Origin of the sequence: Mucilaginibacter kameinonensis (assembly GCF_003675385.1) — a bacterium.
Lineage (GTDB): Bacteria > Bacteroidota > Bacteroidia > Sphingobacteriales > Sphingobacteriaceae > Mucilaginibacter > Mucilaginibacter kameinonensis.
Genome location: NZ_RCWZ01000002.1, coordinates 1 through 115,343, shown reverse-complemented (window position 1 = coordinate 115,343; position 115,343 = coordinate 1). Strand labels below are relative to the sequence as shown.

Annotated in this window: 94 protein-coding genes and 5 tRNA genes; 22 read left to right on the top strand and 77 right to left on the bottom strand. The window is 41.3% G+C overall.

What is annotated here, in order from left to right:
* Window positions 1–68 precede the first annotated feature (68 nt).
* The 5 genes from EAH55_RS07510 to miaA all read left to right on the top strand — a co-directional run bounded on the left by EAH55_RS07510 (window position 69) and on the right by miaA (window position 5,258).
* The gene (locus EAH55_RS07510) at window positions 69–1,196 is read left to right on the top strand and encodes a glycosyltransferase family 4 protein (protein WP_121809121.1); all 1,128 of its coding nucleotides are present in this window, start codon (window positions 69–71) and stop codon (window positions 1,194–1,196) included.
* A complete protein-coding gene (locus EAH55_RS07505) occupies window positions 1,189–1,758 on the top strand; it encodes an L-threonylcarbamoyladenylate synthase (RefSeq protein WP_121809120.1) in 570 nt (189 codons plus the stop codon). The genes EAH55_RS07510 and EAH55_RS07505 overlap by 8 nt, the downstream gene beginning before the upstream one ends.
* A gap of 370 nt (window positions 1,759–2,128) precedes the next feature.
* Window positions 2,129–3,541 carry a CCA tRNA nucleotidyltransferase gene (locus EAH55_RS07500; RefSeq protein WP_121809119.1) on the top strand — a complete coding sequence of 471 codons (1,413 nt, stop codon included), beginning with the start codon at window positions 2,129–2,131 and terminating at the stop codon, window positions 3,539–3,541.
* A 41-nt stretch (window positions 3,542–3,582) separates the two neighbouring features.
* Complete coding sequence (locus EAH55_RS07495; protein WP_112572600.1) at window positions 3,583–4,248, top strand: IS1096 element passenger TnpR family protein; 666 nt, start codon at window positions 3,583–3,585, stop codon at window positions 4,246–4,248.
* A 92-nt stretch (window positions 4,249–4,340) separates the two neighbouring features.
* Complete coding sequence (gene miaA / locus EAH55_RS07490) at window positions 4,341–5,258, top strand: tRNA (adenosine(37)-N6)-dimethylallyltransferase MiaA (protein WP_121810005.1); 918 nt, start codon at window positions 4,341–4,343, stop codon at window positions 5,256–5,258.
* A 4-nt stretch (window positions 5,259–5,262) separates the two neighbouring features.
* Here the strand turns inward: miaA and rfbA (EAH55_RS07485) are convergent, their stop codons facing one another.
* Entirely contained in the window at window positions 5,263–6,126 is an 864-nt protein-coding gene (rfbA, locus tag EAH55_RS07485; RefSeq protein ID WP_112572603.1) for a glucose-1-phosphate thymidylyltransferase RfbA, read from the bottom strand.
* A gap of 275 nt (window positions 6,127–6,401) precedes the next feature.
* Here rfbA (EAH55_RS07485) and cysD point away from each other — a divergent pair, with 275 nt between their 5' ends.
* Both cysD and cysN read left to right on the top strand, forming a co-directional pair.
* Entirely contained in the window at window positions 6,402–7,307 is a 906-nt protein-coding gene (gene cysD / locus EAH55_RS07480; RefSeq protein ID WP_121809118.1) for a sulfate adenylyltransferase subunit CysD, read from the top strand.
* 58 nt (window positions 7,308–7,365) lie between these two features.
* Complete coding sequence (gene cysN, locus EAH55_RS07475; protein ID WP_112572728.1) at window positions 7,366–8,607, top strand: sulfate adenylyltransferase subunit CysN; 1,242 nt, start codon at window positions 7,366–7,368, stop codon at window positions 8,605–8,607.
* Between the two features lie 78 nt (window positions 8,608–8,685).
* Here cysN and rfbD read toward each other — a convergent pair whose 3' ends face one another.
* The 45 genes from rfbD to EAH55_RS07245 all read right to left on the bottom strand — a co-directional run bounded on the left by rfbD (window position 8,686) and on the right by EAH55_RS07245 (window position 58,260).
* Window positions 8,686–9,549, bottom strand: coding sequence for a dTDP-4-dehydrorhamnose reductase (gene rfbD / locus EAH55_RS07470; protein WP_121809117.1), 864 nt, complete (start codon window positions 9,547–9,549; stop codon window positions 8,686–8,688).
* A gap of 43 nt (window positions 9,550–9,592) precedes the next feature.
* On the bottom strand, window positions 9,593–10,147 hold the full coding sequence (gene rfbC / locus EAH55_RS07465; RefSeq protein ID WP_121809116.1) for a dTDP-4-dehydrorhamnose 3,5-epimerase: 555 nt from the start codon (window positions 10,145–10,147) through the stop codon (window positions 9,593–9,595).
* An 89-nt stretch (window positions 10,148–10,236) separates the two neighbouring features.
* Entirely contained in the window at window positions 10,237–11,115 is an 879-nt protein-coding gene (locus EAH55_RS07460; RefSeq protein WP_121809115.1) for an SMP-30/gluconolactonase/LRE family protein, read from the bottom strand.
* A 28-nt stretch (window positions 11,116–11,143) separates the two neighbouring features.
* Window positions 11,144–12,082: a GDP-L-fucose synthase gene (gene fcl, locus EAH55_RS07455; protein WP_121810004.1), complete on the bottom strand. Its 939-nt coding sequence runs from the start codon at window positions 12,080–12,082 to the stop codon at window positions 11,144–11,146.
* Window positions 12,083–12,087: 5 nt separating this feature from the next.
* Entirely contained in the window at window positions 12,088–13,203 is a 1,116-nt protein-coding gene (gene gmd / locus EAH55_RS07450) for a GDP-mannose 4,6-dehydratase (protein ID WP_121810003.1), read from the bottom strand.
* Window positions 13,204–13,318: 115 nt separating this feature from the next.
* Window positions 13,319–14,179 carry a glucose-1-phosphate thymidylyltransferase RfbA gene (gene rfbA / locus EAH55_RS07445; RefSeq protein ID WP_121809114.1) on the bottom strand — a complete coding sequence of 287 codons (861 nt, stop codon included), beginning with the start codon at window positions 14,177–14,179 and terminating at the stop codon, window positions 13,319–13,321.
* A gap of 318 nt (window positions 14,180–14,497) precedes the next feature.
* Entirely contained in the window at window positions 14,498–15,550 is a 1,053-nt protein-coding gene (gene rfbB, locus EAH55_RS07440; protein ID WP_121809113.1) for a dTDP-glucose 4,6-dehydratase, read from the bottom strand.
* Between the two features lie 38 nt (window positions 15,551–15,588).
* A complete protein-coding gene (locus EAH55_RS07435; RefSeq protein ID WP_121809112.1) occupies window positions 15,589–16,707 on the bottom strand; it encodes a DUF1972 domain-containing protein in 1,119 nt (372 codons plus the stop codon).
* Window positions 16,708–16,776: 69 nt separating this feature from the next.
* On the bottom strand, window positions 16,777–18,105 hold the full coding sequence (locus tag EAH55_RS07430) for a right-handed parallel beta-helix repeat-containing protein (protein ID WP_162996781.1): 1,329 nt from the start codon (window positions 18,103–18,105) through the stop codon (window positions 16,777–16,779).
* Window positions 18,080–19,249 (bottom strand): glycosyltransferase family 4 protein, encoded by a 1,170-nt coding sequence (locus tag EAH55_RS07425; RefSeq protein ID WP_121809110.1) that lies wholly within the window; start codon window positions 19,247–19,249, stop codon window positions 18,080–18,082. The genes EAH55_RS07430 and EAH55_RS07425 overlap by 26 nt, the downstream gene beginning before the upstream one ends.
* Before the next feature lie 43 nt (window positions 19,250–19,292).
* The gene (locus tag EAH55_RS31455; RefSeq protein WP_121809109.1) at window positions 19,293–19,865 is read right to left on the bottom strand and encodes an acyltransferase; all 573 of its coding nucleotides are present in this window, start codon (window positions 19,863–19,865) and stop codon (window positions 19,293–19,295) included.
* Between the two features lie 15 nt (window positions 19,866–19,880).
* Window positions 19,881–20,888: a glycosyltransferase family 2 protein gene (locus EAH55_RS07415; RefSeq protein WP_121809108.1), complete on the bottom strand. Its 1,008-nt coding sequence runs from the start codon at window positions 20,886–20,888 to the stop codon at window positions 19,881–19,883.
* A gap of 37 nt (window positions 20,889–20,925) precedes the next feature.
* The gene (locus EAH55_RS07410; RefSeq protein ID WP_121809107.1) at window positions 20,926–21,834 is read right to left on the bottom strand and encodes a 6-hydroxymethylpterin diphosphokinase MptE-like protein; all 909 of its coding nucleotides are present in this window, start codon (window positions 21,832–21,834) and stop codon (window positions 20,926–20,928) included.
* Between the two features lie 32 nt (window positions 21,835–21,866).
* Entirely contained in the window at window positions 21,867–23,318 is a 1,452-nt protein-coding gene (locus EAH55_RS07405) for a polysaccharide biosynthesis protein (protein ID WP_121809106.1), read from the bottom strand.
* 72 nt (window positions 23,319–23,390) lie between these two features.
* Window positions 23,391–24,149, bottom strand: coding sequence for a hypothetical protein (locus EAH55_RS07400; RefSeq protein WP_121809105.1), 759 nt, complete (start codon window positions 24,147–24,149; stop codon window positions 23,391–23,393).
* 1,345 nt (window positions 24,150–25,494) lie between these two features.
* Window positions 25,495–26,238 carry an SDR family NAD(P)-dependent oxidoreductase gene (locus EAH55_RS07390; protein ID WP_121809103.1) on the bottom strand — a complete coding sequence of 248 codons (744 nt, stop codon included), beginning with the start codon at window positions 26,236–26,238 and terminating at the stop codon, window positions 25,495–25,497.
* A gap of 4 nt (window positions 26,239–26,242) precedes the next feature.
* A complete protein-coding gene (locus EAH55_RS07385) occupies window positions 26,243–27,151 on the bottom strand; it encodes a phosphoglycerate dehydrogenase (RefSeq protein ID WP_208644816.1) in 909 nt (302 codons plus the stop codon).
* 48 nt (window positions 27,152–27,199) lie between these two features.
* Window positions 27,200–27,874 carry an acylneuraminate cytidylyltransferase family protein gene (locus EAH55_RS07380; protein ID WP_121809101.1) on the bottom strand — a complete coding sequence of 225 codons (675 nt, stop codon included), beginning with the start codon at window positions 27,872–27,874 and terminating at the stop codon, window positions 27,200–27,202.
* Window positions 27,875–27,892: 18 nt separating this feature from the next.
* Window positions 27,893–28,858: a glycosyltransferase family 2 protein gene (locus EAH55_RS07375; protein WP_208644815.1), complete on the bottom strand. Its 966-nt coding sequence runs from the start codon at window positions 28,856–28,858 to the stop codon at window positions 27,893–27,895.
* 46 nt (window positions 28,859–28,904) lie between these two features.
* On the bottom strand, window positions 28,905–31,292 hold the full coding sequence (locus tag EAH55_RS07370; RefSeq protein ID WP_121809100.1) for a GumC family protein: 2,388 nt from the start codon (window positions 31,290–31,292) through the stop codon (window positions 28,905–28,907).
* A 9-nt stretch (window positions 31,293–31,301) separates the two neighbouring features.
* Window positions 31,302–32,117 (bottom strand): polysaccharide biosynthesis/export family protein, encoded by an 816-nt coding sequence (locus EAH55_RS07365; RefSeq protein WP_121809099.1) that lies wholly within the window; start codon window positions 32,115–32,117, stop codon window positions 31,302–31,304.
* 158 nt (window positions 32,118–32,275) lie between these two features.
* The gene (locus EAH55_RS07360) at window positions 32,276–32,587 is read right to left on the bottom strand and encodes a DUF3467 domain-containing protein (RefSeq protein WP_112572651.1); all 312 of its coding nucleotides are present in this window, start codon (window positions 32,585–32,587) and stop codon (window positions 32,276–32,278) included.
* Between the two features lie 224 nt (window positions 32,588–32,811).
* Window positions 32,812–37,101 (bottom strand): DNA-directed RNA polymerase subunit beta', encoded by a 4,290-nt coding sequence (gene rpoC / locus EAH55_RS07355; RefSeq protein ID WP_112572653.1) that lies wholly within the window; start codon window positions 37,099–37,101, stop codon window positions 32,812–32,814.
* Between the two features lie 109 nt (window positions 37,102–37,210).
* On the bottom strand, window positions 37,211–41,014 hold the full coding sequence (gene rpoB, locus EAH55_RS07350; protein WP_112572655.1) for a DNA-directed RNA polymerase subunit beta: 3,804 nt from the start codon (window positions 41,012–41,014) through the stop codon (window positions 37,211–37,213).
* A gap of 230 nt (window positions 41,015–41,244) precedes the next feature.
* A complete protein-coding gene (rplL, locus tag EAH55_RS07345) occupies window positions 41,245–41,628 on the bottom strand; it encodes a 50S ribosomal protein L7/L12 (RefSeq protein ID WP_022833154.1) in 384 nt (127 codons plus the stop codon).
* A 67-nt stretch (window positions 41,629–41,695) separates the two neighbouring features.
* Window positions 41,696–42,214 (bottom strand): 50S ribosomal protein L10, encoded by a 519-nt coding sequence (gene rplJ / locus EAH55_RS07340; protein WP_090528670.1) that lies wholly within the window; start codon window positions 42,212–42,214, stop codon window positions 41,696–41,698.
* 2 nt (window positions 42,215–42,216) lie between these two features.
* Window positions 42,217–42,915, bottom strand: coding sequence for a 50S ribosomal protein L1 (gene rplA, locus EAH55_RS07335; RefSeq protein WP_091213558.1), 699 nt, complete (start codon window positions 42,913–42,915; stop codon window positions 42,217–42,219).
* Window positions 42,916–42,943: 28 nt separating this feature from the next.
* On the bottom strand, window positions 42,944–43,384 hold the full coding sequence (rplK, locus tag EAH55_RS07330) for a 50S ribosomal protein L11 (RefSeq protein WP_090528676.1): 441 nt from the start codon (window positions 43,382–43,384) through the stop codon (window positions 42,944–42,946).
* Window positions 43,385–43,578: 194 nt separating this feature from the next.
* Window positions 43,579–44,121 carry a transcription termination/antitermination protein NusG gene (gene nusG / locus EAH55_RS07325; RefSeq protein WP_112572658.1) on the bottom strand — a complete coding sequence of 181 codons (543 nt, stop codon included), beginning with the start codon at window positions 44,119–44,121 and terminating at the stop codon, window positions 43,579–43,581.
* A gap of 17 nt (window positions 44,122–44,138) precedes the next feature.
* On the bottom strand, window positions 44,139–44,333 hold the full coding sequence (gene secE, locus EAH55_RS07320) for a preprotein translocase subunit SecE (protein WP_112572730.1): 195 nt from the start codon (window positions 44,331–44,333) through the stop codon (window positions 44,139–44,141).
* Window positions 44,334–44,351: 18 nt separating this feature from the next.
* Window positions 44,352–44,422: transfer RNA gene (locus tag EAH55_RS07315), tRNA-Trp, on the bottom strand.
* 84 nt (window positions 44,423–44,506) lie between these two features.
* Window positions 44,507–45,694, bottom strand: coding sequence for an elongation factor Tu (tuf, locus tag EAH55_RS07310; RefSeq protein WP_090528682.1), 1,188 nt, complete (start codon window positions 45,692–45,694; stop codon window positions 44,507–44,509).
* A gap of 60 nt (window positions 45,695–45,754) precedes the next feature.
* Window positions 45,755–45,826 (bottom strand) — tRNA-Thr (locus EAH55_RS07305).
* A gap of 81 nt (window positions 45,827–45,907) precedes the next feature.
* Window positions 45,908–45,980: transfer RNA gene (locus EAH55_RS07300), tRNA-Gly, on the bottom strand.
* A 139-nt stretch (window positions 45,981–46,119) separates the two neighbouring features.
* Window positions 46,120–46,200: transfer RNA gene (locus EAH55_RS07295), tRNA-Tyr, on the bottom strand.
* 66 nt (window positions 46,201–46,266) lie between these two features.
* Window positions 46,267–46,339, bottom strand: a tRNA-Thr gene (locus tag EAH55_RS07290).
* A 243-nt stretch (window positions 46,340–46,582) separates the two neighbouring features.
* A complete protein-coding gene (gene hpf, locus EAH55_RS07285; RefSeq protein ID WP_091213553.1) occupies window positions 46,583–46,930 on the bottom strand; it encodes a ribosome hibernation-promoting factor, HPF/YfiA family in 348 nt (115 codons plus the stop codon).
* 12 nt (window positions 46,931–46,942) lie between these two features.
* On the bottom strand, window positions 46,943–47,854 hold the full coding sequence (locus EAH55_RS07280; protein ID WP_121809098.1) for a tyrosine-type recombinase/integrase: 912 nt from the start codon (window positions 47,852–47,854) through the stop codon (window positions 46,943–46,945).
* Between the two features lie 80 nt (window positions 47,855–47,934).
* Window positions 47,935–48,126 carry a 30S ribosomal protein S21 gene (rpsU, locus tag EAH55_RS07275; RefSeq protein WP_090528691.1) on the bottom strand — a complete coding sequence of 64 codons (192 nt, stop codon included), beginning with the start codon at window positions 48,124–48,126 and terminating at the stop codon, window positions 47,935–47,937.
* A 127-nt stretch (window positions 48,127–48,253) separates the two neighbouring features.
* Window positions 48,254–49,696 carry a TlpA family protein disulfide reductase gene (locus EAH55_RS07270; RefSeq protein ID WP_121809097.1) on the bottom strand — a complete coding sequence of 481 codons (1,443 nt, stop codon included), beginning with the start codon at window positions 49,694–49,696 and terminating at the stop codon, window positions 48,254–48,256.
* Between the two features lie 172 nt (window positions 49,697–49,868).
* On the bottom strand, window positions 49,869–51,368 hold the full coding sequence (locus EAH55_RS07265; RefSeq protein ID WP_112572665.1) for a SusD/RagB family nutrient-binding outer membrane lipoprotein: 1,500 nt from the start codon (window positions 51,366–51,368) through the stop codon (window positions 49,869–49,871).
* A gap of 14 nt (window positions 51,369–51,382) precedes the next feature.
* Window positions 51,383–54,586, bottom strand: coding sequence for a SusC/RagA family TonB-linked outer membrane protein (locus EAH55_RS07260; RefSeq protein WP_112572667.1), 3,204 nt, complete (start codon window positions 54,584–54,586; stop codon window positions 51,383–51,385).
* A gap of 571 nt (window positions 54,587–55,157) precedes the next feature.
* Window positions 55,158–56,339: an acyl-CoA dehydrogenase gene (locus EAH55_RS07255; RefSeq protein ID WP_121809096.1), complete on the bottom strand. Its 1,182-nt coding sequence runs from the start codon at window positions 56,337–56,339 to the stop codon at window positions 55,158–55,160.
* Window positions 56,340–56,866: 527 nt separating this feature from the next.
* Entirely contained in the window at window positions 56,867–57,394 is a 528-nt protein-coding gene (locus EAH55_RS07250) for an adenine phosphoribosyltransferase (RefSeq protein ID WP_121809095.1), read from the bottom strand.
* The gene (locus EAH55_RS07245; protein WP_121809094.1) at window positions 57,391–58,260 is read right to left on the bottom strand and encodes a helix-hairpin-helix domain-containing protein; all 870 of its coding nucleotides are present in this window, start codon (window positions 58,258–58,260) and stop codon (window positions 57,391–57,393) included. Before EAH55_RS07245 ends, EAH55_RS07250 begins: the two co-directional genes overlap by 4 nt.
* A 74-nt stretch (window positions 58,261–58,334) precedes the next feature.
* Here EAH55_RS07245 and EAH55_RS07240 point away from each other — a divergent pair, with 74 nt between their 5' ends.
* Window positions 58,335–60,089 carry a lysophospholipid acyltransferase family protein gene (locus tag EAH55_RS07240; RefSeq protein WP_121809093.1) on the top strand — a complete coding sequence of 585 codons (1,755 nt, stop codon included), beginning with the start codon at window positions 58,335–58,337 and terminating at the stop codon, window positions 60,087–60,089.
* Window positions 60,090–60,229: 140 nt separating this feature from the next.
* Here the strand turns inward: EAH55_RS07240 and EAH55_RS07235 are convergent, their stop codons facing one another.
* The 6 genes from EAH55_RS07235 to pheT all read right to left on the bottom strand — a co-directional run bounded on the left by EAH55_RS07235 (window position 60,230) and on the right by pheT (window position 69,387).
* Window positions 60,230–63,565, bottom strand: coding sequence for a TonB-dependent receptor (locus tag EAH55_RS07235; protein WP_121809092.1), 3,336 nt, complete (start codon window positions 63,563–63,565; stop codon window positions 60,230–60,232).
* 314 nt (window positions 63,566–63,879) lie between these two features.
* The gene (locus EAH55_RS07230; protein ID WP_121809091.1) at window positions 63,880–64,413 is read right to left on the bottom strand and encodes an Mpo1 family 2-hydroxy fatty acid dioxygenase; all 534 of its coding nucleotides are present in this window, start codon (window positions 64,411–64,413) and stop codon (window positions 63,880–63,882) included.
* Window positions 64,414–64,476: 63 nt separating this feature from the next.
* Window positions 64,477–66,042, bottom strand: a complete 1,566-nt coding sequence (rny, locus tag EAH55_RS07225) for a ribonuclease Y (protein ID WP_112572683.1) — start codon at window positions 66,040–66,042, stop codon at window positions 64,477–64,479.
* A 243-nt stretch (window positions 66,043–66,285) separates the two neighbouring features.
* Complete coding sequence (locus tag EAH55_RS07220; RefSeq protein WP_090529762.1) at window positions 66,286–66,576, bottom strand: cell division protein ZapA; 291 nt, start codon at window positions 66,574–66,576, stop codon at window positions 66,286–66,288.
* Window positions 66,577–66,597: 21 nt separating this feature from the next.
* Window positions 66,598–66,888 carry a hypothetical protein gene (locus EAH55_RS07215; RefSeq protein WP_090529765.1) on the bottom strand — a complete coding sequence of 97 codons (291 nt, stop codon included), beginning with the start codon at window positions 66,886–66,888 and terminating at the stop codon, window positions 66,598–66,600.
* 99 nt (window positions 66,889–66,987) lie between these two features.
* Window positions 66,988–69,387, bottom strand: coding sequence for a phenylalanine--tRNA ligase subunit beta (pheT, locus tag EAH55_RS07210; protein WP_121809090.1), 2,400 nt, complete (start codon window positions 69,385–69,387; stop codon window positions 66,988–66,990).
* Window positions 69,388–69,608: 221 nt separating this feature from the next.
* Here pheT and EAH55_RS07205 point away from each other — a divergent pair, with 221 nt between their 5' ends.
* A complete protein-coding gene (locus tag EAH55_RS07205; RefSeq protein WP_121809089.1) occupies window positions 69,609–70,055 on the top strand; it encodes a DUF1572 family protein in 447 nt (148 codons plus the stop codon).
* Window positions 70,056–70,077: 22 nt separating this feature from the next.
* On the opposite strand, the gene radC is transcribed toward EAH55_RS07205, so the two are convergent.
* Together radC and rpsT are read right to left on the bottom strand one after the other, a co-directional pair.
* Window positions 70,078–70,776 (bottom strand): RadC family protein, encoded by a 699-nt coding sequence (gene radC, locus EAH55_RS07200; protein WP_114936334.1) that lies wholly within the window; start codon window positions 70,774–70,776, stop codon window positions 70,078–70,080.
* A gap of 84 nt (window positions 70,777–70,860) precedes the next feature.
* On the bottom strand, window positions 70,861–71,115 hold the full coding sequence (rpsT, locus tag EAH55_RS07195; protein WP_112572690.1) for a 30S ribosomal protein S20: 255 nt from the start codon (window positions 71,113–71,115) through the stop codon (window positions 70,861–70,863).
* Between the two features lie 245 nt (window positions 71,116–71,360).
* On the opposite strand from rpsT, the gene EAH55_RS07190 reads away from it, so the two are divergent.
* The 3 genes from EAH55_RS07190 (at window position 71,361) to EAH55_RS07180 (ending at window position 73,930) form a co-directional block, all read left to right on the top strand.
* Complete coding sequence (locus tag EAH55_RS07190; protein ID WP_121809088.1) at window positions 71,361–72,119, top strand: class I SAM-dependent methyltransferase; 759 nt, start codon at window positions 71,361–71,363, stop codon at window positions 72,117–72,119.
* A 72-nt stretch (window positions 72,120–72,191) separates the two neighbouring features.
* Complete coding sequence (locus EAH55_RS07185) at window positions 72,192–73,154, top strand: zinc dependent phospholipase C family protein (RefSeq protein ID WP_244228118.1); 963 nt, start codon at window positions 72,192–72,194, stop codon at window positions 73,152–73,154.
* A 98-nt stretch (window positions 73,155–73,252) separates the two neighbouring features.
* Complete coding sequence (locus EAH55_RS07180; RefSeq protein ID WP_121809087.1) at window positions 73,253–73,930, top strand: TapB family protein; 678 nt, start codon at window positions 73,253–73,255, stop codon at window positions 73,928–73,930.
* Between the two features lie 15 nt (window positions 73,931–73,945).
* Here the strand turns inward: EAH55_RS07180 and EAH55_RS07175 are convergent, their stop codons facing one another.
* From EAH55_RS07175 to EAH55_RS07125, 11 genes are all read right to left on the bottom strand, one after another.
* On the bottom strand, window positions 73,946–74,596 hold the full coding sequence (locus EAH55_RS07175; protein ID WP_121809086.1) for a DedA family protein: 651 nt from the start codon (window positions 74,594–74,596) through the stop codon (window positions 73,946–73,948).
* 45 nt (window positions 74,597–74,641) lie between these two features.
* Window positions 74,642–75,382 carry a DUF4397 domain-containing protein gene (locus EAH55_RS07170; RefSeq protein ID WP_121809085.1) on the bottom strand — a complete coding sequence of 247 codons (741 nt, stop codon included), beginning with the start codon at window positions 75,380–75,382 and terminating at the stop codon, window positions 74,642–74,644.
* Between the two features lie 8 nt (window positions 75,383–75,390).
* The gene (locus EAH55_RS07165; protein WP_121809084.1) at window positions 75,391–76,086 is read right to left on the bottom strand and encodes a DUF4397 domain-containing protein; all 696 of its coding nucleotides are present in this window, start codon (window positions 76,084–76,086) and stop codon (window positions 75,391–75,393) included.
* Window positions 76,087–76,200: 114 nt separating this feature from the next.
* Window positions 76,201–77,325, bottom strand: coding sequence for a DNA polymerase III subunit beta (dnaN, locus tag EAH55_RS07160; protein WP_112572709.1), 1,125 nt, complete (start codon window positions 77,323–77,325; stop codon window positions 76,201–76,203).
* A gap of 33 nt (window positions 77,326–77,358) precedes the next feature.
* Window positions 77,359–79,902, bottom strand: a complete 2,544-nt coding sequence (gene gldG, locus EAH55_RS07155; RefSeq protein ID WP_121809083.1) for a gliding motility-associated ABC transporter substrate-binding protein GldG — start codon at window positions 79,900–79,902, stop codon at window positions 77,359–77,361.
* 218 nt (window positions 79,903–80,120) lie between these two features.
* Window positions 80,121–80,714 carry an outer membrane beta-barrel protein gene (locus EAH55_RS07150; protein ID WP_121809082.1) on the bottom strand — a complete coding sequence of 198 codons (594 nt, stop codon included), beginning with the start codon at window positions 80,712–80,714 and terminating at the stop codon, window positions 80,121–80,123.
* A gap of 390 nt (window positions 80,715–81,104) precedes the next feature.
* Complete coding sequence (locus tag EAH55_RS07145) at window positions 81,105–81,695, bottom strand: hypothetical protein (RefSeq protein ID WP_121809081.1); 591 nt, start codon at window positions 81,693–81,695, stop codon at window positions 81,105–81,107.
* Between the two features lie 70 nt (window positions 81,696–81,765).
* On the bottom strand, window positions 81,766–82,275 hold the full coding sequence (locus EAH55_RS07140) for a hypothetical protein (protein WP_121809080.1): 510 nt from the start codon (window positions 82,273–82,275) through the stop codon (window positions 81,766–81,768).
* A 36-nt stretch (window positions 82,276–82,311) separates the two neighbouring features.
* Window positions 82,312–83,019, bottom strand: a complete 708-nt coding sequence (locus EAH55_RS07135) for an ATP-binding cassette domain-containing protein (protein ID WP_121809079.1) — start codon at window positions 83,017–83,019, stop codon at window positions 82,312–82,314.
* 392 nt (window positions 83,020–83,411) lie between these two features.
* On the bottom strand, window positions 83,412–86,003 hold the full coding sequence (locus tag EAH55_RS07130) for a T9SS type B sorting domain-containing protein (protein ID WP_121809078.1): 2,592 nt from the start codon (window positions 86,001–86,003) through the stop codon (window positions 83,412–83,414).
* 305 nt (window positions 86,004–86,308) lie between these two features.
* Window positions 86,309–86,974: an FAD-binding oxidoreductase gene (locus EAH55_RS07125; protein ID WP_121809077.1), complete on the bottom strand. Its 666-nt coding sequence runs from the start codon at window positions 86,972–86,974 to the stop codon at window positions 86,309–86,311.
* A 795-nt stretch (window positions 86,975–87,769) separates the two neighbouring features.
* Here EAH55_RS07125 and EAH55_RS07120 point away from each other — a divergent pair.
* On the top strand, window positions 87,770–89,251 hold the full coding sequence (locus EAH55_RS07120; RefSeq protein ID WP_121809076.1) for a glycine--tRNA ligase: 1,482 nt from the start codon (window positions 87,770–87,772) through the stop codon (window positions 89,249–89,251).
* Window positions 89,252–89,653: 402 nt separating this feature from the next.
* Window positions 89,654–90,757, top strand: coding sequence for an AI-2E family transporter (locus EAH55_RS07110; RefSeq protein ID WP_121809074.1), 1,104 nt, complete (start codon window positions 89,654–89,656; stop codon window positions 90,755–90,757).
* A 260-nt stretch (window positions 90,758–91,017) separates the two neighbouring features.
* On the opposite strand, the gene EAH55_RS07105 is transcribed toward EAH55_RS07110, so the two are convergent.
* The 6 genes from EAH55_RS07105 to ligA form a co-directional block, all read right to left on the bottom strand.
* A complete protein-coding gene (locus EAH55_RS07105) occupies window positions 91,018–92,349 on the bottom strand; it encodes a M16 family metallopeptidase (protein WP_112574967.1) in 1,332 nt (443 codons plus the stop codon).
* Between the two features lie 17 nt (window positions 92,350–92,366).
* Window positions 92,367–93,746, bottom strand: coding sequence for a M16 family metallopeptidase (locus tag EAH55_RS07100; protein WP_244228116.1), 1,380 nt, complete (start codon window positions 93,744–93,746; stop codon window positions 92,367–92,369).
* Between the two features lie 133 nt (window positions 93,747–93,879).
* On the bottom strand, window positions 93,880–94,578 hold the full coding sequence (locus tag EAH55_RS07095; protein WP_121809073.1) for a hypothetical protein: 699 nt from the start codon (window positions 94,576–94,578) through the stop codon (window positions 93,880–93,882).
* Between the two features lie 284 nt (window positions 94,579–94,862).
* The gene (locus tag EAH55_RS07090) at window positions 94,863–97,313 is read right to left on the bottom strand and encodes a DUF5686 and carboxypeptidase regulatory-like domain-containing protein (RefSeq protein ID WP_121809072.1); all 2,451 of its coding nucleotides are present in this window, start codon (window positions 97,311–97,313) and stop codon (window positions 94,863–94,865) included.
* A gap of 83 nt (window positions 97,314–97,396) precedes the next feature.
* Window positions 97,397–97,627: a hypothetical protein gene (locus EAH55_RS07085; protein ID WP_112574970.1), complete on the bottom strand. Its 231-nt coding sequence runs from the start codon at window positions 97,625–97,627 to the stop codon at window positions 97,397–97,399.
* A gap of 129 nt (window positions 97,628–97,756) precedes the next feature.
* Window positions 97,757–99,772: an NAD-dependent DNA ligase LigA gene (ligA, locus tag EAH55_RS07080; RefSeq protein WP_121809071.1), complete on the bottom strand. Its 2,016-nt coding sequence runs from the start codon at window positions 99,770–99,772 to the stop codon at window positions 97,757–97,759.
* Between the two features lie 258 nt (window positions 99,773–100,030).
* Between ligA and EAH55_RS07075 the strand changes: the two genes are divergently transcribed.
* Both EAH55_RS07075 and EAH55_RS07070 read left to right on the top strand, forming a co-directional pair.
* Complete coding sequence (locus EAH55_RS07075) at window positions 100,031–100,627, top strand: TNT domain-containing protein (RefSeq protein WP_121809070.1); 597 nt, start codon at window positions 100,031–100,033, stop codon at window positions 100,625–100,627.
* A 19-nt stretch (window positions 100,628–100,646) separates the two neighbouring features.
* Window positions 100,647–100,997, top strand: coding sequence for a hypothetical protein (locus EAH55_RS07070; RefSeq protein ID WP_121809069.1), 351 nt, complete (start codon window positions 100,647–100,649; stop codon window positions 100,995–100,997).
* 47 nt (window positions 100,998–101,044) lie between these two features.
* Here the strand turns inward: EAH55_RS07070 and EAH55_RS07065 are convergent, their stop codons facing one another.
* A complete protein-coding gene (locus EAH55_RS07065; RefSeq protein WP_121809068.1) occupies window positions 101,045–101,962 on the bottom strand; it encodes a DUF6263 family protein in 918 nt (305 codons plus the stop codon).
* A 154-nt stretch (window positions 101,963–102,116) separates the two neighbouring features.
* On the opposite strand from EAH55_RS07065, the gene EAH55_RS07060 reads away from it, so the two are divergent.
* Window positions 102,117–102,359: a hypothetical protein gene (locus tag EAH55_RS07060; RefSeq protein WP_121809067.1), complete on the top strand. Its 243-nt coding sequence runs from the start codon at window positions 102,117–102,119 to the stop codon at window positions 102,357–102,359.
* Between the two features lie 85 nt (window positions 102,360–102,444).
* On the opposite strand, the gene EAH55_RS07055 is transcribed toward EAH55_RS07060, so the two are convergent.
* Window positions 102,445–104,226, bottom strand: coding sequence for a DUF885 domain-containing protein (locus EAH55_RS07055; protein WP_244228114.1), 1,782 nt, complete (start codon window positions 104,224–104,226; stop codon window positions 102,445–102,447).
* Between the two features lie 101 nt (window positions 104,227–104,327).
* On the opposite strand from EAH55_RS07055, the gene EAH55_RS07050 reads away from it, so the two are divergent.
* Window positions 104,328–104,798, top strand: coding sequence for a DinB family protein (locus EAH55_RS07050; RefSeq protein ID WP_121809065.1), 471 nt, complete (start codon window positions 104,328–104,330; stop codon window positions 104,796–104,798).
* Window positions 104,799–104,909: 111 nt separating this feature from the next.
* Here EAH55_RS07050 and EAH55_RS07045 read toward each other — a convergent pair whose 3' ends face one another.
* Complete coding sequence (locus tag EAH55_RS07045) at window positions 104,910–106,226, bottom strand: alpha/beta fold hydrolase (protein ID WP_121809064.1); 1,317 nt, start codon at window positions 106,224–106,226, stop codon at window positions 104,910–104,912.
* 286 nt (window positions 106,227–106,512) lie between these two features.
* Here EAH55_RS07045 and EAH55_RS07040 point away from each other — a divergent pair, with 286 nt between their 5' ends.
* Window positions 106,513–108,957, top strand: a complete 2,445-nt coding sequence (locus EAH55_RS07040; RefSeq protein ID WP_121809063.1) for an outer membrane beta-barrel family protein — start codon at window positions 106,513–106,515, stop codon at window positions 108,955–108,957.
* Here EAH55_RS07040 and EAH55_RS07035 read toward each other — a convergent pair.
* The 3 genes from EAH55_RS07035 to EAH55_RS07025 form a co-directional block, all read right to left on the bottom strand.
* Window positions 108,954–109,181, bottom strand: a complete 228-nt coding sequence (locus EAH55_RS07035) for a KTSC domain-containing protein (protein ID WP_121809062.1) — start codon at window positions 109,179–109,181, stop codon at window positions 108,954–108,956. The genes EAH55_RS07040 and EAH55_RS07035 overlap by 4 nt on opposite strands.
* Before the next feature lie 44 nt (window positions 109,182–109,225).
* Window positions 109,226–109,609 carry a DUF1634 domain-containing protein gene (locus EAH55_RS07030; RefSeq protein ID WP_121809999.1) on the bottom strand — a complete coding sequence of 128 codons (384 nt, stop codon included), beginning with the start codon at window positions 109,607–109,609 and terminating at the stop codon, window positions 109,226–109,228.
* Window positions 109,610–109,712: 103 nt separating this feature from the next.
* Window positions 109,713–110,549, bottom strand: coding sequence for a sulfite exporter TauE/SafE family protein (locus tag EAH55_RS07025; protein WP_112574982.1), 837 nt, complete (start codon window positions 110,547–110,549; stop codon window positions 109,713–109,715).
* A 153-nt stretch (window positions 110,550–110,702) separates the two neighbouring features.
* Between EAH55_RS07025 and EAH55_RS07020 the strand changes: the two genes are divergently transcribed.
* The 3 genes from EAH55_RS07020 to EAH55_RS07010 are packed head-to-tail and all read left to right on the top strand — an operon-like array spanning window position 110,703 to window position 115,270.
* Window positions 110,703–112,070, top strand: a complete 1,368-nt coding sequence (locus tag EAH55_RS07020) for a M16 family metallopeptidase (protein ID WP_121809061.1) — start codon at window positions 110,703–110,705, stop codon at window positions 112,068–112,070.
* A 13-nt stretch (window positions 112,071–112,083) separates the two neighbouring features.
* Window positions 112,084–113,388: a M16 family metallopeptidase gene (locus tag EAH55_RS07015; RefSeq protein WP_162996780.1), complete on the top strand. Its 1,305-nt coding sequence runs from the start codon at window positions 112,084–112,086 to the stop codon at window positions 113,386–113,388.
* Window positions 113,389–113,431: 43 nt separating this feature from the next.
* The gene (locus EAH55_RS07010; RefSeq protein ID WP_121809059.1) at window positions 113,432–115,270 is read left to right on the top strand and encodes a UbiD family decarboxylase; all 1,839 of its coding nucleotides are present in this window, start codon (window positions 113,432–113,434) and stop codon (window positions 115,268–115,270) included.
* Window positions 115,271–115,343: the final 73 nt, after the last annotated feature.

Here is a 115,343-nt window from a genome sequence, read left to right as displayed (position 1 = left end):
TGATATACCTACCAGAGAGACATTACTGATTATCTCACGTCTCATATCTCACATTCCATATCTAAAACATGAAGATAGGATACGATGCTAAACGGGCTTTTTATAATAATACCGGCTTAGGTAATTACAGCCGCTGGCTATTAAAAGGCATCGCATCGCTCAATCTGTCAAACATTTTATACCTATATACGCCAAAAGCAAAAGCCAATCCCCGGCTTAATTTCATTGGCAGTTATCCCAACATTCAAACCGTTACGCCACAAAGCAAATGGTTTACTTCATGGTGGCGCAGTAAAGGCATTATTAAAGATCTTAAACGCGATGGTATTGAATTATACCACGGGTTAAGTCATGAACTTCCTTCGGGTATCGGGCAAACAGGTATAAAATCGGTTGTTACCATGCATGATCTTATCTTCATGCGTTACCCTAAACAATTTGGCCCGGTTAATTACCGTATTTACCTGGCCAAGGTAAAACACGCCTGCCTGGTTGCGGATAAGATCATCGCCATAAGTCAAAAAACAAAAGATGATGTAATTGAACTGCTCGGCATCGATCCTAAAAAAATCGAAGTTGTTTACCAGGGTTGCGACTCTGTTTTTGCAACAGAACAAACAGCTGAGCAAAAATTGACCGTAAAAGAAAAATACAATTTGCCTGATCGCTATATATTGAGTGTAGGTACTATCGAAGAGCGCAAAAATCTATTGTTAATTGTCAAAGCTTTAAAAAACGTAGTCGATGATATACCTTTGGTTGTTGTTGGTAAAGAAACCCAATATGCCGAACAGGTTAAAGCTTATTTAACAGCCAACAATTTAAACCACAGGGTAATGTTTTTAAAAGACGTTACTTTTGCAGAGTTACCTGCTGTTTATCAGTTGGCGTCGGTATTTGTTTACCCTTCCAGGTATGAAGGTTTCGGCATCCCGATATTGGAAGCTTTAAATTCAGGCATCCCGGTGATTGCGGCAACGGGCTCATGCCTTGAAGAGGCCGGCGGGCCAGATAGCCTGTTTGTTAGCCCGGATGACGATGCCAGCCTGGTCGAAAAAATAAACAATGTGCTTGCCGATGATTTATTGCGGCAAAACATGATAACTAAAGGTCGCGCTTACGCAACCAATTTTACTGAAGATAAACTAAGCCGGCAGTTAATGCGGCTTTATCAAAATATTTTGAGCCATGATTAAAGACGAAGTAGCCAAAGCTTTAAAAGTAGTACAGGAAGGTGGCATTATCCTTTACCCTACCGATACCATTTGGGGTATAGGCTGTGATGCCACCAATACCGAGGCCATTCAAAAAATTTATCGACTTAAACAGCGTGATGAGGCTAAAAGCATGATCATTTTGCTGGATACTGAAAACAAACTGGAAAGTTATATCAGCGAAGTAAATCCGCTGGCCTTTGAGTTGATTGAGTATGCCGAAAACCCGTTAACACTGGTAATGCCTGGCGCTAAAAATATTTCACCGGCTTTAATCGCTACAGATGGCAGCGTAGGGATCAGGGTTGTAAAAGACACTCCGTTTTGCCAACAACTGATTCAGCGTTTACGCAAACCATTGGTGTCAACATCGGCCAATATCAGCGGGAAACCTTCGCCACAGTATTTTTCACAGATAGACCAGGAAATTATTGATGGTGTTGATTACGTTGTTGATTTGGAACAGCATAGCAAAGAGATCAAAACACCTTCAACTATTATGAGGCTGGCTCCTGACGGGCGGTTTGAGTTTTTGCGTCGTTAAGGGGAGATTAGGGTTGGAGATTAGTGATTAGTTAAAAAGGCATTTTTGAAGAAATCTTTTAACAGAAACATTTTTATAAAATCTTTCGCGTAACCCCTATTAACATTTAAATAATTGATAATCAATTATTTAAATGTTAATAATCCCAATAGTGTTAACCCTGTTAACCCCTGTCGTTACTATCAGACCACTGTCAGAAGTTTTAACTTCCGATAATTATGCCCGGAGTTTGCGACTCCGGTTTCAACTCCATTTTTAACTTACAAGGCCAATTCTTAACACTTTTAACTTAAGACTTTTGACTTTACAAAGCATAGTTACCAATTAATCTTACCTTTGTACCCTTATTAGCGTTTTTAAGCATCCAACTATGCAGCAACACCTCAGGCATCCCGTATTTTCTGTAATATCCCGTTTGGCGGGCGAACAAAATGTACAGGCTTATGCTATAGGTGGTTTTGTACGCGATATCTTCCTGAACCGCCCATCAAAAGATATTGACATTGTTGTTATCGGTAACGGCATCGCATTTGCCGAAGTAGTTGCCAGCACGCTTAAAGTTAAACTGGCGGTTTATAAAAACTTCGGTACCGCATCACTCAAATACCGCGACCTTGAGGTCGAATTTGTAGGCGCCCGTAAGGAATCGTATCGCCGTGATTCGCGCAAGCCTATTGTGGAGAACGGCACTTTAGAAGACGACCAGAAACGCCGGGATTTTACCATCAACGCACTGGCTATCTCGCTTCACCCAGACACCTATGGCGAATTGCTTGATCCCTTCAATGGTATTGTCGATCTGGAAAACAAATTGATCCGCACACCGCTTAACCCCAATGAAACTTTTTCTGACGATCCGTTGCGCATGATGCGGGCCATCAGGTTTGCTACGCAGCTTAATTTCAGGATTGACGATATTGCTGTTGAAGCTATTAAAACCACTGCCGACAGGATTAGCATTATATCGCAGGAGCGCATTACCGATGAGTTGAACAAGATCATTCTATCGCCGGTGCCATCCATCGGTTTTAATTATCTGTTTGATACCGGGCTGCTGCACAAGATATTCCCGCAAATGACAGCGCTTTACGGCGTTGATTATGTAGATGGTAAAGGCCATAAGGATAACTTTTACCATACCCTGCAAGTACTTGATAACATTTGCGAAACTACCGACGACCTTTGGCTACGCTGGGCAGCTATTTTACATGATATAGCCAAACCGGCCACCAAACGTTTTGAACCGGGCCACGGCTGGACCTTTCACGGCCATGAAGACCGCGGCGCGCGCATGGTGCCCAAGATCTTCGCTCAGCTTAAACTGCCGCTTAATGAAAAAATGAAGCAGGTTCAAAAATTGGTACAATTGCATTTGAGGCCCATAGTGCTCTCACAATCAATAGTTACCGATTCGGCTGTACGGCGTTTGCTTTTTGAGGCAGGAGACGACATTGAAGGGCTCATGCTGTTGTGTAAAGCAGACATCACCACCAAAAATGAATATAAGGTAAAAAAATATCGTAACAATTTTGAGCTTGTTCAACAAAAACTAAAAGATGTTGAAGAGCGCGACAGCATCCGCAACTGGCAGCCACCGGTTACCGGTAACGATATCATGACCATATTTGGTATAAAAGAAGGGCGCGAGGTTGGCATAATCAAAAATCAGATCCGTGAAGCCATACTGGAAGGCGAAATCCCCAACAACCGCGAGGCTGCCTTAACATTCACAATTGCAAAGGGCCTTGAAATTGGCTTAAAAGTTGTGACTACCCCAAATTAAATTAAAACATTATTATTTTTGTCCAAAATCTACAATAAGCAATGGCAGTATACAGGTTCAGGGTTACTTTTGAAGACTACGATGACGTTACGAGAGAAATTGATGTAAAATCAAACCAAACTTTCGAAGACCTTCACCGCGCAATTCATCAGTCAACCGGCTACAATCCGGAATTTCCGTCATCATTTTATATCAGCAACGATCAGTGGACCAAAGGTGAAGAAATTACTTACCTGCCCAATCAAAGACGTATTGACCGGGGCGTGTCATTAATGAATAAAGTAAAACTGTTAAGCTTTATTGATGATCCGCACCAGAAATTTTACTATACATTTAATTTTGATCGCCCGTTTGATTTTCATGTCGAATTGCTTAAGATCATTCTTGATGAAAACGCAGCCACAAGCTACCCCGCTGTTGTAAAATCAGTTGGTGAAGCTCCTAAACAATTTGGCAACGCCTTTAACCCTACCATCCTACCTCCTACTACCGAAGACTTTGACTTCCTGAACGAGATGGCCTTTAATCCTGAAGATGCCGAAGATTTTTCGGAAGTTACCGATAGCGATGATCTCCCGGAAGAAAAACAAAGCGGCGGTCATAGCGATGAGGAGGAAGAGGAAGACGAGTTTGGCAACGAGTTTAGTGATGATGAAGGCTTTGATGACGATGAAAGACCTGGCCGCGGCAACAGCGACGACTATTAAATTTTAATTGATGGTTCATAGTTGATGGTTTATGGTATTTCCTAAACCACTTTTCAATTACGTTCCGAATTATGAACTATGAACCATCATCTATGAACACTTCCATCCCAACCCTTGTTGTAGTTGCCGGGCCTACCGCGGTAGGTAAAACAGCAGCAGCTATTAAACTGGCGCAACATTTTGATACCGCTGTAGTTTCGGCAGATTCAAGGCAGTTTTTCAGGGAGATGAGTATTGGTACCGCCAAGCCCGATGAAAACGAATTGGCAGCGGCCAAACACTATTTTATCAATTCGCACTCCATATCTGAAAGTTTTTCTGTTGGCGATTTTGAAAAGCAGGGGCTTGCACTTTTAGACGAACTTTTTAAAACACACAACAAGGTGATTCTCGCCGGCGGTTCGGGCTTATATATAAAAGCCATTTGCGAAGGTTTTGACGATCTGCCTGTTGCCGATACCGCTGTAAGGGAAAAACTAAACCTAGAGCTTGAAGAAAAAGGCCTCGAGGTATTACAGGAAAAACTAAAACAGGTTGACCCTGATTATTATAACGAGGTTGATTTGAATAACCCCCAACGCATCATCCGGGCTTTAGAGGTTTTTGAAACTTCGGGTAAAGCGTTTTCCTCTTATCGCAACGCAACAGTTAACAAACGGCCTTTTAATGTAATTAAACTGATGCTTGATATGCCGCGCGAAAAGCTATACGAGCGCATAAACCTCCGTGTTGACCTCATGGTTAAACAAGGACTGGTACAGGAAGTACAATCCCTCCTGCCCTATCGCTATTTGAATGCTTTAAATACAGTTGGCTATTCCGAAATATTCGATTATTTCGACGGGAAAACAAGCCTTGATGAGGCACTGTTACTTATAAAACAAAATACCAGGCGTTTTGCCAAAAGGCAGCTTACATGGTTTAGAAAAGATAAAGATTTTATCTGGTTTGATGCCGGTGCCCCCAATGTCGTTGATCAAATGGTCAAAACAATAGAAACACCGGCATAAATATTTATTGCGGTAATAAGCTTTGCAGGTACTTTCCGTAACCGCTTTTGATATATTTCTCAACCAATAACCGCAGCTGGTCATCATTGATAAATCCACGGCGATAAGCAACCTCTTCAATACAGCCAATTTTTGTTGACTGGCGTTTTTCAATCACACGCACATATTCGGTAGCATCGCTCAGTGAATCAAAGGTTCCTGTATCAAGCCAGGCTGTACCTTTATCCATTACGCCAACATGCAGGTTACCCTGTTCAAGATAAAACTTGTTTACGTCGGTAATTTCGTATTCGCCACGCGGAGACGGTTTAAGATCTTTTGCTATCTGGATCACCGAATTGTCGTAGAAGTAAAGACCCGGCACTGCAAACTTTGATTTAGGCTGAAGTGGCTTTTCTTCAATTGATAACGCTCTAAATTCAGCATCAAATTCAACCACACCATAACGCTCCGGATCTGCTACATGATAAGCGAAGATGGCAGCACCATCAACATCATTGAAACTGCGGATCAGTTCGGCAAAGCCGGTACCGTAAAATATATTATCCCCCAATATCAGGGCTACCTTGTCATCGCCAATAAACTGCTCGCCTATTACAAAAGCCTGGGCAAGTCCGTTGGGTTTTTCCTGTATGGCATATTCAAACTTGCATCCAAGTTCGGCACCGTCTCCTAATAAGCGCTTAAACCCCGGATTATCTTCCGGAGTGGTGATGATCAATATTTCCTTAATATCGGCCTGCATCAAAACAGACAGTGGATAATAGATCATCGGCTTATCGTAAATAGGCATCAATTGTTTGCTTATGGCCCTGGTTATAGGGTATAAACGTGTACCTGAACCGCCCGCTAAAATAATTCCTTTCATAAATATGTATGTTTTTTTGGTATGCCTATAAACGTGATATGCTATAATTATTGCTAAAATCCTTCAATTACTTACAGCTAAAATAAATATTTTTTTCAGCTTTATGGTTTACGTAAAATATTACCACTTTGTTTAATTTATGCCTGATTGCTATAATAAAATCCACGTGTTAAATTCCAAATAGATAGCATGATAGTTGGCATAATTGCGTATAATTGCAGTTTAAATGCAAAACTCTACTATTTAGGTGGGGTTAGCAGTGTTTTATCGGTAACATGCATAAATATTATCTTACTCATCTGCAGGAATTAGAATCGGAAGCCATTTACATTATCAGGGAAGTGGTTGCGCAGTTTGATCGTCCTGCCATCCTGTTTTCGGGCGGGAAAGACTCTATTGTTGTAACACACCTGGCAAAAAAAGCATTCTGGCCTGCCAAAATTCCTATGCCCCTCATTCATATTGATACCGGCCATAACTTTCCGGAAACTATGGAATTCAGGGATAAGCTGGTTGAAAACCTGGGCGTACAGCTTATTGTAGGTTCGGTTCAGGAATCAATTGATAAAGGCCGCGCGGTTGAGGAAAGCGGTATTAACGCCAGCCGTAATGAACTGCAGATAGTAACCCTGCTTGATAGCATTGAAAGCCACAAAATAGATGCAGCCATTGGCGGTGCCCGCCGTGATGAAGAAAAAGCACGCGCTAAAGAGCGTTTCTTCAGCCACCGCGATGAATTTGGTCAATGGGACCCTAAAAACCAGCGTCCCGAGCTTTGGAATATCTTCAACGGCCGCAAGCGTATGGGCGAGCACTTCCGTGTATTCCCTATCAGCAACTGGACTGAGATGGATATCTGGAACTATATTTTACAGGAAAACATAGCCATACCTTCTTTATACTTTGCACACCAGCGTGATGCCGTTTACCGCGATAATACCTGGCTGCCTGCTTCTGAGTTTTTACAGCTTCGCGAAGGTGAGACTATCGAAAACAAGTTGATGCGTTTCCGTACCCTCGGCGATATCACCATCACCGGCGGTATCGAATCTGATGCCGACACGCTGGAGAAGATAGTCGCCGAAGTATCGGCCACCCGCAGTACCGAGCGTGGTAACCGCAGTGATGACAAACGCTCGGACACTTCAATGGAAGACAGGAAAAAGCAAGGTTATTTTTAAAATTTGATTCAATAAGCCTTTGGGTCCCAATGCCCGGAGCGAAAAACATACCACCACAATGGAATTATTACGTTTTACTACAGCCGGTAGTGTTGACGATGGAAAAAGTACCCTTATAGGGCGCTTACTATACGATTCAAAATCCATCTTTGAAGATCAGATGGAGGCTGTAAAACAATCAAGCGAACGCAAAGGTCTTCAGCATGTTGATTTATCGTTGTTAACTGATGGCCTACGCTCTGAGCGTGAGCAAGGCATCACTATTGATGTTGCTTACCGCTACTTTGCAACCCCTAAACGCAAATTTATTATTGCCGATACTCCGGGCCATATCCAATATACCCGTAACATGGTTACCGGCGCATCAACTGCTAACCTTGCACTTGTACTTATTGATGTGCGCAAAGGTGTGGTTGAGCAAACCTGCCGCCACTCGTTCATTGCTTCACTGTTAAAGATCCCTCATATTATTGTTTGTGTAAACAAGATGGATTTGGTTGATTACAGTGAAGAGGCTTTTAATAAAGTAGTTGAGCAATACGAGGCATTTGCCGCTAAAATTGATGTTAAGGATATCCGTTTTGTGCCAATGAGTGCTTTAGCCGGCGATAACGTGGTAAACGACTCGGAAAATATGCCATGGTACAAAGGCGAGAGCTTGTTGCATACCCTGGAAACTATCCATATTGCCAGTGATGAAAACCACTCAGACGCACGTTTCCCTGTACAAACAGTGATCCGTCCGCATGCTGATGAATATCATGATTACCGGGGCTATGCAGGGCGTATAGCCGGAGGCATTTTTAAGCCTGGCGATAAGATAACCGTATTGCCATCGGGATTAACATCAGTCATTAAATCTATCGATACCTATTCGGGCCCGGTTGAGGAAGCTTTCGCGCCGATGTCGGTTTCTATTACTTTAGAGGATGACATTGACGTAAGCCGCGGCGATATGATTGTAAAAGATGACAGCGAGCCACAGGTAAGTCAGGACCTTGATGCCATGATTTGCTGGATGGCAACCCGCGGACCGCGTCCGGGGGCTAAATACCACCTTAAAACTACCACACGCGAGGTAATGTCGATCATCAAAGAGGTTTATTATAAACTGGATATCAATACCCTTGAAAAGCAGGAGGAAAATACCGATATCAAGATGAACGAAATGGTGAAGATTCGTTTACGCACTACCCAACCGGTAGTATTTGACGAGTATCGCAAAAACCGAATTACCGGTTCATTGATCCTGGTTGATGAATCAACTAATGAAACTGTAGCCGCCGGTACGTTTTTGTAAACTAAGCCAAAAAGTATAAAAATAAAATGCCCGGCTCCTAAAAAAGCCGGGCATTTTATTTTTATAACCTGTCATAGCCTATTGCGCAGCGGCCAATTTTTCTATACAAACCTTCAAACTGTCCCTCCAATAAGGAATACTAACGCCAAAGGTGGCTTTGATCTTAGCCTTATCCATTACCGAAAACGCGGGGCGCTGGGCCTTTGTTGGAAATTCAGAGGTACGTATCGGATATACCTTAACATCGGTACCTGAAATATCAAAAATGCCTTTGGCAAAATCATACCATGAAGTTACACCTTCATTGCTATAGTGATAAACACCATAAGTTTTTTTGCCTGATGTTATAATATCAAGAATTACTTCGGCAAGATCGATAGCATAGGTTGGTGTACCCACCTGATCCGCAATGATTTTAAGTTCATCACGCTCTGCGCCGAGCTTTAACATTGTTTTTACAAAATTGTTGCCATATTCTGAATAGAGCCAACTTGTACGAATAGTGTAGTATTCATCCAGAATTTCTGCAATTACTTGTTCGCCCTCAAGTTTGGTTAAACCATATACACTGATGGGCTCTGCAGGATCCTCTTCCGTACGTGGAAGTGCTACATCCCCTTTAAAAATAAAATCAGTTGATATTTGTATAAGAGCTGCGTTATTTACTTTACACTGCCTGGCAAGGTTTTCAGCACCGGTTTTATTTATAGCCCGAGCCAGATCAATATCATCTTCCGCTTTATCAACAGCAGTATAAGCTGCACAATTTATGGCAAAACCCGGCTTATATTTTTCGAAAACAATATTGAGCAAATCTTCCCGCAGAATGTCAGCCTCATCTTCCGGCAAGAAATGGATATAATCAATTCCCCTATCTCCGGCTACTTTTTTTAAACAGTTACCCAACTGGCCCGAAGCTCCAAATACAATAATATTTTGCATTTTACCTGATTCTATATTTTTAAATTAAAGAGAAAGAACAGTACTAAAAACCAAAGTCAGGGGCATCTTTTAAAAACGGTAGCTCCAGGTCTTTATCTGATACCAACACATCACTACCGTTTAGTTGCCAATCAATATTTAAGTCGGGATCAGCATAATGCAAACCACCTTCCGACTGTTTATTATAATAATTGTCGCACTTATATTGAAAAACAGCCTCATCACTTAATACAATAAAGCCATGCGCAAATCCACGAGGAATAAAAAACTGTTCGTTGTTCTCTTCGGTTAAAACCACGCTACAATGCTGCCCATAAGTTGCCGAGCCTTTACGAAGATCTACCGCAACGTCCAAAACTTCACCTTTGGTTACCCTAACCAGTTTAGCTTGTGAAAATTCACCTTTTTGAAGGTGCAGGCCCCGCAGCACGCCTTTGGTTGAATATGATTGATTATCCTGTACAAAGTTAACCTCATATCCTACGGCGTTATTAAAGGAGGTAAAATTATACGATTCAAAAAAGTACCCCCTATTATCGCCGAATATTCGCGGCGTTAAAATTAAAAGTCCTTCAATAGGTGTTTTTGTAATAGTCATTCAATGATTTATTTGGCAGATATAAAATTATTTTAATGCGTATCTAACTATAGCAACTGAATTAGTTTTGCAATTTACTAACCCAGAGGTTATGAACGGATAAAATGATTTGCAGGTAGTCCAGTCACCTTAATATCGGCAGTAAAAATTGAGCCGCTTAACGGATACTTCAACAAATCATCTTCAGTCATTTCAACACGGGCTGTAGTAATATATAATTGATCAAGATTGGGGCCCCCAAAAGTACAGGAGGTTACTTTAGGAGCCGGTATATTTATCTTTTGCAAAATATCGCCGGTGGATGGGTCTATTTGTACCACACCAAATCCATCCCATAAAGCTACCCATAACATACCTTGGCCGTCTATGGTCATTCCGTCGGGATAACCATCTTCCTCAGTAATCCTAATAATTAATTTCTTGTTTGCAATAGTGCCGCTCTCCAAATTATAGTCAAACTGTACTACCTCGCCGGTGGGCGTATCAATATAATACATCAGGGAGCCATCAATACTCCAGGCAATTCCGTTGGAAATTGATACCCCGCTGATTCTTTCAGACAGATTAAAATCTTTGTCAATACAATATAAAGAACTTACATTCGCAATACCATCCATTGATAAAGTCCCCACCCAGAAACGACCGCGAGGATCACATTTACCGTCATTAAAACGACGATTGTTCACCTTATGAATATCCGTATTCAGTACATAGTCAACCGAACCCTTTTCAAGATCTATTGTCGCAATTCCATCTTCCAGGGCAGTTAAAACTGTATTGGCATTTATAGGTACTACTGTACCAATACGCTTACCCGTTTTATAAACTATATTATCGCTGGTAGCAGGATCAAATATATTAAAGCACTTGCCTTCAATATCTACCCAATAGAGCTTTTGATTGTCAACATTCCAGATTGCACCTTCACCCAATTTAGCATTTGCTTTAAATGCAAGAACTGCATCCATACTTTGATCTTAAATTTTGTTAACGTTATTAGATGGCAGAATTCGTTTTGTTCAAAAAGTCGCTGTATGCCATTTTAATTCCATCTTCCAATCTGATAGTGTGTTTCCAGCCTTTGCTATGCAACTTGGATACATCCATCAATTTTCGAGGTGTACCATCAGGTTTGGATGTATCAAATTTTATCTCACCAGCATAGCCTACTATCTTTTGTATCAATAACGCCAGATCCTTTATCGATATATCTTCGCCCGTTCCTACGTTTACTAATCCGCTCTCATTATAATTACGCATTAAATAATAGCAGGCTTCAGCAAGATCATCGGCAAACAAAAACTCACGTTTTGGGGATCCTGTACCCCAAATTGTAACGTCCGGTAATCCTTGCTCTTTTGCTTCATGAAACCGGCGGATCAATGCCGGCAAAACATGCGAGTTCTGTGGGTGATAATTATCGTTATAACCGTATAGATTGGTGGGCATCACCGCAATATAATTGCAATCATATTGCGCACGATATGCATCGCACATTTTTATGCCTGCAATTTTTGCTATAGCATAAGGTTCGTTTGTTTGCTCAAGTAAACCGGTTAGCAGATAATCCTCCTTTAACGGTTGAGGAGCCATTTTAGGATAGATACAACTTGAACCCAAAAACATTAATTTTTTGACCCCGTTAAGGTATGATTGATGAATAATATTGTTTTGAATTTGCAGATTGTCATACAAAAACTCCGCCCGATAAATATTATTAGCCACTATACCACCCACTTTGGCAGCGGCAAGAAATACATAATCTGGTTTTTCGGTTGCAAAAAAATCTGCAACCTGTTGCTGGTTTCTTAAATCAAGCTGATCTGAAGTGCGGTCAATTAAATTGCTAAATCCTTCTTTTACAAGTTTACGATATATCGCCGAACCAACCATCCCACGATGGCCTGCAATGTAAATTTTAGCATCTTTTTCCATCATTATTATTCAAATTGATTTTTGATAGTATAGCCAGACTCCTTCAATAATTTTTCCCTGCGAAAATAGTCAACGTCGGCGTTCATCATGTCTTCTACCAACATTTTCAAATCATACTTCGGCACCCAACCTAACAGGGTCTTTGATTTAGTGGGGTCGCCAATTAGTAAATCAACTTCTGTTGGACGGAAATACTTCGGATCAACAGCTACCACTTCTTTACCTATTTCGATCTGAAAATCGGGTAATTCACAAGCAACAACGTAACCTCTTTCGTTAGCACCTTCTCCTTTAAATTCTATTGTTATGCCTACCTCAGCAAAAGCCATCCTAACAAACTCACGTACCCGGGTGGTTACACCTGTCGCAATAACGTAATCGGTAGGGGTTTCCTGCTGTAATATCAGATACATAGCCTCAACATAATCTTTGGCATGGCCCCAGTCGCGCTGAGCATCAAGGTTGCCCAAATACAATTTATCCTGTAAACCCATGGCAATTTTAGCGGTTGCGCGAGTAATTTTACGGGTTACAAAGGTTTCGCCACGCAGCGGGCTTTCGTGGTTAAATAAAATACCGTTACATGCGTAAACACCATATGCTTCGCGGTAGTTTACCGTGATCCAATAAGCATACATTTTTGCCACTGCATATGGAGAACGGGGATAAAATGGCGTTGTTTCAGATTGGGGTACGGCCTGAACTAAACCATAAAGTTCAGAAGTGGAAGCCTGATATATTTTTGTCTTTTTCTCAAGTCCCAATATTCTAATGGCCTCCAATAAACGCAGGGTACCTATGCCATCGGCATTTGCTGTATATTCAGGTGTATCAAAACTAACCTTTACATGCGACATTGCACCTAAATTATAGATTTCATCAGGCTGAACCTGCTGAATAATACGTATCAGGTTGGTTGAATCACTCAAATCGCCGTAATGTAATACAAGGTTAATTTTTTGCTCATGCGGGTCCTGATATAAATGATCAATCCTATCGGTGTTAAATAATGAACTCCTCCTTTTTATACCGTGAACCTCATACCCTTTTGACAGCAGCAAATCTGTAAGATATGCTCCATCTTGCCCGGTTATTCCTGTTATAAGTGCTATTTTTTTCATTATGATTTGGATAAAGTAAAGTTTGAAAATGCTAAGGGCGCAAAAGATATTTCCTGCTATCGCCGTTGTTAACCAATCCAAGTTCATGAATTACTTTTCGTTAATTCCTTAAACCCTATTGTTCAATTCCCTGGATATATTTCCCGTAGCCGCTCTTAATATATTTTACAGCTAAAGCCTGAAGCGCTTCATAATCAATAAAGCCCATACGGTAAGCCACCTCTTCGATACAGCCTATTTTTGTATCTTGTCGTTTTTCAATAACCCTTACAAACTCGGATGCGTCACTCAATGAATCGAATGTACCGGTATCAAGCCACGCAGTACCTCTGTCCATAACGCCAACGTGGAGGTTTCCCTGCTCAAGATATGTTCTGTTTACATCTGTAATTTCAAACTCACCGCGCGGAGAAGCTTTAATATTCCTTGCTATTTCAACAACCTGGTTATCATAAAAGTAAAGTCCCGGCACCGCATAGTTCGATTTAGGGGTTACTGGTTTCTCCTCAATAGAAATGGCCTTAAATTGCTTATCAAACTCTACAACACCGTAGCGTTCAGGATCTGCTACCGGATAGGCAAAAATCGCTGCTCCGTCTACATCATTGAAACTTTGCATCAACTTACTAAAACCAGACCCGTAAAATATATTATCTCCTAAAACCAAAGCAACTTTGTCGTCACCAATAAAATCGGCACCTATAACAAAAGCCTGAGCAAGCCCATTAGGTACCTCCTGCACAGCGAATTCAAAACGGCAGCCCAAATCGCTTCCGTCGCCCAGCAACCGAATAAATCCGGCTTGATCGTCGGGAGTGGTGATTATTAATATTTCGCTAATTCCAGCGAGCATTAACACCGATAATGGATAATAAATCATCGGCTTATCGTAAATAGGCATTAATTGCTTACTAATTGCTTTTGTAATTGGATAAAGACGGGTTCCGGATCCACCGGCCAGAATAATTCCTTTCATGGTGATATATATTTTTTATTGCTATTACTAAAGCTCTTTATTACAAATATCCGGATCGTTATGCCGATATCGGATTTCCACGCGAAACATTTTCCTTAATCGAAAAAAGCAACTTAGATACACGTACCAGATAACAATATAAATAAAAAGATATTTTTAACTATCCTTTTTAAAGATAACGCTTCTAAATACTACGTGAAAATGGCTGCTTACATTGCACATGATTAAGTTCATAGGCTACCTTATGTACCGTTTAAATATCTTCAGCAAAAGCCCATAGAGATTATTATCTTATAATCTTTATACCTAACCTGTAGTTTAGCTATTTGAATATTGATTATCATAATAGCTTGCATACGCACCGCTTGTTACATTCTCAAGCCATGTTTTGTTTGCCAAAAACCAATCTATTGTTTCTGATAACCCTTGTTCAAACGTAACAGATGGTTGCCAGCCCAGTTCCCTATTAATTTTACCTGCATCAATCGCATATCGCCTATCATGGCCCGGACGATCCTTTACAAAAGTAATTAATTGTTTACTTGTACCGGATGGACGTCCAAACTTTTCGTCCACTTGTTCACAAAGTAAATGCACAAGATCGATATTTTTCCACTCGTTGAAGCCTCCTATATTATAGGTATCGCCTATTTTTCCATCATGAAATATCAGATCGATGGCAACGGCATGATCCTTAACAAACAACCAATCCCTTGTATATTTTCCGTCACCGTAGACAGGCAGCGGTTTATTATTAATAATGTTATTAATCATTAATGGGATTAGCTTTTCGGGGAAGTGATATGGCCCGTAGTTATTGGAACAATTAGAAACCAACACATTTATGCCATAGGTATCCTGATAAGCGCGAACAAAGTGATCAGACGATGCCTTGCTTGCACTATATGGTGAATGCGGGTCATATCGGGTCTCTTCTGTAAACAAGCCTTCGCTTCCTAATGCGCCATAAACCTCGTCAGTTGATACATGATAAAACAAATGCGCGCTATAGTCGTCCTTCCACTTGTTTTTTGCTACCTCAAGTAAATTTACAGTGCCAATAATGTTTGTGTAAACAAAGTCCAACGGATTTGTAATAGACCTATCAACATGAGACTCGGCGGCCAGGTGTATAACATCCGTCACCCCATATTTATCAAAAATAACATTTAATTGCTCGGCATTTGTGATATCAGCCTTTTCAAATACATAATTTGCTTCGTCTTCGATATCTGATAAGTTTTCCAGATTTCCAGCATAGGTGAGTGCATCAACGTTTACAATTAAATAATTTGGATACTTTTTTACAAATCTGCGTACCACATGCGACCCGATAAATCCGGCTCCGCCTGTAATAATTATTTTCTTCATAAGCTTAATTAACGATGTGATATCTTATTTATAAAATTTTATCTTTTTGATGCGTTAGATGCATTATATATTTCCCGGATATGATTTGCATATTGATCAACTATGATATCCCAGCTGTAAACTGTGCTAATTTTATTGCTATTATTAATCAGCATCAATAAATTTCCCCCATCATTTTTGACAGTTGTATCGATAACATTTTTTACGTCTTCTGCCGTCAAAAAATACAGGGCGTCATCATTTAGAATATACCGATTAAAGGGGTTATCATTAGCACATATCAAACTATTTGAAGACATTGCTTCAAGCAATGACGGATTTGTTCCGCCTACGGTATGTCCGTGAAAATAAACATTTGAATAGTATCTGAGATTATTGAGTGTATTTATATTATATATACCACCTATAAATTTTATATTAGAGTTGCCTGCAAACTTTGTTTTCAAGTATTCCCCAAATTTTGTTTGATGTTTTCCAATCACCAAAAATGGCCGTTTGCTATTTGCGTTTGCAACGCCGTCCAATATAACCTCTATGCTATTTTCGGGCTCCAAACGGGCAATCAGCATATCATATTGAAAAGCCGTGACCTGATATTCGCCTAAAACACGTTTTTGGGGATCTTGAAAAAGATCAGCTCCGTAAGGAATAAATACGGAGTCTTTATTGTATTTATCTTTTATATAATCTTGTATACCAATTGAATCAGATATCAAATAATCACTATGTTTAACGCCCAACTTTTCGGCATATAACAAAAATTTCCGTACAGAATCTGAATACTTGGTCCGCTTCCATTCCAGACCATCCATATTTGTAGTTACTATACTTCGTTTTCGGGGTAAAAGCCTGCCCCAAACCGAGCTGCTGGTGTAGCCTAACTGTAATATTACATCACAATTCCTTTTGCGCAAATCAAGGATACAATTGAGGTCATAAATAAATTGCCCAGCAGTTCCCCACTTATACTCCGGGTCGTAACAATGAACTATTTGAACGCCGTTCCAGTTTTTTTCCTGATAGGGATGATTATGCGAGTTATAGACAATTACTTCAAACCCCTTTTTTACAAAACCGAGTGCCAGGTATTCTGCGCATTGTTCAAATCCTCCATAGTGGTTAGGTATCCCACGGGTGCCTAAAATTGCTATTTGCATTGATTATTCTTTTTTATAAACACCAACAATGATACCTCAGTAAATATATGCTTACTAAAAACAGGTAATTCAATTAGTTTCATGAAATTTTGATTTCACATCCATTCCGGAATCCTTTAAAACCTTTTCCAATTCGACCCGGTTGTACTTATTTTTTCCGGATATTAAAGGCACCGAAGGCTTTAGATATATTTTATTGTCTTCGGATTTAAAATATCGGCCAGATACATTTTTATTGGGTGTAAAATAATAAATTCCAGAAGAAGCCTTATAGAAGGTATTACCTTTTATAAGTACTCCTGTAGCATTTACTTCCCAAATGTAATTAAGTATGTGTACGCCAACATTTTTGTTTGCTCTTACACTATGCGACCATCCAAATCCGGCATATGAACAATAATTATTCGTAAAAGAACAATTTTCAAATCCTAAATTATATCCTTTTGCCCAAAACTCAAACGATTGCTCGTTATATGATGCCTTGTTATGATCAAATTGCACATTTTTAAAAATGCCCTCGCCATTTCCCTGCAATGTAAATGCGACGTCATAAACTTGGCTAACATTACAATCTTCTATAATACAATTTTGAGATCCATTCCACAGCTCAATTCCGTTTCCGTATCGAACCTTTCCATTACCAGTTCCCTGAAGAATTGACCCTCCTATCTCATTTATATCAATCCCTTTAAGTGTAACACCATTAACATTCACCCCCCTTATCGCATGCCCTGCCGTACCTGTAATTTTAATATTACTTACTTCGAGATTATTAAAAAGATTAAGCCCGATATAACTACATGCCACTTCAATAGTTTGGTTTGAAGCAGATAGATCACTTTGAGAGTATACGTATAGAAATTCCTTATCTGAAAAAAAGTCCCATTGTGATGATAACGAATCAACACCCTGCACCCTATTACCATACATTGTTCCATTTACTTTAATGAACCCAACATTAGTGTTTTTCTCCTTAAAACCCGAATAGCTGGTTGAATCCAGTAAACTAATTTTATAAATATTATTTTGTGACCTGGCCCAGTGACTGTTCTGAATTTTCTTCAGCATGGAAATAACGGGCTTGTCACCAGCCCCATAACTCGAAATTGTGGTTTTCTGATCAGTCGGCATTGTTTGATCAGCATACAATTTTGTATAAAATACGTCTCCGCTATGAAATAAATATGTATTTCCCGGCCGAATTTTTGAAACAGTTCTCCAAGCTTGCTGAGATGACAAACCGCTATTATTGTTAGACCCAGCATTACTTATGTAATAAGTATTACCCTGAGAAAATCCCCGGAACGAGATAATCATCAGTAAAAAGAAAGCATATGATACTTTTGGAAAATAATTTCTGATGAGCGATTTATCAGCTCGTTCTTTGCGTTGTGTCATAATTTCTAATTTTTAAGTTTTGAATTAATGACGCTATGATTTGATCCCAGTCGTAATGGTCGGTTACTGTATTAAAGGCGTTTTCTCTAATTTCGTTTAGTAGTTGCTCATCGAATGACAGAATCTTTGTTGCTTTATTTATTAGATCATCAACAGATTCCGATTTAAATAAGAAACCATTTACTCCGTCTTCTATTATATCTTTGTTTGGCTCAAGATCAGAAGCCATAACGAGTGAATTCTGGCTCATTACGTTCAAAAGCACGCCACTTTGATATATTTTCTTATATGGTAACACAACGATATCTACTTGTCGGATAAGATAGTTCATCTCATCATCTTCAATAAAACGCAAATACTTCGTTATCTGTTTATCTAAGTTTAAATTTTGTATCATTTGCTCATATGGGCGAAAATCGATAACAGGATTTCCCGCTATAATTAAGTGTACATTATCGGGCAAATCGCTCATGGCTTTTACGAGGATATCCAGACCTTTTTCTTCTTTGATCTGACCGAAAAAAAGCAATACCCGACAACCGGATTCTCTCATGGCCTGAGCATCCACAATTCCTTCCGGGGCACTTTCAACATCGAAAGTATGATCCTTATAGTGCCCATGCTTCATTATTATCACTTTACCCGGTTCAACATATGGGAACAACCTGATAAGTTCCTTTTTTGAAAACTCATTATGCACAATGATATATCGTGACATTTTTTTTAAGATTAATTTGGCATATGATTTAACATCTGTTTTGCCAAATGAATCAATATCATGATAAATAGTAATTATTCTTCCATGTCCGAATAAATAGCATATCAAATGCTGCAAAAATGAAATAAGCGTTAATTCAAATAAATGGATAAAAATGTATTCTGTATGTTTCCCCGATTTTAAAGCAGATCTTAGGTACCCATATATCCGCAAAAGGAAACGTCGGATAACCCCGCTTTTTTCTGCTTCAAAATATTTGAAATATTTAACATTACTTTCTTCTGACGTGCTGAAATTAGAAAACACATCAACATCATAATCTAGTTTCGATAAAGACTCCGCCAAAGATGTACTATACTTTGCCAATCCCGCTTTTACTCCGGTATGGTCTATTATCGAAATTTTTTTAAAATTTTTCGCTACCATTTATACAACACAAAACAGTTTTATTTTATCTTAACGTATAAAGTTATACATTGAATAACGGATCGTACTTAATAGTATACTTTAAATTTGATCGCCGTTGTCCTATAACCTTTGCCGGCACCCCACCCACCATGCTCATTGCAGGCATATCTTTTGTTACTACCGCCCCGCAGGCTATCACACAACCTTCACCAATTGTCACCCCTGGCAATATAGTTGCCCTGGATGCAACCCATACATGACTCTCAATACAAACATCTCCTGACCGGGTAACGTGGAAATCATCATGGGGGTCATGTTCTAAGGTAAATATCCATGAACCTCTTGCTATATCTACGTTATCCTTAATAACAATTTGCCCCTCTCTGCCATCAAGTAGTACATCCGGGTTAACAGAACAATTATCCCCTATCTTAATTTGTGACCTCCCCTTATCATTAAGGATTTTCACATTGAAACCTATAAAAGTTCCCTTGCCAATCTCCATGAAAAAACCGGCTATAAAAATCCTCAAGAAATTAAAAGGTATCTTATTAAATAATGCATTATACAGGTATAAAAAAAATATCTGGAAAAATCTCTTTATATATCTCAAGCCCGACGATGAAGTAGCCATATTAATAAAATCCTTTTATAATTTTTTCAGAATAGTTTTTGTAAGACTAAAATTATTATAATTCCAATAACTAAATTGATTTGAAAGCATTCTCAATTTCAATCGCTTAGCAGGTTTAAGGTATCCCTTATATAAATTAAGAATATTTCTTAACTTTTTAGCAACATCAGAGGCTAAATCAAATGTTTGTTGCCGCTTTGATTTATCATCATGATTTGAGGATACCAAAATTTGCAGAAGCTGCCTGTAGGTATCCATTTTTAAATATTCAAATTCAGCCTCAAAATTACCTTTCGCTTCACCCAAGGCATTTTCAACATTTTGAATCATTACAAAGTAATCAGAAATTGATTTGGCATTTTTTTGCGCCATTATAGATCCGCCCCGCTGCCTGTAGTGATAACCATAATACGGGATAGCCACTACTTTTCTTGCCTTCAAAAATAATTGTGTTGTAGTTGGCACATCCTCGTAATACACTCCTACAGGGTATTCTATCTTCCAAGTTGTGAATAAGCTTTTTCTGTAGATTTTTGCCCACGCCGAAAACACCAAATGCCGGCAAAGCAACATCTCGCTTACTGCTTCAGCGGTATCAAAAATCATTTCATCAGAAACGCCACCAAATGATTCAACAGAACGTTTCTCATACTCAAGATAGTAGTTACAACAAACCGCATCCGCCTGGGTATGCTCAGCAGCTTTTATCAACTCAGAAAACATGTCTTTTCCAATCCAGTCATCACTGTCAATAAAGCAAAGATAATCACCTTCAGCTACCTTTATTCCGGTATTCCTGGAAGCCGATAAGCCACCGTTTTTTTTATGTTTAATGATCGTCCACCTAATTTGGGACTGCTGACTTAACATTTCCCTTGCAATGGTGATTGAATTATCCGGGGAGCAATCATCAATAATCACTATATCAAAATCACCAAAAGATTGATCCAAAAGCGATTGTATACATTCACCTATATATAGTTCAACGTTATAAACCGGGATAATGACTGTTATCAGAGACATTGAGGATCTTAGTAATAATTAAAAGTTAATGACTTTGTTAGTCCTTAGTATTTACCGCGGTTTGCTCAGGAAATAAGCTTTCGAAATCTTTTCTTTCAAACACTTCTAAGTGTCCACCTTTGGTAGCATTATAAACCTTTCTTCCTGCCTTTTCGAAACATTCTTTAGCCTTCATAAAACCAACTTCCATCCTTTTAACATTAGGATCATGCCATCTGTAGCCTTTGCCAAAATATGACGGCGCAAAATGATTGGGATCATCCTCGGTAGATAATATATCAAATCCTGCTTCTGAATGGTTAGAAATTACAGCACTTTTAGGAACAACATAATTGTGATCAAAGCCAATCATGTATACCTCCTTAAATCCCATATAATAAGCTAACTGAAGGCACACATAAGTTACTGAACCGCCAACTCCTAAATACCTAACTGCATCATATGAAAAACGTGGAAATTTTTTAGTTTCCGTGTAGTTTCTCCGTATGTTGATATATAATGTTTTGTCATCCTGTTTTATAATATGCCGAAAATACGTACCAATAAGTTTTAATTTTGATCCCTTATAAGCGTTTATTTCATCACATCTGTCTTCTCCTACCAAATTATCTTCCAATACATAATAAGTTGGGTAAAATTGCATTTTTTCGTAATTCAAATAAATTGCATTTACACCAAATGTATACTCATCTTTTAAAAGAGGCAGGTCAAGCAGATTAAGCGAAGGCCCATTTCCAATTATAAAACAACGCTCACCTTTATGAGTATCTTTTAACATCGCTATTCTTTTTTCATTGTCAGTTAAAAATATCTTTCTTGCTGCAAATCTGAACCGTGTTGTGTAAATGAATTTTTTGAAGTTCGATGTGTTGTCATCATATGTGTAACGATCAACAAAAAGGTAATAAATTGGAGCCAAAAGGCTTTTAAGCATTGAGTTTTTCATGATGTATTTCTATTCAAAAATTACCTAATAAATTATATTTTTACTAAAGCACTGAAAATCATATAAATAAGCAAAATGCAGATCGGTATACTACTTGCTTTTAATTCGAACTTGAGAAACGACACCTTCATAAATCTGTATGAATGCATCGCAGCGTACCACGCATAAAACCCTAAGTAACCGGCTATCATCCCTACCGGGATAGCATACAAGTCTATCTTATGCAACAATGCTACCGTTACTGCAATAAAAATCACCCCTGATATCCCATCAGCAATATGAGATATAATATGATTACTTATGCTATACAATTGAATATGCATTGCACCATACCTGTGAATAAAGTAAGCAATGGTTAATACTATCCATAATTGAGTATCAATAAAAATTACTTTACTATGAATAGCTGATAGGATAAATTTCGCAGCCAAGCCAAATGAAATAGCGCCTAAAATAAAAATCATATTAGACAAAAACATACTTTTTTGTGCTTTCTTAATCAATTCATCCAACCTGTTTTGCGCTCTTAACTGAGCGAAAAGAGGGATCTTGCTGTAAAATGGAGCTGCAGAAATATCCCTGATCTGATTAATAATCCTCAATGCTAATAAATAAGCTGCAACACTACCGCTATTACCAATTTGTGCATAAATAATACTGGTTATATTGCTCAAACCATTTGACATAAAACCAGAAACTCCGCTTCGCCAGGCAGGCGCCCAAACTTTCTTAAATAGTACTTTATCAAAGGGTTGATTAGTATTAAGCTTGATGAATTTGCCGTTATCAATTTTACGACAAAGCAGTATATCTCTGAGTAAGTTAACTAAAATCCATACTTGATTGGCTACTACCAGCCAAAGCAAACTTTTGAGAAAAAACAAAACTGCAATACTCGTTAAAATTGACCCTATTGAGGTTATTGTTTCCCATCTCCTTACTATCGCAATTTTATTAAGACCTTCGAGGTAGTTAGAATAAATTGTTCCGTAAAACTTAATACATGATATGATAATAATAACTCCCCAGGCTAACCAAGCATCTAGCGGATCAGAAACCAAAGATATAGGCTTAACTAATGACCATGTACCAAGCGTTAGTAAAATAATACAAAATAGTAAGGTAACCCATTTATAGATAACCCTCATAACCGAAAATATCCGGCTTATAAGATCCCAGTTATGAACACCATGGGTTTCCACCTCAGATGTCGCGTAATTTTCAATATCCTTTGCCCCTCCTGCTCCATAAGCTATCATTCTGATAAATGTTACTTTAAAGCCCATATCTGCTAACCCCTGCAATGATATAACCGTTGAAAAAAGATACCACAATGCAACCTGTGGGGCCGTAAACCGGCTTAACAACATCGGAAGCACTAAAAAGAGACTTAAAGCTTTGGTAGAGTAACTTAACCAAGTATTCAATGTAGGTGAATCCCAACACTTTTTTATAAATTCAGTAATTTTTTGCTTTAATCCCATTTAGTTGGTTGGATTGATATTTTTAAATGAATGTTGCTCAAATTAATTAAGGGCTTTTTGCCAGGCCGATAGCTATTTTGAATAATCGCCTTTGTTAATAAAGGCAGCAAGTCTGTTGTATATTTCGTTAAACCCACTTTTTGTAAAGTGAATATTATCCAATGTAAATTTCTTTACATCACTTACACTCCAGTCTTTTATAGATAAACTATTTTTTACAAACTTTTTTAATATAAGCTCGTAGTCACTAACTACCTCCTGAATATTTGACGGACGTCCCCTTTCATAATTACCTTCCCAGCCCTTTACAAAATAATTCGAGTCTATCCAAAGAAGATTTTCTATCGAAGCGAGTTTAGGGCCTATAACAGTCTCCAGATATTCTTTAGAGTAAATAGTTATAGTATCTTCTCCGTAATACTGTGCCCCTAAAATGGTGTTATGATAACCAGCATTACTTTTAAATAACTCATCAAAATTGGGAGTTGCTATTTTGCTATCCTTAACCTTTTTGATATTGCTCAAAGGCCGGGGCGAAAAATCAACTATACCGCAATGCATAATCACTATATCATAATTTTTCCACGTATCTCCGATTGTATTTAAGAAATCAACGATGGTCGTGAACTTCTCGGGACACAGGTAGTAGGAAGTATTAAAAGTTTCAATTAGTTTATCAGCGTATGAATTCAAGGGTATCCTTCCCAACTTACCCGTTACATCAAATCCCCTCGAATCCGTATATAAAAAAACCTTAACTTCCTTACGGTTCTTTATTCTGTAAAGACTATCTTTAATTGAAAATAGTAGCTTTAAAAGTTTTTCTTTCATATTTCGGTTGTCGATAAACTTTCACCACCTGTTAAATTTATTTCGGCAGTATTATTTTTTTTTCTAGCGTTTACAAGTGGAATCAAACTGTTTTTATAACTTATAAATAAACAGCCTATCAAGATGTAACAAAAAATAAAACTTGAAAATTGAATCTCCCTGATAAGCGATTCCGTAGCAGACAAGGAAAACAGGAATATCAGCATTACCACATAAAAATTATGATTTCGCTTATTGGCCTTTTTTAGATTTGCATAATTTTTAAAGCAAACAATAAGCATAAAAATGAACAGACAATTAATGTAGTAGCCGCCTTCCAAAAACAATTGAAGAAATGTGTTGTGAGCATGTTCAAACCGTCCGTTTTCTTCTGTGGTCAAAAACAAATCGGTAGGTGGCCCTCCATAAAAGCCAAACAGATAATTCGACTTGAATGAGAAGAAAAGCTGCATAATACTAAGCCACGCTATGGCGCGTCCGGTTGCAGTAACAAGCTCATCCTTATTATTGCGGACAATTATTGACGAAAACAATTCATTATTTGAGAGATCAACAACAAACGATGATATTGAATCCCAAAACATTGGCAAAAACAATAAAAGAAACGATGCGTACAATATCACCCGATTTGTACTACGAACATAGAAATAGTAAATACAAACTGAAATGATACTACTAAAGATGAAGCCCCTTCTGTTGAATAATAGTAAAAGAAAAACAGAAAAAAAGAGTGAAAATAGACTAAGAAAAGAACGATCCTTATTAAAAATATAATTGAATATTGAAAGCAGGCATAACAATGCAACTATAAGGGGTGCCTCCAGGGTTGTTACGGTTAATAGATCCGGACTAAGCAGATTATAAAATGCACCTAACTTTAGCGAGCCGGCTATCATCAAGTGAGGAATAAAAACAACGAAGATGGAAACCAGCAAAAGTGCCAGAATAGTTCGCCTAACGTCAAGAAAACTTTTCTTTCGTAAAAACCAGTATATGATTAACGCATGTTCTAAGTATATCAAAAAATAAGATAGTCCCCTAAACGGAACTTTGATATTATTTGTAGATATAAATGAATATGAAAGATAAAAGAACAAAACGATTCCCGTTACCTTTAAAAAATTTTTTCGTGACCGCTTAGGGATTAAAAACCTGCCGCATAAAGGTATTGCCAATGGTATTAATCCCAACAATACAATTAATTGATTTACCTGAGTATTTGAGAACTTGATCAATACCAACAGATACGTAATGTATGCACTAAAAATTAGCGCATCTTTAAATAATCCTTTGTCCCCTCTGTTTTGTACTGTTCTCATGTCTTACACATTGGCCACGTCTATATTTAGTCCAGATCCTTTAGAACGTTGCTAATACCACCGTCAATATTCAAATTTGCGCCGTTTATAAAACCAAGTTTATCTTCAGCTAATAACAATGCAAGCTGTGAAACCTCCTGGGGCTTACCTATACGCTGACTTGGATGTAGTTCATTAAGCATCCGTACCTTATCCTCATCATTGTTAAATCCGTCTCTTAGCATTTGTGTATCAATGGCTGCTGGGCTAATTGAATTAACCCTTACCCTACCCTGCAAATCAACCGAAAGCGCTTTGGTTAACCCAACTAATGCACTTTTTGATGTTGCATAAGCTAAAAAGCGCTTTTTTGTAAGCTGATGATGAATACTTGCTATATTGATAATGGAACCTTGCGATTGCTCCAGCTTGCTTAAGAAAAGCTGGCTTAGCATTAACGGTCCTGTCAGGTTTACGTTAAGCGTTTGGTTCCAGTCCTGGATTTTTACTTCAGAAAGACTGCTTAAAATCTGTACTGCCGCATTGTTGACTAAAACAAACAATTCAGGAACTTCTTTATCAAGAATTGCGTCCATGTGCACCTTGTATTCAACATCGGCACAATATTTATTCAAATCAAACCTGATAAATTTTTCGCAATAAGGAGAGGGTTCATCCACCAAGTCAAGCCCTACAACACGATAATCACTTTCATTAAAAGTACGTGCTAATTGACTTCCAATACCTCCAAGTACACCGGTTATTAAAACAGTTTTCTTGTTATCCATCATCAGATTACTTAAGTTTTAAATATCCAAATAAGATATCCACTGCTTTTAAACTCGCCCTTATAACAGCTTCTTTTGTGTTTGAACCATTGTGGGTTCCAAAGATGCACTGTTCAAATTGCCTAAGCGGGCTATCTGAAGGAAGCGGCTCAACTTCAAAAACGTCTAACCCGGCCGATTTAACCTTACCACTGTTAAGCGCTGCCACCAATGCTGTTTCGTCAATCAGCGGACCACGTGAAACGTTAATTATAATTACACCATCTTTCATTAAACCTATTGTATCAGAATTAACAAGATGATAGTTTGAAGGCGTTAAAGCACATGTAAGCACAACAAAATCGGCTTCTTCCAATTTCTCCGGGAAAGCAAGTATTTCATCTACACCGGCTTCTTCCGAAGTTAGTTTACTAAACGGATCATAAGCATTGATTTTAACATCAAATGCCTTTAAGCGGCGCGCAGTGGCCAATCCAATATCACCAATCCCAACCAGTGCTACAGTTTTGCCCTCAAGAGACATCCCGGCTGGTTTAATCCAGTTACCTTTACGAACTTCTCTATCAACACGATAACTATCCCGCGCCAAACCTGTAAAGTAAGCAAGAGCCATATCAGCTACTTCATTACCGAACATTCGTGGAGTATTTGAAATAGGAATCCCCAATTTTTCGCACGCCTTAAAATCAACATTATCAACACCTACCCCCCATTTTACGGCAGCCACCAATTTGCCCGCTTTCCCTGCGGTAAACACGCGCTCGGTTGCAGGGTCATCGCCTATGATCCATGCATCAATAGTAGGTACAATTTCAATCAGTTCGTCTTCAGTTAATACCTGAACAACATTTGGCGTAATCAGCTCAATTCCTTTATCATCAAAAAGATACCTTAACTGATCTATTGCCCTTAGCATTGGAGGGCATGTTATTAAAACTTTCATATTATATCTTTAAAACGGGAGTTATATTTTGTGTAGGTTTTTGTATAGCAGTTCGGCCATGATGAAATTCAGTTCTACGTCTATATCCTGCGATTCAACTTCTGGCATTTCAAACAAATATGGTCTGTCACCAATACGATTATGCTTCCGTTCCAAAATTTCCTTTGTAAACAGATACATACATGAATTTTCCTCGTAAATAGGAGGCAAATCCTGGGTACGCAACAAAATATTGGGGTTGTGGTTAATAGGCCTTGCTAATGGATCCCAATACCTTACCTGTTTCCGCGTTACCGAAAACAATGAATCATACATAGGATATAAATGAAAAAATTTCTCTATCCCCGCTGTAATGGTTTGCGTTGATAATATGGGATTTGTGCTATGCGTTTGTAAATAAAACTGTGAAGGCACTTGGTTAATGGTATTCAACAAAACGTCGTTCATTGGGATACTGCCATCTCTTAAATGCTCAGGCCTTTCTAAAACAAGAACGTCTGGGAAAGCCTTTGCACTCTGTTCTATTATAATTGGGCTATCCGTATCAATAACTACTTTGTCAACTAATGGGCAATTCAACATCGCTTCAACTACATAATGAAAAAGCGGCTTTCCGGCAAAATCACGATAATTTTTTCCAGGAACACGCTCGCTGGAATGACGCATTGGTATAATTGCGGTTAATTTGTATGACATATATTATATATATTATTGTTATGAATTGTATACTATTCTTTCACCCAATTCGGTAGCTGATAGTTCAGCTTTCTTTTTAAACAGCTTGTTTTTTACTTCGTTGGGATAGTAAAAACGCATCCTGAGGGTTTCATCAGGCTTAGACTTTTGCCGGTATCCTTTGTATGTTCCCCAAAATTGCAACGTGCGAAATATGACTATGAACCTAAACTCCTTCAAAAATCTACCGTCATGCAACGCATGGACAGAATCAGACCAAATGTTGCCTATTGACAGTTTGCAAAAGCTCAAAAAATTAAATTTTTCGTCAGGATAAATGTTTTTCAACGCGATTGCTTCACGCCGGTACCTGTTTTTTATTCTCGACGGTGTTTCCTCGTGCACATGCACTATAGTAGCTGTCGATTCATAAGCTATCGAGTAGCCCTTTTGCATGATCTTGGTTGCCCAATCCAAATCCTCCAAACCAGTAAGTTCTTCATCATAAGGCTGTTCCTCCCAAAGATCCTTTCTGACAACCGCGTTTGCATTGTTACAAAATGGTATCTTCTGATCATAGTTGGATGCCCCCGGAAACCATTTTTTAAATAGCTGCTCCTCCGAATAACGGGTTATTTCATTCCCAACCTGTCGGCCGTAAACTAAAGCCACTTTATCCTTATAAAACGGCCTCAGCATCTTTTCAATCCAATCTGTATATAAAGGATAAACGTGAGCGCTGGCAAAAAGTAAATATTTACCTCTGGCGTTCTCACACCCGATATTCAGCGCTCGTCCAAACGAGAAATCCTCTGGGCTAATATTTACGATCCTTGCCCCTGCTTCTCTGGCTATGGCTACTGTTCCGTCAGTTGAGCCTGAATCCACCACAATTACTTCGATATTGTTAAAAATAGTCTGCCTCTTAACACCTTCAAGTAATTTCCCAATATGTTTTTCTTCGTTGTATGAACGAATAATTAGACTACATTCAATTGTCGACATCTGATTCAGATTAAATGCCAGGTTTTAGGTAAAAGAAAACCTAAGTTTACTTTCCCTTAAATAACCTTCCCCAAAAAGTCTGTTTTGCAGGTACTTCACCATAACCGTAGCCATAACCATAGCCGTAGCCATAACCATAGCCATAACCGTAGTAGCCACCTTTTTTAGTTTTTATATCGTTAATAACCAAGTAAGCATTCCGGAACTTACCTTCTTTAACTAAATCGTTAATTATATTTAATTGTGTTTTGTAAGTATACTCCTGCCTGGTTATATACAAGCTAACGTCAACATACTTTTCAATCAACTGTGAGTCAGATACCAGTCCAATTGGTGCACTATCAATTATAATATAATCGAATTTTTGCTTCAGGTAATCTAATAATGTACCCAACTTATCATTCATCAAAAGCTCAGAAGGGTTAGGCGGAATAGGCCCGGATGAAATAACAAAACAATTCTCCGAAAAAAATGTCGGCTTGATGATGTCTTCCGGAGATAGATCGTCAGACACTACATAATTGGTAAAGCCATTATCACTCGACAAACCAAGATTAAGAGATAGTTTAGGCTTCCGAAGGTCTAACTCTAATAATATAACCCGCTTTCCACCTAAGGCCAGCACGCTTCCCAGGTTACTACATATAAAAGATTTACCCTCACCACTCATACTTGATGTAGCCATAATAACATTACATCTGCTGGGTTTTAAAACAAACTGAAGGTTTGTTCGAAGGGCTCTAAATTGCTCGGAAATAATAGACCGTGAATTATTATTCACTACTAAGGAATTACCATCTGAGTTATTTCCAATCTCACCAATTACCGTAACCCTGGTATTTGACAAAATATCATCCTTGTTAATTATTTTGATATTCAGCCTCTCCTTAGTATAGAAAAATCCCAGTGGTATCAAAAACCCGATAAAAAATCCAAAAATATAGATTATTGGTTTATTAGGTTTAAAAGGTTTGTAATCACTTTTGGCAGGATCAATTATACGCGCTGTGGATAGGGTTGAGGTTTTAGCTATAGCTGTTTCCTCTTTCTTCTGCAGTAGATACAAATATAATTGCTGCTTCAAATCTTGCTGACGGGAAAAATCAAGATAGATACGTTCCTGCTTTGGTATCAACCTCACCATCGAATTCAAAGACGAATTTCTTTGCTTCAATTGATTAATAAGCGTCACCAGATTAGCTTTATACGTTTGGAAAGTTTTCACCAATGTCGATCTTACGTTCTGTATTTCAACATCAACATTTTGAATAACTGGGTTATCTTCCTTATAAGAAAGCATTAAATTATCCCGGTTTAACAGTAACTCATTATACTTTTGAATACCAGCTGCGAATACTGGATCTTGAATAGCTAACGTACTCGGTATAATCTTCTTATTTGAAGGGTTATCCAGATACTTTTCAACCTCATTGGCAATTGATAGCTGAATTTCCTGCTCGTTAAGTTTATTGTAATAGTCAGAAACATTTGATACCAAAGCCTTACCTTGCGCGTCAACATCCGCAAGTTGATTTTGCTGTTTAAATTTTTCAAATTTAGACTCAACACCTGTTAACTCCTGGCTAACTACAGAAATCCGGTTATCTATAAAAGTTAATGTACTATCCGCTATCTGAATTTTATTTTCATGGTTTCCCTGCAAATACAAGTTCATGAGTTTATCCAAAATTGCCTCACCCTTTTTGGCATTTGAGTATTGGAACGTCAAAGCCAAGGTTGTACTTTTTTTATCAGTTAATTCAACATCAAACGTTTTACTCAATATCTGTACTTCATCATCAACCGAGTGAATACTCAACTTATAGCCTAAAACTTCAATATGTTTATTAAGATTCCGGGTAAATGTTAAATTATACTGCGGAAAACTAACATTTGTGTTGAAGTTAACCGTCGTATCTATATCATCTTTACTATTCTTAATATGAATCTTATTACCAACTATTGCAATGTCATAATTTCTCGCCTCAATTGAGTCAACTTTCGGTGTAATTTTAACACTAAACGGCGACTCATCAAATAGTTCTATCGCATTTATCCTTCCCTTTCGATAAACTATTACATTTAAGTTAAGATCCTTAACAACACTTGTCATTAACGAAGTTGACTTAAGTATGTCTATTTCGTTATAAGCATTACTTGACATATCAAGAAGATCAGAAAAATCCATCAATGAACTGCTGCTGGATTTCCCTCCCAAAAGCCCGCCGGATGTTCCGTCGTCAATTGTGATCTTACTATTTACTTTGTAACTTGGAGTACTATATCTGGCATACCCGATAGATAAAGCTATACAAGCAAGTATACTCAAAAGATAGAAGTACCAGTTACTTAAAACGCCGCTAACAAATTTTTTTATATTAAAGCTTTCTTCACCTTCAAAAGCAAGATCAAATTCCTGATCAGGAGTTCTCATAAGTAAGGATTATTTTCTTGTAAATAATACGATTAGCACTGACAATAAAGACCCAACCAAAGTATAATATCTGGCCTGTGAAGCATCTGTGGCCGCGGCTTTTGACGAACTTGGTTCCACATACACAACATCATTTTGCCTTAAATAAAAATATGGGGAAGACATTATATTACTCTTTTTCAAATTCATTCTGACAGTTATACGTGACCCATCTTCATTTTCTCTAATAAGCAAAACGTTATCTCTTTTACCAAAAATGGTCATATCCCCGGCTAAAGACAAAGCATCTAGAATTGACACCTTTTCATTGGGTATGATATAAGTAGACGGACGATTAACCTCTCCTGTAACACTTATCTTAAAATTGGCAAACCGTACGGAAACTGACGAATTCTTAAAGTACTTGTCGGCAATTTGCAGAATGGCGTTTTTTGCCTCAAATGTTGTAAGCCCTGCTACTTTTATCTTACCCAAGGTCGCGATATCTACATTTCCTTCTTTATCCACAAGATAACCCGCGGTCACTGCCTGTGCAGGGTTGATAGTACTTCCCAAAGGTATACCCGCACTTGTTGAATTTATATTACCTAAATTTAAAGAAGCTGTCGCAGTTGGGTCGATAGTTTGAATAACTATTGTAAGGATATCATCTATTTTGATTTGCGGGGCCGCATAAACCGCAGATTCAATATGTTTTACTTGCCCAGAGTCAGGAATATCCTGAAAATATTTAACTTTTTTGGTAGCGTTGCAAGAAAACAAACTCGGAAAAACGAACAAAATGAACAAAAATAGTGATGAGTTTATTAAAGAAGCTTTTCTCATAAAATTAAGATCTCATGTTTTTATAGGTATAAGTTAAAAACGTTGCAATATATACACTTTTTTCTCAAATGCAACACACTTTTATTAATTTTTTCATAAAACCGCCATTAGCATAACTTTTTATTAATCAAAAGTCCGTTTTAATATAATATTGAAAATTATGCCTGTCCCATTGTGCCACCAAAATTCATCGGAAAACCGGGATGATCGGGCTGTACTTTGATACGACCGTTAATAGATTCATATTTTTCGATATTATCTTGCAATGCCGATAAAAGGCGTTTGGCATGTTCGGGAGTCAGGATGATCCGCGATTTTACCCTGGCTTTTGGTACGCCCGGCATAACCCTGATAAAGTCTAATACAAACTCAGAGGTTGAGTGAGTGATAATAGCAAGGTTTGAATAAACACCTTCTGCAATTTCTTCTGATAGCTCAATATTGAGCTGGTTTTCATTTTGTTCTTCCATGCTACTAAATTAGCAAAAAGACGTTCTTCGTTATCCGTCTTTTTGCGTGGTAAATGCTGCGGCAAATATAGCTTTTAAGAATATATTCTATCCTATATTATGCTTTCAAAGTGTCGAACGTAGAACAGAAGTATTTCGCTTTTGTTTTAACTATTTTAAAAAAGTCATAAAAAAAGCCTCCCGGATAACCGGGAGGCTTAATAAATTATTTAAGCAGCTGGCAATTAAGCTTCCAACTCTTCTGCTTTTGAAGCCATCAGGCGGTCAAACTCTTCCTGTGAACCTACACGGATATTTTCGTATTCGCGTAAACCAGTACCTGAAGGTATTAAGTGACCTACGATAACGTTTTCTTTCAGGCCAAGCATGTTGTCTTTTTTACCTGCGATAGCTGCTTCGTTCAGTACTTTGGTAGTTTCCTGGAACGATGCTGCCGAGATAAACGACTTGGTGCCTAACGACGCCCTGGTGATACCTTGCAGTATCGGGCTTGATGTTGCAGGGATAGCGTCACGCACTTCAACCAGTTTAAGGTCGCGGCGTTTCAATACCGAGTTTTCATCGCGTAAACGACGTAATGAAACTATCTGGCCAGATTTCAACGTAGTTGAATCACCCGGATCAGTAACAACTTTCTTGTCGTAAATTTCATCATTCTCGGTCATGAAATCCCATCCGTCAACAGCTTCACGCTCTAAGAAACGGGTATCGCCCGCATCTTCGATAGATACTTTCTGCATCATCTGGTGAACGATAACCTCAAAGTGTTTATCGTTAATTTTCACACCCTGTAAGCGATAAACTTCCTGGATACCGTTAACAAGGTATTCCTGTACAGCGGCAGGGCCTTTAATAGCAAGAATATCCGATGGTGAAATTGAACCATCTGACAATGGCATACCGGCTTTAACAAAGTCATTATCCTGTACAAGGATGTGTTTTGAAAGTGGTACAAGGTATTTTTTAACCTGGCCGTCTTTTGATTCGATGGTGATTTCGCGGTTACCACGTTTAACACCACCTAAAGTTACCACACCGTCAATTTCAGTTACTACGGCTGGGTTTGAAGGGTTACGTGCCTCAAATAACTCGGTTACACGTGGCAAACCACCTGTAATATCTCGGGTTTTACCGGTTGAACGAGGAATTTTAGCAATAACCTGACCAGTTTGCAGCCTGTCGCCTTCATCAACAGCGATGTGGGCGCCTACCGGAATGTTATATCCTTTAATGATGTTACCTTTATTATCGGCGATCTGGATAGCAGGGTTTTTAGTTTTATCCCTTGTATCGATGATCACTTTTTCACGGTGACCGGTTTGCTCGTCAGATTCTTCACGGAAAGTAATACCTTCCAATACAGCATCAAACTGGGCAATACCTGCAAACTCAGAGATAATTACCGCGTTGTACGGATCCCATGAACAGATACGATCTCCTTTGGTGATCTTGCTGCCATCTTTCACATACAGGTATGAACCGTATGGAATATTGTTGGTAACAATTACTTTATTGCTTCCGGCTTCGATGATTCGGAACTCGCCCGAACGGCCTAATACCACATCAACAGCGCCGTCTTCAGCAGTTTCATAAGTTACAGTACGTACGTTCTCAAACTCGATGATACCATCAAACTTAGCGTTGATCTGAGATTCAGCCGCGATGTTTGACGCGGTACCACCCACGTGGAATGTACGAAGTGTTAACTGTGTACCCGGCTCACCGATTGACTGTGCTGCAATTACACCAACAGCCTCGCCTTTTTGCACACGTTTACCACTTGCAAGGTTACGGCCGTAGCACAATGCGCATACGCCACGTTTGCTTTCGCAGGTTAATACCGAACGGATCTCGATACCCTCTAACGGAGAATTCTCGATCTTTTTGGCAACCTCTTCGGTAATATCCTGACCGGCTACTGCTAACAGTTCGTTAGTGATAGGGTCATGAACATCATGAAGCGTAGTACGACCTAAAATACGGTCATATAATGGCTCAACAATATCCTCGTTATCTTTCAGTGCAGTTGTGTAGATACCTCTTAAAGTACCGCAATCAACCTCACCAACAATCATATCCTGGGCAACGTCATGCAACCTACGTGTTAAGTAACCAGCATCCGCTGTTTTTAACGCCGTATCCGCCAAACCTTTACGAGCACCGTGGGTTGAAATGAAGTACTCCAATACCGACAAACCTTCTTTAAAGTTTGAAAGGATCGGGTTTTCGATAATCTCACCACCTGAACCTGATTTCTGAGGTTTCGCCATCAAACCACGCATACCTGCAAGCTGACGGATCTGCTCTTTAGAACCACGGGCACCTGAGTCAAGCATCATGTAAACAGAGTTGAAGCCCTGGTTATCGTTGCTCAAGATGTCCATTACATTAGCAGTTAAGCGGTTGTTGATACGTGTCCAGATATCGATGATCTGGTTGTAACGCTCGTTGTTGGTAATGAAACCCATGTTATAGTTGTTCATTACCTCATCAACTTGCTTAGAAGCTGTATCAATCAGGGTTACTTTTTCCGCAGGGATATTGATATCCTTCAGGTTAAATGATAAACCACCCTGGAATGCCATTTTAAAGCCTAACTCCTTAATATCATCAAGGAACTGAGCGGCACGTGCCATACCGGTGATTTTTACTACTTCACCAATGATATCACGAAGTGATTTTTTGGTAAGCAGCTCATTGATATAACCTACTTCTACAGGTACATGCTGGTTAAACAACACGCGGCCTACAGTAGTATCAATAATTTTATTTACGATTTTGCCATCGCGCTCTTTAACCAAAGCTTTAACCTTAATAAACGCATGCAGATCAAGTTTTTTCTCGTTATAAGCGATAATTACTTCCTCTGCAGAATAAAAAGTTAAGCCTTGTCCTTTAACCACGCGTGTTTCGTCAGTTTTACGGCCTTTGGTTATGTAGTACAAACCAAGCACCATGTCCTGAGATGGTACAGTAATAGGTGTACCGTTGGCAGGGTTAAGGATGTTGTGCGAAGCAAGCATTAGGATCTGGGCTTCCAAAATTGCCGCGTTACCAAGTGGTACGTGAACGGCCATCTGGTCACCGTCAAAATCCGCGTTGAATGCTGTACAGGTTAATGGGTGCAATTGGATCGCTTTACCTTCAACCAGTTTTGGCTGGAACGACTGGATACCCAACCTGTGCAGCGTAGGCGCACGGTTTAGTAATACAGGGTGTCCTTTCAATACGTTTTCCAAAATATCCCAAACTAATGGGTCTTTACGATCAACAATCTTTTTGGCAGATTTTACTGTTTTAACCACACCACGCTCAATCATTTTGCGGATGATAAATGGTTTAAACAACTCGGCAGCCATATCTTTTGGTAAACCGCACTCGTGTAATTTTAGGTTAGGACCTACAACAATTACCGAACGGGCAGAGTAATCTACACGTTTACCTAATAAGTTTTGACGGAAACGGCCTTGTTTACCTTTCAGGATATCCGAAAGTGATTTCAAAGCACGGTTACCTTCAGTTTTTACCGCGTTAACTTTACGTGAGTTATCGAATAACGAATCCACAGCTTCCTGTAACATACGTTTTTCGTTACGTAAAATCACCTCTGGTGCTTTAATCTCGATCAAGCGTTTTAAACGGTTGTTACGGATAATTACACGACGGTAAAGGTCATTCAAATCTGAAGTAGCGAAACGGCCACCTTCCAATGGTACCAACGGACGCAATTCAGGTGGGATAACCGGAACGATCTTAACAATCATCCACTCAGGGTTATTCTCGATCCTGGTTTTAGCATCACGGAAAGCTTCAACAACCTGTAAACGTTTTAAAGCTTCGTTTTTACGTTGCTGAGAAGTTTCGTTAGCAGCCTGGTGACGCAGGCTGAATGATAATTCATCAAGGTCAAGGCGTTTTAATAATTCTTCCAAAGCCTCGGCACCCATTTTGGCAACAAATTTCTGAGGATCTTTGTCGTCAAGGTACTGGTTTTCTTTTGGAAGAGTATCTAATACGTCAAGGTATTCTTCTTCAGTAAGGAAATCCATTTTGTTGATTCCGTCTGCTTCTTTAATACCTGGCTGTATAACTACGTAACGCTCGTAGTATATGATAAGGTCAAGCCTTTTTGTAGGCAGGCCTAATAAATAACCAATTTTGTTTGGTAATGAGCGGAAGTACCAGATGTGTGCAACAGGCACCACCAGGTTGATGTGGCCCATACGCTCACGACGTACTTTCTTTTCGGTTACTTCAACACCGCAACGGTCGCACACGATACCTTTGTAACGGATACGTTTGTATTTACCGCAATGGCACTCATAATCCTTAACCGGACCAAAAATACGCTCGCAGAACAAACCATCACGCTCAGGTTTGTAAGTACGGTAGTTAATGGTTTCCGGCTTTAAAACTTCACCGCTTGAACGCTCAAGAATAGACTCAGGAGAGGCTAAACTGATGGTAATGGTGGTAAAGTTACTTTTGATTTTATTATCCTTTTTGTAAGACATAGTCTACTTTGATTTTTTAAAGGTAATTTTTAGGCGAAAGGTAAAAGGCGAAAGGTAAAAGGTTCGGAACCTGTCCTAACCTTTCACCTTTGGCCTTTAAGCTTTAACCTTATTCTAATGTGATATCCAAACCTAAGCCGCGTAACTCATGAACCAATACGTTGAATGATTCAGGAACTGATGGCGTTGGCAGGTTTTCACCTTTAACAATAGCCTCATATGTTTTGGCACGGCCGATAACATCATCAGATTTAACGGTTAATATCTCCTGCAGAATGTTTGATGCACCAAATGCTTCCAGTGCCCAAACCTCCATCTCACCAAAACGCTGACCACCGAATTGTGCTTTACCACCCAATGGCTGTTGAGTGATCAATGAGTACGGTCCGATTGAACGGGCGTGCATCTTATCATCAACCATGTGACCTAATTTCAGCATGTATATAATACCTACAGTAGTTTGCTGATCAAAACGGTCACCTGTTAAACCATTATATAAGTAAGTACGGCCTGATTCTGGCAAATTGGCTTTCTTGATCCACTCTTCCACTTCTTCGTGGCTTGCACCGTCGAAGATAGGAGTAGCAAATTTAACACCAAGCTCTTTACCGGCCCAGCCTAATACGGTTTCGTAGATCTGACCCAAGTTCATACGTGAAGGTACACCCAGCGGGTTCAACACGATATCAACCGGTGTTCCGTCTTCCAGGAAAGGCATATCTTCGTCACGTACAATACGTGCAACAATACCTTTGTTACCGTGACGACCGGCCATTTTATCACCTACTTTAAGCTTACGCTTTTTAGCTATGTAAACTTTAGCCATTTGTACGATACCTGATGGAAGCTCATCACCCACGCTGATAGCGAATTTATCACGACGGTAAGCACCCAGTTCTTCATTGTACTTAATGTTGAAGTTATGAAGAAGGATCTTGATCTGATCGTTTTTATCGTCATCAGTAGTCCATTTAGTTGGGTTAATATTATCGTAATTAAGCTCAACTAATATTTTCTGGGTGAATTTAACACCTTTAGGAACCTGTAACTCTTTGTAAACGTTATAAACGCCTTGCGAAGTTTTACCGTTAACGATCTCAAACAACTTGTCGATCAAGGTATTTTTCAGATCTTTTACAGCTTTCTCATGCCTTGTATCCAATTTCTCCAACTGTGCTTTTTCTTCAGCTTTTGAAGTTTTCTTAGCACGAGAGAATAATTTGGTATCGATAACAACACCGGCAATTGACGGTGGGGTTTTTAATGAAGCATCTTTAACGTCGCCTGCTTTATCACCGAAGATAGCACGTAACAGTTTTTCTTCCGGTGAAGGATCAGATTCACCTTTAGGAGTGATCTTACCAATCAGGATGTCGCCTTCTTTAACCTCGGCACCAACACGGATGATACCGTCTTCGTCAAGGTCTTTAGTAGCTTCTTCCGATACGTTAGGGATATCTGGTGTTAACTCTTCCTCACCGCGTTTAGTGTCACGAACTTCAAGTTCGAACTCTTCAACGTGGATTGAAGTAAATATATCCTGCGATACAACACGCTCAGAAATTACAATCGCATCCTCAAAGTTATATCCCTGCCAAGGCATGAACGCTACTTTAAGGTTACGGCCTAATGCAAGCTCGCCATTTTGGGTAGCATAACCTTCGCAAAGTACTTCACCTTTTTCAACCCTCTGCCCTTTTTTAACAATAGGCTTAAGGTTCATGGTGGTGCTTTGGTTGGTTTTCTTAAACTTGGTTAAGCGGTAGCTTTTGCTATCTCCTTCAAACGAGATCAAACGATCAAGTTCATTACGGTCATATTTAATACGGATCTCGTTAGCATCAACATACTCAACCACACCATCGCCTTCGGCGTTGATCAGGGTACGAGAGTCTTTTGCCACACGGCCTTCCAAACCGGTACCCACAATTGGCGCTTCCGGACGTAACAATGGTACGGCCTGGCGTTGCATGTTTGAACCCATCAATGCACGGTTAGCGTCATCATGCTCCAGGAACGGAATCAGCGAAGCCGCGATAGAAGTGATCTGGTTTGGAGCGATGTCCATTAAGTCCAGACGCTCTGGCTCGATAACCGGGAAGTCACCCTCGAAACGTGCTTTTACACGTGGCAATTCAAACTCACCTTTGTCATCATAAACCGCGTTTGCCTGGCCAATGGTTTTCCCGTCTTCATCTTCGGCAGATAAATAGATAACCGGCTCGTCGACCATAACTTTACCTTCAACCACACGTTTATACGGAGTTTCGATAAAGCCTAAGTTGTTGATCTTGGCGTGTACGCAAAGTGAAGAGATCAAACCAATGTTCGGGCCTTCCGGAGTTTCGATAGTACACAACCTACCGTAGTGGGTGTAGTGAACGTCACGAACCTCGAAACCTGCACGCTCACGTGACAGACCGCCGGGGCCTAAAGCTGACAGACGACGCTTGTGCGTGATCTCTGCCAGTGGATTGGTTTGGTCCATGAACTGTGATAACTGGTTTGTTCCGAAGAACGAGTTGATCACAGATGATAATGTACGCGCGTTGATCAGATCGGTTGGTGTGAACACCTCGTTGTCACGAATGTTCATACGCTCACGGATGGTACGGGCCATACGTGCTAAACCTACACCAAACTGAGCATAAAGCTGCTCACCTACGGTACGTACACGACGGTTTGATAAGTGATCAATATCATCCACCTCGGCTTTTGAGTTGATTAATTTGATCAAGTATTTAACAATCGCGATGATATCTTGCTTAGTTAACACCTTGGTATCTTCAGAGGTAGTTAATTTAAGCTTGCGGTTGATGCGGTAGCGGCCCACATCACCCAGGTCATATCTTTTATCTGAGAAGAATAAACGATCGATGATACCACGTGCTGTTTCTTCATCAGGTGGTTCAGCGTTACGTAACTGGCGGTAGATGTGCTCAACCGCTTCCTTCTCAGAGTTGGAAGTATCTTTCTGTAAGGTATTGTATATAATAGTGTAATCACCGCTGGTTGAAGCATCTTCCTTGTTAAGGATGATGGTTTTAACACCAGAGTCAATGATCATATCAATATGGTCGTCTTCCAGTAAGGTTTCACGCTCAAGGATGATCTCATTACGAGGGATAGAAACTACCTCACCGGTATCTTCATCCACAAAGTCTTCGATCCAGGTTTTAAGTACCCTTGCAGCAAGCTTACGGCCGATATATTTTTTCAGGCCAGATTTGCTCACTTTAACCTCGTCGGCCAGTTCAAACAACTCTAATATATCTTTATCAGAGTCATAACCAATGGCACGAAGTAACGTAGTAACCGGGAATTTCTTTTTACGGTCAATATAAGCGTACATCACGTTGTTAACGTCTGTAGCAAACTCAATCCATGAACCTTTGAAAGGGATAACACGGGCAGAGTATAATTTTGTACCGTTGGTATGGCGGCTCTGACCAAAGAACACACCTGGCGAACGGTGTAACTGTGATACAATTACACGCTCAGCACCATTAATAACAAATGTACCTTTTGGCGTCATGTATGGGATAGTACCCAGGTATACGTCCTGTACAATTGTTTCAAAGTCTTCGTGCTCCTCATCATTACATGACAGGCGAAGCTTGGCTTTTAATGGTACGCTGTAAGTTAATCCGCGTTCGATACACTCTTGTATATCATAACGTGGCGGATCAATAAAGTAGTCAAGAAACTCCAGGACAAAGATGTTTCTTGAATCTGAAATAGGAAAGTTTTCGGCAAACACTTTAAACAGCCCTTCTTTGTAACGGTTGTCGGAAGTGGTTTCCAATTGAAAAAATTCCTGGAAAGATTGTAACTGAACATCCAGAAAATCAGGGTAATCAAGTACCTTTCTGCTGGTTGCAAAGTTTACTCTTTGATTATTATTGTTTGCCAAGGTATTTAAATTTTAGTTTATTAATAAACTTGATAGATGTGAGATCTGAGATGTGAGATGTGAGACTAAAAAATATGTTTTGAAGATCTGTGTTCCTGTTAAACCTGCAGGAAGAAGATCTCATATCTCATATCTCATATCTATTATCTTCTTCATCCAAACCTTTATAAACAGCAATAGACCCCGACCAATATGGTCGGAGTCTTGATGCTATATTTTAGTAGGTTAAATTACTTAACCTCAACTACTGCTCCGGCTTCTTCTAATTGTTTTTTCAAAGATTCAGCTTCTTCTTTAGTTACACCAGTTTTAAGTTCTTTTGGTGCACCGTCAACAAGATCTTTAGCTTCTTTCAAACCAAGGCCAGTTAAGTCTTTTACTAATTTAACAACTGCTAATTTAGCGCCACCAGCTTCTTTCAGGATAACGTCAAATGCAGTTTGCTCAGCAGCAGCTGGAGCAGCGTCGCCACCGTCAGCAGCAGGAGCAGCAACTGCTACAGCAGCAGCAGCAGGCTCAATACCATACTCGTCTTTTAATATTTGAGCTAATTCGTTTACTTCTTTTACTGTTAAGTTTACCAACTGTTCAGCAAACGCTTTTAAATCCGCCATTTTATTTAAATTTTTACTTTTAATGCTTTTTGTTTGTTATTATCGAACCTTATTATGGAGGCGTTCGTTAACCTCTTTCCTGTAATGTTTTTACGAGGCCTGCAATTGTTGTTCCGCCTGACTGAAGAGCAGAAAGAACGTTTTTGGCAGGTGATTGAAGTAAGCCAACAATCTCGCCGATCAGTTGTTCTTTCGATTTCAGCTTGGTTAAAGTATCCAGTTGGTTATCACCAATAAATACTGCCGAATCAATATAAGCTGCTTTTAAGATTGGTTTTTCACCTGTTTTCCTTAATTGTTTGATCAGCTTTGCAGGTGCAGTTGCTGATTTTGAGAAAAGGATTGATGATGAACCTTTCAACACATCATATATCGGGCTGAAATCACCGCCAGCAGCTTCCATAGCTTTTTTGATCAAGCTATTTTTAGTTACCTGCATTGTAATGTCGTTTTCGAAACATTTACGGCGGATATTGTTGATCTTGGCTACAGTTAAATCAGAGGTATCAGTGATATAAAAATTACCATACTCTTTGATTTGCTCAGTAAGGGCTACAACAAGGTCGTATTTTTCTTCTTTATTCATGATTAGATCCCCGCTACTGATTTAGTTTCAACTGTAATTCCTGGCGACATAGTTGAAGAGATGTGAATACTCTTGAAATATGTTCCTTTTGCTGCAGAAGGTTTTAATTTAGAGATTGTTTGCAATACTTCTAATGCATTCTCATAAATTTTATCTGCAGAGAAAGATGCTTTTCCTATTGAGGTGTGGATGATACCGGTTTTGTCAACCTTGAAATCGATTTTACCACCTTTTACCTCAGTTACAGCTTTACCAACTTCTGGGGTAACTGTACCTGATTTAGGGTTTGGCATTAAGTTACGCGGGCCCAAAATACGACCCAAACGACCAACTTTAGCCATAACACTTGGCATAGTGATGATAATATCAACATCAGTCCATCCGCCTTCAATCTTGGCAATATAATCATCCAAACCTACGTAATCTGCACCAGCGTCTTTAGCTTCTTGCTCCTTGTCAGGAGTACAAAGTACTAATACACGTACAGTTTTACCGGTTCCATGAGGCAATGTTGCAATACCACGCACCATTTGATTGGCTTTACGCGGGTCAACACCTAAACGAACGTCTATATCAACTGATGAATCAAACTTAGTTAAGGTTAATTCCTTTACCAAAGCTGATGCAGCTTCTAATGTGTACGATTTGTTTGCCTCAATTTTGGAGAGTGCCACTTTTTGATTTTTTGTTAATCTTGCCACTGTCTTTAAACTGATTTGTATAAATTAATTAATTCCAGGGAGCTGTACCTGATACGGTAATTCCCATGCTGCGGGCAGTACCTGCCACCATTTTCATGGCCGATTCAACTGTGAATGCGTTCAAGTCAACCATTTTATCTTTTGCTATAGTCTCAACCTGTTCCCAGTTAACACTGGCAACTTTTTTACGGTTAGGCTCAGCAGAACCACTCTTTAAACCGGTAGCTTCCAATAACTGGATAGCAACGGGAGGGGTTTTGATGATAAATTCGAATGATTTGTCAACATAAACAGTAATCAAAACAGGCAATACTTTTCCAGCTTTGTCCTGGGTGCGTGCATTAAATTGTTTGCAAAACTCCATGATGTTCACACCTTTTGCACCCAATGCAGGGCCAATTGGTGGTGATGGGTTTGCGGCGCCGCCTTTAACTTGCAGCTTAACCATTGCACCGATCTCTTTTGCCATTTTAATTTACTTTAATTATAAACTCAATGTTAGTACGTGGAAGCTTAGTAACATTTAAGATTTTTACGGTTTGATATTAATTTTAGCTTACTTAACGCTTTCTTAATATTTAAACCTTTTGTATTTAATATTTTACCTGTTAATTTATCATGTGATAATACCCGCCTTCCAGTCGGGTATTGATGATAAAAAAACTATTCTTTTTCTACCTGCATGTAATTCAATTCAAGCGGCGTACGGCGTCCGAATATCTTTACCATTACTTTCAGTTTCTTTTTCTCTTCGTTAACCTCTTCGATAACGCCGCTGAAACCATTGAAAGGCCCGTCCATAACTTTAACAGCCTCACCTACATAGTAAGGTACGCTCATAGTTTCACCCTGGGCACTCATTTCATCAACCTTACCTAAAATACGGTTAACTTCTGACTGGCGAAGCGGGATAGCATTTCCGGCCTTATCACCCAGGAAACCTATTACGCTGTTTATGTTTTTAATAATGTGCTCGGTTTCGCCATCTAAAACAGCTTCCATCAACACATAGCCCGGAAAGTAGTTACGCTCTTTAGCAATCTTCTTTCCATCGCGCATTTGGTAGTACTTTTCAGTAGGTATTAATACCTGTGGTACCAAATGACCGATGCCCAAACGGCTAATTTCGGCATCGATATATTGTTTAACTTTTTTTTCCTTACCACTAATAGCCCTAACTACATACCATTTCAATTGATCACTCATCTGCTTCTCCCCTGATATTATGTTAGTGATGTGTAAAACAGTTTAAGCAAATAATTAATGATCTGGTCCATACCTAAGATAACCAGCGCAATAATTACAGCGGCAACCAATACCAAAACAGCGCTGCTTTGCAGCTCGCGCCATGTAGGCCAGGTAACCTTCTCGGTTAACTCGATGTATGACTCTTTAATATATTCAGCTACGCCTGCCATTTTTATATTGTGCTTAAGCACGGGAACAAGGATTCGAACCCTGATCAAAGGTTTTGGAGACCTCTATTCTACCGTTGAACTATTCCCGTGTGTTATTTTATAATAAGAAAACATAAGTTTGCCGTTGAAGGCTAAACTTATGTTTTCAAATTAACCTTTTATTGAAATATCAATTATTTCAAGATTTCAGTTACCTGACCAGCACCTACGGTACGACCACCTTCACGGATAGCGAAACGTAAGCCTTTTTCCATTGCGATAGCGTTGATCAACTTTACAGTGATTGTAACGTTATCACCTGGCATAACCATTTCTACACCTGGTTCTAATGAAATCTCACCAGTAACGTCAGTGGTACGGAAATAGAATTGCGGACGGTATTTGTTGAAGAATGGAGTGTGACGGCCACCTTCTGCTTTTGATAATACGTAAACTTCTGCTTTGAAATCGGTGTGAGGAGTTACTGAACCTGGTTTGCAGATAACCATACCACGACGGATATCAGTTTTCTCAATACCACGTAACAATAAACCTACGTTGTCACCAGCTTCACCACGGTCAAGGATTTTGCGGAACATCTCAACACCAGTTACGGTTGATTTCAAGTTCTCAGCACCCATACCCAAGATATCAACTGGCTCACCAGAGTTGATTACACCACGCTCAATACGACCAGTAGCAACAGTACCACGACCAGTGATTGAGAACACGTCTTCAACAGGCATCAAGAAAGGAAGATCTGTCAAACGTGGAGGAATTGGGATGTAGCTATCTACAGCGTCCATCAATTCCATGATTTTACCAACCCAGGTAGGATCGCCGTTAAGACCACCTAATGCAGAACCCTGGATAACTGGAATATCATCACCTGGGAATTCGTAGAATGATAATAATTCACGAACTTCCATTTCTACTAACTCTAATAATTCCGGATCATCAACCATGTCAACTTTGTTCATGAAAACAACAAGTGCAGGTACACCTACCTGACGAGCTAACAGGATGTGCTCACGAGTTTGTGGCATCGGACCATCAGTTGCAGCAACTACGATGATTGCACCGTCCATTTGGGCAGCACCAGTAACCATGTTTTTCACGTAATCCGCGTGACCTGGACAGTCAACGTGTGCGTAGTGACGGTTAGCTGTTGAATATTCAACGTGGGCAGTGTTGATGGTAATACCACGTTCTTTTTCTTCAGGAGCTGAGTCAATTGAATCAAATGAACGAGCTTCTGATAAACCTGCATCAGCCAAAACTTTAGTGATAGCTGCGGTAAGGGTTGTTTTACCGTGGTCAACGTGACCGATTGTACCGATGTTTAAGTGCGGTTTACTGCGGTCAAACTTTTCTTTTGCCATGATCTATAAATTATTTTGTAGGTTAATTTTAACTTTATATGTAATGTTTCAATAACACCGAGCCAACAATGGGATTTGAACCCATGACCTCTTCCTTACCAAGGAAGTGCTCTACCCCTGAGCTACGTCGGCTTATTTTTTTTATTTTGCAGTTGCCAGTTCTTCGCTCGCAATTGCTTTTTACTGCAAACTTCTTACTGCTACCTGTAACTGAGCGGAAGACGAGGTTCGAACTCGCGACCTATAGCTTGGAAGGCTATCGCTCTACCAACTGAGCTACTTCCGCTTGTTAAGCTTTTGGTTTGTTTTTTTTATACCTTCTAAGTACCAAAAGTCCATTCCTCAAACCTCCTTAATCAAGTCAGCAGTTTACAATCCCGTTAGCTTTATACTAACCGCGAACTATAAACTGCCTACTTAATATGTGGGGGGAGAAGGATTCGAACCTTCGTAGCCGAAGCAACGGATTTACAGTCCGTCCCATTTGACCGCTCTGGTATCCCCCCAGTAGTTTATCCCGGATTAACAATGTCCAAAATTGAAGCTAAACATTATCTTTCCGAAAAAAACTGAGCCTCCTATCGGGATCGAACCAATGACCTACTGATTACAAGTCAGTTGCTCTACCAGCTGAGCTAAGGAGGCTTATATTTAAATTTGCCTTTTCGTTATTTTAAACCGTATGTGGCTTTCGGTAACGGAGCGCAAAAGTAATAAGCTTTTTGATATTTTAAAGAACTATTTTAACTTTTTTTTGAGGCGTTAAATACCTCCCCGAAAGGGACTGCAAATCTACAAAAAATAACACCACGTCAAAATTTTTTATAAAAAAAATTCGGCAGGCTAAAAACCTGCCGAATTTGGCTCAATGTAAGCCCCTCTATATCACTAAAAACCGTCCTCTGCTGCCGTTAAAACAGCTTTTTTGGCCGTAGCGTCAGCAATGGCTTTCTTTTGTTTATGCTTCTCAATTTGCTTCCTCAGGCTCTCAACTGCCAGGTCGGTAGCTTCCTCAAAACTCTTACATTTCTCTTTAGCGAAGATCTGGTTTCCTGGTAGCAATAATTTGATCTCCGTTATCTTATTACATTCATCTTCCACATTCTCAAGCTTTAAGTAAACTTCACCGCTAATAATATGATCATAAAACGTATCAAGCTTATCTGCCTTTTTCTGAATAAAATCTAAAAGTTTCCTGTCTGCGGTGAAATGAATTGACTGCACTGTAATTTTCATGTTTCCTCCTTTTTAAGCCTTTGGATGGGCGAGTTTATAAATAGATTTTAGTCGTTCAACTGAGTTGTGCGTGTAAATTTGGGTGGCACTGAGGTTAGCGTGACCCAAAAGTTCTTTAATTGAATTTAAGTCGGCCCCGTTGTTTAGCATGGTGGTTGCAAACGTGTGCCTGAGCACGTGAGGGCTCCGTTTATTTTGAGTTGATATGTTGGAGAGATATTTCTGCACTATTAAATAAATCAATTTCGGATAAGCATCGGCTCCTTTATTTGTAACGATAAATGTAAAGGAATTGTTATTAAAATTTTGATTTTTCTTTAACTCCAAATATTGGGGCAGCAGGATCTTCAGCTCATTATTGATAGGGATGATACGTTCCTTATTACGTTTCCCCAATACCTTCACTACTCCCCCATCAAGGTTAAGATCCTGTTCTTTAACGCCTAACAATTCGGCAAGGCGTATACCGGTGCCAAACAACATCTCAATAACAAGCTTATCGCGCAGCCCCGGAAAGTCGTTTGTAAAAACGTCATCGCTATCTAACATTTTTGTTAGGCGAGCATCTTCAACCACCACGGGCAGGGTTTTAGCAATTTTTTGTGAATGGATACGCGATGTTGGATTAGTTTCAACAATGCCTTCCTGCAGTAAAAATTTAAAGTATTTGCGCAACGTAGCCATTTTACGGTTAACCGAACGGCCAGTAAGTTTTTGGTCAAGAAGCTCAACCATCCAGTTACGGATGTCATGATAGCTTACCTGCGATGGATGGGTGATAACCGGCTCGGGCGTAGGATCGGCGCCGCCGGGATTGTTTAAAAAGCGCACAAACTGATCCAGGTCTGACTGATACGCGGACACAGTATGGACTGAATACCGCTTTTCATACTTGATGTACTGGATAAAACGCTCTAAAAACATAAAAAACTATTTATACATCCGGGATTATGAATGTACAAATAGTTTTAATATAGTGTTAAGAAAACTATAAAATTTTACAATTAAACAGTTTCTTGATTCAATGTCTGTTTGTAGATAGCATGTTTAACAACATGACGACGGGTTACAGATTTTTTTTCGAAAGCCTGACGACTACGTAGTTCTCTTAAAACACCTGTTTTTTCGAATTTCTTTTTGAAGCGTTTCAATGCTTTGTCTAATGATTCGCCGTCTTTTACGTTAATAATGATCATAATTCCTAAAATACCTCCTTTCAAGGGAGGGCAAAGATAATCACAATGTTTTGAATATCAAAGAGAGAGCAGGATTTATTTTTCGATTCTGAAGATTATCCCCCGGCTCTGTGAGCAATTTCTACAATCATTTCTTTAAAAGTGCGTCTAAATAATCTTTCAAGCCAGGATTTGAAGGCAGTGGACCATAAAGCATCATCGCTTTAAAATTTTTATCAATAACTACAGTTCGTGGAACTGATAGTACTTTGTAAGGCTTTAACGCTATGATATCTGCAAATAGCTGCATACCTTTTGCATTAGTTCTTTTTAAATAATCTTTCCATAGCTTTTTATTGTCGTATACACTCAGTGCCATGAATGCGATATCCGGGTTGCCATCATATTGTTTTTTTAATTTTTCAAAGTAGGGCATCTCTTCAAGACACGGGCCGCACCATGTAGCCCAAAGATCAATATAGATAACCTTGCCTTTTAAACTACTCAGTTTTACCGGCCGGTTATCGGCGTCAATAGCGGTAAAATCCTCAGCCAGATCTCCGGTAGTAAATTCCAGCTTGTTGCTAAGTGTTTCGCGGGCTGCTTCCCTGTACCGGCTATTCTTTATCGAATCTATTTTAGGTAGAAAGGTAGCCAACACTTTTTTATCATCAATGTGATTTATCTCATAAACCAACTCATAAGCATATTGCCAGTCTTTTATCCGGGCGTCAACAGGGGTTTGATTTCTTTTATAACTATCGAGGATGCTGTAATAATTGCTTCTGAATGCTTCAAGTTTGAGATTTTCGACTTTCATCAGATTTACAGCAAATTTATCCCATAAGGGATCAAGCAGCTTTTTTGATTCAGCAAACACAGAGTCCCTTTCATTATCAGGTACTTTGTTTCTTCTGATATAAAAGCCTGCTAATAATTTAAAACTGCTAAACAGGTCGGCTTCTATACGTGCCTTTTCAATATCAGCAAAATCCTTTGGCAGCTTTTTGGTAGCTTTAAGTTTATCATGCCGTGCCTGGGCTAATTGCAAAACCGTATCCAGCGTTTGCCTTAGCGTACCTCTTATATTAAGGCCTCCATTCAAATACGAACCTGATTTGGGGAACGGTACAGTCTTCAGATAATCATCGGCCTCGGCTCCAGCACCATGAAATACGGATTTCTCGGGTGCGCTGTAATCCACAACCACATTCAGCACATCACCCGGCGAAAGATAAAGCTCATTTCGTCCCAGAAAAAAATAGTTAGCTTCCTTTAAATTGAATTTGAAAGAGAAATACCCGTTCGTATCAGGCATGATCTGCAGGTTACTCTCAAAAGGCTTTAAATATGATAGTTCAGAATAATCGAATAATATAGCCCGGTCGTTAAAGTTTACAAGTTTACCGGATATAGTCACTTCATTATTTCCGTGTTTTAAGTCGGATACCTTGAGAAAACCGCGTGAAACCGGATGCTTATTAACCTTCACCGTGTTATCAATTTTAATAACGGGCTGTTTTTGCTGAGCAATAATTGGATTGCGAAATAGAAAAAGGAAGAACAAGGGCAAGATAAATTTGATTTTCATGAAAGGTTTAAGATTATATAAACTAAGATAGCCTGTTTAATAAACGCTATTTGTTAAATAGTCTTAAATCTGAATGGTCTCTCCCCCTGAACTCCCACCTCGAAACGTTAATAAACAACAAAGGCCGCCAATGGCAGCCTTTGTTGTTTTAAATATACTTTGGATTCAATAATTATTGTTTATCCCAATATACCCTTGTATTAAGTGCATCCGGACCCTGACGGGCAATTACAGCATTGTAATTAGCCGTGTTAAGATCACTTTCTGTTTGCGGATATTGTTGCCTGCGTGGAATTTTCTGGCCCGGGCTCAATGAACCAGGAACCGGATCAAGCAATTTAGGCAAACCTGTACGACGGTACTCTGCCCATGACTCCCAACCATTGCCTAAGAAACCGGCAATCCATTTTTGGGTCATGATCTGATCCATAGCTGTTGCAGCCGAAAACTGAACTGCTGCCTGCGCAAGATAAGCGGATTCGTTAGTAGTACTAACACCGTTTTGTTCCAATGATGCAGCTACACCTTTATTATAGTAATCAGCAGCGGCGCCGTCACCACCGGCTATCCAGCCAAGGTGGGCAGCTTCTGCCTGTGTAAACATGATTTGGGCATATGATGTCCATACAGTTGGCGATCCCTGATTAGATACGGTTAAGCCGATTAAAGAGATGTTACCTGGTTTGCTACGTGTTCCTTTGCTGTAATTACCTAAGGCATCACCATACGTACCATAAGGTAAACCTACATATGTATTTGATACAGTCGGAGCAGCGTAAACAGGCAACCTCGGGTCATTCAGGGTAGTTAACGTATTAACAACTAAACTGCTTACCGCATAATCATAACGGTTACGGTAGTTTGTAAAATAAGGATTCTCGTTAGTTTGAGCGGCCAGGTAGGCATAAACAGCGTTATCGCTGTTAGAAGTCATTAAACCGCCGGCTACAGCCTTAGCATACTCAGCTTTGCCTGTGTTTGGATCAACCTTCGAAAGCCTTAATGCCATAATAGCATGCAATGAATTTGCCCAATGTTTCCATTTAGTAAGGTTACCACCAAATAAGATATCTTGTTGTGCAGGCATTGCGGCACCACTATCAAACTGAGCTTGCGCCTCGTCAAGTTCTTTCATCAATGCCGCATAGACATCTTTTTGAGCATCAAATGCAGGCGAAAGATTTGATTTGCCATTTAAAGCCTGTGAATATGGTATATCGCCCCACCTATCAGTAACGGTAAGGAAAATAAAAGCGCTAAGGATACGGGCCGAGGCTATCTGATTAGCGTTTGAACCAAACTTTGTGATAGCCACAAGACTTTTCTTTGTCGGATCGGTATTAACGTCGATGATTGTTTTAAGGTCTTTTAACGGGCCGGTATAATATCCCTGGTAATCATATTGCTTCAATGAAAACAATGATTCATTGGTATAAAAAGTTTCTGCCAGGTATTGTGAATACAGTTCGCCTGTAAAAGAGTTGATATTGGTAGTAGCGCCTGCACCGCTAACACCTCCAAGATATTGAAGGGCGCTGGTTAACAAATAGCCCGACTGCACGTTAGGCGATTGGTTAGGGCTAACATTTACGTCGCCGCCGGTTTTGCACGAAGCAAGGATAATCATACCCGCCCCAGCTATATATTTACTAATATTAGATATTCTTTTCATGATTTGTGCGCTAATTAGAACGTTAACTTGATGTTAAACCCTAAGTTTCTTGTGTTTGGTAACTGACCACCTTCGTAGAAAGAGGTTTGCAATTGAGATGGATCTACACCTTTAAGTTTAGAATAGATCATCCATGGGTTTTGAGAAGTTATGCCGAAATAAGCAGTTTGGAATGGTAATTTACCCAGCATCTTTTTAGGGAACGAGTAGCCTACGCTAACTTCCCTTAATTTAATGTAAGAAGCATCGTAAGTCCATTTTTCCCAAATCTGGCTATATGCCTGCTCATACAAAGTACGGGTTTCAACATAAGTTGTGTTAGGAGTGCCATCTTCATGAACGCCCGCTACTAAAACACCACCACCATCGGCAACTGAGTTACGTTTTGGATTGCCTTTAGCATTGTTGCCTACAGTTTCGATACCCAAACCAGAACCGTTTAAGTTTTGTTGAGTAACTGACACAAATTTGCCGCCTTTCTGGAAATCAAGAGAGAAAGCTAATATGAAGTTTTTGTAGTTGAAAGAGTTGGTAAAACCACCGGTGTAGCTTGGCAGCATGCTACCCAAGTTAACTGTGCTGTTTACAATAGGTAAACCGTCATCACCAACTATGATATTTCCGTTTTTGTCGCGGGTAAAACCAGAGCCAATAATTTGACCATAAGATTTACCAACAATACCGTTAATACCAAAGCTTGGCGAACCAACAAAGCCAAAGCTTTGTGTACCGGCAGCCTGGTTACCGCCAGATGCAGTATAACCACCTAAACCATCAGGAGTAACTTTCAGGTTATTTAAACCAGGGTACAGTGATATAACTTTATTCCTGTTAAATGAAATGTTGAAATCAGTATTCCAGGTAAAGTCTTTTGATTTAACCGGGGTACCACCAAGGCTGATCTCAATACCACTGTTCCTGATCTGGCCGGCATTGATTACTGCAGTTGAGTAACCAGATGTACCGTTGATAGGCAATGGCAGGATCTGATCCTTTTGAGAACGGGTATAGTAGTTGAAATCAAATTTAACCCTGTCTCTCAGGAAACGCAATTCGGTACCAATTTCATACGAAGTTGAAAGTGATGGCCTCAAGTCGGCATTAGGTAATGTATTAGGTACTGTTTGTACCGGTGAGCTACCTGTTTTAGTAGGGCTGTACGGTGTAGTACTTAAGTTGTACGTTTGATAAATTGAATAAAGAGCAGCATCCGAACCTAATTTTGCAGCAGAAAGCCTCAATTTACCGAAGCTAAGAATGTCATTTTTAGGCATTAGCTCTGTAAACACAAATGAGCCAGATAAACCGCCGTACCAATATGAATTATTGTTTATTGGCAAGGTTGATGAAATATCGTTACGGGCGTTAAAATCAAGGTACAAGAAATCTTTGTAACCGAATGAGGTGTAGCCATAGTAGCTATTCACCCTTGATAAGCCGTTGTAGCTGATAGATGTAGGCGCGTTCAAAGAGTTTGCAAGCGAGTACAATTCAGGAATAGCAAGGCCGCCATTGGTATTACCACCTGTATACAGGTAACGGTCCTGACGTGTTTCGGCATATAAACCCGCTTTTACAGAAAGGTCTTTAAAGTTGTGGCTATATGCTAAGTTAGCTACATAGTTATTTTCTTTGTAGGTATACTGACTTTGTGAATATGAATCGGTGTTGATAGTACCTGAGCCAACCCTTGAGTTATCATCACGGTTTAACAAATCTTCCCTGGCAATTAACGACAAAGAAAGATCTTTAGTAAACTGGTAAGTAGCTGTTAAGTTACCAAACACACGGTTGCTGTTTGATAGCGAAGTATTCACATAAGCTTCGGTATAAGGGTTATCCCAATAGTGCGGCGTTAAATCATCCGGACCGGTAATATTCCATGAAGTATAGGTACCATCAGCTCTTCTGTAATTTTTAAGTTTGCTGATTTCAACATCCCTGTGAAACCACTGGCTAAATGAACCGGCAGTTTGTGTACCGTAACCTTCCTGAGGTACGTTATTTGAGTTGATTTGCGAAAAGTTAAAGTTGGCGCTTACAGTTAACTTCTTGGTTAATTTAAGTTCGCCGTTTAAACCAACGTTGTTACGTTTCTGAGCGCTGTTAGGGGTAATACCAGTACGATCGATGTTAGTATATGATACCCTGAAATTATAGTTGTCAGAAGCTTTTGAAAACGCAGCGTTAGTGTTATAGGTAACACCTGTACGGTAAAAATCACGTACGTTGTTTGGCTGGGCCACAAACGGCTTTAGCTTGCCAAAGTCTGGATTTGAAGGATCCCAGAAATACCATGGAGCATAAAGGGTGCCATCCATCTTAGGGCCCCAGCTTTCATCAACACCATAATCGTAAATTTTTACGCCGTTGAATTTAGCAAACGAAGCAGGAGAGCCATTTGCAGGATCATAAGTGTAAGTATCCCACTGCGTGCTGGTACCACCACCATATTCATTTTGATACTCTGGTAGTTGGTATACTTTTTCGAAAGTTGTTGATTGATTCAACGAAACTCCTACTCCTTTATCAACACCTTTTTTTAAGGTAACAACAACCGCACCTTCAGATGCACGCTGACCATAAAGAGCTGTAGCAGCGGGGCCTTTAAGCACCGTTGCCGATTCGATGTCGTCATTGTTGATAGCATTAGCATCAGTAACAACACCATTTACCACGTAAATAGGATTAGCGCCTGATAATGAGTTAACACCACGGATACGGATAGTTGAGGTACCAAATTTTGCACCAGAACCGCCTAACACCTGTACACCTGCAATTTTACCGGCAAGGGCAGTGTTAAGGTCAGATTGCTTGGTAACCGTAAGGTCATCGCCCTTAATCTGTTGTGCAGCATAACCTATTGATTTTTGCTGCCTTGAGATACCTAAGGCGGTTACAACTACCTCATTAAGCCCATGGCTTGAGGCTTCTAAAACCACTTTAAGGTTTGCTGAAGCTCCGGCAGGAACATCCTGAGTGGCATAACCGATAAAACTGAATGATAATACTGCGTTGTTAGGAACGCTGAGTGAAAACTTACCGTCGACGGTAGTTTGGGTACCGGTTGTTGTACCTTTTATTTTAACCGATACACCCGGCAGAGGAAGACCGTCCTCTTTGGCTGTTACCGTGCCGGTAACAGTGTGATTTTGCGCAAAAAGCTGTGTTACAGCGAATACGAAACTGCACAAAATTAGTAGTAATCGTTTTTTCATAGAAAAAATTTAGCTAATAGTTAAGACGGCAAACTTAATATAGAAGGGTAAAATAAAACAACAGCAGAATGTAATATTTCCTTTACAGGAATTTATTTAACCATAGAGAATGTTTTAGGAAATAACTAACAAGAAATTACCTTTGCCGACGTTAATACCACATGGCCGATTAGATCCGGCCGGTAATAAGTCAGTTAATATTGTTAATTATAAATTAGGAAAATGCGCGAGGCATTTTCCTAATTTGCTTTATAAGCGTCTGGATATCAAACTGCAATAAAATTAACCGCAACGATAGGTAATTCAGAAAAAACTGCGCGCTAAGGCTGATAAAACCGCGTCAGTTTTGACGGAAAAAGCCAGGCGAACCGCCTCAAAGAAGAAATTATTTTCATGAAAAAGCTTAAAAAAACATTGTTAAAATCATGTTTTAAAGCTCCAATAATTGATGTAACAATATATTTACGTGATAAAAACCATCATAAATGGCTTTTGACTGCATGCTAAATGACAAAAGCCTGACAAAAGACGATAGTAAAATTGTCTTCCGCCAGGCCTTTTTGACCGTTTATTATCCTTTCAACACTTCCCTGCTGATCACTATTTTCTGAATTTCACTTGTCCCTTCTCCTATTGTACAGAGTTTGGAGTCGCGGTAAAATTTCTCAACCGGGAAATCCTTTGTATAGCCATAGCCGCCGAAGATTTGCACAGCCTCGGTAGCTGTACGCACCGCCGTTTCTGAAGCAAAATATTTAGCCATGGCCGATTGTTTGGTTACAGGCAAATGCCTGTTCTTTAAATCGGCCGCCTGCATAATCAGCAGTTCGGCAGCTTCTATTTCGGTAGCCATATTGGCCAATTTAAACGCTATCCCCTGAAAATTACCTATCGGTTGCCCAAACTGGTGGCGTTCTTTGGCATATGCAACAGCGGCATCAAAGGCACCTTTTGCTATTCCTAACGACAGCGCCGCTATCGAAATTCTGCCACCGTCCAACACTTTCATAGCCTGCTTAAAACCTTCGCCCTCAACACCCAGCAGGTTTTCTTTAGGCACACGACAGTTATCAAAAATGAGTTCGGTAGTTTCTGAAGCACGCATGCCCAGCTTATTTTCCTTTTTACCATGGGTAAATCCGGGTGTACCTTTTTCAATCACCAAAGCCGAAATACCATGCGAATCGCCTTTGTTGCCGGTACGTACCATCACCACGGCAACATCACCTGATTTACCGTGAGTTATCCAGTTTTTGGAACCATTTACCACATAATGATTACCATCCAAAACAGCAGTGGTGTTCATGCCCAACGCGTCCGATCCGGTATTGGCCTCAGTAAGTCCCCAGGCACCAAGCCACTCAGCAGTAGCCAGTTTAGGTAGCCATTTAAGTTTCTGTTCTTCATTACCGAAAGCAAGGATATGCCCCGTACAAAGTGAATTATGAGCAGCAACAGATAAACCTATAGCGCCACAAACTTTGGCTATCTCACTTATTACGGTTACATATTCAAAATATCCAAAACCAGAGCCTCCATATTGTTCGGGCACGAAAACGCCCATCATGCCTAACTCTCCCAGTTGTTTAAATAAGTCGATAGGAAAGTGCTGGGCCTCGTCCCACTCCATTACATGAGGTTTAATATAGCGTTCGGCAAAGTCTTTGGCCATCTGGCCTACCATTTGCTGATTTTCGTTCATAGCAAAATTATACCCATCGGTATGAGGGGTATCAGTTAACATCGCATCCATACATTTTATAATTGGTTACTAACAAAATAACGTATAAAAAATGACATTGGTTTGCCCGTAAAAGCCTGCAAATCAAGAACACTTTGGTATTGGGTATGAATTATAGGTTTAGTTTAAATAGGGTGGTTTTGGGATGGAAAAATTGGTGGAAAATATTTTTCAGGAGAATATTAATATAATCACTGTTTTAGTATCTCGCTACTAAAACAGTGATTATAAATAGAGTCAGGAAAGCTTGACGTTTATGTTTTGTGCCTTTTTAGGTCATGGTGTTACCTTCGGCCGGGCAGCACGCTCACAGCTCGCAGGCTGGCATCCCAATGTTATTAAGTTAAGGAAATCCCCCGGAGGGGGAACAGGTTTGTAATGTAATTATACCAAAAACAACCGTGCCAGAGGTACGGAACACCGGAGTTGTGTACCTCTGGCACACCAAAACCTTTTGCACCTCTTGTGCAGCCTGTCAACCTCTTAATTTAATGACATTGACCGGCATCTGCTGCCATCTCTAACACGAGAATCAATCATTAATAATCTGCCAGCACCACCAGCTTATCGCAAATAGGCGTTATACGTTCCCGGCCATTCAAAAAGCCGAGCCCTACTACAAAGGAGAAACCGGCAACAATGCCCCCCATTTCTTTAATAAGTTCGCTTGCCGCGGTTACGGTACCACCGGTTGCGAGCAAATCGTCATGTAATAAGATGTGCTGCCCTGGTTCAAAGGCATCGGTATGCAGTTCGATAGTCGCGGTACCGTACTCCAGTTTATATGCTTTTTGTTTTATAGTGAATGGCAGCTTGCCGGCCTTTCGCACTGGAATAAACGGAACACCTAATTTGGTAGCCAAGGTAAGCCCAAACAGGAAGCCCCGGCTTTCAATTCCTGCCACAACGTCAATACGGGTACCCTTTAACTGCTCAACAAAAGCGTCAACAATGTTTTCACACAGTTCAGGATCTTTAAGTATGGGGGTGATATCTTTAAAAATAATTCCAGGTTTCGGAAAATCGGGAATATCCCTTATGGCTGCTTTTATTTGCTGAGCTATCATTTGAAAACTAAATAAGGCCCAATTTTACGCAAAATTCCGTCATTAAGTATGGCAATATTTTTCAGATCGGTCAAGGCATTGTAATTACCATGCTCATCGCGGTAAGCAATAATTGCGTCCATCTGCTTAAAGCTCAGATACGGAAAACGCCTGAGATCATTAAAAGTAGCTGTGTTAATGTTCACTTTGATAATATGCTTGCCATCTACCGCAACCTCGTCTTTTATCTGGTCGTACTTTTCCTGATCGAGGCCATAAACTTCCTTTAACTGCTCCTTGCTGTAAAAGCCGCCAACCCGCTGACGATAACGAACAATACGACGGGCGAACGCGGGGCCTATCCCGTGGATCATGGTAAGCCTCGCTGAATCAGCACTGTTGATATCAACTACTTCGCCCGGCTTAACCTTAGTGATGTGCAAGGCCGGGCCATCAGGCAAATCAATATAAGGCTCGAGACGCTTATACTCTGTTGGACTAATACTATACATTTTTTGCACATCTCCCCTGGTAAAAAACCGACCACCTTTTTCTTCGTAATGTTTAATTACCTGTGCCTGATGCTCTGTAAGGCCAAGCTTTATCCAGCTTGTAACAGCTAAATTATTGGGGTTAAACTTAAAAAGAGTAATGGGTAAAGTTGTGTGATTTGCTATAGAAGTATTCTCATCAGCTATAAGACCGCCCGTTTTATTGGCATAGGCTACTGCTTTATCAAAAGCCTTAAAATTTATTGTATTATCTTTGTGGTTTGCCAGGAATACATAGGGGGCCAACAAAACCATCGCTATTAAAATAATCAACACTACCATTCCGTTCCACTCCTTTTTTGTGATGGACAGGTAGCTTTTAAGTTGCGGGCTCATTTATATACATTCCTGCCGTTAAATTAAATAAAAATTTAGGATATTTATTTGTTAAAACATACTGCTTATAAACAATGAAAGTTATAACCACCGAAGAGTTTGCCAAAGCCACCAAACTGGATAAGTTGAAAATGCCGGGCCTGGCCGCTTTATTGATGGAGTTAATGAAGATAAACCAGGTAAACGACCTGTTTGCACAGGCGCAACCCAAGCAAGGGCCTGAGTTTGTTGACGCTATATTAGAGGGATGCGGCATTGACATTGAATTTGACGAGCGCGAGCTGCGTAACATACCTAAAGAGGGAAGCTTTGTAGCCATAGCCAACCATCCTTACGGGGGTATTGAAGGCATGGTGCTGTTAAAAATCCTTTGCATGGCCCGTCCCGACTCGAAGTTGATGGCCAACTTCCTGCTCAAAAAGATCCCGAACCTGGCCGATTATTTTATTGCCGTAAACCCCTTTGAAAATGTTGAACATTCATCAAGCATAAGTGGCCTAAAAAACACACTTGAATTGTTAAACCAGGGTACCCCGATAGGTATTTTTCCTGCAGGTGAGGTTTCAACCTTTAAAGTAGAACAAAAACAGGTGACCGACCGTATGTGGCACCCGGTTGTGGGCAAAATCATAGCTAAAGCCAAAGTACCGGTTGTACCTATTTATTTCCACGGTAACAACGGTTTGTTATTTAATTTCCTCAGTTTGCTGCACCCTACCCTGCGTACAGCGAAGCTACCATCAGAACTATTTAACAAGCATGGTCATACCATTAAGTTACGCATAGGCAAGCCTATCAACGTAACCGAAATTCCGGATTATACTAACAGCACAAAACTGCTCAACTTTTTACGTGCCCGTACTTATGCTTTGGGCACCGGTTTGGAGGAAGAAAAGAAGATCTTTAGCCCACGTAACCTGTTTAAAATCAAACGTGACGCTGAAGAAATTGCTCCTGAAATTGATAACGCCATCCTTGAAAAAGAAATAGAGCCGCTAAGGGAAAATTACAAGGTTTGGACCGAAAAGAATTATGAGGTATTCATTGTTCCTACTTCAACCATTCCAAATGTAATCCGCGAGATTGGCCGTTTAAGGGAGATCACCTTCAGGCAAGTGGGCGAAGGGACAAATAAAAGTATCGACCTGGATGAATATGATATCTATTATCATCACCTGTTTATTTGGGATTTTGAAGCCAAAATGATTGTAGGAGCTTACCGCATTGGTTTGGGGGATGAGATCTTTTACAGCGTGGGCAAAAAGGGCTTTTATGTGAATGAGTTGTTTAAACTTAAAACGCAATTTATCCCGGTATTGCGCCGCAGCCTTGAACTGGGCCGTTCCTGGATCCGTAAAGAATACCAGACTAAACCACTGCCGCTGTTCCTGTTGTGGAAAGGCATCCTGAAATTCCTGATCGATAACCCGAGGTACCGTTACCTGATCGGTCCTGTAAGTATCAGTAACTCGTTCTCTAAATTTTCGAAATCACTTATTGTCGATTATATCAACCGCAATCACTTTGATCATGAAATGGCGCAGTACGTTAAACCGCGCAAAAAATTTAAGGTTGATTTTGCCAAAATTGACACTGACCTGCTCATGGCCGGCGAAGACAGCTTTAAAGGCCTCGATAACCTGATATCTGAAGTGGAAACCCGAAACATGAAAGTGCCGGTATTGCTTCGTCAGTATATTGCTCTTAATGCAAAGATCATCAGTTTCAATATCGACCCTAAGTTTGCCGATTGCCTTGATGGCTTCCTGGTGCTTGACCTTGAAAAAGTGCCGCAGGATATATTGGATAAGCTGGGGAAAAATTTATAATAGCCCCAACCGTAAAAGAAAAAGAGAAACACCTAAAGGCTTGTTTCTCTTTTTTTATGAACCGTTATTAAACTATTCTTCTAAAGCAAAAGGGCCTCCGATATCGGAGGCCCTTTTGTTAACTATATTTTGTTTTACAATTACCAGCTGTAACGTAAACCAAATTGCATTTGCCAGCGTGAAGCGAACAAATCAACTGAATATGGTAAACCTGGGTTGGTAAAATTATAAGTTGGGTATGAAGCCACATTACCATTTTTAACAAATGCAGGGCCACCAGCTGCACCAGGCAAGGCACTTACCGGTGTTAAACCAACACTTGCAGAAGAGTTGAATGTGTTTGCTGAGAAATAATATTGGCCCCAGCTCTTGTTCAATAAATTGGTAAGGTTGATGATATCATAAGTAAATGTGATCATCTGTTTGTGTTTACCATTACCAAATTTAAAGTCTTGAGTAAAGCGGAAATCTAATTGATTATTCCAAGGTGTGAAAGCAGCGTTACGTTCGGTAAACTGACCACGACGTGAGCTTAAATATTTGTCAGCATCAACGTACGCGTTAAATGCAGCTATCTGCTGTGCAGCAGTTTGTACTACTACACCGTTTTTCACTTGATCCACAATCATCTTAGCTGTTTCATCTCTGGTTGGGATGTAAGCCAGACTCAATTGCTGACCTGTTCCATCGATAGCATTCGGGTAAGTATCCCAGGTATATGGGTTACCACTTTGCGCGCTAAAGAAGAAAGTGAAGTTAGCTGTATAGTTATGTCCGGCATCCCAATCGTGTTTGAAGTTCACGTTTGATACGATACGGTGACGGATATCAAAGTTTGAATTGGCTAAACCCGGATTGTTAGGATTCAAAGCCTGATTCAACTGCCAGTTTGACTCCATTGAGTTACGGATACCATTGGTAACATCTTTAGAGTGCCCGTAGGTATAGGCAACCGAGAAGTTTAATGCATTCAGTGGATCAAACTGAGTAAATTTTGCTACTTGTGCAGTTGCACTGTAACGGTAACCTTCGCTGGTATTTGATAACAAATAGGCGTTGGTATATTTTGAGTTGATTCCTTTGTTGATGAATATCGGCTGCTGGTGCTGGGTATCATAAGGATAATAAGTTACACTATCCTTGGTATTTACTTGCTGGAATTTCAAGTCGTGGATAACTTTAGTATAGATACCTTCGGCAGTAAATTTCCATTGATTATCAGTTGTGTAATCAACTGCTAAGCTGCTTCTCCATACCTGTGGCATTTTGAAGTTATTATCAATCATATCCACCTGGGTAGAACCGGTAGCACCAGTATTAAAGTTACCTTGTTGATTAACAAAGTTTAAACCGCCATTAGAAGGAGCCTGAATAGGGTTAGTACCAGGAGTAATTGGCGATGTAGCTGATGGTTTTTTATCATAAGCACCATAAGTAGCGCCGTTGTTGTAAAACGCGTAACCAAACCATGCAAAAGGAACACGACCGGTAAAGAAACCGCTACCACCACGTAAAATAACGCTTTGATCACCGTTGGCATCATAGTTAAATGATACACGTGGGTTCCACTCTATGTTACCCAGGTAATTTTGTTTGATATCTTTTGGTTTGGTATAAGTATAAGTGGTACCATAATTTGGATCAACCGGAGCATTAGTTGTTTTATCGCTCAATGGTTGCTTGTTTGGCACACCCGCATAATCGGCGCGTAAAGCTACAGTCAACTTAAAGTTATCAGTTAACTGAATATCGTCCTGTCCATATAAACTCAGCAGGTTAACTTTAAACTGAGCTGAAGGATGTGCTAAGATATAATCGCGTGTGTTATCAGTATAATTAAAGTTTGCACGTATACGAGAAGGATTGTTGGCAATAAAGTTTTCAATGCTGCTATAAGCCACACGACCGTTCCATGCGTTTACGAAGTTATAAGTGATATTATAAAACTCGTTGTGAGTACCAAATGTAAACGTGTGTTTTCCTTTTGTCCAGGTTAAGTTGTCAGTAAACTCAGCAGTTTTCTGGTGCATATCAAAGATAGCGGCCTCGCGGTCGGTACCCATGAATATGGTTGTACCAGGTGTACGACCAGTGATCTCGATTTGAGGTAAAGCTGGGTTTGAGTTAGGATCACGATAATCATGAACTGCAGAGTAACCTAAAACCAAGCTATTGCTTAAGTTACCTGAAAACCTTGATTTCAATTCCGCAACTGTTGAAGTTGAGTTATTGTGTGAAGTATAATCAATACCACTGAAACGGAAGTTTTGCTGATCGCGCTCCAAGTTTGTAGCTTTTGAGCTGATGGTATTGTTACGGATAGTTAACTGGTTGTGATCATCGATATTCCAATCTAAACGGTTAAAGTATTTGTTTGAGTTAGAGAATATCGTAGTGTTGTTATACGTACCTGGATCAATACCATTTGGGTGGGCAGCATCTGTAGTAAATGCCTTAAATGCTGCAACCAATTTATCACCATCGGCCTGACTTAAGATATTAGATGCACCATTGTGATCAAGACCGCGGATAACAGGATCCTGCCTGCGGGCAAGCTCCTCATTGGTAAAGAAGAATAATTTATTTTTAATGATAGGGAAACCTAAACGGATACCGGTTTGGTAATCATGAAAATCACTAAGTTTTGAACCATCACCACCTAAAGCAGCTTTTGCATTGTTAGCGCCCACCATAAATGATCCACGACCGTAACCGTAAACAGCACCGCTAAAATCATTTGTACCGCTACGGGTTACAGCGTTGATACTACCACCTAATACGTTACCAATTTTGATATCGTAAGGAGCAACATAAACCTGGATGTCCTGGATAGCGTCAAGAGAGATGGGGCTTGTACGGGTACTGCTACCTACCTGGCCTGAAGCGTTGTTCTGACCACCTAATGATGGGCTGAAACCGATAGCGTCATTGTTGATAGCACCGTCAAGCGTTACGTTGTTATAACGGTAGTTGGTACCTTGAAATGAGTTATTGTTACTTTGAGGGGTATTTCTGGTTAAATCCTGCAAGCTGCGGTTAATTGAAGGAGCAGTACGGATCTGGTTTTGACCAATACGGGTACTTGCACCTGTTTTTGCCGGGCCAGCAGAAGCTTTTACTTTAACCTCTTGCAGCGTAGTAGTTTCGTCCTGCAATACAAAGTTTAAAGTAGCATTACCTAATTGAAGGGTAAGGTCACTTTTTTCGTCTTTTTTGTAACCGATAAAAGTAGCGGTTACGGTGTAAGGACCACCCGGGTTAATGTTGTTAACCGAGAAACGGCCTTCGGCATTGGTTTGAGCGCCATACCTGGTACCAGTGCTGGTGTTAAGCACAGTAATAGTAACACCCGGAAGTGTGGTACCTTTTTGATCTGTAACTTTACCAACAAGTACCGAGGTGGTGATCTGAGCGTTTGCAACGCTCCCAACCCCAATAATTATTAATGTTAAAATAATGAAGTAGAGCTTTTTCATTTGTGATTTTTTATTGCACAAAATTGCCCAGACAATGTTAAGTTTACATTAACACCAGATTATTATATTAACAACTACTTAATAATTTCTTTTTTGCTTAACATAAAAGCATCTACGAAAAAATAAAAATCACTGATTATCAAAAAGATACAAAACAACCCCAATGCATAATGTTAATTTTTTCCTCAATTACAGATTGAACATAAATTACACAACTATGCACATTAAGACTAAAAGCTGTCTTTATTAAGCCAATCTGCCGAACTAACAATAGTTAGGTTTTTAACAAATGCTTAATAAACAATATGATAAGATCAACTTTTGATTCTCAGCTTATTAAGCAATTGATTCAGCAGGTATGCCGGTGCTATAGCTAATGATTTGATGTTGAGTTTATTTTTGGCAAATTCCGGTTCGCGGCTATTGCCTATGAGCAACGCGCTTACAGAAGGAATAAACATAGAAACACATAATAGCCACATAGCAGGCCCTCCCGTTTGCTGCCATGCTACCAACTCCATTATACCGTAACTGAACCCCAATAAAATAAATAGAATAAAGTAAGATATAATTGGCGATAGCTTTAAATAGAAATAGATGGCAATAGCGATAACAAATGAGGCCCAGTTAAAATATCCATTATAAATTCCTAAAAAGCCCAAATGCGGAAAAGGAACGGCCCAGATCAATCCGAAGAGGCTAAACGCTAAAGTTGGGATACAGATATAATGTATCATACGGTTAACCCTATCTTGGTGAGCTTCTTCATATTCCCTGAAATAGCGATCAACCGGGCGTTCATCAATATTTACAGTTTCTTTCTGTTTGTTGTTTGTTTTCGTGGCCACGCTGTAAAAATAAAAAACCCCTCCGGTTTTGTGCCGGAAGGGTGCTGTTTAATTTTATAATGATTACTTGGCAAATGCTACCGAGCGGGTTTCCCTGATAACGGTAACTTTAATTTGACCAGGATAAGTCATTTCTGTCTGGATCCTGTTTGAAATATCAGCAGCCAACACTTCTGATTGTGCATCGCTGATCTTTTCGCTCTCAACAACAACACGCAGTTCGCGGCCTGCCTGTATCGCAAAGGTTTTCTCTACACCCGGATATGAAAGCGCTAATTCTTCCAACTCTTTCAAACGCTTTATGTAGCTTTCAACAACCTCGCGACGGGCACCAGGACGTGCACCTGATATAGCATCACAAGCCTGAATTATAGGTGATAGCATTGAGGTCATCTCAATTTCATCGTGGTGAGCACCAATGGCGTTACAAACTTCAGGATGTTCTTTATATTTTTCGGCCAGTTGCATACCTAAAATAGCGTGAGGCAGTTCCGGGTTATCATCTGGCACTTTACCAATATCATGCAGTAAGCCGGCACGTTTAGCAAGCTTTACGTTAAGGCCCAACTCAGCAGCCATAGTAGCGCAGAAGTTTGCAACCTCGCGCGAGTGCTGCAACAGGTTTTGACCATATGACGAACGGTAACGCATACGGCCAACCATACGGATCAGTTCTGGGTGTAAACCATGAATACCAAGGTCAATAACGGTACGCTCACCTATCTCAACAATTTCTTCTTCAATTTGCTTTTTGGTTTTGGCAACCACCTCCTCAATACGTGCAGGGTGGATACGACCATCGGTAACCAAACGGTGCATTGCCAAACGGGCAATCTCGCGCCTTACCGGGTCAAAACCTGAAAGAATGATAGCCTCCGGGGTATCATCAACAATGATCTCGATACCGGTTGCAGCTTCCAAAGCGCGGATGTTACGACCTTCCCGACCGATGATACGGCCTTTGATCTCGTCATTTTCAATGTTGAAAATAGATACTGTATTTTCAATAGCGCTTTCAGTAGCGGTACGCTGGATAGTTTGGATAACTATTTTCTTGGCCTCTTTGGTGGCAGTTAATTTAGCCTCGTCAACAATATCCTTGATCTGGATCATGGCTTTTGTGCGGGCCTCTTCGCGCAGGGTATCCACCAATTGGTTTTTAGCATCATCGGCAGATAAACCGGCGATGGTTTCCAGTTGCTGGATATGCTGATTTTTGAGGTGCTCAACCTCGTCCTGCTTTTTAACTACTACCTCTGTTTGTTTTTCAAGGTTTTTACGGGTATTGTCAAGCTCGCTCTCTTTGCGGTTAACGTTTTCCAGGCGCTGATTTAATGATTGCTCCTTTTGTTTAACGCTATTTTCACGTTGGTTTACAGCGTTGTTTTTATTGTTAACTTCCTGCTCGTGCTCAGCTTTCATCTGCAAAAATTTCTCTTTTGCTTCAAGCAGTTTGTTTTTCTTCAGGATCTCGGCATTATTTTCAGCATCTTTTAAAATCTTTTTCACTTTATTCTGAGCTGAGGCTTCCTGGTCTTTGAAAAGCTTTCGAAGCAGGAAGCGGCCAATCAAAACGCCAATGATGGCGCCTACAAGCAGGCCGATGATAACGTATAGTAATATGTCCATTTTAGGTTTGGTGGTGTTGTATATATGTATGTAAATAAAAAAACCGCAACTAACTTTTAAGTATCATGTATTTAAAACTTCATTTCGGATATTGGGGACCATGGGTTGGTTAACGTTAATCGCAACTAACGCATGCCTCTTGATCCGCTTAATATTGAAGCGTTAAGTTTTTAATAGTGAAACCTAAAATTTAACTGCGGTTAAATCTTAATGTGCTCTTGTATATTATGTAAAGAACGTTTATTACTTCGAAAAAAATTCGGTCAACAAATGATCTAAATGATAAACTTTTTCTGTTACCTCGGTATCCTCCACGGTAACTTTCTTTTCAGCCTTTAATGATGATGTAGCATAATGCAACACACACATTGAAAGTAAATCCTGCTTATCCCTAACCGCATAATTTTCTTGATATTCTTTTATCCGGTCGTTGATCAGCTTAGCCGCCCTGCGTATTATTTCTTCTTCTTCCATGTTAACCTTTAAGGGGTAAACACGGTCAGCAATATTTATTTTTATTGAGATTTCTCCCATTTGAGCTTTTCACTTTTTGTACTATTTTTTCAATAATACAATACACTTATCTATTTCCTGCACAAAGTCGTTAATTTTTTGCTTAATGTCAACACTTTTTTCATTTGTTTCAGAAAAAGACTTGGCAACTTTAACAACTTTTAATTTTTCTTCCAGTTCTTTTGTCTTGGCCTTACTGGCATTAAGGGCTACTGTAAGCGCCTCGCTCTCCAGTTTTAAAAGATCATTTTCTTCCTGCAAAGCAGCGCACAGTTCAATCAGGCGCTCGGTTTTATCTACAATTTTATTTAACTGCTCTGCTAATGAGGCCATGTTTTTGGTTAATTGGTTGATTAAGTTGATTGAGTTTAATGAAGCTCGTCAATCAGGAATAACCTAATCAACCACTCACCCAATCAACCATTCACTTAACTACTTCCTTATCTCTGCTCCGGCTTCTTTTCCTAAATTATAAATTAATTTCTGCATAATAGAATCAATAGCCTTATCCGTTAACGTTTTCTCGATATCCTGGATAATGAAACTTAAAGCGTATGATTTTTTACCTGCAGGCAATTTATCTCCCTGGTAAACGTCAAACACATCAACTTCTTTCAGCAATTTACGCTCAGTACGCAGGGCAATTTGTTTCAACTGGCCAAATGATACGCTTTGATCTATCAGCATAGAAAGATCGCGCCTTACGGCCGGGAATTTTGAAACATCCTGGAAAACGATCTTATTTTTGCGGATGGCTGCCAATACAAGGTCGAAATTGAAATCGGCGTAGAACACCTCTTTATCAACATCAGCCTTTTTCAATGAAGTACCGGCAACCGAACCAAATTTTACCAATTGCTTACCATTAAGCATGTATTGAATGCCAAACGACATTTTTTTGCAGATTGCATCCTCAACAGTGAAGTTGCTGATGTTCAGGCGTTGTAAAATACCATCAACTACAGCCTTGATATTGTAGAATGATACAGGTTTCGATTTTTGGTTCCATTGCTCGCCGGCATTAGCCCCTGTAATGAAAATACTGAAACGCTGGGTTTCGATGTATTTATCATTTTCCAGTTTATACACTTTGCCAAACTCATAAAATTTCAAATCTGAGCTCCGGCGGTTCTGGTTATAAGCGATGGCTTCCAAACCTGAATACAAAAGCGTTTGACGCATTACGTCAAGATCACTACTCAACGGGTTGAGGATCTTAACGGCAGTATCCAGGTTATCTGAATAAGCAGACTTTGTAAGCGAGTTGGCCAGGATCTCATTAAATCCATTCGCGCTCAACAAATCAGATAACTGGTTTTGAACGGTATCTTTCTCCGGGCGGGTAGAGTTATTTAGCGATGCCCTGATCTGGGTAGGGATCTCGATGTTATTATAACCATAAATCCTCAGGATCTCTTCAACCACATCCACATCGCGGGTAACATCCACGCGGTATGGCGGTACTTGTAATGATAGCGAATCCGCAGTTTCATTCACTATCTTAATATCAAGCGCCGTGATGATACCCTTGATCTCATCATTGCCAATCTTCTTACCAATCAGTTTATCGATTGTATCATAGGTGATCTCCACAGCGAACGGTGCAACCGGAGCCGGGTAATGATCAGAAATTTCTGACGATACCTGACCACCCGCCACCTGCTGAATCAGCAATACAGCACGTTTTAATGCAAAAACGGTCATATCCGGATCGGTACCACGCTCAAACCTGAACGAAGCATCGGTTTTTAAACCATGCCTTTTTGAAGTTTTACGAACAGATACCGGGTTGAAGTAGGCACTCTCCAGGAAAATATTTTTGGTTGATTCCTTAACGCCCGATTTAGCGCCGCCAAATACTCCGGCTATACACATAGGCTCTTCGGCATTACCAATCATCAGATCATCGGCAGATAGCTTCCTGTCTACCTCATCAAGTGTTTTGAATACGGTACCTTCGGCGTAATTTTTTACCAATACCTTGCCGCCGGTTATTTCATCGGCATCAAAAGCATGTAACGGTTGACCAAGCTCATGTAACACGTAGTTGGTAACATCCACAATGTTATTGATAGCACGGATGCCGATAACAGCCAAACGCTCTTTTAACCATTGTGGTGATTCTTTAACTTCAACACCACTGATGGTTAAACCTGAATAACGCGGTGAAGCCTGTTCGTTTTCCACAATAACCTCAATCGTACGGCTTGTGTTATCAACTTTAAAAGCGCTTACATCGGGCTTGTGAATACCTATTTTCAGGAAAGCGGCAATATCCCTTGCAGTACCCAAATGCGAAGCCGCATCGGCACGGTTAGGGGTTAAGCCAATCTCGTACATGTAATCGTCGTTCAGCTTGAAATATTCTTTAGCTGGAGTACCTACAGGTGCATCTTCCGGCAATACCATAATACCCGCATGGCTGGTTCCTAAACCTATCTCATCCTCAGCGCAGATCATCCCGTGAGATTCTTCACCCCTGATCTTCGATTTTTTGATAGCAAAAGGCTCGCCGCTGGTTGGGTAAACTGTTGAGCCAACTACCGCAACCACTACTTTTTGTCCGGCAGCTACGTTAGCAGCACCGCAAACAATCTGCAGATCTTCGCCGGTGCCTACATCAACCTTAGTAACATGCAGGTGATCAGAATTGGCATGATCAACACATTCCTTTACGTAGCCAATCACCAGGCCTTCCAGTCCACCGGGAACAGCCTGTACTTTCTCCAGACTTTCAACTTCCAAACCGGTTCCGGTGAGTATGATTGAAATTTCCTGAGGCATTTTATCAGTATCAATAAATTCTTTAAGCCAGTTATAAGATATTTTCATTATTCCGAAATGATAATCGGCAAAGATATAAAGATTTCGGATGTGGGGTTGGTAGATATGCAGATTTAAGATGATTCTTGATTATGCAAACCAATGTTACTTGCTCAACAAATAAAGCTAACCCTGAATCGAAATCTTGGCAATCAATTATAAAATAACTTACATTGCATTGTTAATCCAAAGATTTTCCCGGAATAAACTTCAACCATTTCCATCAAACTATGATAAAAGATACGCTTAAAGCATTGATCATCCGTGACCTTGAAAAATTAAAGCAGGAAATAGAAGCTTACCAAAACGAGACAAAGCTCTGGCATATTGAAAAGAGTATATTAAATTCTGCGGGCAACCTTTGTTTACATTTGGTTGGCAACCTTAACACCTACATCGGTGCAGAGTTTGGAAAAACCGGTTATGTAAGAAACCGCGTTGATGAATTTGCGCTAAAAGATATACCGCGCTCAGAATTGCTGGATAAAATAGAACATACAATCCTCATGATCGAAAAAACCTTCGATATGATTTCAGACGATCAGTTGAACGAAAAATACCCGGCTGAAATAATCCTAAAAGATGCATCTACCGAATACTTTTTTGTTCACCTTGCCATGCATTTAAGCTACCATTTGGGTCAAATAAACTACCATCGCCGGCTGCTGGATAATTGACTATAGTTTGTACACCTCCAAATCACATCATCCCTTCGTCGGCTAAACTCAAATAGCCGCCATCGGTAATTATCAAGTGATCGAACACGCCGATGTCAAGCATTCGGCCTGCGGCGCTTATTTTTTTGGTAAGTTGGATATCTTCGTTACTGGGTTTCAGGTTACCAGACGGGTGATTATGGACGAGGATCAGTCCACTGGCCTGGTATTGCAGGGCCGAATAAAAAATAATTTTAGGATCGCACACCGTTGCCGATAACCCGCCCTTACTGATGAGCTCTTTCCCTAATACTTTATTGGAACGCCCTAATAGTATGATCCAAAACTCTTCGTGGTTCAGATCCATCAGGTGCCGGCGCATCACATTGTAACCATCCCTGCTTGAAGTAATCACCTCAATGGCGCCGGATTCAGATTCATTACGGCGGCGACCGATTTCAAGCGCCGCTATAATAGATATGGCCTTAGCCTCTCCTATTCCTTTAAATTTAGACAACTCGGTTATTGAAGCCTTACCCAGTTTATTGAGGTCGTTATCATAATGATGCAAAATACGCTTGCTCAGCTCAACCGCGGTTTCGGTACGGCTGCCCGAGCCAATCAATATCGCTATCAGTTCGGCATCGGTAAGGGCGCGACGACCTTGCCCGCTTAGTTTTTCCCGCGGGCGGTCTTCCTCGGCCCATGATTTGATACTGATCTTACTCTCGTAGTTTTCCACGCCCTGAAAGTATGAAAAAGCGTTAAACAAAAAAAGGGACAGTGTTGGTACACTATCCCCTTAGTATATTTTAAATAGCTAAGATTAGCTTAAGCCGTTAACAAATTTAGTAAGCTTTGATTTATTGTTCGAAGCTTTGTTTTTGTGAATAACGTTCTTTTTAGCCAAACGATCAAGCATAGAAATTACTTTACCTAACAATGCAGTTGCATCAGCTTTGGTAGTAGTGTTTCTTAATTTTTTAATAGCGTTCCTGGTTGTTTTAGCCTGGTACCTGTTACGCAGACGCTTCGCAGCGTTTGCCCTGATTCTTTTTAATGATGATTTATGATTTGCCATCTCGTATAGCTTGTTATTCTTTTCTACTTATTTTAAGGACTGCAAATATAGGGCGATTAAATTTAATATGCAAATGGTTTTTTGATTTATATTTTGAAGTAATTGAATTGATAATGTGCAGGATTACCTATTACCTTACAACCTCCGCCATACCCTTTTTAATAGGCTATTAACGTAAGGTTTACAAAGCGTTCATACAACACATTGATTTTTGCGGCGTTATTAATAACTAAAGTTATCGCATCATGGTTATCAACAGCACCACCAGGTTTAGCAACCGGGTTGAAGATTATGTAAAATATCGCCCCGGCTACCCTGCCGAAATTGTTAAATTTTTACATGACACCTATAACCTGACCCAGGACAAGCTTATTGCAGACATTGGTGCAGGCACAGGTATATCTACTGCCTTATTCCTGAATAAAGGCTACCGGGTAATTGCCGTTGAACCCAACCTGGAGATGCGCGAAAAGGCTATTGAATTATTGGGCTCATACCACGGCTTTATCCCCAAAAACGGCACAGCCGAAAATACAGGCATTGAGGACAATACAGTTAGCGCCATTATAGTCGGACAGGCTTTTCACTGGTTTGACGCGGAAAAAACCCACACCGAGTTTAAAAGGATCCTGAAGCCGGATGGCATTGTTACCCTGATCTGGAATGAAAGAAAGACAACGTCGGCTTTTGAACAGGAGTATGATGAACTTATCATAAAACATGGCAACGATTATGTAACGGTTGATCACCGCAATATCGATACTGAACAGATCGAAGATTTCTTTAATCCGGAACCTGTTCTCCTCGAAATATTTGCCAATAAACAGATTTTTGATTTTGAAGGTCTGAAAGGCAGGCTGCTGTCATCGTCATACATGCCTACACGCAACGATGCGGGGTACCAGCCAATGATTAATGACTTACAAGCACTTTTTGATAAATTTCAGCGCAATGGGGTTATTGTAATCAATTACGATACCAAAGTATATTCTGGCAAATTGTAAAACTGGGAAGCTTGTTAAGGGAGAAATATATTTTGTAATTTAAAACTCCCCTTTAAATTGCATCTTTAACCCATGAACCGCCGTATCATTTTAAGCATAACAGGAATCTGTTTAATCATGTTATGCTCATCATGGGGATTCTTTGCGCATTACCGCATTAACCGGTTGGCTGTTTTCACGCTACCTAAGGCCATGTCGGGCTTTTACAAGGCCAATATCGATTATATAACAGAACATGCCGTGAGCCCTGATAAACGCCGCTACGTTGACTCATCAGAAGCACCCCGCCATTTCTTTGATGCCGATCACTATGGCAAAAAACCATTTGAGGCCATGCCTAAAAAATGGAAGGACGCGATTGCCAAATACCCCAAAGATACCATCATTAAATATGGCACCGTTCCATGGGCCATACAATACCAATATTACCGGCTGGTGCGGGCTTTTAAAGCGCACGATACCAGTGGTATACTTAATGCCTCGGCATATTTAGGGCATTATATTGCCGATGCCCATGTGCCCCTCCACTTAACCCAAAACTATAATGGCCAGCTTACCGGGCAAACCGGCATTCACGCCCTTTGGGAAAGCCGTTTGCCGGAACTGTTTGCCGATCATTATAATTATTATATTGGTAAAGCCCGGTATATTGATAACCCACTTAACGAGGCCTTCCGTATATGCAAGGCTACCTATAAACGCGTAGATACAGTTTTACGTTTTGAACGCATCCTGAACAAAACCTATCCGCAGGATAAAAAATACGAATTGGTCCAACATGGCAAAAAGCAGATCAGCGATTACTCCGCAGCCTACAGCCAGGCTTATCATAAAATGCTGAGAGGGATGGTAGCAAGGCAAATGCGGGCCTCCATACTTTCTGCAGGCAGTTTCTGGTATTCGGCCTGGGTTGATGCCGGGCAACCAGATCTGGATAAGCTTATCGCTACGCCTTTAAGCAATGAGCAAAAAGCTAAACTTCAGCAAGAGGAAACACTTTACCAATCAGGCAAAGCACTGGTAATTAACCATTAATACGTAAAACCCGAACATCAAACGGGTAGTAGCAACATTGTTTCCGCATTGCATTTCCTGCAACTTAGCGTTAGTCATCCACATTAAATTATTACGCTATGAAGAAATTATTTTTCCTGGTAATGATATTGTGCTCAAAAGCAGTTATCGCCCAAAATTGCAGCCAATTTGTAAACAATGCTAATGGCAAGAAGCTTACCTACGTAAGCCAGGATGCCAAAGGTAAACAGCAAATGACTGCCGTTTATACCACCACAAAAAAAGACGCCACAACAGTTTCGGTGCATGCCGAGATAAATGACAAAAACGGTAAAACTATAGGCAACGGCGATTCTGAAATGATATGCACAGGCAATACTATCAAAGTAGATATGAAATCATTTGTACCGGCCGCCAGCATGAAGGGCAACATGCAGGTAAGTGGCGAAGCCAAATACCTTACCTACCCTACCGATATGAAAGCCGGGCAAACTTTAGATGATGGCTCCGTAACCATTGATATGGGCAGCGGCGGCGCGCAATTGGCCAACCTGCAAATGGATATTAAAAACCGTAAAGTTGAACAAGCCGAAACAATAAGTACCAATGCCGGTAGTTTCGATTGTTTAAAAATCAGCTACGATGGCACTACCAAAATGAAAATGATGGGCATTGGCATTCCGTTCAATTTCCATGTAGTAGAGTGGTACAGCCCTAAACTTGGCCGGTTTGTTAAATCTGAAACCTACAAAGGCGAAAAACTGATGGGAACCATGACGCTTGATGCCATTAACTGATAGCATCAATCATACTTATGCCGGATTTTTAGCGGTACGGCTTTTTACAGCAGCAAAAATTGGTGGCAATATTGATATCAGGATAATGATTACGCCTACCAATGAGAAGTTTTTAGCTATGATATCTACCTGGCCTAATTTGTAACCCGCAAACAGGAACACGATGATCCAAGATGCGCCGCCGATGATGTTATAAAGGCTATAGCGTAAAAAAGGCATCCTGCCAACACCGGCAACAAAAGGAGCTATGGTACGGATAATAGGCATAAAACGACTAAAGATCACCGCCTTACCACCATGTTTATCAAAAAAAGCTTTGGTTTTAAGGTAGTATTCCAGCTTCAGGATCTTATTTTCTTCCTTAAATACCTTGGGGCCAAGGTAGTTACCTAAAAGGTAGTTTACAGTATTACCTATAAATGCAGCTACAATAAGTATAATACCCAGCAACCAGATATCTAAACCAGAACTACCACCGGCAATTAAAGCACCGGCTGCAAACAGCAGTGAGTCGCCGGGTAAAAAGGGAGTTACAACAAAGCCAGTTTCGGCAAATATGATCAGGAAAAGGATGAGGTAGGTCCATCCCTGGTAAGCGCTGGTGATTTGTACCAGGTGCTTGTCAATATGCAGTATAAAGTCGATGATGCTTTTTATTACTTCCACAGGTGTAAATTTTGCCCAAAAATATAAATATTAAACAAAAAGCCGCTACTGAAGTGTCTTACTTAGCAGATTATTAGTGAGTACACCGGCTCCAAAAGCTAATGAATCGGCAGCGCCAACAACACCTTTGGTGTATATGGTATAAGCACGGCCATCTTGTATAGTTATATTTTGCAGGGTTGTTTCAATTTTGGTAGGGGTACGGGTTGCCCTTATGGTAAAATTGTAATTGCCGGCAGTAAGATCGTAATATGGGGTTACCTTATTAAACGTGGTGCCGCTTACCATAAGCGTATCATTTGCCCTCAAATCAAGGGCGGCTGTACCCGGAGATGTATGCACAAACCTAACTTTTCCTTTACCTATAGGCGGCAAACTGGTACTGTCAGATAATATAAACGAACTGACAAAGGAACTGTCCTTCCTGTAACCGGTTATAAACATGGTATATTTCCGGTTGGCTTTGAGCGCATTATCAAACTGAAGCAAAATTGTAGGTGCAGTAGTTGCAGTACGTAACTGTAAAGGCGCTTCCAATGTTGAAAGATAAAAATACCCCGAGCTGTTAGGATAAGTATAAGTAGTTGTGCTATACCTGATATAATGCTGATAAAGATATACCGGCTGAATATCGGGACTTAAATTGACTATCTGAAACTGGGTATTGAGGCCTACTGATGACGCGTTACCTCCCTTGCCGCATGATGATATGCCGCATAAAAAAAGGGCACCTATCACAGCTGCAAAAAACGAAACCAGGACCTTGCTTTTATTTTTATTAACCATTAATGTAATTATTGATTAGTAAACAGACCTGTTGCCAGACCGCTACTTTTATTACCAAAACCATAGTAGGTATAAACCTTTCCGCCTACCAATTGCACCGTATCCCTGACAACAGTACCCGGAAATGCAGCCGAATGCATGGCCATATTGTGCTCGCCCGCCGCCACCAAATAAAAAGTGGAGGTGGTTTTAAAGCCAAGGCCATTTACTTTTTCGGTATCTAAGGCAGCTGTTGTACCTTCAAAATGCACACTGATATTACCGGCATCGGGCGAAGCATTTACAAACCTGATTTTGGCTGATGGTACCTTGCTTGTATCTCCAACTATGACGTCGGTAGTTTTAAATACCTGATCGGCAGTATTACCTGCTATGTAAAATGAATACACCGAATCTTTACTAAGTGTTAAAGGCAAACTGAACAGGGGATTTGGGTTGCTTGGACCATCTAACTTAACCGAGTAACTTTGGGCGCCGGCTTTTACCAGGATGTAACCCAGCGTCCCCCCCGGGTAAAAAGTTGTAGTATTGTTAATGCGGATACCATTCTGGTAAACATTAACATTATTAAATGTTGCGTTGATTACGTTTAATGATGATGTTGACGAATCCACTGCATCGGGCTTATCATTATTTTTTTTGCACGATGCTATGCAACCTACCGCCGCGGCAATCATCAATAAAACTTTAACCTTTATCTTCATATACAATTATATGCTATAACTGCTTAGTGTAACTTTTGGTATCGGGTGCTGAACAAAAAAAGTCCGGTTTTATGTTACCGGACTTAGTTTTGGATTTATAATTTAAGTTTACACTTAAGCATAGCTATTGAGCATCACCGGCATTACCAGCATCAGCACATCTTCATTTTCATCTCCGCCTTGTGGTAGCAATAAGCCCGCACGGTTTGGAGTCGACATTTCCAAAGATACTTCTTCACAGCTTAAGTTCTTTAACATTTCTATCAAAAATCTTGCATTGAAGCCAATTTCCATGTCTTCGCCTTCATATTGGCAGCTCAGGCGCTCGTGAGCTTCGTTAGCGAAGTCGATATCTTCTGACGAGATATTTAACTCGCTGCCGTTTATTTTAAGCCTTACCTGGTGGGTGGTTTTATTAGCATAGATAGCCACACGGTTTAATGAACCCAGGAAAGTAAGCCTGTCGATATTTAATTTATTAGGATTGTTTTGAGGAATAACAGCCTCATAATCCGGGTAACGCTCGTCAATTAAACGGCAAACAAGGTTAATGTTGCCAAATTTAAAGAAAGCGCTGGTGTTGTTATATTCAACCGATACGTTAACATCATCGCTTGGTAATGATGATTTAAGCAGGGTTAAAGCTTTTTTAGGTAAAATGAATGATGCTGTGCTTGCTGCTTTGGCATCTTTACGACGGTACCTTACCAGTTTGTGCGCATCGGTTGATACAAAGGTAAGTGCCGATGTGGTAAGCTGGCAGAATACACCTGTCATGGCCGGGCGCAACTCGTCATTACTTACCGCGAAAATGGTTTTGTTGATAGCCTCGGCTAAAACAGAAGCAGGCAGGTTTACCGATGAAGCGTTTTCAACAACCGGGATCTTAGGGAAATCCTCGCCGTTTTCGCCGCTCAGTTTGTATTTACCATCACCAGCGTTAATTTCAATGGCGAAGGTTTTATCATCAACCGAAAAAGCAACAGGCTGCTCGGGTAACGATTTCAGGGTCTCTAACAATATACGCGACGGGATAGCAATCCTCCCGTTTTCTTTTGCCTCAACAGGCAAAGAGGTGGTCATGCTGGTTTGCAGGTCGGTAGCAGAAATGGTCAAGTTCCCATCCTTTATCTCGAACAAAAAGTTTTCCAATATAGGCAACACAGTGCTGCTGCTCAATGCGCCGCTCACCGCTTGCAGTTGTTTGAGTAATGTTGAGGTAGAAACAATAAATCTCATGTGGTTGTAATTAAGCAATCAAAAATATAAAATTTAACGGGCATACTTTTGCCTGCGGAGATAATGTTGAAAAATAGCACATATTAACACTAATAACAACGGAGCAATGGTATTAACCAACTGCCAATACATTTTTTCGCCCCGGATACGCGCCCTGTCAAGCAAACGGATCTTGATTTCCTTGGTACGCAAGGCTATCAGGCCCGAATCATCGGTCATGTAATCGGCTATATTAAGCAGCAGGTTTTTATTGCCGTAAGTTTGATGTGTATAATGATCATACCCTAACGGATATGGCGAACCATCGTTACCTACCTGGTTCTTTAAAATATCACCATCGCTTATCACTATCATTTTTGTAGGCTCGCTTTGCGATAGTACAGGCATCTGCTCTTTAAGCCCTTCGGGCAGCGGCCGGTTTTGCCAGTCGCTGGTAAAACGGCCTTCTAACAGTACGCCGGTTATTTTAGGTGTACTTTGAAACTCCTTAGGGTTTGGCTCCTGCTCCAGGGCCTGCAATGATAATATATGCGGGGCGGTTAGCTTTTTATTATAGGGCGATGATGTCAGCAACACCGTTTTATTTACGTTTTTGGTATCAAGGATATCGATAGAGCTTGCAAACTCGCTGCTGATACCATCAAGGTTTTTTACCACCGGATGTTTACTTAGCGGGATAAATACCGGGTAATACAACCACGGCAGCATCTGGATCTGTGCCTGCCCGCCCACGTTGCCGGTACTTACCGGGATCTGCGAACAGTTCATATCAGCTATCAGATCATAATTAATGCGGATGCCGTACCGGAACAGCTGATCATCGAGGTTAAGCTGCTTGGCGAAAGCCAATTGCTCGCCGCCATGCCCTCTGAGGCTATCCAGTTCGGCGCTTACCTGGTCTATTGCCCATAATACACGGCCTCCGTGCATGATATACTGGTCGAGTTTAAATTTCTCTACCTCGCTAAACTTTTGATCGGGCTTGGCTATTACCAGCAATTTGATCTTTTGCAGATCGGCGAAGGAAATAGCGCTGAGGTCTACCCTACCTACCTGGAAACCTTCACTAAGCGTTTTCATAGCGTCGTTCAGTTGCAGGTCGGTTAGTTCATGATGCCCTTCGGTGAAACCTATTTGCGGTCGCCCGCCGGCATCTGCTTTTTTTATGGCTGATGAAAAAGCGTATTCAAGATTTTGGATAGAGTTATTCAGCACCTCATCGGGCGAAAGACCAATACGGCTTAATAACAGTTTCACCGGGATATCCTTCCCTCCTGCCGATACCAGTGCCGAGGGGAATATCAGCTTTTGCGTTACGCCATTATCGGTTTTAACGCTCAGGTTGGTTGGCTCAACACCTTCGGCAGCCATATTCTGGATCACCTCGTTTTGCTGATCGTTATTTAAACCTTTCAAAGGGTCGCGAAATTCAAACTGGATTTTGCCGTGACTATAAGCCTGCAGATCGCTCAGCATATCGCGCGTAGCACTTTGCAGGCGTTTAAAGCCGCCCGGCAGGTTATCGCCCTGTAAATACACCACCACCTTTACACGCTTTTGCAGCTTATCCATAATTTGTGTGCTGATGGGCGAAAGGGTAAAGCGTTTTTCGGCAGTAAAATCAAAACGGGTGAAGGTGAATGCAGATAACATCGCCAAAACAAACAATACCAGGGGTATGCCTATCATCGTAGCATTACCTAAACCTGCCTGGCGTTGCTTTGCCAGTACAAACAGGGTAAGCCATATAAAAATACCGGTAGTGATGATAAAGTAAACCAGATCGCGAGTATCCAGCACACCACGGCTTACCGAATCATAGTGCTGGGTGATACCTAAGTTCTGCAAGCCCAGATCCTGCAGGGATAACAACTGACTGGTAGAATCAAACCCGCTGTAAAAAAAGAAACACAGGAAAACGGAAATGGTAAAAGCGATGATCTGATTTTTGGTAATGGATGAGGTAAACAAACCTATCCCCACAAATACAGCGCCCAGCAAAAACAAACCGATGTATGAACCTATTACCGCCCCGGTATCAATATTGCCATGCGGCATACCCAGCGCGCTAACCGAATAGTAATAAACCAGTGTAGGCAACAGTGCGAAAAGCACGATTAATAAACAGGCCAGGTATTTGCCCAGCACTATTTCCCAATCTTTTAAGGGGCGGGTAAACAGCAGCTCAAAAGTACCCTCTTTCCGTTCTTCGGCAAGGGAACGCATGGTAATAGCCGGGATCAGGAACATGAACAGGTATGGCGCTGTGCTAAACAAGCTTTCGAGACCGGCATAGCCGTATTCCAATATGCTCGAGTCGGGGAATACCCATAAAAACAAACCCAGCACCAGTAAAAATACACCTATGGTAACATAAGCCACCAACGAGCTCAGGTATGATATTATTTCTTTTTTAAGGATGCTCAGCACGTTATAATATATTGTGTTAAGCGCCGAAATTACAACAATATTGCGCCAAAGCAAAGTGCGTTTGGATATAGGGTACAGGATATCGGATTTCGGAATTTCGATTTCGGATTTAGTTAATTTACTGTGAAACTCAAAGGATAAAAACATGGGATTGAGCGATTCCCCTCTCGAGAGGGGTGTAGGGGTGTGTTTCTGCTTTGATAAGTCAATCGTAAAACATACCCCTGCTATCGCTCATCCCTTCGCTCCCCCTCTCAAGAGGGGATTTTAAATACACTGAACTTACAGCATCAAATAAATATTAAAGTGTCCGTCCGTTCCGGGAACCAACCATCTGCAGACAACAGTTGGACAACTACAAAATCCTAAAACCTGTACTTATAAGCTACATGCAAACCCAACTGGCTCATCGGGCGCCCATAATCGATATTTCTATAGCTACGCTCAAACTGCAAACCAAAGTCAAGCCCGTGATGTGGACCAATTGGAGCAACCGCCCCTGCCCCAGCCGAATAGAGGAACGAGGTTTTTGATCTGTCGCTTGCCTTGAAAGCACCGCCGGCCTCGGCATTTACATAAAAGTATTTTGCCCAATAATATTTTAAACCGGCAGTTACCGGCAGGTATCCATACACTTCATGAGCTTTGCTGTAACCCCCACCCGGCAAATAACTGGTATAAGGTGCATCGAAATTTAAATAAGTACGATCTGCTTCCATAAAAGTTAGCCCTGTACCCACAGTAAAATGCAGGGCCGGGGTTATGGTTTTTTCCAGCCTTAAATTAATGCCAAAGCTTGTTTTAGGATCAAAGCCAGAGCCATTATAACTGCCGCGAATTGGCACAATAGCCTCAGTACCGATACTTAATGACGTTTGTTTGCCCTGCTGAGCATTTGCCGCAAATGAAAATACAGCAAATAATAAAATTAATGTGATACGGATAGGTTTTTTGATCATGATAAAGATTTTAAGTTTTATTTAATACTATACGTACTTCAACCTTATATCGCTACAAAAAAATCTGTCAAAATGATTCAACTCGCAAAAGTCGGAGTGGCAATTCCCTCCCCTGGGGAGAGGTGCGTTAGGATTGCGTACTGGCAGGCAGGGGTTTATACGCCATTTAGTGAATAAACCTGTCGATGAAACCCCTCCCTACACCCTCGCAGGGGAGGGAATCGCGCAATCCCTATTCTTAAAATCAAAACCTTCTGACTGCCTTTTCACGGGCTACTACTCTCAAGAGGGGGGATTTAAACATGCTTGAACTTTCGGTATTAAATATTAAAGTGTCCGTCCGCTCCGGGAACCAACCATCTCCGGCCAAAACCAGACAATTACAAAAGCCTAAAACCTATATTTATAAGCCACATTTAACACCAACTGACTGATGGCGTGGTCGTAATCGGTATTTTTATAGCCTCTTTCAAACTGTAAACCAAAATCAAGCCCATGATGCGGACCTATTGGTACAACAGCTCCTGCCCCGCCCGCATAAATAAACGAGGTACGGGCCCTGCTATTGATACTGAAAGCGCTGCCGGCTTCGGCATTTACATAAAAGTGTTTTGCCCAGTAATATTTTAAGCCGGCAGTTACCGGCAGGTAAGCGTAAAGATTATGATAGCTGTTATCGTAAAAAACGTTTGACGAACTACTTGAAAATAAATAATCTGCGTTTGATTCGGTAAAAACCAAGCCGGTAGCTGCTGTAAAATGCAGGGTTTCGGTTATGGGCTTTTCCATCGTCAAGTTAATGCTAAAGCCGGAATTTATATTAATGTCGGTGCCGCTATCATTGCGATTATTCATATTAAGCGGCGCAATTATTCCAGACCCTATGCTTAACGATGTTTGTTTGCCCCGCTGGGCTTTAGCGGCAAATGAAAATACAGTAAATAATAAAATGAATGTGATGCGGATAGGTTTGTTAGTCATGTTGTATAAGATTACAGGTGTTATTTAACGATGATACGCTTTTCAGCAATATATCGCTACAAAAATATTATTATCGGCCAAAGCGGTAAGCAAACCTGATAGCCGTTTGCTGCAATGTATGGGCCGACCAGCTTTCGTACCTCAGGCCCAATTCAAAATTACGGTTATCAGTACCCGTAGGGATCAGGATTGCAGGGCCAACAGAAAAAGCGAACAGCTTACGCTCATCATAATTAAGTTCGATAGCACTACCAGCCTCGGCCTCCAGGAAAACGCCGGAGCTAACACTGTATCTTACCCCGGCTTTAAGGGGCACAAAAATGTCGCCACCCGAGTGGCCGTTGTTAAAAGGAGAATCTTTACGAAAAAAGCTACTGAACCCGGCGGTAAGGGTTAAACTTACCGGATTTACTATTGGCTGCTCCAACTTAAGCGATGCCCCAACACCCACATTATACAAACTGCGAGATGGAATACCAAACTCAACACCGGCGCCAAATGCGGTTGAAGGTTTCGGCGCATCCTGGGCATAGGTTTTAAGAGCGGGGAGAATAAGCAGCAGCAATAACAGTTTTTTCATAACGGGCCGAAAATACAAGATTGCTGTAAATATTCTTTAATTATTGGTAAGGCTGATAAACACCTCCTCCAACGATTTACCTCCGTTGTTTTTGCGGAGTTGCTGTAAGGTATCGTTGGCTACAATGGAGCCTTTATTAATAATGATAACCCGGCTGCATACGGCTTCAACCTCCTGCATAATATGGGTTGAAAGCACAATGGTTTTGGTTTTGCCCAGATCGAGGATTAACTGGCGAATACCAATTAACTGATTAGGATCGAGGCCGGAAGTTGGCTCGTCTAATATCAGTACTTCAGGGTCATGCAGCATGGCCTGTGCCAGCCCCACCCTTTGGCGGTAACCCTTTGATAGCTGCCCTATTTTTTTATGCTGCTCGGGGCCGAGGCCTGTTTGCTCAATGATATCGGCAATGCGTTTGGCAGGCTCATGAATTTTATGGATGCCGGCAACAAAGCCCAATGATTCTTTAACATACATATCGGTATACAGCGGGTTACTTTCGGGCAGGTAACCTATACGGCGCTTAACCTCAAGCGGTTGTTTGGCCACATCAAACCCACATACCGATGCAGTGCCTGATGTTTGCGGAATGAAGCCGGTAAGGATTTTCATGGTGGTTGATTTACCGGCGCCATTAGGCCCTAAAAAGCCCAATACACCCGGCTGGGCGGTAAAACTAATGCCATCAACAGCCTTTTGTACGCCATAAACCTTGGTTAATGCCTCAACACTGATACTCATGGCTGTAAAAATAGATTTTAGATTTGAGATGTGGGGCATGTGATGTGAGAATTTGGTGGGTGTCCGTCCGTAAAGGGGTAACACGAATGGTGATGGACGAGGGCAGACAGGGGCATTTGCTTAGCTCCCCCCTTTACAACCCGTCGTTGCGAGGCACGAAGCAATCGCGAACTGTACAGGGGGAATTATTAATATTCCCTCCCTTGGGAGGGGTGTGTTTGGTTGTGATTTGGCAGGGAGGGGTTTATACGCCTTTGCAACGCCCAGGCATTACGCTGAAACCCCTCCCTACACCCTCCCGGGGGAGGGAATCGCGCTATGCCTCGCTTTTCTCTATCGATAACCAACCATTCACCCAATCAACCACTCACTCAAAAACCAACCACTCCCCCCTACCTCAACACCGTTACTTCCCCGGTTAGCTTTCCGCTGCTGTTTTTTGTATCTATCATGTAGTAGTACGCTCCGGCAGGTACTGTTATACCATTGCTGGTACCGTCCCAGGGACGCGGGTAGCCTACCGAGTGATATATGATGGCACCCCGACGGTTATAAACATTTACAATGCATTGGGTATTTGACTGCAACCCAACAATATACCAGTTATCGTTATGCCCATCGCCGTTAGGTGTGAATACATTGGGTATTATAACTTTTTCAGGAACTATAACTGCAACCGTAATGGTATTTGAATTTACCAATGGGTTAGCAATACACTTGCCTCCCGAGGTCATATTACAGTTAACTACATCGCCATTTGCTAAAGTTTTGCTGGTAAATGTAGCGCTGTTGGTGCCCACGGTTTGCCCGTTAACATACCATTGATAAACAGGATTGTTTAATGTATTGGGAGATACAGCTGTAAAGGTAACCGGTGCCCCCGAAGTAATTGTGCCGCTAACTGATGAGCTGATGGTTAGGGTTAGCGTAGCAGAGGGATCAACTTTGATGGTAGCCTCGTTAGATACCGGCGAAGTTAACGGTACACATCCGTCATTATTAATTACCACACAGGTAATGATATCGCCTGTGTGTAATGCGCTGCTGGTAAAAGTTTTGGAATGATCGCCACTGTTTTGACCATTTACCATCCACTGATAGGTTGCATTATTACCGGCATTTTGAGCATCGGCAGTGTACTTAACCTCCAGGCCATCGCAGCCTCCCAACAACCCCGTTGGCGATATGGTTACCAACGGCATAACCGGGGGAGTAACGGTTAACAATTGCGACTTAGGCGTGGCCGGATTATACAAACTGTTGCCGCTTTGCGATGCTGTAATAGTTGCAGAACCCGCTCCAACGATATGAACAATACCTGTTGCCAAAACCGTGGCAACCGCTGTATTGCTGCTCACATAAGTAAGCGGGATGGTGGAATTGGAACTTATTGCCCCTGCCGCAAAATCAGCACTACAGGTAGGTTTATCGGCCAGTGTAGAAAAGGTGATCTCCTGATTTTTCATCACGGTAAATGTTTGGGACACCTGTTCGGCGGCGGTATAGTCATCATTGCCGGCCTGATGAGCAGTAATAACAGTTGTACCGGGTGCCACCGCCTTAATTTGCCCATCGGCTCCCACAATGGCTACAGCAGGGTTGCTGCTGGTATAGGTGATTGGTGTTACGGCATTGGTACTGGTAGCCTTAGGGTGCAGGATATCATCAACATCTATGTTAACAATTGCAGGAGACGAAAAAGTAATAACCGAGGACTGGGGCGTAACCGACCCGGCTACCCCAATGGTTATGGTAGTTGTGCTACTGCCATAACTATTGTAGCCCGTTATAGTGTAAACGGTGGGCGGAAACAATACGGTTGGTTTACCCGAAATAATGCCTGTTTTAGGATCAAATACCAGCCCCGAAGGCAATGGAACATGGTTAATGGTGTAGCCTGTTAGCACAATCTTTATAACATCACCGCCACCTTCGCCAACATATGGATTGCCGTTTCCGTCCAGGGCCAATCCAATGGGGCTGTTAAATTCGATGTTTCTGACACCGCTGGCATCAGATCTGCCTGTTCCGGCTACAATTGCTACTGCGCCAGAGGGGCTTACTCTTTTTATAAAATTACGCCCCTGCTCAGCTACATAAATATTGCCCGTGCCATCTACCCTAAGTTCGCGCGGAAAATCAAACCCTGACGCTATTGTAGAAACCGCCCCTGCAGGCGTTATTTTTCTGATCATGTTATTTCCCGAATCGGAAACATACAGGTTACCTGCAGTATCTAACGCAACACCTGTTGGCGTGTTAAATGAGGCTGAGTTTGAAGCTCCATTTTCCGCCCCGGATGCACCACTACCCGCATACGTAGAAACCACACCCGCAGGCGTTATTTTTCTGATCAGGTTGTTTGCCTCATCGGCAACATAAACATTTCCGGCATTATCTACAGCCATACCCCTTGGGCCATTAAACGTAGCGTTTGAACCTGTACCATTTGTAGCACCAACCCCATTGGGTGTACCGGCAAGCGTGGTTACTAAACCTGCAGGTGTTATTTTCCTGATCAGGTTATTTGACTGATCGCCAACGTATAAATTACCTGCAGCATCCAAAACCAGTGCATCGGGCTGGTTAAAAGTTGCTTTGGGGCCTAATCCATCGTTCCAGCCGGTAGCTCCACTTCCGGCTATTACCGATAAACTTCCCGCTGCGTTTATTTTATAAATTTTATTAGTATTCCAATCTGCAAAAAATACGTTCCCATTCTTATCAGCGGCAACACCCGTCACCGTACTAAAATAGCCGAAAATACCACGCCCAGCCTTAATACTCACCTGTCCGTAAATGGTTGCAGGTACCGCCCCACCAGTATTAGCAGGTACTAAAGGCGTTATAGGCTTATTGATCTTATAAGTATGCGGCGTTGTATATTTTATAACGGGTGCCTGGGCAAATAAATTTGGAGCATAAAAGCTTAGCGAAACAAGCAGAAACGCAGTGATTCGTGCAACGGAAAACATCCGGTACATTATTATTCTGATGAGATACGGTGTCAAAGTAAAAGCTTGTAAAAACTAACCTTTACTTCATACGTAGAAAAGATGCAAGATGTTGGATTTAAACGCTGTAAAAAAAACGGAGTATTGACCGATGTCGTCCGTCCGGAAAGATATGCCCGTTGCACTTACGGACAGGAACCACAGGGGACGCATCTGTCTGCTTTCAATTTCCGGGAGTTGGGTTCACCCAGACGGACGGACGCACAGCCATTGCCAGGTACGAGGTATCTTCACCTCTGCGTCATTGCTTCGTGCCTCGCAATGACGCTTTTTAACTATCGCTCAAATACTACCGATTCGGTATCAGCTCCCAAATCGCTTAATAAACTGCTGATCTCTTCAACCATAGCATCAGGACCGCATACGTAAAAATGCTTTGAAAAGTCTTTTATCTCGGCTTTCAGGAAATCGGCATTAATGCGTCGTGTATCGTACATGCTATCTTTTTGATTGGTGATGCTGAAGTGAGCGTTTTCGCCAAGTATGCTTTTCAGTTCATCTGCCAAAATGATATCCTTATCGGTTCGGTTTGAGAAAAACAGCTTATTATTGCCTATGGCACCATCATTATTGAGCTGCCTTAATATTGCCAAAAATGGTGTTATGCCTGCACCTCCTGCAATAAAGTAACCTTCGCCTTTATACTCAATAGCACCCCATACATCACGTATAATAACCTCATCACCTACGTTAAGCTTACCCAACTGGTTGGTAACGCCATTATGGTCTGTATAGGTTTTGATGGTAAACTCAAGGTAATCATCGCTATTAAGGCAGGTAAAGGTAAACGGTCGTTTTTCATCCTGCCATCCTTCGGTATTGATAGATAGCTCAGTAGCCTGCCCTGGTATAAAGCTGTAGCCCGATGGTTTCTCAAGCCTGAACTGCCTTACATTATGGGTAACATATTTTGCCGAAAGTATTTTCACTATCTGTTCCATGGCTTTGCGTGTTATTGGTTTAACAATATTAATGCAGCAAATGGTTAATAGTTTTATTTGATGTTAATAATTGCAGGTGATTTACAAATGGGATAGAAATTAGCTCAACACTGCGACATAATAAGGCAGGTAGCAGTTGCGAACTGAATACGTCATTGCGAGATGCGAAGCAATCGCGAACTGTACAGAGGTACTTGCATAGCTGATCTGTAAGTAGGAGATTGCTTCGTACCTCGCAATGACGCTTATTTAAAGAAATGACGCTTTTAGAAAATACCCCTCCATTAGCTAATATTAGTATATTAATATTAACCTTGACCGTAAGCGGATGCTACCGACCTGTAGAATATGAGTGGGTAAACCGAACTGGATTGACCTGTCCGTCCGCCGGGGGGTAACACTCCTCCTGATGGACAATGATGGACAGCCTTATTATTGGAGATAACATTCGGCAATACAAATATACAGAAATTTCTTTATATTAAAGAATCATTCACAACATATCTGTACGTCCGTCCGTCTGGTCGAGTCCAACTCCTAAAATCATAAATGGACAAGCCCTCGGGTGTTCGCGCCGAATATTAGCAACGGGCACCTGGAGACGGACGGACGCAATGACGCTCCACCACCACGTCATTGCGAGGCACGAAGCAATCGCGAACTGTACAGGGGGAATTGCTTAGCTGCTCTGTAAGTAGGGGATTGCTTCGTGCCTCGCAATGACGCCGTGATGAATGGATTGCACCCCCTAAAAAATTCTCAATTCCGAAATCAAAAATTATCTTTGCAGCTATTATGAGCAAATCAACCGACGAACTTTTTAAAAATGTTATTTCACACGCCAAAGAATATGGCTTTGTGTTCCCTTCCAGCGAGATATATGATGGCTTAAGTGCAGTTTATGATTACGGCCAAAACGGCGCCGAACTTAAAAACAACATCAAAACCTACTGGTGGAAAGCCATGGTGCAAATGAATGATAACATTGTAGGTATTGATTCGGCCATATTTATGCACCCTAAGATCTGGAAAGCAAGCGGTCACGTTGATGGCTTCAGCGACCCGATGATCGACAATAAAGATTCAAAAAAACGTTACCGTGCCGATCAGTTGCTGGAAGATAAAATAGAGCGCTACAGCAAAGACGGTAAAACCGATAAGGCCGAAAAACTACAGCACGATATGGATGAGGCCCTGAAAGCCGAAAACCTGCCTCGCCTGAAAGAACTGATCCTTGAACACGAAATTGCCGACCCTATAAGCGGTACCCGCAACTGGACAGATGTACGCCAGTTTAACCTGATGTTCAGCACCCAGATGGGCGCCGTAGCTGATGATGCCGATACCATCTATCTTCGCCCGGAAACAGCTCAGGGTATCTTTGTAAACTACCTTAACGTGCAAAAATCGGGCAGGATGAAAATCCCTTTCGGTATAGCGCAAATTGGTAAAGCTTTCCGTAACGAGGTGATTGCCCGCCAGTTCATTATCCGCATGCGCGAGTTTGAACAAATGGAGATGCAGTTCTTTGTTCGCCCCGGCACACAAAAAGAGTGGTTTGACCAGTGGAAGGCCGCCCGCTTAAAATGGCACCTTGCCCTGGGTACCGATGCTGCCAAATACCGTTACCATGAGCACACCAAACTGGCCCATTATGCCGATGCCGCTTATGATATTGAGTTTGAGTTTCCGTTTGGCTTTAAAGAGGTTGAAGGGATCCACAGCCGCACCAATTTCGATTTAAGTCAGCACGAAAAGTTTTCGGGCAAAAAAATGCAATACTTTGACCCCGAGGTTGATCCTGAAACAGGTAAACCATACGGTAACTATGTGCCTTACGTAATTGAAACATCAATAGGTTTAGACAGGATGTTCCTGCTTACCATGATCAACGCTTACGAAGAGGAAGACCTGAGCACCGAAGATAAACAGGACAGCCGTACCGTGTTACGCCTGCACCCATGCCTGGCACCGGTTAAAGCCGCTATTTTCCCGCTTACCAAAAAAGATGGTTTGCCCGAAAAAGCCCGCGAGATCATGGATAAACTTAAGCTGGACTTCAACATTCAGTACGAAGAAAAAGACGCTATAGGCAAGCGCTATCGTCGTCAGGATGCTATTGGTACGCCTTTCTGCATCACTGTAGATCACCAGACTTTAGAAGACAATACCGTAACCATCCGTTACCGCGACAGCATGGCCCAGGAACGTGTTCCTGCCGATCAGCTTGACAAGATCATAGGCGATCAGGTTAGCTGGAGGAATGTGCTGGCGTAAGTAGCTTCAAAAAAATCTCCACCGCGTCATTGCGAGGCACGAAGCAATCCCCGATAAGCAGGTTCGCCCTGTACAGTTCGCGATTGCTTCGTACCTCGCAATGACGTTTTTTGTTTGCGAGGAGAAAAGCGGGGGCATAGCGCGATTCCCCTCTTGAGAGGGGTGGAGAGGTGTGTTTCATCGCCAGAAAATAAACGCAGTATAAACACACCCCTGCTCCCGCTCGCAACTCCGCGCCCCCTCGAAAGAGGGGAATTTTTCTTTTTCCCGTCCACTCCCAGTCCATCACCACCCTTACTCCCCTTTACGGACGGACACCCAATCAGCATAAAACCCGCTTAATTATCTGCGAAGCAAACAATTGCTTATCTTGATCCTTTCAGTGTTAAAACCCCTGCATCAATGCCTGCTGTTAAAGAATACCCCTTTTATCTTAAAAGTACCGTTATACTTTTCGGATTGATTTTATTGGTTTATGTGTTTGCCCAACTGGCAGATGTCATGATCCCTTTGGCCTTTGCCGCTTTTATTGCCATTTTGCTAAACCCGGTAACTAACTGGCTGGAAGAACGCAAGGTGCCCAAGATATTAGCCATAGGCTTAGCCATGCTGCTCGGCGCTGTTTTACTGGCGGGATTGTTCTACTTCCTCTCTACCCAGATCATCCAGTTTGGCGACTCGTTGCCCATGCTTAAAAAGAAGTTTGCCGAGCTGTTCATCACCTTTAAAGATTGGGTTGCCACTACTTTCAACTACTCTGTTCAAAAGCAGGATAAGCTTATTAAAGATGCTATGGATAACAGTCAGGCGCTGGTTGGGCGCACGCTGGGCAATGTACTGAGCACCTTTGGATTGGTGTTTGTTGTACCGGTGTATGTATTCCTGATATTGTTTTATAAAATACTGATCCTTAATTTTCTGTTCGAGGTATTTTCTGAAGAAAACTCCAAACAGGTTGCCGAGGTGCTTAAAGAAACCAAATCGGCCATACAAAGCTATATACAGGGTTTATTGATTGAGATGCTGATAGTAGCTATCATGAACTCGGCGGCATTGATGCTGTTAGGCGTTAAATATGGCATCCTGATAGGCGTTATCGGCGCTATCCTTAACCTGCTGCCTTACATTGGCGGCATCATAGCCATTGCCCTGCCCGTGCTGATGGCAACGGTTACCAAAGATGGCTACAGCACACAGTTAGGGGTGATCATTGCTTATATGGTAATTCAGTTTATTGATAACAATATCCTGGTGCCGCGCATAGTATCATCAAAAGTGCAGATCAACGCGCTGATATCCATCGTAGTAGTATTGCTGGGCAACATGCTCTGGGGATTATCGGGCATGTTTCTCTCTATCCCCTTTGTAGCGGTACTCAAAATCATCTTCGACAGGATAGATACCCTGAAGCCATGGGGAAAACTCCTTGGCGATACCGTACCCACCAAACCCAAAGGCGCCGGCTGGAGCAGAACCAGGAAAAAGGCGGTGCTACCGGAGGGATAGTCATTTGCTGCGCGTCAATTTGCTGCGCGGTCATTGAGTCATTTTTGCTGTGCGTCATTAGGTCACTATGCTGCGCTGCCATTTTTGATGAGTATTTATAAAAAAGGAGCGAAATAAATATTTCTCGCTCCTTTTTATAAATAGTGTGTTTAATTGTTAATGACTCAATGATTGCTTTGCAAAAATGACTCAATGACCGCGCAGCAAATGACTGCGCAGCAAAAATGACTCAATGACCGCGCAGCAAATGACTAAAAAAATTAATGCATCACCGGGTTATCGCCGTTGTGCAGCGTTCCGTTGATATATAGCAGTTGGTTTACTTTTTTAGGATCGCCCTGGTATACCCAAACAATGTTGTTGATATACTTGCGGAAGGCGTTGCTTACGTCATCCGGAGTTAGCTTCTTTACGTCATCAACCATGGTTAATGAACGTTTCCAGTTGTCGTGTAGTACTTCGTTTGCTGCTATTGACGATGCCTGGGCGCTGTTGGTTTCATTTTTATAGTAGAAACCGGTAAGGTAAGTAACCTTCATGTCGGCAACGTCATCGGCTTTAAAGCCTTCGCGTTTAATTTTTTCGACCAGTTTATCAAATACGGCAATGTATTTATCAGGCTCGGTGGTTGATACCGAGAAACGGGCTGTTGATGTTTGACCGGCGCTAAACCATGCCTGAGGCGCGTATGATAAGCCGTTGTTGGTACGTACCTCTAAAAAGTGCATGTTCGAGAAAATGCGCATAGCTACGTTAAAGGCGTTAAAATCGGGCGTACCCGCAGCAGGCCCGCTGGCAATACCTTCAACATAGTTGGTAGCCAGATCACGTTTTTCAACAGCGATACTGTTTTTCTCGGTACGGAAAGTAGATTTCTTGAACGCGAAAGCCGAACCTTGTTTAATACCGCTCAGCATTGCTTTTACCTTACCTTCGATAGCAGCCTGATCCAAATCGGCAACCACAACAATCACCATACGTGATTTAGTTAATATCGACTGGTAATAAGCCTTAGTTTCGGCCGGGGTTAAGGCTGTAACAATAGGCACTGTTCCGCTTGGGTCTTTAGCGTAGTTGGTACCCGCAAAGGCTACCTTATCGGCATATTTATCAATAGCGTTATCGGGCTGTGAATCTTCCTGCTTAATGTTGTTGATGGCATCCTGCTTAATGCGGGCAAACTCTTTCTCATCAAACTTAGGCTGGGTAATAGCCTCAACATATAAAGGCCAAACCACGTCAAAGTCGCCTTTAATACAGTTCATGCGCACTACCGAGTAGTTTTTGTTGCTGCTGCCGTAAACGGTGGCGCTTACCTTATCCAGCTCATCTTTAAAGCTGTTTTTATCGTGCTTTAAGGTACCGCACTCGGTAAGGGCGCTCATGGCTAACGATTCGATACCTGCTTTGGTAGCCGGGTAGTTTTGCACACCGCCTTTTATAATGGTTTGGATCTCAACAATATCGTTACCGCTTGGCTGTACAATAACCTTTACGCCATCTACCGTGGTTTCATAGGCCTGTTTTTGCGCCTTAGCGGTATTTCCTATAGCCGCTGCTACCAGCAGGGCAATTATATATTTTTTCATCATGATGAGGTAGTTTTAAATTACTTGGCTGCAAAAAATGAAGCCGCGTTTACTGTTTTATTTAACTCAGGCGCTATGATCAAACCGGCAGCGTATGGTTTGCCAACGATGTAAGTTTCCAGGTACTTTTTAATATCGGCACGGGTAACTTTCTGATAGTTGGCATCCAGATCGGTATAAAAGTTAAACGAGGTACTGCACCACTGGTAGCTGATCTGGCTTGGTAACGATGAAGGTTTTTCTTTAGCGTGGATATCGTTACGGTGCAGGATAGCTTTAGCGGTAGCCATTTGCTCGTCGGTAAAGTAATCATCCTTGTTCCACATACTTACCTGGTTCATCAGCTCGGTATAGCACTCTTTAAGCTTGTTGGGGTTAGGCACCACAAAAATATCAATAGGGCCTACGTAGCGGCTTGTAGTGTAGTTTACATAAACACCGCTTGCCAAACCTTTATCAACCAAAGCCTGCTGTAATTTTGATGAGTTTAAGCCCACAATGGTCGAAAACACATCGGCAGTAACCGTACCGGCAGAGTCTGTTGGATATGAAGGGCCCTGCCAGGTAAACTCCATATAAGGTGTTTGGGCAATGGTTGCTTCCTTAACAAAATACTCGGGCTTGGTTAAAGGCTTAAATGCCGGGATTGGGAACTTGGTTTGCGGATCGAAACCACTGTTGGCCCAGTCGCCAAAAATGCTTTCGGCAAGGGCAAAGGCATTGTCATGTTTAACATCGCCGCAAATAGTAAGCAAGCTGTTATTAGGGAAATAATATTTATCCTTAATGATCATCATTTTTTCGGGCGTAGCCGTGTTGATCACTTCGTGGATACCGATAGGGTTTTTACGGGTGATGAGATCGCCCCAAAGCTTTTGCTGCATGCCATACCAAAGCTGGAAACCCGGGTCGCTTTCGGCACGCTGAAACTCGCCGTCAACCACAGGGCGCTCCTTCTTCATATCCTCCTCGCGGTAAATAGGGAAACGGATAGCGGCGTTCATGAACTTTAAACCCGCTTTAAGGCTATCCCTGTCAAAAGTAAAAAAGTAGTTTACACGCTCGGTATTGGTGGTACCATTCCAGATGGCGCCCAGCTCCTGCGTGCGTTTCAAGAACTTCTCCTGGGTTGGATAATCCTTATTAGCTTTAAAAAACATGTGCTCAAACAAGTGCGACAGACCGCTGTACTCAGGGCCTTCCGTGTAAGCACCATTTTTAACAGCTATTTCGATTGTGGTTAAAGGCACTTTGCTGTTTTCTATAACCAGCACATCCAGCCCGTTTGGCAATGTTTTAAGGAAGTAGCCTTCCGGCAGCCTCACCTGGGCAGTAGCCATGCAGGCACTAAATACCGCGGCTACGCCTAATGCAAAAATTTTGATAAAATTTCGGTTCATATATTTACAATATTTTTAACACTATAAATATATCGGTATAATCTCAAACAAATGAATGATTTAACCGCTTATCCCCAATTTTTTAACATCAAATTAAGCCTGTGGTGATTTTGGCATATTTGCAAACCGGCAATTAAATACCGGCTTTAATACTATTATAAGGCAAGCCCATATCATGGGCAGCGTATTGGGTAAGTACACTATCTTTTATGGTGATATAGTCGCCACTTTGGCTTACATGCAGTTTTTCAACGCCATCGCGGTTATCCATAAGCGGTATAGTGCGCGATACTACAGTGCCGGTGGTATCCAGCTCAATAATATAAGTTTCCTTTTTACCGCCTGCCATATCAGTAAATGGCACAATAACGGTGTGATTATTATCATCAATGAACCGGCCAATGATGTTTTTTCCATCTAAATCGGTTGGATTTAAGCCCAGCAGGTATTTAGCTTTTTCGGCCGAGATACCTGTGATGTTTAACCTGACAGTATTTCCGTCGGCATCTTTAGTGGTATCCTGCATGGTAACGTTATCTCCTTTAGGGTAACGAGCTACGGCATAAAAAGTATTAGCTCCGGTACTTTTATCATTATGCCCCGGCAGCAAAAAGTTAAGCTGCAGGTTGCTCAGCTTAGCGCTATCGGCCTTAATTTGCGAAGTAATGTTCAGCAACTCAGCCCATTTAAGCCTGCCATCTATTTTAACGGTAAGACTGGTAGCAGTATCTGATTTGGTAACCCTTGATATGGTGTAATGCGGTACATTCTTTTTAGTGCAGCCAAAAGCCACAAGCATGATTATTAAGCAGGGAAAGATATTCTTGATCATGTGGCAAAGGTAAACCGTTGATTTGAATTTTTGAACCCTGATTTTCAGGATTAGAGGATTGCCCTGATAGATTGCTTTGGCTAAACTTCTATCCAACCCATCATTGCGAGGTACGAAGCAATGACGCTTTTTATTTTTGTCCACCTGTTGGCCGTAAAATGTCTTACTCCCCTAAACGGACGGACGCACAAGAGTTGATTAAGTGAATGGTTGATTAGATGAGTAGTTGATAAAGTTATATTGGTCGCACAAGCATTCACCCAAAAACCAACCACTCACCTAAATCAAAGACTTATCCCCAACCTTATCGCCGATTTTGCCTCGGTGCCGCCATTATAGGATACACCATACATCAACCGGATATTAAGGTATTGCAAACCGAAACCGAGCTCGGTGTAGTTTTTAAGTGTAGGCGTGTACAGGTAATTCACGTCGATGATCTCCTGGAGTTTAAACTTGCGGATGAGCGGGAGCTTATTGGTAATAAAGCCGGAAAAGTTATGCTCAAAGTGCCCTTCTATGTATTTATCCGGAGTACTGAAATCGTAATAATCCAGCATCAGGAAGCGGTTTAGCCTTGGTTTGTATGAAAGCACCTCGTTACCTGCAAAGTGAAAATAATCGGGAAAGAATACGCTTTTGGTATTCAAAAACTTACCGGCACCAATAAAGAACGAGCTGCTGCCATAAAAGCCCATACTGATATCTGATTTGGAGATATCCGCGCTGATCTTATCATAGTTAACATCCGAGCCTAACACATTGCTGATGCCTTTGGTATAATTTACGCTGATGGTTGGATATTTTGATGGCAGGTAACGCCTGCCCGACGGGTAGGTTTCATATCGGTTGCTGAAATCATAACTGGCCTGCAGGTTTACCGTGAACGACTGGTTTTCGGGAAACAAGAGCGTATTATGATTAGGATCAAACGGGTTATTTGAATCAAACTGGTGCGAGTGCGGATCAAAAACACTGAACGAAGCCGTGTTTAACAAAGCTTTGCGGTTAGCCCATTCAACCGAAGCGCTACCGCGCAAACCACCGGTTACCCTGCCCGAAAGCGATGCCAATGCAAATTGCTTTTGATATAGTTTCTTAAAGTTTTGCTGTGAAAGCAGGCTATGAACCGTATTCACAAAAGTCGACATCGGGGCCAGATTATTCAGGTCAACTACATCCGATCCTCCGCTTAAACCCAGCGTAAACCGCTGCATAACCGGGATAGCCACACCTGCCGATCCGTTTAGCAAATGATTGGCGAAACCATAACGCACCTTACCGTTCAGCATAAAATAGCGGTTATTAACCGTATCTATCAGCTTACTGTACGATGCTCCGTAATCAATGGCCCAACCTTCTACTGTGTTATAAAGCAGGGACCCGATGATGGGATCGTAATGAAAATATTCTTTTTTATAGCGGTTGCGGGTATTGATACCTGTAAAGAGCAGGTTTACCGGCTTAAATTTATTATTGGCTTTATCCAGCGAGTCGAGGTATTCTTTCGATTCGCGTTTTTTTGCGAGTTTATCTTTATTGGTATAATCGGTAACCTCTTCGGCAGTAAGCGGAATTGGTCGAGCCTGGCTCCAGTAGGCGGTATCTTTGCTGATGCCTTTGGTAATCCGGAGTACCTCGTTAAAATCGGATTTGTTTAAATCAGGATCAAGGTTGTAGTTTTTATAGATCGAGATAAAATAGCCGCCCAGTTTAAAACCAAACAAGCCTCCTGTAAATTCAAACTTAATGGATGATGTCATCCATACCTTGTCGTTCACCGGGAAAAACTGCTGATTAACTTTAAGGGTATCAACAAAATTGATGTTAGCCTTTTTGGTGATGTAAAGCTGCAGGCCATAAATACGCCAGCTATCATCCAAAATATAAATAACCCCTTCAAAACATGGGTCGTGCGCCCGTTTGGGGATCACTTCAATTTTGTTGATGGTTTCGCCGTTTTCTACCGAAGTACCTATGTATTTGTAGTTATAATAAAACATGGCATTATCGGCAACAGGCGATACCAGCGGGCGGTTGCTCATGCCCTGCCAGGTTTCATAGTTCTGGTAAAAGTTAACCGCCATATCCGACGCCCGGTTAAAGCTGAACGCCCTGTTACGGCCCGACACCTTTGAGGATACCTGCTCCTCATGAACCTTATCGGGCCTGATAAAACTGTATTTTGATTCTGATTCGGAAAGATAAACTATCCCGCGGCGGTTTGAATCAAGCCCGGCCTCGTTAGTAGCCTTTTGCACATCAAAACCCATAAAGGTTTTAGGCGCTGCCAGCAGCTTTTGCAGGCCTTTAATGTAGATATCGCAGGTGTAAGCCTTTACTTCGTTAAGGTAGGTTTTGCGCTTTTTAATAGCTTTACGCATAATGGCATAGGCAGGGTCTTCGCCCCCGGCATGTACGGTAACATTATTAAGCTGGTAGGTTTCTGTTTGCAGGCTGATATTGATCACCTGGTTGGCAGCAAGGTCAATAATCTTACTTTGCTGGGCATAACCTACCGCCTTGTATTGGATCTCTTGCCTGCCGCCATTTAAACGCAACAAGTACGTTCCCTCACTATTGGCAGATACGCCGGTAGTGGTATTTTTTATAAATACAGAAGCGAAAGGAATGGGCTTACCGTCGTCGCCGGTTATTTTACCGCTAATGCTGAATTGCTGGGCGTATGAGGAAAAATTAAGAAGTAAAAATAGCGCGATTAGGGCTTGCTTCATTTAGCAGATGTTTATGCTAAGATGAAGTTTATTAATTGATTGTTACAGCCCCAAATTGTTAAATAATGTAAAAAGGCACCCGGTTAGGATGCCTTTTTCTTTGAAGTTTCTTTATTGCCAAGCGGCGGATGCTGTTTATTTTTAAGGTTCCAGTCGTTGATATCAACCAAACCTGACTTTGTTTGGTAGTGTGATTTATTTTTAGGGCATCTCACTACAAACTTCCCTTTAACCTGTTGTATTACTGGCCTTTCACCACAATCCTTACACGGTTCACAAAAAATATTCGGCTGTATCTGTATAAATTTATCCATAGCAAATTATTCGGACATAGTACGTTTAATTAATTATGGGGAGCCCTTTGGGTACTACAAATTACGTAATTTTTGAGTAAAAAAAATAAAAAAATCATCTCAATGAATAAAATGAACAAACCAAATATGTTAACTTATTAATGCTATCAACTCATCATCGCTGATAATCGGGATGTTAAGTTTATTGGCTTTTTCGAGCTTTGCAGGTCCCATATTGTCGCCGGCAACCAGGTAATTAAGCTTAGCCGAAATGCTGCTCAAAATCTTCCCGCCGTTTTGCTCAATGATATCTTTCAGCTCATCTCGCGAGAATTTTTCGAATGTTCCCGAGATAATGAAGTTCATCCCTGCAAGCTTTTCGCTGGCCAGTATTACTTCCTTTTCTTCGGCAATAAACTGCAGGCCCTGCTCCCTTAGTTTTTGTATTTCCTCCCTGTGGATATCGCCGGCAAAATACTCGGTGATGCTTTGGGCTATGCGTTCGCCTATTTCTTCGGCAGCGGTCAGTTCTTCAACCGATGCTGCCATCAGTTTATCTATCGACTTAAAATGGAAAGCCAGTTTACGGGCAACCGTTTCGCCCACATAGCGGATCCCTAAACCAAACAGCACTTTTTCAAAAGGCATTTTTTTAGATGCCTCGATACCCTCCAGCATATTATTGATAGATTTTTCGCCAAAGCGGCCCATCTGCTTCAATTCGGCGGCATGGGTATGCAGTTCATAAATATCGCTGATATGGCTGATAAAGCCCTTGCCATACAGGGTTTCGATAGTTTCATCGCCCAGGCCATCAATATTCATAGCCTTACGACCGATGAAATGCTGCATTTTGCCAACAATTTGCGGCGGGCAACCTTCATCATTAGGGCAATAAAACGCGGCCTCGCCCTCCTTACGTTCAAGCGGTGTATAACAGGCCGGGCAGGTAGTGCGGTAAATAACAGGCACAGCATCAGCCTTACGCTTTTCGGGGTTTACGCTGATGATCTTAGGGATGATTTCGCCGCCTTTTTCAACAAAAACAGTATCGCCCTCATGTAAATCCAAACGGATAATTTCATTAGCATTATGCAGCGTAGCACGCTTTACCGTAGTACCGGCAAGCAGCACAGGCTTTAAATTGGCAACCGGGGTAACGGCACCTGTACGACCAACCTGGTAGCTTACCTCAAGCAGTTCGGTCTCCACCCTTTCGGCTTTAAACTTATAGGAGATAGCCCAGCGTGGCGATTTGGCGGTAAAGCCAAGCTCCTGCTGCTGTGAGTAATTGTTTACCTTAATAACAATGCCATCAATATCATAGCTCAGGTTAAAGCGCTCCTTGTCCCATTTATTAATAAACGCTAACACGCAATTGATATCCGGGCAAAGCTCGCTATGCTCATTGGTATGGAAACCCCAGGTTTTAACCGCTTGCAGGCTTTCCCAATGGGTTTTAAATAATGGTTTTTCGGTATACAGAAAGTACAGGAAGCAATCAAGCGGGCGTTTGGCTACCTCAGCCGAATCCTGCATTTTTACTGTACCTGAAGCAAAGTTACGGGGATTGGCATAAGGTACCTCCCCGTTTTCAATACGTTCGTTGTTAAGCCTGTCAAAAGCTTTACGGTGCATAAACACCTCGCCACGAATATCAAAATAAGCAGGATAGCCTTCACCTTCGTGTAAACGCTTTGGTATGGTATGGATAGTTTTAATATTAGTGGTTACCTCATCGCCCTGTACGCCATCGCCACGGGTAACACCGCGTACCAGTTTGCCGTCCTCATAGGTAAGGCTCATGCTCAGGCCGTCAAACTTAAGCTCGCATACATACTCAAAATTATCGCCAATGGCTTTGCGGATTCGCTGATCAAAATCAAGCAGTTCCTGCTCATTGTAAGTGTTACCTAACGATAGCATTGGCCAGCGGTGCCTAACGGTCACAAACTCCTTGGTAATATCCCCGCCTACCCTTTGTGTTGGCGAATCCGGGTCGGCAAATTCAGGGTATTCCTTTTCAAGCTTGTTAAGCTGCTCCAGTTTTTTATCAAAATCAAAATCAGAAATGGTTGGCATAGCCAGCACATAGTAATTGTAATTGTGCTGTTTAAGTTCGGCCGTTAATGCCTCTATTTGTTTTTTTGCTTCAGCTGATGACATAGCTACGAAGGTAATAATTTCCTCTATTCGTTTTTTTGTGGATGGCAAATACCAATGCAACAGCTTTGGTTTCCTGCAATCGTCCGCCCTGTCGAAAACAACCCTTACTCCCGGAACGGACGGACACCAACCCTACACCCGGCAACAGTAACGACTGTATATATGATATGGCATATAATATGAATAAAATAAATACATAAATACCCTTTCATAAAAGCACCGGGTAATGTAGTTTTATCGAACAAAAAACTACATCGAATGAAAACACTTAAACTGCTGATCCTATCCGTAATGCTGATGCCTTTTTTGGCGGCAGCGCAAACCAAACCACATCATCCTGCAAAGGCGCACCACTTACCGGTACGCGGAGTTACCTACGAAGATTTTAAAAGCTCCGTAGCCGATTTCGCCGACAGCACAAAAAAACCACTTGCCGATTCGGCCTGGGTGTTCTTCAAAACAGAGAAATGGGATGACCTTGAAAAATTCTTCACCAGGAACAACCTTAACGGCGGTTGGCCCCCAAACCGAGGCGCCGTAAACCTGATCATTATTACCCTTAAAAAAGGTGTGCTGATTGACCGTTACGGTGGCTACACAGATGATGCAGGCGCTTTTCAGGATAAAGGCACCTTTGTATCGCCAAAAGGTGTACCTTTCCCCATGCGTGCTTTGCCGGATAACACCCTGAGCAAACCTTACAAAATTTATAAGATCCTGAAACCGATAGCCAAAGTAAGGGAAGGCAAAATCATCCCATGGTTTGGCAAACCAGGCTTAGGCACCCAGTATGAAGTACCAGCCACTGTTAATGACCTTAAGGCCGGTGGTTTCATTGAAGAAGTAAAACAGTAAAAACGATATATATTAAAATATGATCACAAAATATGAAGTAACAAAATCATTATTATTTGATGGAGATGAAGAAGAGGCGGTGCTTAAATCTTTCAGTCTACCAGCCAGAAACATAAAGTTCAGTGATTTTGCCAATAACAATTTTGAAGATCTGCAAAAGATACTTACCCCTGGTGATTTCGATACCATAATAAAAACAGCCGGCTTTACCCCCGGTGGCTTCCTTAACCTTTACCAGGGCAGCGATAGGCTCAGGCTTTATTACGCAAAAAGGGAAGACGCGATAATTGTTTTTGCCTATGGCGAATTTCAACCCACCCGGTATAAGCTTTACCTGGAAGGTGTTTGGATCTATAATCCCGGAAAATAATAAAAAATCCCTGTCGGTTTCGGCAGGGATTTTTTTTATATGTTTAATTAATGATTTGTAGTTGAAGTTTCGCTTACCACACTCATGGGGAAAGTTACACCGCCCGGCACCTGCGGGCTATCCTTTATTTCTACCGCGCCATCAATGTTTTGTTTAACCTTTGAGCTTGAGATCCAACCGGTAGCTTTATCAACAACAACATCTGATACCATAGTTCCTTTCATGTTGTATTTCATAGGTAAGTTTCCAACTGTTTTGTAACCGGCGGTATTATCGGTTTCGATAGTGGCGTTGCCATGAATTACAAAGCTTTGCGGCGTAATATCCATCAGTTGATAAACCGAAACCATTTTGGCACTCATGGCCCCCTGCAGGTTATTTTTTATTGTCCACTTATCGTTTTTAACAACCGATACCTCCGGAAGGACGGACATAGCCATTTCCAGATTGCTTTTAAGCGCGCCGGAACCAAATGACTGGCTTAGCTGAGTTTTTAATTGCCCCTTCTTATCAGCCGGAACTTCTTTAAAACCATCTATCATGGATGTGATCATATTCTCGGCATTCTCAATCGACCTGATCCTGCCGCTTTTGCTTAACGTGGCGGTAAACGGCTTATTGGTTATGCCTGCCATGATCCGCGCCATAATATTGGTGGTATCCTTATCGTCAGAACTAAAAGCTACATTACCGTTAGGTAACTGCATATTCATACCTACTTTGGTGTAATTAACCTCCATGTAATACAACGAATCAACATTAAGCACCTTGAATGACATTTTGCCTTCAATGGTCATATCAATATTGTTAAGCTGCCCGTTTATAGTTTGCTTTACAACCGAATGTGCCAGGGTTGACAGGTAATAGGTGTTTCCTTTAACCAGTTTCAGTGCCGGTTTTACCTTTTGGGCATAACCTGCAAATGCCATCATAGCCAGCGCGCCAGCCAACAAAATCTTCTTCATAGTATGCAAAGATGTAAGCGCTAAATATATTATAATATATCTCGCAAAAAACTGAAAATTCCTAACAATTAATTAAAAACAAATTCGTTAACTTTATACTACGCTCAACTCTTTATTTTTTTTCACACACCTAATTTTACGAAGGAGAGGTTTTATGTTACAGCAGATAGCATTTATGCCACAGCACCAGTTTCATGTGCTTATCAATTTTTCGGGAGAAGATGAACGTATTTTGGCCATTTTACCCAATGAAGCCGGTAATTTCCGTGTGGTGTACCAGGGTAAAACAATTGCCGAGCTTAACCTTAACGAGGGATGCTGCACATGTTACAAGGGTAAGCTGAAGAAAAACGTGATGACTCAGCTTGAGCATCACATAAAAAATCATTACGCCTAAGCTGTTAATAAAAAGATTTTGATAGTTCATCAGGGAATAAACTCATGGTTTCATAGTCCATGAGTTTAAACCTATGGACTATCAATTAATTTCCGCTGGTTTTGGCCAGCATGGCTTCGCGTATAAACTTAACCGGGGCACTGCCGTAGCTCAAAAACTTTTCGTTAAACTCTTTCAGTTTATATTTATCGCCCATTTTTACTTTATAGGCATCCCTTAAATCAACAATCTCTTTATAACCGGTATAATAGCTGGTAAGTTGCACACTGGTTACGCTAACACGCTTCCATTTGCCATCGGCCTCGGCTTGTTGTTGAAATGCCTCGCGGGTTAATAATTTAATAGCCTCATCTTTGGTCATACTGCCGCTGTGTACACTATAATCCAATATGGCATTGCATACCGAGCGTAAGTTCCATTTGTACCACATCAGCATCATTTCGGGCTCGTTGTTACCAAAGCCATTTTCCAGCATCATTTGTTCGGTATATACCGCCCAGCCTTCGGCCATGGCGCCATTACCAAATACTGCTTTGATGATGCTTGGCGCTTTGTTTGAATATACACCCTGTATATAGTGCCCCGGCACAGCCTCGTGAATGCTCAGGATCTGTAAAATATAGTTATTGTACTCGCGCAGGTAACTTTCGGCTTTTTCCTTGCTCCAGCCAGAAAGACTGCCTACGTTGTAGTATGAGTTACCATTTTTATCATACGGACCAGGCCCGCTCATAGATGCACCTGCTACACCGGCCATATACCCTGGCTCTTTACGAATGATCAATGGTTTTGACGGATCAAGTGTTAACAAGTCTTTAGATTTTACAAAGGCGTTAAGCTTAGGTATAATTTGCTCAATTGACGATTGAAAATCTTCAGGCTTAACATGTTTGGTCGATATCGTGTCTATCAGCTGGCTTATCATCAGCAAACTATCGGCAGGTGCAGCTTGCTTACCAAAGTATTTTGGCCAAAGTTGCTTGCTGATCTTACCCATTTCGCGGTGAATGAATTTCTTACGTTCAACCGCAGCGTTGTAAATTTTATCGGCAGTGTTAGATGCAACAATCTCGTATTTAAACTTATCCTCATACAGATCTTTACCCAACCTGAAACTTCTCGGATGATCGTTCTTCAGCGCCTTCAACCAATCGGCATAAGCTTTAATGGCAACAACGCTTTGGGCGGCCCTGTCGGTCATTAATTTTTGTTCGGCTTTAGGGATATTAGTTTTCTTGAGCGAATCGGCAAAATCTTTTCCTATTACATCCATGCCGCCCAGATTTTGCTCAATAGCCAGGCTGGTAAGCTCCACTACCGGGTTCTTGATCTGTTTTTCGGCTTCCTTGTAATACTGCGGAATGAATGACATGCGCTGATAAAAATGGCGCAGGCGTTTAGTCAATGGCTCGTAATGCTCATTCAAAATGTAAGCAAAGGTGCCAATAACATTGTATGATGATGGGTCCCACTCGTATTGTTTTAACTGGCGTACCTGCCATTGCACATATTCAAGCTGGTTTTGAAGGATCTTATAATCTATTTTATTAGCTTCTGACAGGGTATTTACTTCAAAGCGGCTTAACGAATCTACCTGATATTTGGCGAAGGTTACCAGCTTATCACGGCTTTGATCGTTAGGGATCACCATCAAACTATCATATTTATGATATCCTGCCGATGTTGCCCAATCGGGGTTTAGCTTCCAGAAATTATCCAGAAATGTATTCTCATATTTCAGAAAAGCAGCATCATCCTTACCCAAAAGCGGACCGGTACCGCTTCCCCCCTCTTTTTTACAACCGGTAAAGGCTACCATAAATAAAACAACGGCGAGTGTTAATTTTAAGAATATATTTCTGATCACAACTGATGGGGTTTTACAATGAAGCATAAACTTAAAACATTTAAGCCAAATAAATCAAACCGGCGACGAATTTGTTACTTTATCAAACATTTGATTGACCTATGAATAATGAACACAAGATTTTAGTTGACGAAATCATCCATTTACTGCAAGGCGGCAACGCCCATGCCGATTTTAAAAAAGCAGTTGACGGTTTGCCGGTACAACTTCGCGGCGCTAAGGTTGACAAGCTCCCTTATACCATATGGCAACTGGTTGAACATATCAGGATAGCGCAATGGGATATGCTGGAGTTTAGTAAGGATGGAAATCATCAATCACCAAAATGGCCGGAGGCTTACTGGCCAAAAGAACTTGAGCCACAAGATGACCAAACCTGGAATAACAGCCTAAAACAAATTGACGACGACCTGAATGAACTAATTGAATTGGTCAAAACCGGGGATATCTATGGAAAAATCCCTCATGGCGATGGGCAAACTATCCTTCGTGAGGCATTACAGGCGGCAGATCATAACGCATATCATATTGCCGAGATCATTGTGATCAGGAGGTTATTGGGAGCTTGGTAAGAAATTATTATCGTGTCATTGCGAGGAACGAAGCAATCGCATGCTTTACAGGGCGAATATGCCTCCGTGCGGTTGCCACGCTTCGCTCGCAATGACATGGTTTTTTGTATATTATCTCGTTGTTTTCAACACAAAATTAGTTATCGCCGTAACAAACTCCGGTTTCAGCGGAAGGTCGGGCTCATTGTAGGTAGCCTTATTCTTTTCCTTATCTGCTGGGGCTTCTTTCAGCACATGGTTCATGTTAGGGATAATATCAAGTATGGCATCTGATTTTGCTTTTTTTAGCTTCTCGGCATCGCCAACAGTTACCTGTAAATCGGTTGTTCCCTGTATGATCAATATAGGTGCTTTCACTTTCCTGATCTCGCGCTGCGGGTTATACCTGAACCATGACATCAGGTATTTCTGGATACTTGGCCTGGCAATAAAGTACAGTGCAGGGTCGATATTGTCAGTTGTTTTACCGCGTTTCAAACTATCAAGCATCCGGTTAAAGCCATCTGATATAAACGCTGGCTGTGATTTCATTTGCTCGGTCAGGATCTTATCGGCCGAATCGCCTGCACCGGCTACTGATATAAAGCCTTTTATAGGCTCATCATAAGCAGCCATCATACCCACCAATGAGCCTTCGCTGTGCCCGAGTATAATCACCCTCGAAAATCTTTCATCGGCAGTAAACATATTAAGCAATGCGGCAGCATCCTCCACATAATCTTCAAACCTGATCTCGTTTTCTTTGATTGAAGTGGTGCTTTTCCCAACCAAACGTTTATCATAACGTAATGATGCTATACCCTTTTTGCCCAACTCGTTAGCAATCATTTTATAAACATTGGCATAAAGGCCCAATTTAGGACTGTTGCCGTCCCTATCCGTAGGACCTGAGCCTGCAATGATCAATACCAATGGTACTTTTCCGTTAGCATCCTTTGGCATAGCTAAGGTTCCTGATATTGAACCCAGCAAAGTTTTAACTGTAACCGGTGACTCTACTAAAGAAGGGTCGGTTGCTAAAGTTGTACTTGCTGCCGGAGTTGAGGCCGCAGCAGTATTTTCTGCCTTGTATGGTGTTAATGAAAGACCTGTAAATTTATTATCGGCATTTAACGAGATGTTTAATAAAAAAACAGCTTTTTGAAATGTAGCTTTATAGTGCGCTATAGGAGTTTCATAGCTTTCAAGATCGGCCTGCAACAGCGAGCCTAACTGCGTTTTTAACTGCGCGGTAGTGCTTTTGAAGTCGGCTTGTGAAAGCGCCTTCATCATCTCGGGGCCAAACAGACTGTAAATACTGTCGGGCTGATTGTTGTTGTATAACTGCTTAAACTTATTTAAAGCCGTTGCATAATTAGCAGGCGGGGTTTGTGCAAACAATTTCCCTGCAAAACAGGTAACTAATATAAACAGACAAATTTTTTTCATGTTATAATGGTCAATATACAGTGCGATGATGTACCGAGGCCGAAAATAAAGAAAAAATCAGGTTGTTTTGTTTATTTATGCTATTGTGGGCGTTTTTGCAAACAATATATTACTACACCGGCATAAAACCTTTTACCTTTACAATTCAATACTCATGTTGCAACATTATTTTATATTATAACGTTAAAATATCAATACAATACATATAGTTTAATATATATTGTATTATATTGCGGTACATTTTATAAATTTTTAAACTATAGCAAATTTCTACATCTACTGATTAATGAGGGGTTTAACAGCAGGCTTTTTTTTTGCATTCCTGACGGGAATGTATTGTTTTTCTTTTGCCCAAACAAAATCCTCAATAATACAGGGAAAGGTTTTAACTGAAAATAACCAGACAGCAGAAGCCGCGACCGCCGTTTTACTTTCTGCCGCCGACTCCTCCATCCTAAAATCAAACCTGGTAAATAAAAATGGCCAGTTTGAGTTTACAGGACTTCAACCCGACAGTTACTTAATACTCATTAGTAAAATAGGCTATGTTAAAGTTTATACAGGGCCATACAAAGTAACCGCCGGTCAAAAAACAATTACCAGGGATATTATTTTAAAACTTTCGGATAACCAGCTGCAGGAAGTTAAAGTAGTGGCCAGGAAACCTTATATTGAGGTTAAACCCGGCAAAATTGTATTAAGCGTGCAAAACAGTATCCTGGCCGAGGGTAATTCGGCCTTTGATATCCTGAGGCAATCGCCGGGGGTGAGGGTCAACAGTAATGAAACCTTAAGTATCAATGGCAGGCAGGCCGCGTTAATAACCATAGATGGTAAACCTACCAACCTCACTGGCGATGACCTTACCAGCCTGCTCCGCAGTATGCAAAGCAGCACTATCGATCAGGTTGAGATGATCAGCAGCCCATCGGCAAAATATGATGCATCGGGCGGAGGCATTATCAATATCATTCTAAAAAAAGGCAAAAATCTGGGTACAAACGGAACAATTACAGCCATGGCAGGTTACGGCAAGTATTATAAAAGTACGGCCGGCATTGTTTTCAACAACCGCACCAGCAAGCTCAATATTTTTGGTAATTACACTTACGATAATAACAAAGGCACCCGCACTATTACCACCAACCGGAACATTACTTATAACGATATCCTGAGCAACTACGATGTTGATTATAATAACATTCAGAAAACCCGGAACCACAACTTTAAGTTAGGCGCCGATTATTCCATCAACACAAAACAAACCATAGGCTTTTTGGTAAGCGGCATTATCAGGGAAGATGATTTTGCGAAAAACAACGATCTGTACATCCGCAATCAAAGTAAACTCGACTCAATTATCAGGGCGCAATCAAACCTTGACAGGGGCAGCAGCTATTTAAATTACAATATCAATTATAACGCGGTGCTGGATAAAACCGGCAGAAGTATTTCGGTAGATGGTAATTATTCAACTTATAAGCGCCATTCAAATGAGTTTATTACCAATAGTTTTTTTACCCCGGCAGGGAATACTTACCGCAACGATCTTGACCTGGAAAACCTTTCGCCATCAGATATCCATATCTGGACATCAAAAATGGACTTTGTAAACCCGCTGAATAAAACTTCACGGTTGGAGGTTGGTGTCAAATACAATAATGCCCAGAGTAACAATAATCTTGTTTTTGGCCCAAAAGTAAGTGGCAGATACCTGCCCGACGAAAATTTCAGCAATAGGTTTCTGTATTCGGAAGCCGTGAGCGCCGGTTATATCAACTACATTAATAAAATAGGTAAATGGGATATTACGGCAGGGGTACGTGCCGAAAACACGCATGCAACCGGCAAATCATGGGGCTTGAATGATGATACCCCAGATGTAAATACCTATAATTATTTCAACCTTTTTCCGCAGGCACAAATAAGTTATGAGGCCGATAAAAAGAACATCATCGGTATCAGTTATAACCGCGGCATCCACAGGCCGCTATATGAGGATATTAACCCATTTTTGTACTATACCGATTTGTATGACTATCGCGCCGGTAATCCTCAGCTAAAACCCGAATACACCAATACCATACAGATATCGCACACATACGATCAAACTTTTTCGACCGAGTTATATTATACCGTTACTAACGATGCTTATGATTTCCCGGTTTATTACCAAAACGACTCTACCAAGGTTAATGTAACCTATCGTAAAAACTTTGGGCAGATATTTGTTTACGGTGCTTCATTTTACGCGCCTGTACAATTCACCAAATGGTGGTCGGCCAGTTTTAACCTTGATGCCATTTACGTACGCTACAAGGCCTATGCCCGCAATGGCGATTTTAACCGGGGCAAGCAAGATATCATTTTCGGCAGCACACAAAACTTTGTTATCACAAGTACATTGCTCGGCGAAATATCCGGCAGATATGAAACCCCGACCATTTACGGAATCAATGAATTAAAGGCCAGCTATGCGGTAAATGCTGGTATCAGCAAGCAAATATTAGATAAGCGGGCTACCCTTAAACTAACGCTGAACGATATTTTTAATACAGACAGGGGGCGCAACAGAGCCGTTTACCAAAACATCGATCTTTCGGAAGTTAACAAACGCGATACGCGCATCGTGAGGCTGAATTTTAGTTATCGTTTTGGTAAAAGCACCATTAAATCGGCCAATAAACGGAATACCGGTAACGATGATGAACGCCGCCGCACCGGAAACTAATAATGCGCAAACCTTACTTTTAGCTCGGGGTATTTGCCTTTTATGCGGGTAACGAAGAAATTCCCCAACGATTCGGCATTGATAAACCTCTTGTAGGTAGATAAGGGAAAACCAAAGTACTGCCATACACCACCATTTTCCCTGAATTCAAGTTCAAGGATCCGGGCATCGGGATCATAGCCAACGCTGCTTAAAGCCGATGATTGTACAGGGCGTCTCTGCATTTATTATATATACTATAATAAATACAAAAAAGTTTTCAAAAATATTATCCCGCGTGCCCGCTTATCATGCTTGCCAGAATAATGAGCAGTACCAGCATAGTGATGCCGGTGTACAGGAAATCCTTCTCCATGATGAAACCAATAGCCGAAAATACCACCCTGATAACCGGCGTGGCTATCAGCAGCACTATCCCGGCCTGTATAATTGCCCGCCCGCGTAATGTAATTATGCCATGTATAATTCCAGCCGGATTACTCACAAAATCGGGTACACCAACAAATTTGCTGTAATCAACATGCGTGTACCCATGACGATACAGGTAAATAACCCCACCAATAAAAATAACGCTCATTGATACCAGCACCCCTGCGCGCAGTATCCAGCCTATCACGGCCTGCATATCGGTATCTTTGAACTTTTTAGTCATTTTTTCAATCATTTGGTCATTAAGTCATTTCTTCTCATCATGTCGAACAGCCATTGTATTCAACGTCATAAAAAAATGACTTAATGACGCAATGACCTAATGACTATATATTACCAGTAATTCCTTTATATATCATTTGCGACGCCAAAAACGTAACCACCACGGCAAAAACCACACGCAGCCATCCGGATGATGAGGTATGCACCAATATTTTTGATCCGCTTAAAGCCCCTAATAAAACACCTATAGCAACCGGCATGGAAAGTCCCGGGTCGATATACCCCCTTTGCAGGTAAACCACCGCGCTTGCGGCCGCGGTAACCCCTATCATAAAATTACTGGTAGTGGTTGATACCTTAAACGGGATCCGCATAATCCCATCCATCGCCAAAACCTTTAGCGCTCCCGACCCTATGCCCAGCAAACCTGATATCACCCCGGCAAAAAGCATCATGAAAAAACCGCCGCCAACATTTCGTACCGTATAAGGAACAGCGCCCGCCGGAGTTGGAAAACTACCATTGAGCTTTAGCTTTTCGGCCAATACACTTTTTTGCTGATGAATATGCTCGGCCTTCTTTTTTAATGACATTACTGCCGAAAGGATCAGGATAACACCAAATAAAATGGCGATGAAATTTGTAGGGATATAAACCGCTATCAGCGCACCTACCATAGCGCCTATGGTGGTAGCTATTTCCAGGAACATACCCAGCCTGATATTGGTTATCCCTTCTTTAACATACGCTGCCGCCGAACCAGACGAAGTAGCAATTACCGATACCAGCGATGCGCCAATAGCATACTGAATATCAACACCAAGTAAAATGGTAAGCAGCGGAATAATAACAACACCTCCGCCTAAACCCGTTAATGAACCCAATAAACCCGCTAAGTACGACCCAACAAGTATAATAAGCGTAAGTATGGTAACCGACATAGGGGAATAATAATGACGCTAAAGTACGGATTACTTTCGTAGGATGATTCAATTTTTAAGTTAACAGAACATTTTGCCGCCTTCAGCAATAAATTTATACCGAGTGAATTTCTTTTGTTATTTTAACCTGTAAAAACCTTATCGGCGTTAACCATGACAAAGAAAATTCACGTTTTATTATTACTCTTCGCAACTTCACTGCCTGCATTGGCCCAGGTCAAAATCCCCGCAAACATGTTTGTAAAAACGCTGCAAAACGGGCTCACTGTTCTCGTTGTTGAAGACAACAGCGTTCCGTTAGCAACAGTTGCCATAGCGTTTAAAACCGGCGCCTTTACCGAGCCCTTAAAATACAGCGGGCTTACCGGTTTGTATCAGATGATGCTTTTCAAAGCTAATAAGGACTATGGCAATGCCGAGCAGGTTGGTTATCGTACAAGTGTATTAGGCACTCAAAAAAACAGCACCGTGCAGCAAGAATACGGCAGCTGCTTTTTTACGCTCCCAAGTTTTAATATAGAAGAAGGGTTAAAGTATATGAATTCGGCTATGCGTTTTCCGGTACTTAATAATGAAGAACTTGAACGTGAAAAAACCATTACACTTGCCCAATTAACACAGAAAGAATCAACAGCATCATTCAAATTTAACTTAGCTATACTACAGCACTTATGGGGTAACCTCGCCACCCGAAAAGTTGCCATTGGCACGCGCGACGCCATAAATGCAGCTACGTTAAGCATGGTTGATTCTGTAAAGCTAAAATACTATCATCCTAACAATGCTATAATCATAGTTGCAGGCAAAGTAAGCCATGATGCGATATTTAAACAGGTGACACCGTTGTTTGGCAGCTGGCAGGCCTCGGCTGTTAACCCTTTCAAAAAGTGGATGGTGCCAGAGTTTGAACCACTCAAAAAAACCGACTATTTTATTACAGAATCCAACCTGGCAACCGTACCCTCAATTTATATAGGCTGGCAGGGCCCCGATACGCGGCATGATATTCCGGCAACATATGCTGCTGATATTTTCTCATATATACTTACCCAACGATCGTCAAAATTGAGCAAAGCCCTTGTTGAAACAGGCCTGGCCCAGGAAATCAACTTTAATTACCTTACACTGGCACACGGCGGCGAAATATCATTTTACATACAACCCAACCCGCAAAAAATTAAAGAATGCCTGGACGAGGCTAAAAAACAGATCAGCTTGTTTGATACTGATGACTATATCACCGACGAGCAGATCCAGACAGCGAAACGAAAACTCCAGATAAGCCAGGAACGACGAGCCGAAATCACTACGCAATACGTACAAACACTAACATTCTGGTGGGCATCTGCATCGCTCAATTATCACTTTACTTATAATGATAAAATAGACAAGATAACCAAAGCCGATGTACAAGCCTATGTACGCAAATACATTAAAGCAAAACCATATTGCGCCGGCTTGCTAATCAATCCCGATTTAAAGGCACAGGTTAATGCAGATGATTTTTTCAAGGCCAATTAATTTAAACTTTATCATGAAACAATCTATTTTATCTATCATATTATTGCTCACCGGCCTTTCTGCAACTTTTGCCCAGGCGCCAGCAGCTCCAACAGCAACCTCATTTGACGTGAACGGCATCAAAGTAATTTTTAAACCCAGCCCTAAAAATGTAGTTAACGTACGCATGTATTACCGTGGTGGCGTAACCAATTACAAGCCTAACAAAGCGGGTATCGAAACCCTTACCCTGCAATCGCTTACTGATTGCGGTACTAAAAAACACAGTTCTTCGGCCTTAAAAGACACTGCTGATAAATACGAGATTTTTATGAACGGCAACTCGTCATACGATTGTGGTTATGTACAGGTTAACACTGTTTCCAAATACCTGAATCAGGCCTGGGACCTGTTTACCGAGGCCATTATGAACCCGGTATTTGAAGACCAACAGGTTGAGCTGCTAAAAACTAAATTGATTTCAGAAACTAAAAATGCCCAGGCTTATCCCGATACCAGGTTGGAGCAGTTACAAATGCAAAATGCCTTTAGCGGAACACCTTATGCCACACAGCCCGAAGGCAACGAACTTACCTTACGCAACTTAACAGCAGCCGATTTAAAAGAGTACTATAAAACCCTGTTAAATAAAAACAAGATATTCATAGTGGTTGTAGGTAATTTAACCAAGCAGGAGATATTTGAAAAGGTACTGGCTTCCTTCAGTAACATGCCATCGGCGTTTTATGCAAAGCCTGATTACCCTTCTCCGGCCTGGACAGATAATAAACTGGTTGGTGAAAGACGTGACCTGCCAACCAATTATATATCGGCTATCATGAACTCACCGGCAGTTAATAGTGCCGATAATGTTCCGTTCAGGTTAGGGATCTCAGCTTTGGCCAATACCCTTTACTATGAATTACGCAACCAACGCAGATTGGCTTATGATCCAAGCGCCTCCACATGGTCATACCAAATGCCTTTTGCACATATGCATTTAAGTACCGACAAGCCGCAGGAAGCTATTCCCGCCATGCTCAACATATTAAAAAATTTACAAGCGACAGGTGTTAATAATGAATGGCTTACCCGGATTAAGAACGGCTTCCTGATCAGTAATTTTATTAATGATCAGAGCGCAGCATCGGTTACTAACCGGCTTGGCCTAGCCGAAATAAATGGCGGATGGCAGTATGCCGACGATTTTCCGCAGTTGGTATATATGGCCACAACAGACCAGGTTGCTAAAGCTTTAAACACATATATTGTTGGTTTACGATGGACATTTCTTGGCAATCCCGACGCGATTGAGGGCTTCAAGATTCCGGCATATTAAAGTGAACTATTGTTTACTTTTGGCCAATATATTATAGTTACTCATGGGTTACTCAAGTTTACAAGCCTGCATTACCGATCTCGAAAAAAACGGCCACCTTATTCGTATTAAAGAAGAAGTGGATCCCTACCTGCAAATGGCCGCGATACACTTACGCGTATTTGAGAACGAAGGGCCTGCTATATTATTTGAGAACGTAAAGGGCAGTAAATTCCCAGCTGTGTCTAACCTTTTCGGCACCCTCGACAGGTCGAAGTTTATTTTCAGGGATACAATTGAAAAGATCAAGGTGCTGGTTGATATTAAAAACAACCCGATAAAAGCGATAAAAAATCCTTTTAAATATACGGGTGTTGGTTTAACCGCCCTTTCGGCATTGCCTATGAAAAGCGGTGCAGGCGCGCCCATAAAATTTGGCAAATGTAATATCAGCGATATTCCGCAAATTGTAAACTGGCCAATGGACGGCGGCCCATTTGTTACCATGCCGCAGGTATATACTGAAGATGCAGATCAGCCGGGCATCATGAACGCCAACCTGGGCATGTACCGCATCCAATTGGCCGGCAATGATTATATTCAAAACCAGGAAATTGGTTTGCATTACCAGATTCACCGAGGTATAGGCGTGCATCAAACCAAAGCCAACGCCAAGGGCCAGCCGTTAAAAGTAAGCATATTTGTAGGCGGCCCGCCCGCACATCCGGTAGCCGCGGTAATGCCTCTGCCCGAGGGTTTATCGGAGATGACCTTCGCCGGTGCGTTAGGCAATCGCCGCTTCCGGTATTTTTATGACAATGAAGGCTTTTGCATTTCGGCAGATGCCGATTTCGTGATCACCGGCACAGTTATGCCGCACGAAAATAAACCCGAAGGGCCTTTTGGCGACCATTTGGGTTACTATAGCCTGGTACACCCTTTTCCGTTGATGAAAGTGCACAACGTATATCACCGCAAAGATGCCGTCTGGTCGTTTACAGTGGTTGGTCGCCCGCCACAGGAGGATACCAGCTTTGGGGCATTGATTCATGAAATTACAGGTTCAGCTATTCCTAAGGAGATCCCGGGCTTGCATGCTGTTAACGCGGTTGATGCTGCCGGTGTTCACCCGCTGCTTTTCGCCATCGGCAGCGAGCGGTACACTCCTTACCTTAAAGAGCGCAAGCCACAGGAGATAGTTACTATCGCCAACCATATATTGGGTAAAGGTCAGTTAAGTCTTGCCAAATACCTGTTCATTGCCGCTCATGAAGATGATCCAAAACTGAATGTGAACGACATCGGCGGTTTCCTGAAACACATCCTGCAAAGGATCGACCTTACCCGGGATTTGCACTTTCATACCAACACCACAATCGATACCCTCGACTATAGCGGCGAAGGGCTAAATTCGGGCAGTAAACTGGCAGTTACCGTTGCCGGTAATATTAAACGTGAGTTATGGACGGAGTTCCCCGACTGGTTCAACCTCCCCCGCCCTATAACCGGCTACAAAATGGCTATGCCCGGCGTCCTGATGGTTGAAGTGCCGAAACATGTAAATCATAAAGATATTGATAACGTTATCAGTATTATTGAATACAGCCTGCAGGATGAAGACCTCACCGGCTTGCCATTAATGGTACTTTGTGACGATGCGGGTTTTGCGGCGCAAACCATCAATAATTTTGTATGGGTAACCTTTACCCGCAGCAACCCATCGCATGATATTTACGGCGTTGGCAGCTTTACCGAGCATAAACACTGGGGCTGCAAAGGTCCGCTGATTGTAGATGCCCGGATAAAACCACACCATGCCCCCGTGCTGGAGCGTGTGCCCGAAGTGGAAAAAACAGTTGACAAACTGGGCGAAAAAGGCGGATCATTGTTTGGGGTGATTTAGAGGTTAGAGGTTAGAGGTTAGAGGTTAGAGGTTAGAGGTTAGAGGTTAGAGGTTAGAGGTTAGAGGTTAGAGG

Bases quoted from the DNA above. Each gene is read 5' to 3' on its own strand.
- EAH55_RS07510 (WP_121809121.1), top strand. From the start codon at position 69: ATGAAGATAGGATACGATGCTAAACGGGCTTTTTATAATAATACCGGC.
- EAH55_RS07505 (WP_121809120.1), top strand. From the start codon at position 1,189: ATGATTAAAGACGAAGTAGCCAAAGCTTTAAAAGTAGTACAGGAAGGT.
- EAH55_RS07500 (WP_121809119.1), top strand. From the start codon at position 2,129: ATGCAGCAACACCTCAGGCATCCCGTATTTTCTGTAATATCCCGTTTG.
- EAH55_RS07495 (WP_112572600.1), top strand. From the start codon at position 3,583: ATGGCAGTATACAGGTTCAGGGTTACTTTTGAAGACTACGATGACGTT.
- miaA (WP_121810005.1), top strand. From the start codon at position 4,341: ATGAACACTTCCATCCCAACCCTTGTTGTAGTTGCCGGGCCTACCGCG.
- rfbA (WP_112572603.1), bottom strand. From the start codon at position 6,126: ATGAAAGGAATTATTTTAGCGGGCGGTTCAGGTACACGTTTATACCCT.
- cysD (WP_121809118.1), top strand. From the start codon at position 6,402: ATGCATAAATATTATCTTACTCATCTGCAGGAATTAGAATCGGAAGCC.
- cysN (WP_112572728.1), top strand. From the start codon at position 7,366: ATGGAATTATTACGTTTTACTACAGCCGGTAGTGTTGACGATGGAAAA.
- rfbD (WP_121809117.1), bottom strand. From the start codon at position 9,549: ATGCAAAATATTATTGTATTTGGAGCTTCGGGCCAGTTGGGTAACTGT.
- rfbC (WP_121809116.1), bottom strand. From the start codon at position 10,147: ATGACTATTACAAAAACACCTATTGAAGGACTTTTAATTTTAACGCCG.
- EAH55_RS07460 (WP_121809115.1), bottom strand. From the start codon at position 11,115: ATGGATGCAGTTCTTGCATTTAAAGCAAATGCTAAATTGGGTGAAGGT.
- fcl (WP_121810004.1), bottom strand. From the start codon at position 12,082: ATGGAAAAAGATGCTAAAATTTACATTGCAGGCCATCGTGGGATGGTT.
- gmd (WP_121810003.1), bottom strand. From the start codon at position 13,203: ATGAAAAAAATAGCACTTATAACAGGAATAACCGGGCAAGATGGAGCA.
- rfbA (WP_121809114.1), bottom strand. From the start codon at position 14,179: ATGAAAGGAATTATTCTGGCCGGTGGATCCGGAACCCGTCTTTATCCA.
- rfbB (WP_121809113.1), bottom strand. From the start codon at position 15,550: ATGAAGAAAATAATTATTACAGGCGGAGCCGGATTTATCGGGTCGCAT.
- EAH55_RS07435 (WP_121809112.1), bottom strand. From the start codon at position 16,707: ATGCAAATAGCAATTTTAGGCACCCGTGGGATACCTAACCACTATGGA.
- EAH55_RS07430 (WP_162996781.1), bottom strand. From the start codon at position 18,105: ATGACACAACGCAAAGAACGAGCTGATAAATCGCTCATCAGAAATTAT.
- EAH55_RS07425 (WP_121809110.1), bottom strand. From the start codon at position 19,249: ATGGTAGCGAAAAATTTTAAAAAAATTTCGATAATAGACCATACCGGA.
- EAH55_RS31455 (WP_121809109.1), bottom strand. From the start codon at position 19,865: ATGGCTACTTCATCGTCGGGCTTGAGATATATAAAGAGATTTTTCCAG.
- EAH55_RS07415 (WP_121809108.1), bottom strand. From the start codon at position 20,888: ATGTCTCTGATAACAGTCATTATCCCGGTTTATAACGTTGAACTATAT.
- EAH55_RS07410 (WP_121809107.1), bottom strand. From the start codon at position 21,834: ATGAAAAACTCAATGCTTAAAAGCCTTTTGGCTCCAATTTATTACCTT.
- EAH55_RS07405 (WP_121809106.1), bottom strand. From the start codon at position 23,318: ATGGGATTAAAGCAAAAAATTACTGAATTTATAAAAAAGTGTTGGGAT.
- EAH55_RS07400 (WP_121809105.1), bottom strand. From the start codon at position 24,149: ATGAAAGAAAAACTTTTAAAGCTACTATTTTCAATTAAAGATAGTCTT.
- EAH55_RS07390 (WP_121809103.1), bottom strand. From the start codon at position 26,238: ATGATGGATAACAAGAAAACTGTTTTAATAACCGGTGTACTTGGAGGT.
- EAH55_RS07385 (WP_208644816.1), bottom strand. From the start codon at position 27,151: ATGCTAAGGGCAATAGATCAGTTAAGGTATCTTTTTGATGATAAAGGA.
- EAH55_RS07380 (WP_121809101.1), bottom strand. From the start codon at position 27,874: ATGTCATACAAATTAACCGCAATTATACCAATGCGTCATTCCAGCGAG.
- EAH55_RS07375 (WP_208644815.1), bottom strand. From the start codon at position 28,858: ATGTCGACAATTGAATGTAGTCTAATTATTCGTTCATACAACGAAGAA.
- EAH55_RS07370 (WP_121809100.1), bottom strand. From the start codon at position 31,292: ATGAGAACTCCTGATCAGGAATTTGATCTTGCTTTTGAAGGTGAAGAA.
- EAH55_RS07365 (WP_121809099.1), bottom strand. From the start codon at position 32,117: ATGAGAAAAGCTTCTTTAATAAACTCATCACTATTTTTGTTCATTTTG.
- EAH55_RS07360 (WP_112572651.1), bottom strand. From the start codon at position 32,587: ATGGAAGAACAAAATGAAAACCAGCTCAATATTGAGCTATCAGAAGAA.
- rpoC (WP_112572653.1), bottom strand. From the start codon at position 37,101: ATGTCTTACAAAAAGGATAATAAAATCAAAAGTAACTTTACCACCATT.
- rplL (WP_022833154.1), bottom strand. From the start codon at position 41,628: ATGGCGGATTTAAAAGCGTTTGCTGAACAGTTGGTAAACTTAACAGTA.
- rplJ (WP_090528670.1), bottom strand. From the start codon at position 42,214: ATGAATAAAGAAGAAAAATACGACCTTGTTGTAGCCCTTACTGAGCAA.
- rplK (WP_090528676.1), bottom strand. From the start codon at position 43,384: ATGGCAAAAGAGATCGGTGCAATGGTTAAGCTGCAAGTTAAAGGCGGC.
- nusG (WP_112572658.1), bottom strand. From the start codon at position 44,121: ATGAGTGATCAATTGAAATGGTATGTAGTTAGGGCTATTAGTGGTAAG.
- secE (WP_112572730.1), bottom strand. From the start codon at position 44,333: ATGGCAGGCGTAGCTGAATATATTAAAGAGTCATACATCGAGTTAACC.
- tuf (WP_090528682.1), bottom strand. From the start codon at position 45,694: ATGGCAAAAGAAAAGTTTGACCGCAGTAAACCGCACTTAAACATCGGT.
- hpf (WP_091213553.1), bottom strand. From the start codon at position 46,930: ATGAAAATTACAGTGCAGTCAATTCATTTCACCGCAGACAGGAAACTT.
- EAH55_RS07280 (WP_121809098.1), bottom strand. From the start codon at position 47,854: ATGTTTTTAGAGCGTTTTATCCAGTACATCAAGTATGAAAAGCGGTAT.
- rpsU (WP_090528691.1), bottom strand. From the start codon at position 48,126: ATGATCATTATTAACGTAAAAGACGGCGAATCATTAGACAAAGCATTG.
- EAH55_RS07270 (WP_121809097.1), bottom strand. From the start codon at position 49,696: ATGAAAATCAAATTTATCTTGCCCTTGTTCTTCCTTTTTCTATTTCGC.
- EAH55_RS07265 (WP_112572665.1), bottom strand. From the start codon at position 51,368: ATGAAAAGAATATCTAATATTAGTAAATATATAGCTGGGGCGGGTATG.
- EAH55_RS07260 (WP_112572667.1), bottom strand. From the start codon at position 54,586: ATGAAAAAACGATTACTACTAATTTTGTGCAGTTTCGTATTCGCTGTA.
- EAH55_RS07255 (WP_121809096.1), bottom strand. From the start codon at position 56,339: ATGGATGCGATGTTAACTGATACCCCTCATACCGATGGGTATAATTTT.
- EAH55_RS07250 (WP_121809095.1), bottom strand. From the start codon at position 57,394: ATGATAGCTCAGCAAATAAAAGCAGCCATAAGGGATATTCCCGATTTT.
- EAH55_RS07245 (WP_121809094.1), bottom strand. From the start codon at position 58,260: ATGAGCCCGCAACTTAAAAGCTACCTGTCCATCACAAAAAAGGAGTGG.
- EAH55_RS07240 (WP_121809093.1), top strand. From the start codon at position 58,335: ATGAAAGTTATAACCACCGAAGAGTTTGCCAAAGCCACCAAACTGGAT.
- EAH55_RS07235 (WP_121809092.1), bottom strand. From the start codon at position 63,565: ATGAAAAAGCTCTACTTCATTATTTTAACATTAATAATTATTGGGGTT.
- rny (WP_112572683.1), bottom strand. From the start codon at position 66,042: ATGGACATATTACTATACGTTATCATCGGCCTGCTTGTAGGCGCCATC.
- EAH55_RS07220 (WP_090529762.1), bottom strand. From the start codon at position 66,576: ATGGGAGAAATCTCAATAAAAATAAATATTGCTGACCGTGTTTACCCC.
- EAH55_RS07215 (WP_090529765.1), bottom strand. From the start codon at position 66,888: ATGGCCTCATTAGCAGAGCAGTTAAATAAAATTGTAGATAAAACCGAG.
- pheT (WP_121809090.1), bottom strand. From the start codon at position 69,387: ATGAAAATATCTTATAACTGGCTTAAAGAATTTATTGATACTGATAAA.
- EAH55_RS07205 (WP_121809089.1), top strand. From the start codon at position 69,609: ATGATAAAAGATACGCTTAAAGCATTGATCATCCGTGACCTTGAAAAA.
- rpsT (WP_112572690.1), bottom strand. From the start codon at position 71,115: ATGGCAAATCATAAATCATCATTAAAAAGAATCAGGGCAAACGCTGCG.
- EAH55_RS07190 (WP_121809088.1), top strand. From the start codon at position 71,361: ATGGTTATCAACAGCACCACCAGGTTTAGCAACCGGGTTGAAGATTAT.
- EAH55_RS07185 (WP_244228118.1), top strand. From the start codon at position 72,192: ATGAACCGCCGTATCATTTTAAGCATAACAGGAATCTGTTTAATCATG.
- EAH55_RS07180 (WP_121809087.1), top strand. From the start codon at position 73,253: ATGAAGAAATTATTTTTCCTGGTAATGATATTGTGCTCAAAAGCAGTT.
- EAH55_RS07170 (WP_121809085.1), bottom strand. From the start codon at position 75,382: ATGGTTAATAAAAATAAAAGCAAGGTCCTGGTTTCGTTTTTTGCAGCT.
- EAH55_RS07165 (WP_121809084.1), bottom strand. From the start codon at position 76,086: ATGAAGATAAAGGTTAAAGTTTTATTGATGATTGCCGCGGCGGTAGGT.
- dnaN (WP_112572709.1), bottom strand. From the start codon at position 77,325: ATGAGATTTATTGTTTCTACCTCAACATTACTCAAACAACTGCAAGCG.
- gldG (WP_121809083.1), bottom strand. From the start codon at position 79,902: ATGTTTTTATCCTTTGAGTTTCACAGTAAATTAACTAAATCCGAAATC.
- EAH55_RS07150 (WP_121809082.1), bottom strand. From the start codon at position 80,714: ATGATCAAAAAACCTATCCGTATCACATTAATTTTATTATTTGCTGTA.
- EAH55_RS07145 (WP_121809081.1), bottom strand. From the start codon at position 81,695: ATGACTAACAAACCTATCCGCATCACATTCATTTTATTATTTACTGTA.
- EAH55_RS07140 (WP_121809080.1), bottom strand. From the start codon at position 82,275: ATGAAAAAACTGTTATTGCTGCTGCTTATTCTCCCCGCTCTTAAAACC.
- EAH55_RS07135 (WP_121809079.1), bottom strand. From the start codon at position 83,019: ATGAGTATCAGTGTTGAGGCATTAACCAAGGTTTATGGCGTACAAAAG.
- EAH55_RS07130 (WP_121809078.1), bottom strand. From the start codon at position 86,003: ATGTACCGGATGTTTTCCGTTGCACGAATCACTGCGTTTCTGCTTGTT.
- EAH55_RS07125 (WP_121809077.1), bottom strand. From the start codon at position 86,974: ATGGAACAGATAGTGAAAATACTTTCGGCAAAATATGTTACCCATAAT.
- EAH55_RS07120 (WP_121809076.1), top strand. From the start codon at position 87,770: ATGAGCAAATCAACCGACGAACTTTTTAAAAATGTTATTTCACACGCC.
- EAH55_RS07110 (WP_121809074.1), top strand. From the start codon at position 89,654: ATGCCTGCTGTTAAAGAATACCCCTTTTATCTTAAAAGTACCGTTATA.
- EAH55_RS07105 (WP_112574967.1), bottom strand. From the start codon at position 92,349: ATGATGAAAAAATATATAATTGCCCTGCTGGTAGCAGCGGCTATAGGA.
- EAH55_RS07100 (WP_244228116.1), bottom strand. From the start codon at position 93,746: ATGAACCGAAATTTTATCAAAATTTTTGCATTAGGCGTAGCCGCGGTA.
- EAH55_RS07095 (WP_121809073.1), bottom strand. From the start codon at position 94,578: ATGATCAAGAATATCTTTCCCTGCTTAATAATCATGCTTGTGGCTTTT.
- EAH55_RS07090 (WP_121809072.1), bottom strand. From the start codon at position 97,313: ATGAAGCAAGCCCTAATCGCGCTATTTTTACTTCTTAATTTTTCCTCA.
- EAH55_RS07085 (WP_112574970.1), bottom strand. From the start codon at position 97,627: ATGGATAAATTTATACAGATACAGCCGAATATTTTTTGTGAACCGTGT.
- ligA (WP_121809071.1), bottom strand. From the start codon at position 99,772: ATGTCATCAGCTGAAGCAAAAAAACAAATAGAGGCATTAACGGCCGAA.
- EAH55_RS07075 (WP_121809070.1), top strand. From the start codon at position 100,031: ATGAAAACACTTAAACTGCTGATCCTATCCGTAATGCTGATGCCTTTT.
- EAH55_RS07070 (WP_121809069.1), top strand. From the start codon at position 100,647: ATGATCACAAAATATGAAGTAACAAAATCATTATTATTTGATGGAGAT.
- EAH55_RS07065 (WP_121809068.1), bottom strand. From the start codon at position 101,962: ATGAAGAAGATTTTGTTGGCTGGCGCGCTGGCTATGATGGCATTTGCA.
- EAH55_RS07060 (WP_121809067.1), top strand. From the start codon at position 102,117: ATGTTACAGCAGATAGCATTTATGCCACAGCACCAGTTTCATGTGCTT.
- EAH55_RS07050 (WP_121809065.1), top strand. From the start codon at position 104,328: ATGAATAATGAACACAAGATTTTAGTTGACGAAATCATCCATTTACTG.
- EAH55_RS07045 (WP_121809064.1), bottom strand. From the start codon at position 106,226: ATGAAAAAAATTTGTCTGTTTATATTAGTTACCTGTTTTGCAGGGAAA.
- EAH55_RS07040 (WP_121809063.1), top strand. From the start codon at position 106,513: ATGAGGGGTTTAACAGCAGGCTTTTTTTTTGCATTCCTGACGGGAATG.
- EAH55_RS07035 (WP_121809062.1), bottom strand. From the start codon at position 109,181: ATGCAGAGACGCCCTGTACAATCATCGGCTTTAAGCAGCGTTGGCTAT.
- EAH55_RS07030 (WP_121809999.1), bottom strand. From the start codon at position 109,609: ATGACTAAAAAGTTCAAAGATACCGATATGCAGGCCGTGATAGGCTGG.
- EAH55_RS07025 (WP_112574982.1), bottom strand. From the start codon at position 110,549: ATGTCGGTTACCATACTTACGCTTATTATACTTGTTGGGTCGTACTTA.
- EAH55_RS07020 (WP_121809061.1), top strand. From the start codon at position 110,703: ATGACAAAGAAAATTCACGTTTTATTATTACTCTTCGCAACTTCACTG.
- EAH55_RS07015 (WP_162996780.1), top strand. From the start codon at position 112,084: ATGAAACAATCTATTTTATCTATCATATTATTGCTCACCGGCCTTTCT.
- EAH55_RS07010 (WP_121809059.1), top strand. From the start codon at position 113,432: ATGGGTTACTCAAGTTTACAAGCCTGCATTACCGATCTCGAAAAAAAC.